This window comes from Streptomyces sp. SAI-170, from assembly GCF_049739565.1.
Taxonomy (GTDB): Bacteria; Actinomycetota; Actinomycetes; order Streptomycetales; family Streptomycetaceae; genus Streptomyces.
On record NZ_JBMGQD010000001.1, the window covers coordinates 7,816,298 to 7,927,703 of the forward strand.

Sequence of the window (111,406 nt, forward strand, 5' to 3'; positions counted from 1 at the left end):
AGGTTCGCCGACTGGGCGGCCGGGCAGACCGGTGACCGGCTGTCGGTGCTGTTCACGCCCTGGGGCGAGGGCCTGGTCCGCTCCTGGTACCGGCGCGCCCTCACCGAGCTGTCCCACCTCCCGCACATCCGCCGGGTGGCGATCCAGACCAACCTCAGCTGCCGCACCGACTGGCTCACCGACGCCGACCGCGACACCCTCGCCCTGTGGTGCACCTACCACCCGGGCCAGACACCGTACGACCGTTTCCGGGGCAAGTGCCGTGAACTCGCGCGGCAGGGCGTCCGGTTCAGCGTCGGCGTGGTCGGCCTGCCCGAGCACCTGGAGCACGCCCGCCGGCTGCGCGCCGACCTGCCGGAGCACGTGTATCTGTGGGTCAACGCCGCCGAAGGACACCTCTACGACGACGTGGAGGCCGGGACGTGGACCGACCTGGACCCCCTCTTCCCGTACAGCCGCCGCCCGCACACCAGCGCGGGCCTGCCCTGCCGTACGGGCGAGTCGGTGATCTCCGTCGACGGCGACGGCACGGTCCGCCGCTGCCACTTCGTCCGCGCCGAACTCGGCAACCTCTACGACGGCTCGTACCGCGAGGCGCTGCGCCCGCGCCCCTGCCCGCTGGCGGTCTGCGACTGCCACATCGGGTACGTCCATCTGGAGACGCTGCCGCTGTACGACGTGTTCGCGGGCGGCGTTCTCGAGCGGATACCCGCGGGCGCTCAGCTCCGCCAGCTGTAGCGCCGCTCCGGCCGCCCCGCAGCGCCGTAGCGCAGGGACACCTCGGCGCTGCCGGTGCTGTGGAAGTACTCCAGGTAACGGCGGGCGCTGACCCGGGAGACACCGGTGAGCCCCGCGCACTCGGTGGCGGACAGGGTGCCGTCGGCCCCGCGCAGGGCGCGCTCCACCAGGCCGGCGGTCTCGACGCTCATCCCCTTGGGCAGGACAGCGGCCGGCCCCGGCCCCGCCGGCGCCCCGGCCAGGACGCGGTCCACGTCGGCCTGGCTGCGCACCACGGCTGTCAGCAGCCGCCCGCGCTGGGCGGCGTACCGCTCAAGGCGTGTCCGCAGGTCCTCGAACGCGAACGGCTTGAGGAGGTAGTCGACCACGCCGTGCCGCACCGCGCCGCGCACCGCCTCGGCCTCGCGCGCGGCGCTGACGACCATGACGTCGCAGTCGTGCCCGGCGGTGCGCAGCCGCGGGATGACGTCGAGCCCGAATCCGTCCGGCAGATACAGGTCGAGCAGCACCAGGTCCGGGCGCAGCGCGTCGACCGCGGCCACGGCCTCCTCACCGTTGCCCGCCGAACCAACGACCCGGAACGGCCCGACGCGCTCCACATAGGCGCGGTGCACCCGCGCCACCATGAAGTCGTCGTCGACCACGAGGACGTCGATGTCCTGCTGCTGCACTGTCGTCCCTCCCACCGGCACGACATCGGGCACCTCCGCTGCCGGACCGCCCCATCATGGCGCCGGCCTGCGGGGAAGGAAAGGGACGTGCCACACCCGCGGGTGACCGCAATGACCACAACCTCCGTTGCCGACGCAAGGCAGACACCCGCCGACGGCGTGGGCACCATGTGGGCCACATCACGCCCCCCACGGGATCCCCCCTTTCCGTAAAGACACCGACAGGTGGTGGCACTCGTGCGCCTTCGCACCCCTCTGGCCCTGCTCGGGGCCGCCCTGCTCGTCCTGCTGGGACCACCGCTGTTGACCGCCGGCAGCGGTGCCGAGTCGGGCACCCGCATCCCGGGCCTGCGCTTCATGGTCCCCAACACGCCCGGCGGCGGCTACGACATCACGGCCCGTACGGCGGCCAAGAACGCCGAGGACGCCGGGCTGACCCCCGGCATCGAGGTGTTCAACCTGCCCGGCGCGGGCGGCACGGTGGGCCTGGCCCGGCTGGTGAGCGAGCACGGCAACGGCAAGCTCGCGATGTCGATGGGCCTCGGCGTGGTCGGTGCCGTCCGCTCCAACCACGCGCCCAAGACCCTCGCCGACACCACGCCCATCGCCCGGCTCACCGAGGAGCAGGACGTCGTGGTGGTCGCCAAGGACTCCCCGTACCGCACCATCGGCGACCTCGTCGACGCCTGGAAGGCGAACCCCGGCAAGCTCCCCGTCGGTGGCGGCTCCTCCCCGGGCGGCCCCGACCATCTCGCGCCCATGCTGATGGCCCAGGCGGCCGGGATCTCCCCGAAGCAGGTCAACTACATCCCCTTCGACGGCGGCGGCGAGCTGCTCGCCTCGATCCTCGGCAACAAGGTCGCCTTCGGCGTCTCCGGGGTCGGCGAGTACCTCGACCAGATCCGCGCCGGCGAGCTGCGCCTCCTCGCGGTGACCGGCCCCCAGCGCGTCCCCGGGCTGGACGCGCCCACGCTGAAGGAGTCCGGCTACGACGTGACGTTCACCAACTGGCGCGGCATCGTCGCCCCGCCCGGCCTGTCCGACGCCGAGCGCGACAAGCTCACCCGCCTGATCGAGGAGCTGCACGCCTCGCCGCAGTGGCAGCAGTCCCTGAAGCGGAACGGCTGGGACGACGCCTTCCTGAGCGGCGAGAGGTTCGGCGCGTTCCTGGACGCCCAGGACAAGCGCGTGGTCTCCGTACTGAAGGAGCTGGGACTGTGACGACACAGACCACCGACACTCCCCCCGCCGTCGCCGGCGGAAACTGGTGGCGCGAGCACTCCGAACTCGGCGTCTGCGCCATGCTGCTGGCGCTCGGCGTCCTGGTCCTGACCGATGCGCTGACCATGGACGTGGACATCGCCCAGCGCGGTCCGGTCGGCCCGAAGACCGTGCCGGTCGTCGTCGGCGCGGGCCTGCTCGTGATCGCCGCGCTGCTCGCGCTCGACGTGCTGCGCGGTGGCCGCGGCCAGGCGGAGGGCGGCGAGGACATCGACCTGTCCGAGCCCGCCGACTGGCGCACGGTCCTGCTGCTGGCCGGGGTGTTCCTCGGCGCGGCCGTGCTGATCGAGCCGCTCGGCTTCCCGGCCGCGGGCGCGCTGCTGTTCTGGGGCGCGGCGTACGCCCTCGGCAGCCGCCGGACCGACCGGGACCCGTTGATCGCGGCCGTGCTGTCCCTGGTCACCTACGCCGTCTTCGACAAGCTGCTCGGAGTGCCGCTGCCCGGCGGCCCGCTGATGGGAGTGCTGTGACATGAACGCCCTGAACTCCCTCCTCGACGGCTTCGGCACGGCGCTCACCCCCCTGAACCTGCTCTGGGCCGCGATCGGCGTGCTCCTCGGCACCGCGATCGGTGTCCTGCCCGGCATCGGCCCCGCGATGGCGGTGGCGCTGCTGCTGCCGGTGACGTACGGACTGGACCCGATCGGCGCGTTCATCATGTTCGCCGGCATCTACTACGGCGCCATGTTCGGCGGTTCGACGACCTCCATCCTGCTCAACACGCCCGGCGAGAGCGCCGCCGTGGTCGCGGCGATGGAGGGCAATCCGATGGCGAAGTCGGGGCGGGGCGCGCAGGCCCTCGCCGCCGCGGCCATCGGCCACTTCGCGGGCGGCATGGTCGGCACGCTGCTGCTGGTCGCGCTCGCACCGACGGTCGCCGACCTCGCGGTCGACATCGGCGCGCCCGACTACTTCGCCCTGATGGTCCTGGCGTTCATCGCCGTGACCTCCGTCCTCGGCTCCTCCCGCATCCGTGGCCTCGCCTCCCTGTTCATCGGCCTCACCCTCGGCCTGGTCGGCCTGGACCAGATGACGGGCCAGCAGCGCCTGACCTTCGGCTCGCTGCAACTGGCCGACGGCATCGACGTGGTGATCGTGGCGGTGAGCCTGTTCGCCATCGGTGAGGCGCTGTGGGTGGCGGCCCACCTCCAGCGCCGCCCGGCCGAGCCGATCCCGGTGGGGCGGCCGTGGCTCGGCCGCGAGGACGTGCGGCGCACCTGGAAGTCCTGGCTGCGCGGTCCGTTCATCGGCTTCCCGTTCGGCGCGATCCCGGCGGGCGGCGCGGAGATCCCCACCTTCCTGTCGTACGTGACCGAGAAGCGCCTGTCGAAGCACAAGGACGAGTGGGGCAAGGGCGCCATCGAGGGCGTGGCCGGACCGGAGTCGGCGGCCTCCGCCTCCGCGGCGGGCACCTTGGTGTCGATGCTGACCCTGGGCCTGCCGACCACGGCGGTCGCCGCCGTCATGCTGGCCGCCTTCCAGCAGTACGGCATCCAGCCCGGCCCCCTGCTCTTCGAGCGCGAGCCCGACCTGGTCTGGGGCCTGATCGCCTCCCTCTTCGTCGGCATGGTGCTGCTGCTCGCGCTCAACCTCCCGCTGGCCCCGCTGTGGGCGAAGCTGCTGCGCATCCCGCGCCCGTACCTCTACGCGGGCATCCTCTTCTTCGCGGCGGTCGGCGCCTACGCCGTCGGCGGCGAGGTCGTGGACCTGGTGATCCTCCTGGTCATCGGCCTGATCGGCTTCGGCATGCGCCGCTACGGCCTGCCCGTCCTGCCCGCCGTCCTCGGCGTCATCCTCGGCCCGAACGCCGAGCAACAACTGCGCCGGGCACTCCAGATCAGCGACGGGAGCGTCTCGGGGCTGGTGAACACGCCGTTCGCGGTCACGGTGTACGGGGTGATCGCGGTGGTGCTGGTGTGGCCGCTGGGGAAGAGGGTCGTTGCCGCACGTCGTCGCCGCACGTAGTAGGTGATTCGATTACTCAACTTTATGAGTAGCATGGGTGCTCGCTCGCGGTAAGCGGTAAGCGGAGTGAGGACGGACGCGGAAGGCGGCACCCATGACCTGCACGCGGTACGTCGCCCTCGGGGACAGCCAGACCGAGGGCGTGGGCGACGGCGACGACGTCACGGGGCTGCGCGGCTGGGCCGACCGCCTCGCCGAACGGCTCGACCGGACCAGCCCCGGGCTCCTCTACGCCAACCTGGCCGTCCGGGGCCGTCTGGCCGGCCAGGTCCGCGCCGAGCAGCTCGCCCCGGCCCTGGCCCTGCGTCCGGACCTGGCCACCGTCGTCGCCGGGGTCAACGACCTGCTGCGGCCCCGCTTCGACGCGGACGAGGTCGCCGGGCACCTGGAGGCGATGTTCGCCGCGCTCACCGCCCAGGGCGCCCGGGTCGCCACGCTGACCTTCCCGGACCCGGCACGGATCAGCCCCCTCGCCCGAAGGCTCGGCCCGCGGGTGACGGCGCTCAACGACCGGGTGCGCGAGGCCGCCCGGCGCCATGGCGTCATCGTCGCCGACACCGCCGAGCAGCCCGTCGTCGCCGACCCGCGTCTGTGGAGCACCGACCGGCTGCACGCGAGCCCGCTGGGCCACGACCGCATCGCCGCCGCGATGGCGCACGCCCTGGACCTGCCCGGCAGCGACGCCCGCTGGGCCGACCCGCTGTCGCCGGCGGCACCTGTCCGCGCCGGGTGGCGGACGGTCGGCACCGAGCTGCGCTGGACGGCCTCCTTCCTCGGCCCCTGGCTGGGCCGACGGCTGCGGGGCCGCTCCTCGGGGGACGGACGCGCGGCGAAACGGCCGGCGCTGCTGCCCGTGACGCCGGCCTGAACGCCGTATGCCCGCCCTGCCGTACGGCCTCGCCGCGCTCGACGACTCCCCGCGCTTGCGCCGACAGAGGGCGGCGGGGCAGGGTTCGGGCGTGGCCACCTTGTTGATCGTCCATCACACGCCCTCGCCCAACTGCCAGGCGATGTTCGAAGCCGTCGTCGCCGGTGCCACGGCGCCGGAGATCGAGGGAGTCACCGTCGTACGCCGGGCGGCGCTGGCCGCCACCGTCTCCGACGTGCTCGAAGCCGATGCCTACCTGCTGGGGACGCCGGCGAACCTGGGCTACATGTCCGGCGCGCTGAAGCATTTCTTCGACCAGGTGTACTACCCCTGCCTCGACGAGACACGCGGCCGCCCCTTCGGCTACTACGTCCACGGCGGCAACGACGTCACGGGTGCCGTGCGGGGCATCGAGGCCGTCACCACGGGCCTCGGCTGGCGGCGCACGGCGGAAGCGGTGACCGTGACCGGCGAGCCGTCGAAGACGGACGTCGAGGCGTGCTGGGAACTCGGCGCCACCGTGGCCGCGGGCCTGATGGACTGACCCCCTCACCTCCGACGTCCCTCGCCGACCGCGCGGAGGCCGAGGTCACCCTTCTGCGCTGGGCGGCGGGACCGGGCGGGCGCGTCTAGTGTGAGCCCCATGTACGCGACGCGGATGTCCCGGTACGTCGAGGCGTCGCCCGGTGCCGTCTACCGGGCGCTGCTGGACGCGGACGCGGTCGGCCGCTGGCGGGTGCCGGACGGCATGACGAGCCGGGTGCACACGTTCGACGCCCGGGAGGGTGGCGCGTTCCGGGTGTCGCTGACGTACGAACAGCCCGACGCCGTCGGCAAGTCGGGCGCGCACACCGACACCTACCACGGGCGGTTCGTACGGCTCGTGCCGGACCGGCTGGTGGTGGAGGAGCTCGCGTTCGAGACCGACGATCCGGATCTGCGCGGCACGATGACCATGACGACCACGCTCACCGCCAAGGAGGGCGGGACCGAGGTCGTCATGGTGCACGAGGGCGTCCCGGACGCGGTGCCGCGCGCCGACAACGAGACCGGCACGCGCATGGCGCTCGCCAGGCTCGCCGCGCTGGTCGAGGGCTGACGGCTCAGTCGACCCGGTGCACCAGCTGGCTGCTCAGCTCGTACCGGGCGCCCACCACGGCGAGCCGGCCCGCCGTGATCCTCTCCGCGAGGTCGGGCTGAGCGGCGAGCCGTGACCGTACGAGCCGGACCTGCGCGTCGATCGTGGCGTCGATGCGCGCGTCGCCGTCCACGCTGTGATCGACGGCCGGGCGTATCTGGTCCGCCAGGTACTGGATGTGGTCCGGCAGCGGCTCCCCGGTCCGGTCCGCCTCCACGGCGGCGCGCACCGCCCCGCAGGACTGATGGCCCAGCACCACGACCAGGGGTATCGCCAGCTCCAGAACCCCGTAGGCCACACTGCCGAGCACGGCCTCGTCCAGCACCTCGCCCGCCGAGCGCACGGTGAGCAGATCGCCGAGCCCCTGGTCGAACACCAGCTCCGGCGGCACCCGCGAGTCCACACAGCCGAGCACGAGCGCGAACGGGTGCTGACCGGTCGTCAACGCCCTGCGCACCGCGGGCGTCTCGTCCGGATGCCGCTCCCGGTACGTCTGCCAGCGCAGATTGCCCGCGGCCAGTGCCCGCAGCGCCTCGGCGGGGGTGGAGGGCCGCGGCTGCGCGGGCCCGGGCCCGGCGGCCACCGCGGGCGCGGCCCCGGCCGCCAGGACGGCGGCCCCGGTCAGACCGGCCCACAGGAGCGCGCGCCGGGCGGGCGGAAGGACAGGGGCGGCGGGGGAGTCGGCATGTGACGTCACGACGAACGAACGTACGACGGTCCCGGGGGCTGCTTGTCTCTCCTTGCCGAATGCTGATCAGGGGTTGAACCGCTCTTGGGCGGATCGTTTCCCCGGGAATACCCGCGAGTAGGTGCGGCGGCCGGTGAGCGGGTCAGGCCAGGGTGGTCAGGGCCGTGGTCGCGAAGGAGTGGTCCTGCTCGGGGGCGCCGCCGCCCACGCCGAGGGCGCCGATGAGGCGGCCGTCCCGGTGGACGGGGATACCGCCGGCGATGAACAGCAGGGGCCGGTCGAGGGCGGTGGGCAGGCTGTGGAAGGGGCCGTCCGGCTTGACCGCGTCGACGAGGTCGGCGGTCGGGGCGTTGAGCTGCAGGGCGGTGTAGGCCTTGCGGGTGCTGGTCTCGCCGGAGATGAGGACGGCCCGGTCGTCGCGGCGGAAGGCCAGCAGGTGCCCGCCGGCGTCCAGCACGGTGATGCTGACCGCGACCCCCGCCGCCTCGGCGGCCCGGCGGGCGGCGGAGACGAGGGCCTCCGCGTCGGCGGTGGTCAGCGGGGTGACAGCGGTGGTGGTGCTCATGAGGTGATGACTCCATTGCTGATTGCGTGCGGCGCTTACAAGCGAAGACAATAGTTGCACACGCGGGATACATGCAAACGCCACTAGGTGTCCTGGCGTTCTGGGCCGCTGCCTGTGAGTGGTTTGCTTCTGCCTGTGGTGGAGTACGACAAGCGCGGCGGTACGCCGAGTCTGGATCTGTTGCTGACCTTCCTGGAGATCTACCGGGCGGGTTCCCTCTCCGCGGCGGCCCAGCGGCTGGGTGTGACCCAGCCGGCCGTCACCGGGCAGCTCGCCCGGCTGGAGGAGCAGGTCGGCGAGCGGCTGTTCCTGCGGACGCACAAGGGCGTCACTCCGACGCAGCGAGCGGCCGTTCTCGCCTCGCGGATCGGCGTCCATGTGGACGGACTGCGCGGTGCCCTGGCACCGGAGGGCGCCGAACCGGTGCTGGGCGGCACCGTACGAGTGGGCGGGGCGGCGGAACTGATGACCCTGCGGGTGATGCCGGTCCTGGCCGACCTCGGCAGGCGCGGCGTACATGTCCAGGTGACCCTCGGCCTCGCCGACGACCTGCTGTCCCAGCTGGCGTCCGGCGCCCTCGACCTGGTGGTCTCCGCGGTGCGGCCCGCCCACGGCGGCGTCCTCGCGATGCCGCTCGTGGACGAGGAGTTCCTGCTGGTCGCCGCTCCGGCACTGGCCCACACCGTCGACGCCGAACGGCTCGCCGCCGACCCACCGGCGGCCCTGGCGCACCTGCCGCTGGTCGCCTACGCCGACGAGCTGCCGATCGTACGCCGGTACTGGCGCAGCGAGTTCGGCCGACGGCCCGCCAACCCGGTGGCCATGGTCGTGCCCGACCTGCGCGCTGTGCTGGCCGCGGTGGTGGCGGGCGCGGGCGTCTCCGTCCTGCCGCGCTACATCGCCGCCCCGGCCCTGGCCGCCGGTGACATCGTCCAGCTGCACCACCCGGAGGCGGCCCCGCTGAACACCCTCTACCTCGCCGTCCGGCGGGGCGCCCCCGTCGGACCGGCGCTCGCCGCGCTGCGCGACCGGCTCCAGCGGGCGGCGCGGGACTGGAACGGTCTGTAGCCGCCGGTGTCTGTTCCCGGAGGTCCCGCTCGGCTATAAGCATGCTTATAGCCGAGCGGGGGCGCCTGGATGATCCCTGATGGATTCTGGCGTTGTCCAGCACACCGCGGAACCGCCGCGGAGCAGGTGGCCCGGCCACCTCGATCGGGAAGAACAGGCAAGTCGATGTCGAAGATTCTGATGGTCCTCTCCGGAGCCGACACCCTGGAGCTGGCCGACGGTTCCACCCACCCCACCGGTTACTGGGCGGAGGAGGTCGCCGCCTCCCACCAGGTCCTCACCTCGGCCGGCGTCGACGTCGTGATCGCCACGCCGGGCGGCGTGCGCCCCACGGTGGACGCCCTCAGCCTGAGCGAGCGCGGCGGAGTCGCCCCGGCCGAGGCCGAGCGTCACCGCGCCTACCTGGACGGCATCGCCGACCGGCTGGACGCCCCGCTCGCGCTGGCCGACGTACACACCGCCGACTACGACGCGATCTACCTCCCCGGAGGTCACGCGCCGATGGCCGACCTCGCCCAGGACGCCGATCTGGGGCGGCTGCTCGGTGAGTTCGCCGCGCAGGACAAGGTCGTCGCGGCCCTGTGCCACGGCGTCGCCGGACTGCTGAGCGCCCGTACCGCCGACGGCGGCTTCGCCTTCGCGGGCCGCTCCCTGACCTCGTTCACCGACGAGGAGGAGCGCCAGGGCGGACTGGGCGAGAACACGCCGTACTTCGTGGAGAGCCGGCTGCGCGAGCGCGGCGCCGTCGTCGAGACGGGCCCCGCGTGGAGCGACACCGTCATCACCGACGGCACCCTCGTCACCGGGCAGAACCCGCAGTCCAGCACGTCCACCGCGCAGGCCGTCCTCAAGGCGGTCGCCGACCGCTGAGCAGGACAGGTCCACACCAGCGAGCCCGTGGGCGAAGGCGTCGTCAGACGTCCTTCGCCCACTGGCTTTTCCGCTGGTCAAAGGCCTTGCGGCGAGCCTTTGCGAGGGAGGCGGACAGCGCTCGGAGATCGCGTTGTCAGTGGTCGCCGGTAAGTTCGTTCGTGTTCCCGCCGGAAGGTGTCGGCACGCGATATCTCGCGTGCTCATGAGGCGTGCGCTGCAAAGGAGATGATGCGTTGTCCGACTGGGAGAAGTCGAGCACGGCCCGGGTGGTCCGCCCCGCCCGGCCGCGCAAGCTCGCCAAGGTGCCGTTCGTCGAACTGGCCGACGGACGACTGCAGGGCGTGGTGTCCAGCGGCTCGGACATCGAGCGGGTCTACGTGTCCTCCGTCGCCGCGGGGACGTACGCCTTCGCGTGCAGCACCAACAACAACCGCCCCTGCGGCGGCGCCCGCGGCTCGTTCTGCAACCACATCCGGGCGCTGATCAACGAGGCCGTGCTCCAGTACGGCGGTGACCGCGTCGCCCGCTATCTGCGCGTGGACCTCGCCGACGACGAGCCCGGCGCGGTGTCCCTCGCGTCCGCCATGAGCGCCACGCGCCCCGCGGCGGCCGACGGCAAGGCCGCCGCGGCTCCCGTCTTCAGCCGCTTCCTGCGCCACCTCGCCTACCTCGAACTCGCCCCGGGCACCGGGCCGTTGCCGGAGATGCAGTGGTTCGCGCCGACCCGGTCCCAGGTCGAGACGGATGTACAGGGCGTGGCCACCGGTCTCCTCGCCGAACCGATCGCAGGGCTCGACGAGGCTCTCGCGGCCGTCGACGCCTTCGACCGCGCGCTGAGCGAGGGCCTGCTCAGGCCCCGCCCCGACCGCGCCGCCGATCTGACCGCGCTCGCCGACGCCCTCGCGGGCACGCCGCTGGCCGCCCGGGTCGCGGAGGCGGCCGACAAGGCGGCCGCCGGAGCCGCGAGCGAGGACCACCTCCTCGCGCTCGCCGCCGCCCGCACCGCCCTGCTGGGCTCCGCCCACGACGCACTGGCCGCGCGCATCGCGGAGCTGACCGGCCGCACCCCGCAGCACGCCGACGGCCCGTCCGCACCGGGTGCGGGCCAGGCGCCCAACCTCCTGGTGGCCGCCCGGTCCTGGCTCGCCGACCTGGCCCGCACCGGCTGGCAGGGCATCGACCACGACCTCGTCTCCGGGGCGGCCCAGATCGTCTCCGCGATGCTCCCGGACACCTCGCTGCGCCGCCTGGCCACCCTTCTCGACGGCCTCGCCGCCGAACTCGCCGCCTCCTGCCCCGGCACCGCCCTCGAGCACATCCCGGCACGCCGCTGGGGCGACCTGTGGGCGCGCGCCCTGCTGCTCACCGTGCCCGGCGCCATCGACGCGCCCGCCTCCGGCACCGCCACCGGACGCCTGCTGCCTCTCGGCGTCGACCTGCACGAACACGCCACCGCAGTACAGGCGCAGGTGCACGCGGTCCTGGAACCCGCCGACGGGGGAACGCCCCGCCTGGTGCGCGCCTCCGTCTCCGTGCCCAAGCCGGACACCGTCGTCGAGGCGGGCGTCTGGCAGCTGCTGCGGCCCCATATGTCGCTGCTCGCGGCCGTCGGCGAGGGCCGCGCCATGGAGCTCGACGGCATGCCGGTCACCGCCGAGGGCGACCTGATCTGGAACGAGGAGCAGGCGCGCCCCGGCGAGCCGGCCGACGCGTTCGCCACCGCCCGCGTGGCCCTTTCCTCCGCGACCCTCCCGGCCGCCGCACCCCTGGACCGGCACCCGGCAGGCCTCGCCGTCCCCGTCTTCCTGGAGGGCTACGCCACCCGCCAGGACGGCGACACCACCGTGTTCGACCTGCCCTCGGGGCCGCTCGCCGTCGACACCGACCGCATCCCGACCGCCGGACCGCTCACCCCCGAGTCCGTCGCCGCCTCCAGCGCCTGCGTCGCACTGCTGCGCTGGGACGCCGGGACGTTCACCGTGCAGCCGCTCGCCGTCGAGACGACCGTACGCAAGAAGACCGTCGCCCTGCACGCCGGTGCCTGGGCCGGCGGCACCACCGACAAGGCCGGCGTCAAGGCCGAGAAGGCCGCCACCGACGCCGTCAAGGTGCTGCGCGAGCGCGCCGGAAGGCTGCTGCGGAAATGACCGAACCCACACGGGAAGCCACCGCTTCCGAACCCACACGGGAAGCCACCGCTTCCGACTCCGACGTCAACCGCCGCCAAGCCCTCTACTGGCGGCTCCTCGCCCGCCTCTTCGACCAGGAGGAGCAGCCGGCCCTGGAGTCCGCGAGCCTCGCCGTCGTCGAGGACATCGGCCTGCCGGCCGCGCTGCTCGACCCGCAGACCTCGGTCGACTCCCTCGTGCAGCGCCACCCCGAACTGGCCGCCGAGTTCGACGGCCTGATGGTCCCCGAGGACGGGGACGAGGACCGGGACCGCGCCGCCGAGGTGCGCCGCGCGGCCCTGGTGTCGAAGGTGCTGCTGAACGTCTTCGCCCAGGGCTCCGGCACCGTCACCGCCGGCCAACTCTCCCGCTGGCAGTCGGACGCCGCCTGGCTGGAGCGCGCCCTCGGCTGCAAGCCCGGCGAACTGCGGGGCGGCCGAGCCGCGGCACAGGGACCTGGCGTGAGCGGTGGCGCCGGAGCGGGTGTCAGCCCCACCGGCACCGGAGACAACCGCCACACCCCCGACCTGAGCCGGCTGATCCCCGAGACCGGCCCCGAACTCGGCGCCATCGAGGCCGACCTGGTCAAGCGCATGCACCTGCGCGAGGTCCTCGCCGACCCGCAGCTCGCCGCGAAGCTCACCCCGAGCATGTCGCTGATCGAACAGCTGCTGCGCGACAAGAACAACCTCTCCGGCGTCGCCCTCGCCAACGCCAAGGCGCTGATCCGGCGCTTCGTCGACGAGGTCGCCCAAGTCCTGCGCACCCAGGTCGAGAAGAGCACCGTCGGCGCCCTGGACCGCTCCGTGCCGCCCAAGCGGGTCTTCCGCAACCTCGACCTCGACCGCACCATCTGGAAGAACCTCACCAACTGGAGCCCCGAGGAGGAGCGGCTCTACGTCGACCGCCTCTACTACCGGCACACCGCGCGCAGGACGACACCTCAGCGGCTGATCGTGGTCGTCGACCAGTCGGGCTCGATGGTCGACTCGATGGTCAACTGCACCATCCTGGCGTCCATCTTCGCCGGACTGCCCAAGGTCGACGTCCACCTCATCGCCTACGACACGCAGGCGCTCGACCTCACGCCCTGGGTGCACGACCCGTTCGAGACGCTGCTGCGCACCCAGCTCGGCGGCGGCACCGACGGCACGGTCGCCATGGCCCTCGCCCAGCCGAAGGTCGCCGAATCGCGCAACACCGTCGTGGTGTGGATCTCCGACTTCTACGAGTGGCGCGGCGAGCAGCTCTTCGCGTCCATGTCCGCCCTGCACCGCTCGGGCGTGAAGTTCATCCCCGTCGGCTCGGTGACCAGCTCCGGCCGCGGCAGCGTCAACCCCTGGTTCCGCGAGCGGTTCAAGGACCAGGGCACCCCGGTGATCTCCGGACACATACGCAAGCTCGTCCACGAGCTCAAGACGTTCCTCGCCTGACACCTTCCGAGAAAGGCCTACGACATGTCCGACCTGCTGCGCGCCCCCGCCGAGATCAAGTACGCCGAGGAGCTGGACTGGCTGGAGTCGATCGACGACAACCCCAAGCCGTTCTCCTGGCGGCTGTCGCCGAAGATGGTCCGCCTGTTCATCCTCGGCTCCGAACGCGCCGACGGCCTGGACCGCGAGATCCCGCAGAAGTGGTTCGGTGACCGCAGCTTCGTCGAGCGGTCCATCGTCACCCTCGCCTCCGACCGGGGCCTGCTGCTCATCGGGGACCCCGGCACCGGCAAGAGCTGGCTCGCGGAACTGCTCGCCGCCGCGATCTGCCGTAACTCCACACTGGTGGTGCAGGGCACCGCGGGCACCACCGAGGACCACATCAAGTACTCGTGGAACGTGTCCATGGTCATCGCCAAGGGCCAGTCCCGCGAGTCGATGATCCCCTCCCCGATCATGACCGCCATGGAGGGCGGCGCCATCGGCCGCTTCGAGGAGCTCACCCGCTCCACCAGCGACGTCCAGGACGCGCTCATCTCGATCCTGTCCGAGAAGTACATCTCCGTGCCCGAACTCGACAGCGACAACATCGTGTTCGCCAAGCCCGGCTTCTCGATCATCGCCACCGCCAACAGCCGCGACCGGGGCGTCAACGACCTGTCGTCCGCGCTGAAGCGCCGTTTCAACTTCGTCCGCATCCCCGTGGTCGGCAACAAGAAGGCCGAGGCGGAGATCGTCCGCTTCCGCACCGAGGAACTGCTGCGCCGCCACCAGATCGAACTGGACGTGCCGCCCACCCTGCTGGACGTGCTGCTGCAGAGCTTCGCCGACCTGCGCGCCTCCGCCGCGGCGGCCGGCAGCGACGACGAGAAGCTGGAGTCCGCCCTGTCCACCGCAGAACAGATCGGCGTCCTCGAGGACGCCATCCTGCACAGCAACTTCTTCGGCGAGCGCACCCTCACCGCCCACACCCTCGCCTCCTCCCTCGTCGGCTCCCTCGCCCGGCGCGAGCCCGAGGACCTCGCCATCCTCAACAAGTACCTGCACGGCGTGATCGAGCCGCGCAGCAAGGAAGAGGGCGGCTCCTGGCCGGAGTTCCTCGAGGGCGGCCGCGACGCGATCGCGACCCTGTCATGAGCGAAGCCACCTTCACCGGGCTGCGCGCCCAACTCGAAGAGGCCGCCAAGACGTTCGCCGACGGCCCGCGCGCCCTGGAGGGCATCCTCCTGGGCATGGTCGACGACGTCGACCGGGCGGTCCGCGAACCCCTGGAGATCTTCCCCGTCTGCCACCACTCGCCCGCCTCCGCCCTCGCCATGGCCCGCCGGCTGCGCGAGAAGCAGCCCAAGGTGGTCTACCTGGAGCTGTGCGAGGACATGGCCCCGCTGCTCACCGAGCTGCGCAACTGCCGGCTGCCGGTGGCGGTGCAGGCCTTCGCCAGCGACATCGACGGCTTCCCCGCCGACTGGGCGCCGCTGTCGGTCGTCGCCCCCGTCACCGAGGCCTCCGCCGAGTACCAGGCCATCGCCTACGCGCTGGACACGCCGGGCGTCGAACTCGTCCTGGTCGACCGCTCCTCCGACCATGTCTTCCAGTGGCGCGAGCCCGAGGAGGACACGGCCGAAGCGGACACCCCGGCCGAGGAGGAGGCCGCGCTGCACGGCGACGCCGTCGGCGTGGAGATCGGCGACCTCCGACCCCGGTTCGCCGAACTGGAGGAGCATCTGCTGCGGCACGGCAAGGTGCGGCACTGGTCGGAGTGGTGGCACCAGTACGTCGAGCTGCCCCTCGGCGACAGCGACCACGACACCTACCGGCAGGTGATGTTCCTCATCGGAAGCCTCTTCCGCCGCCTCGCACCCGGTGACACCCGGCGGGTCCGGATCGACGAGGACCGCGAGCGCTACATGTGGACCCGGATGCGCGAGCACCTCGCCGCCACCGGCACCGACCCCGCCGACTGCCTCTACGTCTGCGGCGCGTTCCACGCGGCCAGCCGGGTCGAGGAGTTCGGTGTCCACGGCAGCGACACCTTCGAGATCGGCCCGCGCACCGGCACCACCTGGCAGTACGGACTGATCCCGTCCAGCCACGCGGCGATCGAGGCCCAGTTCGGCCTCGCCGCCGGCTCGGTGTCCATCGCGGCCACCGAGTGGGCGAAGAACCTCAAGCGCACCCGCGTGAAGCCGTACCGCCTGGCCGGGCAGGCGGGGACGAAGAAGCAGGCGAAGGCCACGCCTCCCGCCCCGGTGCCGGACACCCCGCCCGCCGACCGGCTGACCGGCTTCCTGCAACGCCCGCCCGTGCTCGACTCCCTCGACGAGGCCGAACTCCTCGGCTGGTCGGTGGAGATCGTGCGCGCCGCCCGCCGCAACGGCTACCTCGCCTCGACCGCCGACGCCATCGCCGTCTTCGAGACGTCCATCCTGCTGGCCGGGATGCGCGACCGGGCCAAGCCGACGCCGTACGACTTCCAGGACGCGGCCGTCACCTGCATCGAGAAGGACAGCGTGCCCGGGCGGCGCGACGTCCGCAGGCTCGTCGAGATCATGATGGGCGGCGACCGCGTCGGCCAGGTCGGCTACGACGCCCTGCCGCCCCTCGCCCGGGACGTCCACGACCGGCTCGCCCCGCTGAACCTCAAGCTCCAGCAGCGCGGCGTCCAGCGGGCCCTGCTCGACATCGCCTCGCAGCCGGAGCTGGAGAAGTGCTCCGACGTGCTGTGGATGCTGAAGTACCTGATGCCGCACGGCGCCGCCCGCCCGATCATGGGCGAACGGCGGCTCGGCGAGAGACCCATCCAGGAGTCCTGGGACCTCGCCCTCGGCACCCACCAGCGGGCCCTCATCGAGCTCGGCTACGAGGGCGTCAGCATCGAGCAGGTCCTGGAGCAGCGCCTGCGTCGCACGGCCTACGACCCCAAGGCCACCACCGCGACCGTGCTCCAGGCCGTCGAGGACGCCGTCCTCCATCTGCGCAGCCGCCGCCTCGCGGACGAACTCGGCACCCGCGCCCTGGAGGTGCTGGCGGCCGAGCGCAGCGTCGACGGCGCGCCCGAGGTGCTGCGCCGGGTGCGCAGACTGCTGGCGTACTACCGCACCAGCGAGCCGACCCTGCCCGGCTGGATCGAGGCCTTCGTCAAGACCGGCTACGCCCACTACTGCACGCTGCTGCCGACGGCGTTCACCGACGAGGACGCCACCGTCCGCCAGGTCGCGGCCATGCTCGGCTTCCTGTTCAGCATGGAGAGCCTGGCGCTGTCTCTCGGCTGCGACCGCACCCAGCTCGAGCTGGCCGTCGCCCAGTCGCACCCACAGGAACCGGACCGCACAGCCCTGCTGTGGGCGGCCCAGACCCACCTGGGCCGGCTCTCCCGCGCCGAACTGCGCGCCCGCTGTGCCGAGCTGCTGGGCAACCCCCTGGTCGTGCCCGCCTACCCGCGCTACCTCAGCGGGTTCCTGCACGCCCTGGAGCCGGTGCCGCAGCTCACCGACTTCGTCGTGGAAGCCGTCTCCAGCGCCTTCGCCGAGCTTCCCGACCCGGTGCTGCTGCCCTGGCTGCCGACCCTGATCACCACCCTGCGGTCGGGCGGCGCCGACCTCGCCCCGCTGCTCATACGCGAGGCCGGGCGGATCTACCCCGGACGCCTGGAGGCCCTGGACACCTGGGTGCCGCCGTGGCGGACGGAGGCGCAGCAGGCCCCCGCGTCGCAGAGGCTCCGGACGGGCGGCGTGGCGCTCCTCGCGGCCCACCCCGCGACCTGCGACGCCCTCGCCGGACTGCTCGGCTGCGAGGGGACCTGGGAGACGGCGGCCCCGAGGGGCGTGGCCCTGCTCGACCGCCACCCGCGGACGGCGACCGAGCTGGAGGCGCTGCTGGCCGGACGACCCTGACCGATCCCACCGGCCCCCGGCCCGGCATACTCGGTGCCACCGTTGCCGAGTCGGGGGAGCCGGAGTGGGGGAGACATGGGTCGCGCTGGTCGTCGCCGTGGTCGGCGTCGCGGGCACGCTGGGGGCCGCGCAGCTGACACAGAGCCGTGCCGACCGCACCAAGCGGCTCGAACTGGAGGCGCTGGCCCGGCAGCAGCGCGAGGAGCGTGAACACGCCGAGCGGGTACGGCGGTCCGAGGCCGCCGAGGCCCGGCGCCGCGAGCGGCTGGAGCTGCGCCGTACCTGCTACATCGGCCTCAACACGGCCTTCCGGCAGTACCAGACCGCGCAGATCAACCTGGTGCACGCCCTGCGCTCCGGAGACAGGGACGCCGTCGAGGAGTGCGCGGAGCAGCTGGAGGAGAGCCGTGGCGTCCAGCGCGAGAGCTACGCCGAGGCGCAGATGATCACGCCGGACCGGGTGATGAGCACGGTGAGTGCGGCCGGCCATCAGCTCGGTCGCGGCTACGGCACCCTCAAGGGGTTCCTCGAGCAGTTCCGCGACGACACCTCGCCCGCGCCGGACGTGGCCGTCCTCGACGAGTTCGCGGCCGTGGAGGTCGAGACGGCCTGGGCGCTGCTGTCCGACCTGCGCAAGGCACTCCGCCGAGACCTGGGCGTGGACGCCTCCGACGACGAGTGAGGGGCTCGCCCGCGGGCCTCACGGCCGGGTGTCCTCCGGCGCCCGCGTCTCCCAGGCCGGCAGCACCGTACCCGCGCCCGTCGTGACCTGTCGTACCTCACAGCCCATGAGCCGTACGGCGGCGAACAGACGCGCCCCGGCCCGCTGTGCGTCCTCGGGAGGGAAGCCGACACGGATCTGGTGCGGGCGGGACCGGTCGTAGGTGAACAGCCAGTCGTCGGCGACGGCGGCGAAGTGATCCTGGCCCGAGGCGCCCCCGTCGGACTCCCAGGACCCCCGGTCCGCGGTCGGCGCGAAGGCGTCCCGGAGGATCCGGAGGCGTTCGGCATACGGGTGCGGCCCCTCGGACAGGAAGACACACCGGTGGGTCCGGGTGCGGAACGCGTTGAACCACGGCGCGAGCCCGGGCTCCATGGCGCCCAGCAGCCGCGACTCCAGCAGTCCGAGTGACCAGCCCGCCACGAACTCGCCTGCCCCGACGGGGAGTTCCTCGACAGCGCCTTCGGCGTCCCAGATCACCACCGGCCAGTCGCCGGGCGACCCGTCGGTGCGCCAGCACAACCGGTCGGCGTCGATGGTGCTGCCCCAGACCAGCAGCCCGCCCGTGCTCCGCCAGGCGAGACCGTTGTGCGGACGGGAGCCGAACGGTGTGTGCAGATTGAGGAAGTCGCAGAACTCGCCCCAGCCGTACGTCTCGACGAGCCACTTGTAGTCGGCGGGCAGCTCCACGCCGAGCGCCTCCTCGGCCGCACGCCAGTCCCCGCGCGCGTCGATCGGCACGGCCGGAGGAACCACCGCGGCCTTCAACCGCGCGAGAGCGCCCGGCATCACACCGCCCCGGCCCGCAGCGGGCAACCGGTACCGACGCGGTCGCTCAAGTCGGCCCGGAGGGCGGACAGTTCGGCCATGCGCGTGTCGATGACACGGATCTTGTCCTCGAACAGCGCGGACAGGGCCTCCGCGGAGTCGGGGGCGTCGAGCAGGTTGTCGCCGTGCCGGCGGATCTCGGCCAGGGTGAAGCCCAGGGCCTGGGCCGTGCGGACGTAGAAGAGCCAGGTCACGGCCTCCTCCGGGAAGTCCCGGTAGCCGTTCGCCAGGCGGGGGCCGGTGACCAGGCCCTGGCGCTCGTAGAAACGGATGGCGTCCTTGCTCAAGCCGGTCCGTGCGGCCAACTCGCCGATACGCATGCCGTTCCCCCCAGGTGGACTTGACCTTGGACAGTACTCCACCGTTCAGCATGAGGGCCCTGTCCCATCCCTCACCCGGAGGTCCGCCATGACCCCTTCCCGGCCCGCCTACCTGCGGCTCGTGCGCGCGAGCGCCTGGTACGACCTCGTCGTCACGGCAGCTTTCGTCACCCCGTGGACCTACGCACTGGTGCACACCGCCCTGTCCTGGACCGGGGAGACGCTCGGGCTCGGCGCGCTGCCCGCCAGAGAACCGATGCAGGTCCTGTACGCCGACCTGATGGGGTCGGTGGTGATCGTGTGGTCCGTGCTGCGGCTGCGCGCACCCCTGCCGGTGCACGGGCTGTACGACGGTGTCGCGCGGGCCCTGTTCTCCCTCTGGATGGCGTACGCGCTGGCCGCCGGTGCCTCGGGCGTGCTGTGGCCGTTCCTGGTCGTCGAGGCGGCCTGGGGCGTCGTACAGCTGGCGCCCTGGTGGCGGGAAAGGCGCGCCGCCGGACGGCGTCGGTCCGGCCGTCCGGCGGCGGGGGAGCGGGTGTAGCGGTCAGTCGAGGTTGCCCAGGCGGGCGTCCTGCCACAGGTCGACGCCGCCGTCGGTGGCGAGCTTGTCGATCTCGGCGAGTTCCTCGGCGCTGAAGTCGAGGTTCTCCAGCGCGGCCACGTTCTGCTCCAGCTGCTCGACGCGGGAGGCGCCGATGACCAGGGAGGTGACCCGCTCGTCGCGCAGCGCCCAGGCGAGCGCCATCTGGGCGAGGGTCTGGCCGCGGCGGGCCGCGATGTCGTTCAGGGCGCGCAGCCGGCGCAGCATGTCCTCCGTCAGCCAGCTCGTGTCGAAGGACTTGCCCTGCGCGGCCCGCGAGTCCTGGGGCACGCCGTCGAGGTAGCGGCCGGTGAGCAGGCCCTGGGCCAGCGCGGTGAAGCCGATGACGCCGAAGCCCTCCTCCTCGGCGGCGTCCAGCAGCCCGTCCGTCTCGATCCAGCGGTTGAGCATGCTGTACGACGGCTGGTGGATGAGCAGCGGCGTGCCCAGCTCGCGCAGGATGCCGACGGCCTCCCGGGTGCGCTCGGCGTCGTACGAGGAGATGCCCACGTACAGGGCCTTGCCCTGGCGGACGGCCGTGTCGAGCGCGCCCATCGTCTCCTCGAGCGGGGTGCTCGCGTCGAGCCGGTGGGAGTAGAAGATGTCGACGTAGTCCAGCCCCATGCGGCTGAGCGACTGGTCGAGCGAGGCGAGCACGTACTTGCGGGAGCCGCCGCCCTGCCCGTAGGGGCCCGGCCACATGTCCCAGCCGGCCTTGGTGGAGATCACCAGCTCGTCCCGGTACGGCGCGAGGTCCTGCTTCATCAGCCGCCCGAAGTTGATCTCGGCGGCGCCGTAGGGCGGTCCGTAGTTGTTCGCCAGGTCGTGGTGGGTGATGCCGAGGTCGAAGGCTCGCAGGGCGATCTCGCGCTGGGCCTCGAAGGGCTTGTCGTCGCCGAAGTTGTGCCAGTAGCCGAGCGACAGCAGCGGGAGGTCCAGTCCTGAGCGTCCGGTGCGCCGGTAGCGCATGGTGCCGTTGTAGCGCTCGGGGTCCGCGACGTGGTTCATCGGGTGATCTCCGGGTGGTGCGGTGAGGGGCCCCGTCGGGGGAGGGGTATGTGCCCACCCTGCCCCCGGGTGATCCCGAAGTCCAACTGTCCGGGTTCATCGCATTCAGCGGTGTCGCTTCTGAATGCGGTCTGCGTTGCGGGTCCGGGTCTGGGTCTGGGTGCGGGTGTAGGTCCGGGCCGGGGCCGGGAATGCCGGGGCCGGGGTTGCTGTTGTGGGTGTCGCTGGCATGCGCAGGCCAAAGCCTGCGGCTGCCGCGGCGGAAGGAGGACCACCCCATGGCACGCACCACCACCGCGCGTCCCGTCGTCACACTGAGGTCGACGGCCGGGACCGGCGTCACCTACGTGACGCGCAAGAACCGTCTCAACGACCCCGACCGGCTCATCCTGCGCAAGTACGACCCGGTCGCCGGCCGGCACGTGGAGTTCCGCGAGGCGCGCTGAACCGACGCGCGCGGAGGCGAGCCCTCGCGAGGGCTCGCCTCTCTGTGCCGGGTGATGGGGTGGGGCTCGGTCCAGCCCAGCTCGGTGAGCAGTGGCAGCGCCGGGACCGGCACGGTCAGCGGCCCGGCTCTCACCCGATGAACTGAATTCCGCATCAACAGGCAACCGGTTTCCCGCATTTGCGGTCTCACAGGTTGCTCACAGGCCTGCCCAGGACGCGTGGGGTGCGTCCGGCCACATCGGTCAGGCGAGTGAGCTGTCGAGTCCGATGCCACTGACCATGGCACTCGCAGACGAGGAACCGATGACCAGTCAGCAACACCGCAAGCGCATCACGCGCGCGTCGCTCGCCGCGGCCGCGTCGCTCACCGTCGTCGTCGTGGCGGCCGGCGCCGCTCCCGGTGCCGGCCCGTCGAGCCCGGCCGGCACGCCCAAGCTGAAGCTGGTGGCCGCGTCGAAGTCCGTCACGGTCGACCGGTGGGAGGGGGAATCCGGGGTCTATCTGGACCTCGGCACGTACATCACCGTCGACAAGGCTCCGCTGGAGTTCCAGGTGACCCGGAAGTCCTACAAGGACCCCGTCGTCGCCCGGCAGATCCTCCGCGACGGCACCACCACCCGCACGAAGACCCTGCCAGCCGGAACGGTGAAGGACTTCTCCGGCCTGCCCGGCTTCCTGGAGGTCACCGTCACCGACGCGGCCGGCCGGATCGCGGCCGAGACCAAGGGCACGTTCTGCCCGAACAACGCCTCCGGCCGTATCCGCCCGGACGCCCCGGCCAAGTCGCACTACCCGGAGAGCTGCCCCACCAACCCGTTCACCCTCGGGTCGGTGTGGGGCGTGGAGAAGGGCTGGGCGTCCAACTCCAGCACCTTCGACTACGACAAGCCGCTGGACCTCCCGGTCGGCGAGTACACGGCCAAGGTGGCCGTGGCCAAGAAGTACCGCGACCTGTTCGGCATCCCCGACGACCGCCCCACCATCAAGGTGACCGTACGGAAGGTCACTGACGGCGGCGAGGGCGGCGTCGGCGTGACCGGCGCGCGGTCGGACGCCCACCACGCCGCAGGACACGGCGGCCACGGGTCCTCCCACGGCGGCCACGGCGCCTCCCACGCGGGCCACGGGGCCTCGCACGGGATCACGGCCCTCCACTACGGCCCGCGCGGTGCCGACGCCCCCACCCCGCCGGCCCTCTCGCACGCCCTGGAGGACCGCGGCACCGCCCACCACCTCGGTGACGGCCCCGGCCACACCGACGGCTCGCGCATCGCGCCCGCCCTGAAGGCGAACGCCAAGCGGCCCACCGGCCGTGCCGGCGTCCCGGCGAACGTGCCCAAGCCGGACCTGCGCTCCCTGCCGGCCTGGGACATCGCCATCACCGACGGCGAGGACGGCGACGTACCCGGCAAGGACTACCTCGCCTTCAGCGCCAACGTCTGGAACGCGGGCCCGGCCCCCCTCGTGGTGGACGGCTTCCGCACCCCGGGCGCGGACCTGATGGACGCCTACCAGTACTTCTACGACGCGAACGGCAAGCAGGTCGGCTACACCCCGACCGGCACCATGGAGTGGGACCCGCGCATCGGGCACGAGCACTGGCACTTCACCGACTTCGCCAGCTACCGCCTGCTGAGCGCCGACCGCACCGAGGCGGTGCGCAGCGGCAAGGAGGCGTTCTGCCTGGCCAACACCGACGCCGTGAACTACTTGGTGAAGAACGCCAACTGGCACCCCTACAACACCGATCTGTCGACCGCCTGCGGTCAGCAGAACTCGCTGTCCGTGCGTGAGGTCCTCGACGTCGGGTCCGGCGACACCTACACCCAGTACCGTCCCGGCCAGTCCTTCGACATCACCGACCTGCCGAACGGCACGTACTACATCCAGGTCATCGCCAACCCGTCGAAGCGGCTCAAGGAGACCAACCTGAACAACAACGTCGCCCTGCGCAAGGTGATCCTGGGCGGCACCCCGGGCGCCCGCACGGTGAAGGTTCCGCCGCACCAGCTGATCGACGCCCGCTGACACACCCTTGAGGCCCGGGGTCGTCGTCGTCCGGCGGCGGCCCCGGGGCTCGCACGGGGCTCGTACGGGGCTCGTACGGGGCTCGTACTCGGCTCGTATCCCTCGACCGAACCTCCACGCGCACGCGTGGGGGCACGGCGGCGCCCGCTCGGCACAATGGAACCATTCCTTGCGAAGGAGGAACCGCCCGTGCCGGAGGAGTCGTTGGCCGAACTGGCCGAGCAGGTGGAGTGGCTCGAGGCACGGCAGGGACCGCTGTCCCTGGAGACCACGGCGGCCCGGCACGAGCTGGCGGGCGCCCTGCACGCGGCGGGCCGGTTGGCGGAGGCGGAGGACCAGTACACGCGCGCGTGCCAGGGTTTCGCCCGCGTCAGCGGTCCCAACCATCTGTTCACGCTCACCTGCATGAACAACCTCGCCCTCGTGCTGCGCGACCGCCACAAGTGGCAGCCCGCGCTCGAACTGCTGGCGACCGTGCACCAGGCACGCGCCGCCCTGCTCGGGCCGGCACACCCGTTGACCCTCAACGCCGCCAACAACTTCCTGATCATCCAGGTGAGACAGGGCGACCTGGAGGCCGCCGCACGCGGCTACCCGATGCTCATCAGAGGCTGCGAGGAGGCGTTCGGGCCGGAGGACGGGACGACCCATGCGATCCGCCTGGACTACGCCCACCTGCTGCGCCGCCTCGGACGCCACCGGGAAGCCGTCGAACTGCTCGGCGAGTGGGCCGAGCGGCCGGTGGCGGAGGTGCTGCTGGGCTGCGCCCGGACGCTGCGCTACACGGGCCTGTTCCCGGTGGCCATGACGGCCTCCCGCTACGGCGCCGAGCTGACCCTGAGCACCCACGCGGCGGCCCGTACGGAACACGGTCCCGGTGAGCAGCTGCGTGACGACGAGCTGGACATCGTCTGCGAGGTGGTCGGACCGGACGAGCTGGAGGCGCCCTACAGCCCCGACCTGGATCTGCTCGCCCCTGCCGACCAGGTGGCCGACGCGATCGGCGCTCTGGCCGAGCACCTGGCGCAGGCCGAGCGGGAACTGGGCGAACAGCGGCTCCGGGTCCGCGTGTTCGTCCACCACACGCACTGGCCCCGGCTCAGCTCACCGCCGGTCCTGACCGTGGACCGCCGCCTGATGTCGGCCCGCGACCAGGCCCGCCACGACCGGCTGATGCAGGCCACCGACCATCGGCCCGTGGAGATTCCACAGCCGGGACGGCGCGGATTCCGGCGCACGGCGGGCGGCTTCTCCGTCCTGCTGCCCGCCGCGCCGGACGTGATCGTGTCCACCGTCGTCGGCCTCGACAGCCGACCCGCGCCGTCACCGTACGAGGCGTGAGGCGGCCCGTCCGCTTTCGTGACTCTGCATGAGTGATCCGTTCGCACCGGCACCCTCGTGGGCGTGATCCGGCCCGCTCCATCACCGTACGGGCGTCAGTCGGCCCGCTCCATCACCGTACGGGTCGTCAGTCGGCCGGCTCCGTCGCCGTACGGGGGCGTGATCAGCGCGCGCCGTCACCGGCTGGGGCACCGGCGGCCCGTGCGCTCCCTCACCCTTCCAGACGTGACCGATCCGTCCGGTCCTTGCGCATCAGGGACGTGGCCCGCGCCCCCGCCTCGCGTGTGAGCGGACCCTCGCAGTCCAGCCCCAGCTGCACCACCAGGTCACGCCCGTACAGATCGACGGCCGCCTCCACCAGGTCCGCCTGGACAGCGACCGCGTTGCGCGCTCGGTGCCGCGCGGTGAGCAGTACCCCCACCGCCAGCAGCGCGGCCGGCCACCACACCACGGTCAGCGGCAGATAGAGCACCCCCCACCCGGCGAGCCGCGCCGCCGCCGCGCAGCCCGCCGTGGCCTCCACGAGCTCCGCGCGGGCGGCGTCGGGCATCAGCAGCCACAGCCGGGGCCACGCCGCCGACAGGTCCAGGTGGTAACTGGCGTGCACCCGCTGGTCGACGGCATGCAGCCGGTCCCCTATCCAGGTGGGGCGGGCGGCGGGCTCGGGGCTCGTGGCGTCCCGGCGTACGATCGCCGCCCGCAGCCGCCGGCCGGCCTCCGGGCTGCCGCCCGCGGTGGCGAACTCCCGCACCGCCGCCGTCACCGCCTCCTCTTGCTCTTCCCAGCGCTGCCGACGCCGGGCCGTGAGCCGCCGCAGCACCGGCTCCTCACCCGAGGCCCACCACACCCGCTCCACCAACTGCGCGGCGGCGGAGGCCCCCAGTCCGGCGGCGGCCGCCGCGGCGGTGAACGCCGCCGCACCGATCAGCACGGTCCCGAACCGCCCGCTCGCCGGGGCCGCCGCCACCGAATCCAGCCACGCCGTCAGCGGACCCGGGTCGAAGGCATGACCCTGCCCGAGCAGGACGGCGACCGCCGCCGTACACACGTAGAAGGCGCCGGGCAGAAGCAGCAGCATGGCCCAGCGCCCCGCCAACTGCTTGCCCAGTTCGGCCAGTACGACGCTCACAGACGGAACGTACGGGAGACGAACGGTGTTCCGGCCAGCCCGCACCTGGGTGCAGCATCGGCGTGCGCCCCTTCCTGGGGCACGAGGCGCGGGCAGGGGACGGGGGACGGGCAGCCCCACAGCGTCACCCCGGGATGGGGCGTCGCTCCCCGCAACGACCCGTAGTCGCGCACCCCTGTGCTGAGCGCGTCGATGCCGTGCCGGGCGAACGCGTCGTCCAGCGCGTCCAGATCCGCGGCGACCGAAGGCCCCCGCTCGCCCGACAGCACGGCCGCCCGCAGCCGGTCCAGCTCGTCGCCCACCCCGTACCGCACGGCACGCTCCCGCAGCGCGTCCCCGTCCGTCTGCGGGCACAACCGCGCCAGCCGCTCCGCGATCGCGTCCATCCAGGATCCTCCCCGTCACCGCCGCCGTCACACGAATGTCCCGTCACGCTACTACCGGTCGCCGACAGCGGTGGCCAGGATGGCGACGGGAACCGCGGAGCGGGGCCGGACGTTGCACGGATAGCGACCGGACACGGATCGTGACGGATTCGATACGCACGGGAACCATCCGTTGGAGCCGGACGTTGGGCGGGACACGGGGGTGAAACCATGGAAGAGCTGCAACGCTACACACGCACCGGCGACGAGCGGGACCTGCCGGTGCTACCGGACGCCGTCCTGCCGCCGGAGCCCGGCGCCGACCCGGCCGGGACGGCACGGCTGGCGCTGATCCGCTGGTACCGCTACCTCCATATGCCCGGCGTGCGCGGACTGGGGGAGTACCGTGCCGCCCTGGAGCTGGCGGGCCTGATCACCGAACCGCCGCCGGATCTGCCGCCCTTCCCCTCCACCCTGCGCGCCCACCTGGGCCGGTCCCGCACCGCCCCGCGCCGCCGGCGGTTCCTCCGGCGTTCCGCACCGGCCGCCGCCCCGCCGGACGAGGAGAGGGGCACCCTTGGGCCGGCCAGGATCGACCAACTTCTCTTCCTCATGGACCGTTTCGAGGAGGAGGACGACTTCAAGGCGCTGGACACCGTCGTGGACCTGCAGATCCGCTGGCTGGGGGAGGAGGGTACGTCCCTGCGCGAGAAGGCGGCCCTGCTCAGCGACCGCGCCTGGCTGCGGCTGCGGCTGGCGGACCTGGGCGCGCACCGCACTTGGGTCGAGGAGGGCGAGCGCAGCGCTGAACTCGCCGTGGAGGCCACTGTGCGCCACCCGGAGCGGGACGACCCGCACCTGGCCAACCGGCTGATGCTCAAGGCCCGGTGCGCGGCTCATCTCCACGACGAGCGGCTCGACCCTGCCGCCCTGGAGCGCGCGACGGCCGATCTGCGCCGGGCCGTCGAGGCGGCGGGACAGGGCAGCCCCGTGAATCTGTACCCGGCGCGCGAACTGGTCGGTGTGCTCAGGCGCCGGGCGGCGGAGACGGGCTCGGCGGAGCTGCTGATGGAAGCGCTCGCGGCGGCGGACGACCTGGTCCGGGCCACCGGCCACGACGACTGGAGGGTGCAGGAACACCGGGAGTGGCGGGGCCAGTTGGAGGAGGAGGCCGTCGCGCGGGTCGGCGCCGAGGCGGCCCGGGCGGTTCTGAACCGGTCCGCGCCCGCACCTTCCCCGGACGACGACGCGCACCTCGCGGAGGCGTGGCGGACCGCCGACGACCCCGACGCCGCCCCGGCCGACCGCCGCCGCGCCGCCCTCGTCCTGGTCGACGTGGTGCCGGGCGACCACGAGGACCGGCCCGGAGCCTTGGTCCTGGCCGCCGAGTCGGAGTTCAGGCACTGGAGGTCCGGCGGTGACGGCGCCTCACCGGAACAGGCCCGCGCATGGGCCCTGCAGGCGGTGGACGCCACACCCACCGGGCACCGCCTCGCCGCGCGTGCCCTGATCGCGCTGGCCGAGGCCACCGTGCATCACGCGTACTCCTCCCAGGCCGACGCCCACCTCGCCGACGAGGCGCTGACGGCCGCGCGCCGGGCCAGGAAGGAGCTGCCGCAGGACGACCCGGACACGCCCCGGAACCTGGAGCGGCTGTCCAAAGTGCTGATCGCCGTCGCCAACGTCCTGTCCGACGGAACCCTGCTGCCCGAGTCGCTGGAGCTGTGCAGGGAGGCCCTGGCGCGCACCCCGCAGGACGACCCCTTCCGTCCCTACCGCATGTCCAACCTCGCCGGCGCCCTGGGCGACTTCGCCGAGCACCAGGGGGATCGGGCGGCCGCCGCCGAGGGACTGGAGCTGGCCCGCACGGCGGCCGACGCGTTCCCCGAGGACCATCCGCGGAAGCACGAACTGCTCCTCAACCTGGCCGGTCATCTGCTCCGCGCCGGACGGACCGAGGAGGAGCGGCCGGAGTACCTGACCGAGGCCGAGCAGCTCTACCGGCGGGGTCTGGCCAGACTGCCCGCGGACCATCCCGACCAGGGCCGCTTCCTCAGCTCCATCAGCCAGGTCCGCCATGTGGAGCACCTGAGGACCGGGGACCGGGAGGCGCTGGCCGACGCCGTGCGGCTGGCCCGCGAGGCACTGGAGCGCACCCTGCCGGACGACCCCTACTGGGTCGAGCGCCATATCCTGCTCGCCCGCCCGTGCACCGCCCTGCACCAGCTGACCGACCCGGCCTCCCCGGAGGCCGAGGCGCTGCGCACGGAGGCGCTCCAGGTCTGGCAGACGATCGCCGAGGACCCCCGCACGGGCTCCAAGTACCGTCTGGAGGCCCAGGAGAAGCGCGCGATCCTCGCGCAGGGTGCCGGTGACCCGCGGCTCGCCCTGCAGGTACTGGAGGGCCTCTTCGAGGACGAGATCCCGCAGCAGGCCCAGCGGTCCCTGGCCGGGCCGGTGCGCAAGGGCACCGCGGCCCTGGCGCCCGCACTGGCCGCCCGTGCCGCCCGCGCCGCGATCGACTCGGGCGACGCCGAGCGGGCCGTGCATCTGCTGGAGAACGGCCGCGCGATCCTCTACGGGCAGGCGCTCACCGCCCGGCGACTCCGCGAGGCGATCGAACGCATCGACCCGACGGCCGCGCGGCGGCTCGCCGAGATCGATGCGAAGCTGACCACGGCCGACTTCTACGCCAACGTCAGCGGCTTCGAGGTCAAGACCGTCGAGAAGGACGCGTCCGGCCGCGTCCTGAAGGAGACCTCCAGCCGCAAGGACCCGCGCCCGGGCTGGGCGGCCACCACGCGCAGGCTCGCCGCCGAGCAGCAGGGCATCCGGCGACGCCTCGCCGAGCATCCGGAGGTCGCGGCCCTCACTCGCCCGGACTCCCTGCCCGAGCTGCGGGCCCGCGTCGCCGGGGCCCCGGTGGTGTTCGTGCTCGCGCACGCCGACCGAGGCGACGCCCTGCTGGTCCCGGCCGACCCGACGCGACCCGTCGAACACGTGCCGCTGCCGGGCCTGACCGAGGCCGCGGTCCGGGAGCAAAGCGCCCTGCTGGACGGGGCGTTGGCGCAGGCGCTGGACCTCGCGGCGTCCTTCGACGCCAGGGAAGCGGCCCAGGCACAGATGCACGCGGTGCTGGCGTGGCTGTGGGACGAGGTGGCGGGCCCGGTGCTGGAGCGCATGGAAGGCGGTGGTCAGGCCGTCGCTGGGGTGGGGCACGGGGCAACCCGCGAGGGGGAAGGCGGCAGGGCCGGTGAAGGCCCTGACGACCATGCCCTGCCCCGCCTGTGGTGGTGCCCCGTAGGCCCCTTGGTCCGCCTGCCTCTGCACGCGGCCGGCCATCACCACGACACCGACGGCCCCGCACCCCGCACGGTCGTCGACCGAGTGGTCCCCTCCTACACACCGACTCTCGCCGCGCTGGCCCACTCCCTGCGGGACATGTCGTACGACATCCCGTCCCCGCCGGGGAGCGTGCACCGCAGCGGCGTCCTGATCGTCACCGGCGCCGACTGTCCGCGGCTGCCGCCGCTGCCGGAGGCGGGCAAGGAGGCCGAGACCGTCCGCGCGGCGGTGCCCGGCTCGCGGGTGCTCAGCGGGGCCGCATCCGGCCTGGACGCCCTGGACGGGGCGCTGCGCGAGTACGCCCTGGTGCACTTCGCCTGCCACGGGGACAACGACTCCTCACTGAGCATCCTGCGCGGCGGCGGCCTCCACCTGGACACCAGTGAGACCCTCACCGCCACCCACATCCAGGACACCGCCCTCGAACACGGCGCCGTGGCCTTCCTGTCCGCGTGCAGCACCGCCGAGCCGCACCCCGAGCTCCCCGACGAGCCCATGCACCTGGCGGCGGCCTTCCAACTGGCCGGCTTCCGCAGTGTGATCGGCACCCTCTGGCGCGCCCCGGACACCCCCGCGATATCGGGCGCGTTCTACCGCTCCCTGACCGCCGACGGCACCCGCCCGCCCGACACGACCCTGACCGCACAGGCCCTCAACACCGCGATACGCACCCTGCGCGCGAGGTACCTCGCCTCACCGACGCGCTGGGCGGCGTACCTGCACGTCGGGGCGTGATCCCGCGGATGCTGTGGCGGGGGCGCCGGACCAGCTGGCGACGCCCGCAGGCCCCCGAGGAGACTCCCGAGCCGACCGGCTGAAGACAAAACTCCTCCCCGCCGGGGCCCCGAGAAGACGCAACGGGGACCGAGCGGGGAGGAGTTGGCGGCAGGGCGTGCCGGATGTCAGCCGTGGAAGCTGATGTAGCCGTTGCCGTCGCGGTCGTTGTTGGACTTGGTGTACGAGTGGACGTCGGCGCGGCTGCCGTTCGACTTGTACACGTAGATCGTGTCCTTGTCGTTGTTCCACATGAAGTTGCAGTTCTGGCGGTAGACGACGTTGTTGGCGTCGGAGTTGGTGCCCTTGCCGCCGCGCAGCTTCACGTAGTCGCCGGGCTCGAGGTAGTGGTTCGTCGGGAACGTGAAGGTGTTGCCCGCCGCGTCCTTGACCTTGTAGTTGCGGAGGTTGATGGTCGCGGTGCGCGAGTAGTTCTTGAGCGTCAGGTACTCGGCCCTGGTGTTGCCGGTGGTGCAGTTGTTGGAGTCGCGACCGGGAGCGTCGTACTGGATGCCCTGGATCTTCAGAGACGACGCGTACTCGGTGGCGTGGGCGGAGCCGGCCGTCGTGAGGGCGAGGGCTCCGGCGGCGGCGACGGACGCGACCGCGGTGATGCGTATGCGCATGAGGTGTGTTCTCCCCATTGGTGCGAACGGGAGCCTGGAGCATACACAAATCGTGAATGACTTATGGGAGTTGGGTGGGGAAATCGTGAAGGCCGCACAAAGGTCCGCACATGGAGAAACGCCCGGGCCGGCCCACGAGGGGCCGACCCGGACGTCAGAGATGCGAGGCGCGGATCAGACGAGGTCGAAGCGGTCCAGCTCCATGACCTTGGCCCAGGCCGCGACGAAGTCGCCGACGAACTTCTCCTTCGCGTCGTCGCTCGCGTAGACCTCGGCGAGGGCGCGGAGCTCGGAGTTGGAGCCGAAGACGAGGTCGGCGCGGCTGCCCGCCCACTTCACCTCGCCCGTGGCCGCGTCACGGCCCTCGAAGGTGTTGGCGTCCTCGGAGGTCGCCTTCCACGTCGTGCCCAGGTCGAGCAGGTTGACGAAGAAGTCGTTGGTCAGCGCGCCGGGCGTCTTGGTGAGGACACCGAGGGGCGAGCCCTGGTGGTTGGCGCCCAGGACACGCAGACCACCGACGAGGACCGTCAGCTCGGGCGCGCTCAGGGTGAGCAGGTTCGCCTTGTCGAGCAGCAGGTACTCGGCCGGGAGGCGGTTGCCCTTGCCGAGGTAGTTGCGGAAGCCGTCGGCGGCCGGCTCCAGCGCGGCGAAGGACTCGACGTCGGTCTGCTCCTGCGAGGCGTCCACGCGGCCCGGCGTGAAGGGCACCTCGACGTCGAAGCCGCCGTCCTTGGCGGCCTTCTCGATCGCGGCGCCGCCGCCGAGCACGATCAGGTCGGCGATCGAGACCTGCTTGCCGCCGGTCTGGCCGGAGTTGAAGGTCTCCTGGATGCCCTCCAGGGTGCGCAGCACGGTCGCCAGCTGGTCCGGGTCGTTGACCTCCCAGCTCGCCTGCGGCTGCAGCCGGACGCGGGCGCCGTTGGCGCCGCCGCGCTTGTCGCTGCCGCGGAAGGAGGAGGCCGACGCCCAGGCGGCCGACACCAGCTGGGACACCGTCAGGCCGGACTCCAGGATCTTCGCCTTGAGAACGGCGACGTCCTCGGCGTCGATCAGCTCGTGCGTCCGCTCCGGCAGCGGGTCCTGCCACAGCAGCGTCTCGGTGGGGACCTCGGGGCCGAGGTAGCGCACGACCGGGCCCATGTCGCGGTGGGTCAGCTTGAACCAGGCGCGGGCGAAGGCGTCGGCGAACTGCTCCGGGTGCTCGTAGAAGCGGCGCGAGATCTGCTCGTAGACCGGGTCGAAGCGCAGCGACAGGTCGGTGGTGAGCATCGTCGGCAGGTGCTTCTTCGACGCGTCGTAGGCGTCGGGGATGATCGCCTCGGCGTCCTTGGCGACCCACTGGTGGGCGCCGGCCGGGCTGGTGGTGAGCTCGTAGTCGTACTCGAAGAGGTTCTTGAAGAACCCGTTGCTCCACTGGGTCGGCGTGGCGGTCCAGGTGACCTCCAGGCCGGAGGTGATGGCGTCCGCGCCCTTGCCGGTGCCGTAGGTGCTCTTCCAGCCGAGGCCCTGCTCCTCCAGGCCGGCGGCCTCGGGGTCGGCGCCGACGTTGTCCGCGGGCCCGGCGCCGTGGGTCTTGCCGAAGGTGTGGCCGCCGGCGATGAGGGCGACGGTCTCCTCGTCGTTCATCGCCATCCGGCCGAACGTCTCACGGATGTCGCGGGCCGCGGCGATCGGGTCCGGGTTGCCGTTGGGACCCTCGGGGTTGACATAGATGAGGCCCATCTGGACCGCGCCGAGCGGGTTCTCCAGCTCGCGGTCGCCGGAGTAGCGCTGGTCGTCCAGCCAGGTGGTCTCGGGACCCCAGTAGACGTCCTCCTCCGCCTCCCAGACGTCCTCGCGGCCACCGGCGAAGCCGAAGGTCTCGAAGCCCATCGACTCCAGGGCGACGTTGCCGGCGAGGATCATCAGGTCGGCCCAGGAGATCTTCTGGCCGTACTTCTTCTTCACCGGCCACAGCAGACGGCGGGCCTTGTCGAGGTTGGCGTTGTCGGGCCAGCTGTTCAGCGGCGCGAAGCGCTGCTGGCCGGCACCGGCGCCACCGCGGCCGTCGCTGATGCGATAGGTGCCCGCGCTGTGCCAGGCCATACGGATCATGAAGGGGCCGTAGTGCCCGAAGTCGGCCGGCCACCAGTCCTGCGAGGTGGTGAGCACCTCGGCGATGTCCCGTTTCACGGCCGGAAGGTCGAGGCTCTGGAAGGCCTCGGCGTAGTCGAACTCCTCGCCCAGGGGGTTCGCCACGGCGGGGTTCTTGGCGAGGATCTTCAGGTTGAGCCGGTCCGGCCACCACTGCCGGTTACCGCCGCCCTGGGTCGGGTGCGGAGCGCGCCCGTGCGCGACCGGGCAGCCGCCTGACGCCTCGGTCTTCGCGTCTGTGACGATTGCATCGTGGTTCTCAGACATGGCAATCCTTCCGGACTAGGCGGATCACGTGCTCAGGAACTGCGGGAACTGCGCGAGGGTGCGCAGTCGGGGCACAGGCCCCAGTAGATGACCTCGGCCTCGTCGATGGTGAAGCCGTGATCGTCGGAGGCGGTCAGGCAGGGCGTCTCGTCGACCGCGCAGTCGACGTCGGCGACGGCCCCGCACGACCGGCAGACGACGTGATGGTGGTTGTCCCCGACGCGGCCCTCGAACCGGGCCGGGCTGCCGGCCGGTTCGATCCGGCGGATCAGCCCCGCGCCGGTGAGCGCGTGGAGAGCTTCGTAGACGGCCTGGACGGAGATATGGCCCACCCGGTCACGGACGCCCGCCGCGATCGCGTCGGCGCCCAGGTGATCACCGCTGCGGACGGTCTCCAGCAGGGCGACCCGCGCGGCCGTCACCCGAAGGCCCGCACCGCGCAGCTCCTCGGCGGTGGTCGGTGTCTCCGATGCGGTCATGACGCCGAACCTACCCTCATAAACACGAATGATTCAAGGAAACGAACGAGGCAAGTTTGAGGGTGCAGCTTCACCGGATATTTGCGTACGTGTACGAATGCCGCGCCGTTGCCCATCGGCGGCACCGCGGCCCGTCCACCTTCGGTTGATCATGCCGTGTCGGTGGCCGCGGCGTGGAGGTTCGTGGACATCGCGCGTGTGTTCCAGGGAGTCGGTCCCCGTACGGCGTCGAATGCGATGATCATGCCGGTGGTGCGGAGGCGCTCCGTGCCCGACGACCCGCGCGAGAGGACGATGGCATGACGGCCGAGACGGTGACCGAGCCGGGCGACCCGGCCGACACGCGCATCCCGGACACGGGCGCGGGCGGTACGGTCATCCTGCTCAACGGCACGTCCAGTTCCGGCAAGTCCAGCATCGCCCGCGAACTGCTGGGCGTCCTCGACGGCACCTGGTTCCATGTCCCGGTGGACGCCTTCCACGGCATGCGCGGGGGCGTGATCGTCGACGGTGATCTCCAGGCGGAGATCGACCGCACCTGCAAGGGCTTCCACCGGGCCGTCGCCGGGATGGCGGCGGGCGGCAACAACCTCGTAGTCGACTATCCCCTGAGCCGTCGCTGGCGGCTGCTCGACCTCCTCGACGTGCTGGTCCCCGAGGACACGGTGCTGGTCGCCGTCCGCTGCCCCCTGCCGGAGCTGGAGCGCCGCGAGACCCTGCGCGGAGACCGCCAGCCCGGGCTCGCGGCGACGCAGTTCGCGCACGTCCACTCCCACGGCACGCACGACCTCGACGTCGACACCGGCCGTCACAGCCCCGCCGAATGCGCCCGCCGCATCCACGAGTTCCTGCCGCACCGCCCGCGTCCGACGGCTTTCGAGACCCTACGGCGCTCCCTGCGCGGCCACTGAGCCGCCCGGCCGGCCCGCGGCTCAGCCCTGCGCCCCGCGGCCCAGGTCGCGCATGGTCCGCCACTGCCGGGGCGTGAAGCCGTACGCGCCCCGGAACACCCGGCTGAAATGGGCCGGGTTGGCGAAACCCCAGCGCCGGGCGATCTCCGACACGCTCGGTGCGGGCCGCCCGGGGACGGTGAGTTCGCGGGCGCACTCCTCCAGACGCCGGCGCCGGATCAGCCGGGCGACCGTGGTGCCCTCCTCCTCGAAGAGGCGGTGCAGATAGCGGACGGAGATGTGGTGCGCCCTCGCCACGGACTCCGGCGAGAGCCCGGGATCGCCCAACTGCCGGTCGATGTGGTCACGGACGCGCCGGACCAGCTGCTCGCGCCAGGCCTCCGGCCCGGTGGCCGTGCCCGCCGCGGCGACCAGTGTGGTGAACAGGTCGACGACACCGGCGGCGAGCCGCCCCGCCTCGGTCGGCGTGTACGCGTGCGCCGAGGCGACCAGCCGGGTGAGGAAGGGAGTGAGGACCGCCCCCGGACCCTCCGACACATCGAGCGCGACGCCGCTGATCCGGCGGATGTCCTCCTCCGGCAACCCCAGCGCGCGCCGCGGCACATGCACCTGCCGGCTGCTGAAGCGCTCCGGGTAGTCCAGGGCGTACGGCCGTGCCGTGTCGTACACCACCAGGTCGCCCTCGCCGACGACGGTGTGACGGCCGTCCTGCACGAGGGTCGCCGTGCCGGAGGTCTGCACGGCGACCGTCAGATACGCCTCGTCCGAGCCGGCGATGAGCGTCGGTGTGCGGGCCGCGCGATGGGCGTCGGCCTCGATGGACGCCAGGCGCAGACAGCCCAGCCGTCCCGCGCTGATCCGGCCGCAGAAGGAGCCGCCCCGCTCGCGCAGGGTGATCTGCACCGGTACGACGGCCTCGCCCAACGCGTCTCGCCAGTAGGCCACTTGATCGGCGGCGGGCACCGCATCCGTCGTCCACACCGAGTCCACCCGGCCTCCTCACCGCCGTACCGCACACGTACGCGGCCACGCTCGGCTCGGAGAGCCGCTGACCACCCGACCAGCCAATCAACGGGGCGGTGCGGGGGCCAGGCACATCACAGGCAGAAAGCGCGGGCGGGTCAGCGGGGTGCAGGCGGTGACCCGCCGCTGGAGGCGTCGAGGGCGGCCAGGCGCGCCCGGGCGGTGGCGACGCGCTGCGGGTCGGCGTCCGGGCCGAGTCCGGCGCAGCGGGCGAAGGCATCCCGGGCCGCGGCCGTGTCCCCGGCGGCCAGCAGGGCGTCGCCGAGCTGGCTGAGGTGGAGGCTCTCCAGGGCCGCGTTGCCGCTGTCGCGGCAGATGCCGACGGCGGTCTCGAGATGCGTGACGGCCTCGTCCCAACGCTCCAGCTTCGTCAGGGTGTTACCGAGGCCCGCGTGCAGCCCGCGCCGGGTGAAGTCGGCGACGTGCGGCGCGATCCGCTCGCCCAGTTCGTCGAGCAGGGCGAGTCCGCCGAGGAAGGCGTCCACGGCGGCCTCGCGCTCGCCCTGGTCGTTCAGGTCGACGGCACGCGCGTACTCGGACTGGATGAACCCGTGCAGATCGTCCACGGCTCTGAACAGGCCTGCGGCCAGCTGGTTGTGCTCGGCGGCAGCGGCGTAGGAGCCCAGCCGCCGGTGAGCCCAGGCCTGGTAGTAGTGGGCCCAGGCCTGCTGGGCCGTGTCGCCCGCGAGCCGCGCGGCCTCCAGTGCTTCGGCGGACAGGGCGAGGCTGTCGCCGGGACGGCCCTCGCACAACAGCATCGCCCACGCGTGGTAGTTGAGCTGAGTGGCCTCCAGGACCGGGTCGCCCAGAGCGCGGGCGGCGCGTGCGGCGGAGCCGAAGACCTCCGGCCAGTGCCCCCAGAAGATCCACTGGTCGGAGAACCAGTGCAGGGCTTCGGCGAGGCGCACCACGGTGGTGTGCTCCCCGGCAGTGGCGGCGGCGCGCAGCGCGGCCAGCCAGTTGGGGCCCTCGGCCCGCAGCCACTGCCCGGCTTTGCCGGCGTCCGAGAGATCGACGCTGCCGCGCCACGAGGCGGGCGGTGCGCCGTGGTCGGGTTCGAACCAGCGGCCCGCGACCACCGCCGTCTCCAGCAGCATGCGGTACAGCGCGGCGCGCGCCGCCTCCACCTCCGCGGCGTCCTCGTCGGCGGCCAGCCGATCGCGGGCGAACAGCCGCAGCAGGTCGTGCAGCCGGTAGCGGTCCCCGTCCGTGCCCAGCAGCCCCGCCTCGACCAGTTCCTCCAGCGTGTCCTCGGCGTCGAACAGCGCCTGCCCGGTCAGCTCCGCGGCAGCGGGCGCGGCCGTGTCGGGTCCCGGTATCAGGGCCAGGCGCCGGAACAGCCGGGCCGCCGACGGGGTGAGCTGCCGGTAGGACAGGTCGAAGGCGGCCGTCACCCGCATGTCCCCGGCGGACAGCGCGTCCAGCCGCCGCTCCTCCAGCGCGAGCCGGTCCGCGAGCCGGCCCACGCTCCAACCGGTACGGGTGGCCAGCCAGTTGCCCGCGATGCGCAGGGCGAGCGGCAGATGCCCGCAGCGCCGGGCGACGTCCTCCATCGCGGCCGGTTCGGCGGCGGCCCGCTCGGTGCCGACGAGGCCCCGGAGAAGAGCGGCGGCCTCGTCGGCGGTCAACTCCCCGAGCGGCAGGCGATGGACACTCTCCAGGCCGGTCAGCATGCGCCGGCTGGTGACGACCACCAGGCCCGCCCCCGCACCGGGCAGCAGCGGACGCACCTGCCGCTCGTCGCGGGCGTCGTCCAGCACCAGCAGGAAACGCCGCTCCGCCAACAGGCGCCGGTACAGCGCCGGATGGCCCTGGGGTCCGGCCTGCGCGAGGTCCTTGTCGGACACCTGGAGCGCCTTGAGGACGCCGAGCATGAGCTCCGCCGGTTCGGGCGGGCTGTCTTGGGTGCCGCGCAGTTCGAGGACCAACTGCCCGTCGGGGAACCGGTCGGCGAGCCGCCGGGCGGCATGCAGGGCGAGCGTGGTCTTGCCGGTCCCCGGCGCCCCGGACACCGCCACCACGACCGGCGCGGCCGCCTCCGCCTCCACGAGCCGCTCCAGGTGCGCCAGCTCCGCCTCGCGGCCCACGAAGTCGGCGATCCCGCGCGGGAACGCGCGGACCCCGGCAGGGCTGTAGCCGGGGGAGCGGCCGGCCCGGGCGGCGGCGAGCAGCCGTTCGCGGTCCGCCTCGGCCAGCGCCAGACCGTCCGCGAGCGCGGCCACCGTACGCCGCTGCGGAGCGGCCCGTCGCCCGCGCTCGAGATCTCCGATGCCGCGCACACTGACGCCCGACCGCTCCGCGAGCGCCTCGATGGTCAGGGACGCGGCCAGCCGCAACTCCCGCAGCAGCGCCCCGAAGACGTCCCGCTCGCCGGTCATGTGCGCCCCCGCCCGTGCCTCCGCCCGCTCACGAGCATGATCGACAAGGATTCTAGGGGAGCCGGGGGTTTCGGCGGCGGGAGTTGATCTCCGGTGCACGGATGCTGCCCAGGAGTGCACCGGGCCGGCCGGGGGACGGGCGGGCGTGCGAGGGTGGGTCAGTGCTCGGGCCGTACGGGGTGACCGCTCAGGATCGAGACCCGGTTGAAGGCGTTGATGGTGATCGCCACCCAGATCACCGCGGAGATCTGGTCCTCGGTGAGCGCCTCACGGGCGGCGGCGTAGGCGGTGTCCCGCGCGGCCAGGTCGGCCGGCGAGGTCGTCGCCTCGGCCAGCGCGAGGGCGGCCCGCTCGGCCGGCGTGTACAGCTCGGCGTCCCGCCAGCCCGCGAGCACGCCCAGGCGCTGAGGCGTCTCTCCGGCGCGCAGGGCGGCCCGGGTGTGGGTGTGCAGACAGTAGGCGCAGCCGTTGAGCTGGGAGACGCGGAGGTTGACCAGCTCCACCAGCCGCCGGTCGAGTCCGGCCTCGGCGGCGACCGAGCGCACGGCCTCGGCGGTCTGCACCAGCGCGTGGTACGCCTTCGGGCTCTGCTTGTCGACGAAGATCCGCTCGGCGTCGGGGGTGCTGTTCAACCTGGGCTCCTTGGGGCGCCGTTGGCGTCTGGGGCTGCGTTACGCTACACGTTCAAGTATTGTTGAAGCATAAACTATCATGGTGTGTGGAGGTCCCCCGATGAGCAACGTCGAAGCCGACCCCGTCGCGACGCGCCCCGCGACCGAGGCGATGGCCCCGCCCCCGGACGGGCCCCGCGTGGAGGTGCTCCCCCCGCGTGACGTGCCCCTCGGCGGCCCGCGGGCCATGACCGTGCGGCGCACCCTGCCCCAGCGCTCACGCACCCTGATCGGCGCCTGGTGCTTCGCCGACCACTACGGTCCCGACGACGTCGCCGACACCGGCGGCATGGTGGTCGCCCCGCACCCCCACACCGGCCTGCAGACCGTGAGCTGGCTGTTCAGCGGTGAGATCGAGCACCGCGACAGCCTGGGCAGCCATGCCTACGTCCGCCCCGGCGAACTGAACCTCATGACCGGCGGCCACGGCATCGCCCACTCCGAGGTCTCCACCCCGGACAGCACCGTGCTGCACGGCGTCCAGCTCTGGGTCGCCCTGCCCGAAGCGCACCGCGCAACCCACCGCGACTTTCGGCACTACGCCCCCGAACCCGTGCACGCCGACGGCGCGGAGATCCGCGTCTTCCTCGGCTCCCTCGCCGGTTCCACCTCCCCCGTGCCGACCTTCACGCCCCTCCTCGGAGCCGAGATCGTCCTCGCCCCGCACGCCACGCTCGCCCTCGCGGTGAACCCGGACTTCGAACACGGCGTCCTCGTCGACCGGGGCGAGGTCCGCGTCGCCGGCACCCTGCTCGCCCCGGCCGACCTGGGCTACCTCCACCCCGGCCCCGACACCCTGACCCTCCACAACACCTCCGACACCCCCGCCCGGACCGTGCTGCTCGGCGGCACCCCGTTCGAGGAGGAGATCGTCATGTGGTGGAACTTCATCGGGCGCAGCCACGACGACATCGCCCGCGCCCGTGCGGACTGGGAGAGCGCCTCCGACCGCTTCGGCGCCGTCGACGGCTACCCCGGCGACCGCCTCCCCGCCCCCGCCCTGCCCCACGCCACCCTCACCCCGCGCCGCAACCCGCCGCGCGCCTGACACCGACCCGAGAGGATCCGCCCCATGACCGAGACCGGGACCACCCCCACCGTCCGTCGCGCCGACGACCGCCACCGCTACGAGATCCACGTCGGCGCCACCCGCGCCGGCCTCACCGCCTACCGCGACCGCGGCACGCAGCGCGTGTTCTTCCACACCGAGGTCGACGACGCCTTCGCCGGGCAGGGACTCGCCGGAAAGCTGGTCGAGGAGGCCCTCACGGACGTCCGCGCGCAGGGACTGCGGATCGTGCCGGTCTGCCCCTATGTCGCCAAGTTCCTCAAGAAGCACACCGAGTTCGCCGACATCACCGACCCGGTGACCCCGGACGTGCTCGCCTGGCTGGAGAAGGAACTCGGCTGACCCGACCTCCCCCGGCACCCCGCCCCACGTCCGACCTGCGGATAGTGACTCCGGGTAACCCCACCGGTGACGTAGAGTCGACACCGGGCGGGGAGACCGGAAGGGGGTGGGGCGCCGGTGGAACACATACGGTTCGCGCTGCTCGGTCCGGTACGGGCCTGGCGGGCGGACACCGAGCTGGACCCGGGCGGACCGCAGGAACGCGCCCTGCTCGCCCTGCTGCTGGCCCGGGCCGGACAGCCCGTCGCGGTGAGCGAGATCGTGGACGTCCTGTGGGGCCCGCACCCTCCTCGCAGCGCCCTCAACCTGATCCGCCGCCATGTCGGCTCCCTCCGCCGCCTGTTGGAGCCGGAGCTGGCGCCGCGCGCACCGGGTACGTGGCTGCCGCGCTCGGCCGGCGGATATCGGCTGCGGGCCGACAGCACCACGTCCGACCTGCTGCGCTTCCGCGAGCGGTACGAGGAGTCGCGCCGCGCGGAACCCCGTGTCGCTGTCGGCTTCCTCGTCGGCGCCCTGGCGTTGTGGCAGGGCCCGGTCGCCGCCGACCTCGGCCCGCGCGCCCGTGCGCACCCGGCGTTCACCGCCCTGGAGGCGGAACGTCTCTGCGCCGCACGCGCCGCCGCCGAAACCGCCCTGCGTGCGGGCACCGCCGACCATGTCCTGCCCGCCCTGCGCCGCACCGCCGCCGACCACCCCCTCGACGAGCCCGTCCTGGCCCGCCTGATCCTCCTCCTCACCGCCACCGGCCGCCGCGCCGAGGCCCTCACCGCCTACGACTCCGCCCGCACCCGCCTCGCCGACGAACTGGGCATCGACCCGGGGGCGGAACTGCGGGCGGCGTGGGAGGTGGCGAGGGGGGAGACGGCCATCTCGGACGGGGCCGGGCCGCGCATCTCCGGCATGGCTACCCAGCAGAGCCGTGGCGCGGTGGCCCAGTACCTCGCCGGTGCGCCGGACCACCACAGTTCTGGCGTGGCGGCCCCATACCTCGCGGATACGCCGGACCACCACAGTTCTGGCGTGGCGGCCCCGCACCCCGCCGACAGGCCAACCGCGACGCCCAGCCCTGCCCCGCCCGACCCGCAAGCCCCTGACGCACAGGACCTGCGATCTCCCGCCACCCTCAACCCCCAGCAGGGCCCCACCCCGTCCGCCGCAGTCCCCTCCCAACTGCCCCACGCCCTCCCCGCCTTCACCGGCCGAGCCGCCGAACTGGCCGACGTGCGCGCCCTGCTGTCCGGCACCGACGGCAACGGCAACGGCAACGACAACGGCAGCCCCGTAGACCCCGTAGACCCCGCCGGAACGGTCGTCATCGGTGTCATCGGCGGAATGGCCGGAGTCGGCAAGACCACTCTCGCCGTGCACTGCGCCCACCAGCTGGCCGACCGCTTCCCCGACGGCCGGCTCTACGTCGATCTGCGCGGCTTCGACCCCTCCGGCGCGGTCACGGAACCGGGCGAGGCCGTGCGCGGCTTCCTGCATGCCCTCGGTGTGCCGCCCGACCGGGTTCCGCACGGGTTGGACGCCCAAACGGCCCTGTACCGCGGCCTGCTGGCGGGCCGCCGGGTGCTGATCCTGCTGGACAACGCCCGCGACACCGACCACGTACGACCCCTGCTGCCGGGCACACCGGGCTGCCTCACGCTCGTCACCAGCCGCGACGACCTGGCCGGGCTGATCGCCGGGCACGGTGCCCGGGCCCTCACGCTGCGCCCGTTCGGGGCGGAGGAGGGACGGGAGTTCCTGGTGAGCAGGCTCGGTGCCGAGCGGGTGGAGGCCGAGCCCGGGGCCGCGGACGAGGTCGTCCGGAGGTGCGCCGGGCTGCCCCTCGCGCTGGCCTGTGTCGCCGCCCGCGCCGCCCTGCACCCCGCCTTCCCGCTCGGCGCGATCGCGGCGGAACTGCGCGACGCCGACGGCAGCCTGGACGCCTTCGCCCGCTCGGACGTCTCGCTCGACGTCGGCACGGTGTTCTCCTGGTCCAGCCGGGCCGTCTCGCCCGAGGCCGCCCGCGTCTTCCGCCTGCTCGCCCTGCACCCCGGCCCGCACATCACCGCACCGGCCGCCGCCGCCCTGGCCGCGCTGCCGTCGCGCCGCGTCCGGCCGCTGCTCGCCGAACTCGCCGGTGTCCACCTGCTGAACGAACCCGCCCCCGGCCGGTACGCCTTCCACGACCTGCTGCGCGCCCACGCCACCGAACTCCTCCACGACCGGCACACCGAGGCCGAACGCAGTGCGGCCACCAGCCGCCTGCACCACCACTACCTGCACACCGCCCACACAGCAGGCATGCTGCTCGCCCCGCACGCCGACCAGATGCCCCTCCCGCCGCTCCCCGAAGGCGCCACCCCCGAGCCGCTCGCGGACGACACCCGCGCGCTGGACTGGTTGACCGCGGAGTACGCCGTCCTGCTCGCCGTCGTCGACTCGGCCGCCGCTGCCGGGGACGACCGGGTCGCCTGCCTGCTGGCCTGGGCGATGGAGCCCTTCTTCGACCGGCGCGGCCACTGGCACGACGGGGCGGCCGCCCAGCGCACCGCCCTCGACGCCGCCCTGCGGCTGGGCGAGCCCGCCCTGGAGGCCCGCGGCCTGCGCGGACTGGCCCGCGCGGAGGGCCGACTGGGCCTGCACGAGCGGTCCCTGCCCCGCCTCGCACGTGCCCTGGAGCTGTTCACCGCCCTCGGCGACGACATCGGCCGGGCCGACACCCACCGCAGCCTCGGCTGGGAGGCCGAGCAGAAGGGCGACCTCGACGGCGCCCTGCGCCACAACCGGCTCGCCCTCGACCTGTTCCGCGCCGCGGGCGCCCACGCCGCACAGGCCAGCGTGCTCAACTCGGTGGGCTGGTACCACGCCCTGCGCGGCGAGTACCGCGATGCCCTGCGGCACTGCTTCGAAGCCCTCACCACGCTCCAGGAACTCGGCGACCGCTACGGCCAGGCCGCCACCTGGGACAGCATCGCCTACGCCTATCACCACCTCGGCCGCCACCCGCACGCCCTGCTCGGCTACCGCAACTGCCTGGCGCTCCTGCGCGAGTTGGGCGTGCCCTACCTGGAGGGCGTCACCCTCCTGCGCCTCGGCGACACACACCTCGCCACCGGCGACCCCGACGGCGCCCGCACCTGCTGGCAGCAGGCCCTCGCCCTGCTCACCCGGCTCGGCCACCCCGACGCCGAACAGGCCGCCGCCCGCCTCGCCGACAGGTCCGCAGCCGCATCGCCCAACCTCCGTGCCGAGCAGCGGTGAACGGCCCTCCGCCGGGCGCCCTGCGGTTCGAGCTGCTCGGACCCCTGCGCGTGCATGCCGGCGACCGCGAGACCGACCTCGGCTTCCCGCAGCAGCGCGCCCTGCTGGCCCTGCTCCTGCTGCACCCCGGCCGCCCGGTCCGCATGCACCACATCATCGACGTCCTGTGGCCCGCGCGGCCACCCGCCAGCGCCCGGAACGTCGTACGCCGGTACGCCGGTGAACTGCGCAGACTCCTGGAACCGGGGCTCCCGCTCCGCGCCCCGGGCCGGCGTCTGCTGCCGCACACCGGCGGCTACCTGCTGGAGGCCGGCCAGGACGAGGTCGACCTGCTGCGCTTTCGCGACCTCACCCGCCGGGGCGCGCGGGCCGCCGCCACCGGCCGCTCCGAGGAGGCGGTACGCGCCTTCACCGACGCGCTCGCCCAATGGCGCGGCCCGGTCGCCATGGGCATCCCCGAGGCTGTCCGGGGCCACGTCGAATTCACCGCGCTGGAGGGCGAGTTCGTCCGGACCGCCCAGATGGCCGCCGACGCGGCCCTGCGCTGCGGACGCGCCGAGGTCGTCCTGCCCGCCCTGCGCCGCGCCGCCGCCCTCGACCCCCTCGACGAGCCCCTGCACGCCCGACTCGTCCACGCCCTGGCCGCCTGCGGCCGCCGCGCCGAGGCACTCACGTCGTACGAAGCCATCCGCCGCACCCTCGCCCGCGACCTGTCCGTGCCCCCCGGCCCCGAACTGGCCGCCGCCCACGCGGCGGTCCTCCAGGAGGCCGTACGACCACACGGACCAGGTCATCCGCCCGCGCCCCACGACCTCGTACGGCCGCACGCTCCTGGCCGCCGCTCCCCGCTGCCGCTCCCGGAAACCCAACGACCCTCACCACAAGTCACGTTCGTAGGACGAGTGCGCGAACTCGCCCTGCTGAACGCCCTCTCCGACGCGGCCGGGTCCGCCACCGCGGCGCCCGCCGCGGTCCTGGTCACCGGCATGGCCGGAGTCGGCAAGAGCGCGCTCGCCGGGCACTGGGCCGAGGCCGCGGCCACGCGGTTCCCCGGCGGCAGGCTCCATGCCGATCTGCGGGGGTTCGCCGCGCACGCGCCCGTGGCGACGGCCGCCGAGGTGCTGGCCGGGCTGCTCGCCGCGCTCGGGGTGCCGCCGGGGCGCGTCCCCGAGGGGCTGGCGGCGAGGGCGGGGCTGTACCGGACCGTGTTGGCCGGGCGCCGGGTGCTGGTGGTGCTCGACGACGCCGCCGACTCCGAGCAGATGCGCCCGCTGCTGCCGCCGTCGCCCGGCTCGCTCGCCGTGGTCACCAGCCGAAGGGCCCTGCCCGGTCTGATCGCCTCCGGTGCCCGGCCGCTGCGTCTGGAACCGCCGGACACCGAGGACGCGCTGGCCCTCCTGGCCGAGCGGCTCGGGCCCGCGCGGACGGCCGCCGAGCCGCGCGCCGCCGAGGAGATCGTGGCCCGGTGCGGCCGCCTGCCGCTGGCCCTGACCGCACTCGCCGCGTCCGCCCCTGCCGATGTCCCGCTGGCGGCCTTGGCCGCGACACTGCGTGCCGACCCCCTCGCCGGGACCGGCGTGGTCCGGGAGGCGTTCCGGGCCTCCTGCCGCGGCCTGTCCCCGACGGCCGCCGCCCTGCTGCGCCGACTGCCCCGGCACCCCGGCGCCGACATCGTCGCGAGGGAGGCCGCCGACCTGGCGGATCTGCCCCCGCGCCGGGCCCGACTCGCCCTCGCGGAGCTGGCCGACGCCCATCTGCTGACCGAGCGGACCCCGGGCCGGTACGCCCTGCACGAGTTGGTGCGTGCGTTCGCCACCGAAGCGGAGTAACAGACTCCGAGGTTGCCGTCACTGCGGTGTCACTCTTTTTGCACAGACGCCGACCTACGGTCCGGGAGTACGAACCCACGCACGGCCCGGAGGCGACGACGGATGACGGCCACCCCTTGCACGATCGAGGCCGAGCCCGGCCGCAACCGGATACGGCGTCTGCCCCTGGGCGTCGACATCGTCATCACCGGCCCGGCCCCGGCCGCCCTCCCCGCCGAGCGCCGCGACGGCCCGGCCGGACCGCCGCACCGGCTGCTCCTCCGGGACGGCGGCGAGTACCTGTTCGTGGGCCTGCGCGGCGCCACCGCACGGCCCGCTGCCATGCCGACACCGCCCGCCGGGACACATGTCGCCCCCGGAGACGTCTGCTTCTACGACCTGCACCGCCCGCCCGTCACGGCCTTCCCGGCGGGTGCCCGCGCCAAGGTGTTCCTGGTGCCGAGCGCCCTGCTGGGGCTCGCGGCGGCGGACGTACCGCGGTTGACGGCCGCGCCCGTGCCGCGGTCCTCCCGGCTCGGTGCCCTGCTGTCGCCGCTGCTGTCCGACCTCGCCCATGCCGTCGCGACGGCGCGCAGCCCGGTGGACGAGATGCTCGCCCGCAACGCCGTGAACGTGCTGGCCACCCTCGCCGCGGAGCGCCTGGAGGCGGGCACGCGGCCGGGCGAGCCCCGGTCGCCCCTGGTGACGAAGATCCTGGAGTACGTCGAACTGCACCTGGGCGACCCGGAGTTGACCCCGGAGTCCATCGCCCGGGCCCATCACATCTCGGTGCGCTATCTGCACAAGCTGTTCCAGGAACAGGGCACGAGCGTCGGCCGGTGGATCCAGCGCCGGAGGCTGGAGGAGTGCCGTCGGGAACTGGTGCTGCGCGGCCGTGGCAACCGGACCATCGCCGCGGTCGCCTCCCGTTGGGGTTTCCTCAGCGCCACCCACTTCAGCCGGGTCTTCCGCAGCACGTACGGGATGTCCCCGCGCGAGTGGCGGGAGGCGGCGGGCGGCCCGCCCGCGTGACAGACCGTGCCGGTCCAAGGGCACCACGAACACGGTCTTCCCCGCAGTGCACTGGCGGACCGATGCCGGTGCGCTGCCGGACAATTCCCGCCCGCCCTGGCGAATTAGCGTGACCGGCGAGGCGAGACACCACCGAAACACCTGGAGTTGTCCATGTCCGAAGCCATCCGACCGGTCGCGCCGGTTCTGGAACCCGCGGCGGCCGCGTTCGCGGAGGCCACCGCCAATCCGCCGTATCTGTTCGACCTGCCGCCCGCCGAGGGCCGTAAGGCCGTCGACGAGGTGCAGTCCGGCGACACCGCCAAGCCGGCGGTCGACGAGGAGTGGGTCACCGTCCCGGGCGGCCCCACCGGAAGCGTCCGCGCCCGGATCGTCAGGCCCGCCGGCGCGACCGGCCCGCTGCCGGTGATCCTCTACATCCACGGAGCCGGCTGGGTGTTCGGCAACGCCCACACCCACGACCGGCTCGTGCGGGAACTCGCCGTCGGCGCCGAGGCCGCGGTGGTCTTCCCCGAGTACGACCTGTCGCCCGAGGCCCGCTACCCCGTCGCCGTCGAGCAGAACTTCGCCGTGGCGCGCTGGATCACCGACCAGGACCCGTCCGGCGGCCTCGACGGCGCGCGGCTCGCCGTCGCCGGTGACTCCGTCGGCGGCAACATGGCGGCCGCGCTGACCCTGCTCGCCAAGCAGCGCGGCGGCGTCCCGCTGCGCCACCAGGTGCTGTTCTACCCGGTGACCGACGCCTCCTTCGACACCGGCTCCTACCACCAGTTCGCCACCGGCTACTTCCTGCGCCGCGACGGCATGCAGTGGTTCTGGGACCAGTACACGACCGACGAGGCCGAGCGCGCGCAGATCACCGCCTCGCCGCTGCGCGCCACGACCGAGCAGCTCACCGGACTGCCCCCGGCCCTGGTGATCACCGCCGAGGCCGACGTCCTGCGCGACGAGGGCGAGGCCTATGCGAACAAGCTCCGCGAGGCGGGCGTCGCCGTCACCGCCGTGCGCTTCCAGGGCATCATCCACGACTTCGTGATGCTCGACGCCCTGCGCGCGACCCATGCCGCCGAGGCCGCCATCACGCTGGCCGCCGGCACGCTCCGCACCGCCCTGCACAACGCCTGACCAGGAGAGACCCTCATGACCCAGCCCACCACGCCCACCGTCCTCCTCGTCCACGGCGCCTTCGCCGACGCGGCGAGCTGGTCCGGCGTCATCGCCGAGCTCCGCTCCCACGGCATCCCCGTGATCGCCCCGCCCAACCCGCTGCGCGGCCTCGCCTCCGACGCCGCCTACATCGCCTCCGTCGCCGCCCAGATCGACGGCCCCGTCGTGCTCGTCGGCCACTCCTACGGCGGCGCGCTCATCACCGTCGCGGGCACCACCGAGAACGTCGTCGGTCTGGTGTACGTGGCCGCGTACGTCCTGGAGGAGGGCGAGAGCCTCGGTGAGCTCCAGGGCCGCTTCCCGCTCTCCCCGCTGGCGGAGAACCTCCAGCAGTGGACGTACCCGGGGCCCGGCGGGGAGCCGGCCGTCGAGGTGACCATCGCCCAGGACGCGTTCCCGTCGGTCTTCGCCGCCGACGTGCCCGCGGACGTCACCGAGATCCTGGCGGTCGCCCAACGCCCCCTCGCCGCCGCGGCGTTCGAGGAGACCGCCGCAGCGGCCGCGTGGAAGACCAAGCCGTCCTGGGCACTGGTCGCCGGAGCCGACCGGGCCATCAACCCCGAGGTGCAGCGGTTCGCCGCCAAGCGCGCCGGGGCGACCGTCGTCGAACTCGACGGCGCCTCCCACGCGGTGGCCGTCTCCGAGCCGAAGCAGGTCGCCGCCCTCATCCGCGACGCCGTACGCGCCACCCGCTGAGGCCACCGACACGCGCCCCTCTCACGGGGGGCGCGTGGTCTACGATCCCCCTCCGGCCCGCAAGGCGACCGCACAGGGGGAACAGGGAACATGTCGGCAGGAACGGTCGAGGCGATCCACCGCTACCCGGTGAAATCCATGCTGGGCGAGACCCTGTCCGCCATGGGGCTCGGCGAGCACGGACTGAACGGCGACCGCGCGGTCGCGGTGCTGGACGCGACCGGTGCGGTCGGCAGCGCCAAACACCCCCGCAAGTGGGGCCCGTTGCTCGCCTGCCGCAGCGAACTGCTGCACGGCGGAACGGTACGGGTCCACCTCCCGGACGGCACCGCCCTGGCGGTCGGCGACCCCGAACTCGACGCGGCTCTCAGCAAGTTGCTGGGCCGCGAGGTGACCCTGGCCCAGGCCCCGGACCCGCAGGGGCACCGGCTGGAGCGGGCGGTCCCCGACTACCCCGGCGGCATCCCCGAGCGGCTGCGCGAGACGGCCCGCCCCGACGACTCCGGCGCCCTCGTCACCTCCGGCGGCGTCGCCCCCGGCACCTTCTTCGACTTCGGCCGGGTCCACCTGGTCACCACCTCCACCCTGGCCCGCCTGCGGGCCGCGCACCCCTCGGGTGACGCCGACGCGCGCCGCTTCCGGCCCAACCTCGTCATCGCCACCCCGGACGAGCCGGGCTTCGCCGAGGACGCCTGGATCGGCGCCCGGCTGCGCATCGGCACCGCCGTCGTACGGGTCACCGTGCCGACCCCGCGCTGTGTGGTCCCCGCCCTGGCGCACGGGTCCCTCCCGCCCGACCCCGCCCTGATGCGCGCGGTCGCCCGCGAACACCGGGTTCCCGTGCTGAGCCTCGGCCGGCTGTCCTGCGTCGGCGTCTACCTGGACGTCGTACGGCCGGGCCTGGTACGCGTCGGCGACCCCGTCGTACGGGAGGAAAACGAGTGAGCCCGGGCCGCCTCGCGGCCGTACCCTCACCTGACATGAGCACCGACTGGATCACCCGCGCCGAGACGAGCGCCGACATCCCCGCCGTCCGCGCGATCGAACTCGCGGCCTTCGACACCCCGCTGGAGGCCGACCTCGTCGACGCGCTGCGGGCCGACGAGGCGTGGATCGAGGGACTGTCCGTCGTGGCAGCCGGGGCCGACGGCACGCCGGTCGGCCATGCCCTGCTGACCCGCTGCCACATCGGCGACGTACCGGCTCTGTGCCTGGGGCCGGTGGCCGTCCTGCCCGAGCACCAGGGCACCGGCGCGGGAGCGGCGGCCGTGCGCGCGGCCCTGCTGGCCGCCGCGGAACGGGGCGAGCGGTACGTCGTCGTCCTCGGGCACCCCTCGTACTACCCGAGGTTCGGCTTCACCCGGGCCTCCGCCCACGGCATCGGGGTGACCATCGACGTCCCGGACGAGGCCCTCATGGCCCTCGCCCTCGACCCGGGTCACCCCCTGCCCGCCGGGACCGTCCGGTACGCGGCACCCTTCGGCATCTGACCCCGGGCGGGGCGGGGCAGCAGCGCCCCACCCCGCCCGAGGCCGGCGGCTCAGCGGCCGAGCAGTCGCTTCACGCGCTTGCCCTTGGCCGACTCGTCCAGCGTCTTCCACAGCTCGTGGGAGCCGGTGTACGTGTACACGCCCGGGGCGCCCTGCTCGGCGCAGCCGTCGCCGTAGGACACGACGCCTATCTGGTAGACGCCCTGCCTGCCCTTCAGCTTGCGGAACAGCGGGCCGCCGCTGTCACCCTGGCAGGAGTCCTTTCCCTCGACGCCCGCGCAGACGTTGACCTTCTTGTCGTACTCCGCGTAGGTGGCCTTGCACTCGATGTGCGACACGATCGGCACGTTCACCGCGCGCAGCCGGTCCGCGTACTTCGTCACCTCGGTGTTGGTGTTGCCCCAGCCGATGACCGTGGCCTGCGCGCCGGGGCGGATCAGCGCGTCCGTGCCCTCGGTGGGCAGGTGGACCGGTGCGATGCCCTGGACGGGCTTGTCGAGGAAGAGGAAGGCGACGTCGTACGCCTCCTGGCCCCGGGCGTAGCGCGGGTGGACGACGATGTCGGTCACCTGGCGCAGATGGCCCTGGTTCTTCTTGGACAGCACCGTCCGGCCGACGACCGTCTCGATCTCCTTGGGCTTGGTGCCCAGCACACAGTGCGCGGCCGTCATGACCATGTCCGGGGCGAGCAGGCTGCCGCCGCAGAACTGACGGTCGTACGGGCTGCCCGTGCCCTTCTGCAGCAGCGCCGCCATGAACGGGTGCTTGCCGTCGGGCTGGGCGACACCGCCGATGATCTGCGCGGTCGGACGCCCGCGGTCCGCCGAGGTGTCGGCGGCGTGCGAGGTGCCGACGGACGCGGCGGTCAGGGCGAGCGCCGCGCCGGTCGCGGCCGCGGTGGCGGCGATCCGCCGGGCCGTCGCTCTGTGGGGGGTGGACAGACGCATGGAGGGTCTTCTCCGTTCTCCGTGTCTCCGCGGCCACCACCCGCCGGACGGCCCCGGCCCGCCGCCGCAACTGCGGTGCGCGCCGGGGGAGTCGTCGGGCCGCGGTGGCCGATGTCGTACAGCCAGACGGGATCCACGGAACGGAGGTTCACTCAAGATCAGGCTGAAATGTCAGCCGTTGCACCGCATGAGTGCGGACACCCGGTACGGCTCACCCGTCCGTCGCCAACCGGGGCGTGAGCGCGGCCAGTTCCTCCGGCGTACGCGGGCCCGACTGCGTCTCGTCGAGCAGACCCTGGGCGCGCAGCATTCCCGTGGCGGCGATGCCCCACGGCAGGCGCAGGCCGGCCTGGGTCAGGAGTTCGGTGCGGGCGAGCATCGTGGCGGCCGGGCCGGTGTGGACGCCGGCCGGGGTGAGCAGGGCCGCGTCGTCGGCCCAGCGCAGGGCGAGGTCCACGTCATGGGTGGCCATCACCACGGTGGTGCCGCCGGCGCGCAGCCCGTCGAGCGTGGTCAGGAGCCGCTCCTGGCCGTCCGGGTCGAGACCGGCGGTCGGCTCGTCGAGGATCAGCACCCGAGGCCGCATCGCGACCGCACCCGCGATCGCCGTGCGCTTGCGCTGCCCGTACGACAGCAGATGCGTGGGCCGGTCGGCCAGCGCGGTGATGTCCAGCGCGGCCAGCGCCTCCGCCACGCGCGCGCGTACCTCCGGGTCGGACAGGCCGAGGTTCAGCGGCCCGAAGGACACGTCCTGCGCGACGGACGCGGCGAAGAGCTGGTCGTCGGGGTCCTGCACCACCAGCTGGACCGTCGTGCGCAGCCGGGTCAGCCCGTCGCGGTTGTACGACACCGGCTCGCCCTCGACGGTGAGCCGGCCGGCACGCGGCCGCAGTCCGCCGCTCAGCAGCCGCATCAGGGTCGTCTTGCCGGTGCCGTTGCGGCCCAGCAGCGCCAGGGCGCGGCCCTCGCGCACGGCGAAGTCCAGGCCGTCGAGGACATCGGGGCCGTCCTCGTAGGCGAAGGACACCCCGTGCAGGGCGACGACGGGGGGCTCGGTCACGGCCTCGCTCACGGCAGGACCCTTTCCAGGACGAAGGTGAGGACGGTGACGGCCGCGAGCAGCCCGACGGCGCCGGCCGTGAAGGGGACGGACACGCGGGCCTCGGGCACCAGCACGCGCAGGGTGCCGTCGTAGCCGCGCCCGGCGAGCCCCGACTGGAGCCGGGCCGCCCGGTCGAAGGAGCGGACGAACGCGGTCGCGCCGAGCCCGGCCAGCGAACGCCAGGTCGCCGCCCGCGTGGTGTGCCCGAGCCGCGCCGCCTGCGCCTCACGGATCCGCCGTACGGAGTCAAGGAGCAGGAAGCTCATCCGGTACGTCACCATCGCCACGTCCACCACGGGCGCCGGCACCCCGGCCCGCACCAGGCGCGGCAGCAGATCGGACATGGGCGTGGTGAACGCGAACAGCAGGACGCCGAGCGAGGCCGCCGAGGTGCGCAGCATCAGCTCCCCGGCCCGCACGGCACCCCCGTCGGCCGGCGAGATCCAGCCGTCCGGCCCGCCGACCTGCACCAGCAGGGTCACCGCGCCGCTCGCGCAGAAGCCGAGCGGCACCCGGTACGCACGCCACAGCCGCAGGCCCGGCACACCGGCCGGCCCCAGCAGCACGGCCAGAGCCGTGACCAGCACGAGGGCCGCGCCCGGCCAGGGCGGCAGGGAGATCGCCAGCACGGTCAGACCGAGGCCGAGCACGGCCTTGTCCACGGGATGGCGGTGGCGCCAGCGGCTGCCGTGCGCCGCCACGTCGATGGGCAGCACGCGCGCGTCAGCCCTGCCCGGCGCCGGCGTGGCTGTCGTCGGCGGGGACGTCCCCGCGCTCGGCCTCCAGCCCCGCGCGCGCCCGCTCCTCACCCTGCCGACGGCCGCGGCGCAGCCCGAAGTAGTAGGCGAGGACGCCCGCGCCGAGAGCCGCCTGGAGGGCGAACAGCGCCGACTCGATCTCGCCGGACGGCGGCTCGTACAGCGGGGAGAACCAGGGCTCGTAGTCCGGGTCGATCTCGGTGATCGCCGTCTCCGCTTCGGCGTCCGCGCCGGTGAACGGCTCCTTCTTGTGGTCGCCCAGGCCGAGCGCCAGCGGCAGCACCGCGAGCGCGGCGACGAGGGCCAGCAGCACAAGGTTGATCTTGGTGTTCCGCTTCATCGGGCCACCGCCTCGCTCTTCGGCCCGCTCACCAGCACGCCGAGCCGGGTCAGCTCGCCCTTGCTGGACTGCGAGAGCAGCCGCATCACCAGGACCGTCAGCAGGCCCTCGCTGATCGCGAGGGGGATCTGGGTGACGGCGAAGATGGAGCCGAACTTGCCGAGCGCGCCCAGGAAACCGCTGCTCGGATCCGGGAAGGCGAGCGCGAGCTGCACACTGGTCACGCAGTACGTGGCCAGGTCCGCGAGGAACGCCCCGAAGAACACCGCGACCATCAGCGGCACGTCGTAGCGGCGCAGCAGCCGGTACACGCCGTAGCCCACCCAGGGTCCGGCGATGGCCATCGAGAACACGTTGGCGCCGAGCGTGGTCAGGCCGCCGTGCGCGAGCAGCAGCGCCTGGAACAGCAGGGTGATGGTGCCCAGCACCGCCATGATCGGCGGCCGGAACAGGATGGCGCCAAGACCCGTCCCGGTGGGGTGGGAGCAACTTCCCGTCACCGACGGCAGCTTGAGCGCGGACAGGACGAACGTGAAGGCACCGGAGGCGCCGAGGAGCAGGGTGCTCTCCGGGTGTTCCTTGACCTCACGGGTGAGTGAACGCACTCCGTGGACGACAAAGGGGGCGGACGCGACGCCCCAGGCGATCGCGTGCGCCGGAGGAAGAAAACCCTCGGCTATGTGCATGGCCCGGCAGACCCTCTCCAGCACCTCGTGGATGGTTGACATGCCTTGGCCGGTCTCCTGGCTGACGGGTACCACCGCCCGAACTCCGCCTTCCCGGGTCGCTAGAACCCAGTGGCTGCCCGTGAGGGCCGGAGCCGGACTTCCCGATCACAGTGGCGAGGGCCGCACCGGTTTCGCACCGGATTTCCCGTTCACCAAGGCGTGGTGACACTAGTGCCCGGAACGCGACGGTGACAAGCGGCCCTCGGGGGCGCACAAGACCGCCAACAGGCTTCCGCCGTGCCACCCCTGCGCCCCGGCGCACCCCGGGAGGGATCCCTCGTGATCATCATCACTGCGTGCCGGGTGTTCACATGACCTTTGCGGCCTTCGCGGCATTACCAGCCTTCTGCTCGCCCTCCGCCCACAGCGAGCGGACATGTCCGAGATGGCGGCTCATACAGCGCTCGGCGCCCTCCGCGTCCCCGGCCACCATCAGATCGAGCAGCTCGATGTGCTCCTCGGCCGACGGAATGAGCCGGTCGCTCGCGTCCAGCGCGGTGAGCCCGTACAGCCGGGACCGCTTGCGCAGGTCGCCCACGGTCTCGACCAGACGGTCGTTGCCGCCCAGAGCGAGCAGGGAGAGGTGGAACCGCCGGTCGGCCTCCAGATAGCCGATCAGGTCGTGCTCACGGGCCGCCGCGACGATCTCCTCGGCGACCGGCCGCAGCGCCTGAAGCTCCTCACGGGAGGCGCTGCGGGTGATCCGGCCGATCATCGGGACCTCGATGAGCATCCGGATCTCGCTGTACTGGTCGAGGTCCCGCTCGTCGACCTCGGTGACCCGGAACCCCTTGTTGCGCACCGGCTCGACCAGCCCCTCGCGGGCGAGGTCCAGCATGGCCTCGCGCACGGGCGTCGCGGAGATGCCGAAGTCCTCCGCGAGCCCGGGCGCCGAGTACACCTGCCCCGGCTTGAGTTCGCCGGAGATCAGCGCGGCACGCAGTGCGTGGGCGACCTGGTCGCGCAGCCGCTCGCGGGTGGTGGCGAGGTTGCGTTGGAGGTGCCCCATGGTGTTCCCTTCGTGCCGCCGAGGATCACCAGAGTACAATGTCACGTTGTTTTCGCCGCCCTCGTACGGCAGTTGCCCTCAGAGGAGAAACCCTCCCGGGAACGGGTCGTCGGGGTCGAGGAAGTACTGCGCCGTACCCGTGATCCAGGCCCGCCCCGTGATCCGCGGCACCACCGCCGGCACCCCGCCCACCTCCGTCTCCTCCACCAGCCGCCCGGTGAACTCCGTACCGATGAACGACTCGTTGACGAAGTCCCGGTGCAACGGCAGCTCCCCGCGCGCGTGCAGCTGCGCCATCCGCGCCGACGTACCGGTGCCGCAGGGCGAGCGGTCGAACCAGCCGGGGTGGATGGCCATCGCGTGCCGCGAACGCCGCGCATCGGAGCCGGGCGCCGCGAGATACACGTGCTTGAGCCCGGCGATCTCCGGCTGCACCGGATGCACGGGCCGGTCGGGCGAGGCGTTCAACGCCTCCATGACCGCCAGCCCGGCGGCGAGCAGCTCGTCCTTCCGCGCCCGGTCGAACGGCAGCCCCAGCGCCTCCAGTTCCACGAAGGCGTAGAAGTTACCGCCGTACGCGAGGTCGTACGTCACCGAGCCGTACCCGGGCACCTCCACCTTGCGGTCGAGTCCCACACAGAACGACGGCACATTGGTGAGCGTGACCGCCTTCGCGGCCCCGTCCTCGACCTGTACGTCCACACTGACCAGCCCGGCCGGAGTGTCCAGCCGTACGGTGGTGACGGGCTCGGTGACCTGCACCATGCCGGTCTCCACCAGCACGGTCGCGACCCCGATGGTGCCGTGCCCGCACATCGGCAGCAGGCCGGACACCTCGATGTACAGCACCCCGTAGTCGGCGTCCGGCCGGGTGGGCGGCTGCAGGATCGCCCCGCTCATGGCGGCGTGCCCGCGCGGCTCGTACATCAGCAGAGTGCGCAGGTGATCCAGATGCTCGGCGAAGTGGCGGCGCCGCTCGGCCATGGTGGCGCCCGGCACCACCCCGACACCGCCGGTGATGACACGGGTGGGCATGCCCTCGGTGTGCGAATCGACGGCGTGGAAGACATGACGCGTGCGCACGAACGCCCCTTTCAGTGGGTCCGGTTGCCTCAACGGTGACCGTCGGCGACGGCCTTCTCGGTGGCCGCGCGGATCTCGGCCTCGTACGCTTCGGGAAGCGGCATCCGCGGCGGCCGGGTGGGGCCGCCGGGCACGCCGACGATGTCCATGGACAGCTTGATCGCCTGCACGAACTCGGTCCTGGAGTCCCAGCGCAGCAGCGGGTGCAGCGACCGGTACAGCGGCAGCGCGGTGTCCAGGTCGCGGGCGACGGCCGCGTCGTAGAGCTGGGCGCAGGCCTCCGGGAAGGCGTTGGGGTAGCCGGCGATCCAGCCGACCGCGCCGGCCACGGCCAGTTCGAGCAGCACGTCGTCCGCGCCGATCAACAGGTCCAGCTCGGGGGCGAGTTCGGCGATCCGGTAGGCCCGGCGCACATCGCCGGAGAACTCCTTCACGGCCACGATCCCCGTCTCGGCGTGCAGCCGGGCCAGCAGCTCGGGCGTGAGGTCGACCTTGGTGTCGATGGGGTTGTTGTAGGCGACGACGGGCAGTCCGGCGCGCGCGACCTCGGCGTAGTGCGCGGTCACCGCCCGCTCGTCGGCCCGGTAGGCGTTCGGCGGCAGGAGCAGCACGCTGCCGCAGCCCGCCTCGGCGGCCTGGTCGGCCCAGCGCCGCGCCTCGGCACTGCCGTACGCGGAGACGCCCGGCATCACGCGCGCCCCGTCGCCCGCGGCCTCCACGGCGGTACGGACGACCTGGGCCCGCTCCCGGTCGGTGAGGGTCTGGTACTCGCCGAGCGAGCCGTTGGGCACGACTCCGTCGCAGCCGCTCGCGACGAGTCGGCGCACATGCTCGGCGTAGGCGTCGTAGTCGACGGAGAGGTCCTCGCGCAGCGGGAGCGCGGTGGCGACCATGATGCCGCGCCAGGGACGGTCGGCGTTCCAGGAGGCGGTGGTGCTCATCGGGGAACCTTTCTCTGAGGGAGTGGCTTGCAGGTACTGCGCTCTGCCGGCTATGTGCCGGGTTCGTCCGGCGTGGGTGGTTCGGCGAGTGCGGCGAGCGCTCCGAGCGGTACGGGCGCGGCCAGCGGGCGGCGTTCGGGCGAGGCCGGCAGGCCCGAGCCCGCCGCGAGGCAGGCGACGGCCGTGCCGCACACGCGGCCCTGGCACCAGCCCATGCCCGCGCGGGTCAGCAGCTTGACCGTCCGGGCGTCACCGGCCCCGTGCTCGGTGACCGCCTCGCGGATGCGCCCTGCGGTGACCTCCTCGCAGCGGCACACGTCCGTGCCGTCGTCGAGCCAGCCGGTCCAGCCCGGACGCGGCGCGTGCACGGCGGCCATCAGTGCGGCGAAGGCCCGCAGCCGGGCCCGCCCGCGCCGCAGCCGCCGTAGCCGGGACTCGGGAAGGGGCCGGCCGCCGGTCCGGGCGGCGGCAGCGGCTCCGGCGAGCTCGCCCTCCAGCAGGGCGAGGTGGACTCCGCCGACGCCGCCGGTCTCGCCCGCGGCCCACAGGCCGGGCACGGAGGTCTCCTGGTGGTCGTCGAGGGCGAGCGCGTGGGTGCCGTCCGGGGTACGGCGGGTCGTACAGCCCAGTGCGGTGGCCAGGTCGATGTGCGGGACCAGGCCGTGCCCCACGGCGAGCGCGTCGCAGTCGATGCGACGGCCCGACCCCCGTACGGGCCGCCAGTCGTGGTCAAGCCGCGACACCGTGACGGCCTCCACCCGGTCCGTGCCGTGCACCTGGGTCACCGCGCTGCGGGTGCGCACCCGGACCCGGTGCCGGAGCAGGGCCAGGGCGTGCGGCGCGGCCTCGGCCAGTTTGCCCGCGGTGAGCAGGTGCGGACGGCGGGCGTAGGCCAGGTAACCGGAGGCCTCCACCAGCGCCGGCACACGCGCACCGGCCGCGGCGAGCGACGCGGCGACGGCGAGCAGCAGCGGGCCGCTGCCCGCGACGACGACCCGGCGGCCGGGCAGCACAAGGCCCGACTTCAGCAGGGCCTGCGCCCCGCCCGCCCCGACGACACCCGGCAAGGTCCAGCCCGGAAAGGGGAGTTGACGCTCGGACGCCCCGGTGGCGAGCAGCACCGTGCGGGCCCGCACGGTGACCGGGCGGTCGTCGTCGGCGACCGCGTGCACCGCGAAGCCGTCCGGTTCGCGGGCCACCGTCCACACCTGGTGTCCCGGGAGACGGTCCACCGTGCTGTCGGCGAGGCGGCCGCGGAGACCGGCGTACGTCCGCCAGCCGTGGTGCATGGCCTCGGGGCGGGCGGCGCCGAGGCCGGGGGAGGGGTGCCGGTAGTACTGCCCGCCGGTCTGCGCGCTGGCGTCCAACAGGGCGACATTCAGCCCGAGTTCGGCCGCCGTGACCGCGCCCGCGAGTCCCGCGGGACCCGCGCCGATCACCGCCAGGTCGTACGCGGAGTCAGACAGCGAGGTCGGCATGACCGTGTCCCTCCTGTGTGGTGACGGCGTCGCCGGGACGGGCCGGGACCAGACAGGCCCGGAGGTTCGGGCGGCCGTTGACCGTCAGCAGGCAGTCGTAGCAATGCCCGATGCCGCAGAACGCGCCCCGCGGCCGTCCCCCCACCCGCGTGGTCCGCCAGGCGAGCACACCCGCCGCCCAGAGCACGGCGGCCACGGACTGCCCGGGGAGGGCGGCGAGGGGCCTGCCGTCGAAGGTGATCTCGAACGCGGACTCCGGTGTCGCGCCGACGAGTTCGGCCGGACTGCGGTCACGCGCCATCACGTGCCTCCTTTCCTGAAGGGCCACTTTCCGAAGGGGCACCAAGGGTCACTCGCATACGGTCGTCTCGAATCGCTCCGGCCTGAACGGCCCGATGTCCAGGGGGAGTTCACCCCCGGCGACCAGTGCCGCGATCACCCGCCCCGTCGCCGGGGCCAGCCCGATCCCCGCGCCCTCGTGGCCGCAGGCGTGCAGCAGGCCGGGCCGGCGGGGGTCGGCGCCGATGGCGGGCAGATGGTCGGGCAGGTAGGGACGGAACCCGGCGTACGTGCGGATCGCGCGCACCGAGCCGAGCACCGGGAACAGCCGTACCGCCTGCGCGGCCAGACGCCCGAGCGCCTCCACGGAGAGGGTGCGGTCGAAGCCGACCCGCTCCCGGCTCGCCCCGATCAGCACCGGCCCCGCCGGGGTGCCCTCGACGACGGCCGAGGTCTGCAGCGCCGCCGAGTCGCTGGCCACGTCGGCGACATAGTCCGCCGCGTACACCTTGCGCCGCACCACCCGCGGCAGCGGCTCGGTGACCAGGACGAACCCCCGCCGGGGCCGCACCGGCAGCGTGACCCCCGCCAGCCGGGCCACCTCCCCGCCCCAGGTGCCCGCCGCGTTCACGACGTACGGGGCGTGGAGTTCACCCGCGGGCGTCCGCACGCCCCGCACCTCGCCGTCCGGGCCGGTGAGCACGGCGGTGACCTCCTCGCCGAGCCGGAGCCGCACCCGGTCCCCGGCCGCGCGCAGCAGATGGGCCGCGGCGAGGGCGGGCTGGACCTGGGCGTCCTCGGGGTAGTGGACGCCTCCCGCGAGATCGGGGGCCAGGTGCGGTTCCAGCTCGGCGAGCCGGTCGGCGGGGACGTCGTCGGCGGTGACGCCCGCGGCGCGCTGCCGGTCGGCGAACTCCCGCAGGGCGGCGAGGCCTTTGTCGCCGTCGGCGACGACCAGGCCGCCCTTCGGCTCGTACTCGACGGCCGACGGCAGCGCAGCGGCGAGTTCCCGCCACAAACGGCAGGACAGCAGAGCCAGTTCGAGTTCGGGGCCGGCTTCCTTGTCGGAGACGAGGAGGTTCCCCTCGCCCGCCCCCGTGGTCCCGCCGGCGACGGGGCCGCGGTCGACGACGGTGACGCTGAGGCCGGCGCGGGCGGCGTAGAAGGCGCAGGCCGCGCCGACCACACCCGCCCCGACCACGATGAGATCCGCAGAGTGTCTCGTGGGCACCTCAGTAATATTTCACATTGTACTGGTGCTGCCAAGGGTGACCGCGAACTGATCTGCCGGGGCGGCTGAACTGACGTCTCGTCATATGGCCTGTCAGTGCACGGGGGTTGTCAGTGCAATTTCACATTACTACGTTACACATCACATGGTTCCGCCCGTTCAGCGCGGCGATCTTCCTCCGCGGCGGCGCCATCGCAACCCCCCATTCACCCCACTCCCCACAGGAGTCATCGGTGTTCCTCACGAGAACCCGGCACACCCCTCGCCCCCTCGGCAGATGGCGGCGCATATCCCTGCTCACGGTCTCGACGGCCCTCGCCGTCAGCCTCACCGGCCTTCCCAGTGGGTACGCGGCGACCGCCAACTCCCCCTCCATGCCCGCCCCTTACGGCGACCGCGACCATGTGGAGCACCTGACCGAGGCGCCGAGGATCAGCGCCCTGCGGCCGACCGCCCCCGGCGGTGCCCGGGCCGACGGCCGCGTCCGCGGGGCCACGGCCGCCCCGCGCGGGACCACCGCCCGCACCCTCGCACCCTGCACCCTCGACGGGGTGACCGGGCTGACGCCCGAACGGTTCGCGGACTTCCTCACCGACCCGGCCGTCACCGCCGACGGCTGTCTGCGCACCCTCATCTGGACCTGGGACGGACGCCTGGCGCCCGTCATGTCCGACGCGCACGTCCAGGCGGTCTCCCGGCGGGCCGCGGCTCTCGCCCCGGCCCACGACGGCACCAACAGCAGGCATCTGCTGGAGCTGTTCACCTACCTCCACGCGGTGGCCTACCACGACTTCTCGCGCCCGGAGATCGACGTCACCGACGCCCCGACCGTCGCCGCGATGCGCCAGGCCGTCGGCGCCCTCGGCGTAGCCCCGCGCACCTTCGACGCCACGCGCGCCAACGCCGAAACCCTTCGAGAGGCCCTCTACGCGGCCAGCGCCCCGGGCCTGCGCCAGTACCAACTCCCGCTGGTGAAACGGGTCCTGGCCACCATGGGCCCCGACCGCGCCACCGCCCAGGACACCAGCTGGGCCGGCGCCGCGCTCGCCGCGCTCTCCCTGAACTACCTCGGCGTCTACACCGGCAACCGGGACACCGCCTTCCACGACGCCGTCGCCGCCGACCCCTCCTACCGGGCCGCCTTCCGCACCTTCGCGACGTACACCCATCTCAAGGACCGGCCCAACGCCTGGGTCGTGCGCGACGCGCTCGGCGAGTACGGCCGCTTCGGACAGATCGACCGGCTCCGCGCCGAGACCGTCACCGGCCTCGGCGCCCTCCTCGACACCACGGCCCGCACCTTCGGCGACCGCAGCGCCCCCTGGGCCAAGGTCGCGAGCTGGCTCATCGAGTTCGACGCCTGCGCGCCGTACCGCGTGTGCCGCAGCGACATCGAACGCCGTCTTTTCCCCAACACCTTCGCCTACGACACCGACGTCCGCGGCGACGCCATGCGGGTGCGCACCGGCCTGGACCGGGCCACCGTCGACCAGCTGTACTACGCGAGCAAGCAGGTCAAGGCGCAGTTCCACCGCGTCCTCGGCACGCTGGAGCCACTGCGCGGCGACACCAACACCACCCTGAACATCGTCCTGTACGCCTCACGCGCCGACTACGAGAACTTCCACCCGCTGCTCACCGGCATGGGCACCGAGAACGGCGGCATCTACATCGAACGCGGCGCGACCTTCTACACGTACCAGCGCCGGGTGCCGCAGGACTCCTCGCTCACCCTGGAGGAGCTGTTCCGTCACGAGTACACGCACTATCTGAACGGCAGATGGGCCGTGCCCGGACTGTTCGGCGAGGGCTCCTGGTACCAGGGCGACCGCACCACCGCCATGGACGAGGGAACCGCCGAGTTCTTCGCAGGCGCCACCCGCGACGACGGCGTCAAGGTGCGCGCGTCCCTGGTCCGCAGCATCATCCGGGACACCGCGAACGGCGGCCCCCGCATGAGCGTCGACCAGCTCCTGCACGCCACCTACGACGGCGACGGCTTCCGCTTCTACTCGTACGCGGGCACGTTCTTCAGCTTCCTGTGGCTCGAACACCCCGGCCAGCTCAAGGAGATGTACCGGCACCTGCGCGCCGACGACCCGGCGGCCTTCGACGCCTGGCGCGACCGGCTCGGCCGGGACACGGCGCTCCAGCGGGCCTACGACGCCTTCCTCGACGAGCAGATCGCCCACGTCGACGACCTGTTCGTACCCGCCACCCGGCACACGCCGCTCGGTGAACTGAGCGCCGCCACCGTCGCCGACGTGCGGTCGTCGTTCGCGGCCACCACGTACACGACGCCGGAGTGTACCGGCGGCGGCAGCAGCGACCGTCCGCGCTACGTCTGCACCGGAAGGATCACCGCGAACCTCACGGACGCCGGCAGTCCCGACAGGGTCTTCGGCGACATGGCGGAGACCGTCGACTACTTCCTGCTCGACCGCAGCCTGCGCGGGGTGAACAACCTCGCCGACATGAACTGCTCCTTCGGCGAGGTCACCCTCTGGTCCTCGGGCCGCGCGGGCACCTCGGACTACCGCTGCGAGGGACCGCTGCGTCCCTGATGTGACAGGCGCCCGGCCGGCACCCGGTCGGCCGGGCACTGGCACGGTCAGCCCACCCGGTCGCCCGGCCCGACCGGGTGCGCCTCCAGGTCGGGCGAGGCCAGGAGGTCGGCGATCAGTTCGGGGGAGCCGCCGACGTAGCTGCTGACCAGGTCGACGTCACCGCCCACGCACCAGGCCCGGTCCTGCGGCCACCACAGGTCGGGCAGCTCGGCGAACTCGTCCATGGACACCGGGGAGACGGCGTCAGTGAGCGGCCCGGACAGCAGCACCTCGTCCCGGCCGGGCGTCGGGAAGGTCGGCACGCCCTCCCACTCCCACCGCCCGTAGCCGGCCCACAGCCCGAACCAGCACTGCTCCGGCGTCCCGGTGTGCCGCGCCAGGATCGGGATGAGGGCCTGAGCGACGACGGGCGGCGTCGGCCCCTCCCAGACGTGCTCGTCCCACACGCCCGGCAGCCCGTACTCGTCGGCGTTCTGGTAGTCGCGGTCCACGCCGATCACCTCGTGCCAGTCGGTGAGCGGCGCCACCTCCCGCCCGTACGCGGCGGCCACGGTGTCCCACCGCACCGGCCGCTCGTCCAGCTCCGCCGGATGCAGCACCCGTGCGTACGCGGCGAACCCGGGCGCGGCGACACCCGCCACCGTCCCGAACGCCCCGGCCCCGGTGGGGCCGTTGCCGATCCATTCGGCGGGGCCGAGATCGTCGGTACGCACACGCAGGCGCCCGTACCGCTCGGGCGCAGGTTCCCGGTCCACCGGGCGATACTCGCTCATCCGTACAGTCTGCCTGTTCAGGGACGTGCCGAGGCCCGGACGGCCCCTGCCTGTGGGGTGGAGGGGCCGCCCGGGAGCGCGGGGTGCGGGTCCTACAGCGTGACCGGGCGGCCGCCGAAGGTCACCGCCAGCCGGCCGTCCGAGGTGAAGGACCAGCCGAGGGCGCCGGCGTACGTCGTGCACCGGGAGCCGTTGGAGCCGGACCAGAACTGGTTCGAGCTGTCGGAGTCGCCGACGATCCGGTCGTTCGTGCCGCTGGTGCTGCGGCACGAGGTGTTGCCGCGGAACACCGAGGTACCGGCGTCGAAGTTGAAGTTGCGCTCGCCGTTGTCGACGCTGACGTTGCCGGAGACCGCCATCGAGCCGGGGTTGCTGTTGTAGGTGAACCCGTGCTTGCCGTTGCGGTACGCGATGCTGCGGCGCACGACGTGGTTGACGGCGATGTCCTCGCCGCCGAGCTTGTAGCCGTTGCGGTCACCGGCACCGGCCTGGGAGCCGTCGCTGAGGGTGCCGTTGTTGTAGGACAGTGAGTCCTCGATGGTCACCGGGCCGATCGGGCCGGTGTCCGGCTTGGTGTACAGGTCCCAGCCGTCGTCGATGTTGTTGTGGGCGACGGCGTAGCGGAACACGTTCCCGGGGCCGGTGGTGAGCTTCGCGGCGAACCCGTCGGCGTCCTCGCCGTCGGAGTCGGCGTTGTCGTGCGACTCCGCGCTCACGATCAGGTTGTTCGACGGCCACTCGCTGCTCGGCGTGGTGGAGGCGATGCGCCCGAGCTGAAGGCCGGTGTCCCGGTTGAAGCGCGTGACCGTGCGCTCGATGACGTTGTTGCTGCCGCCGACGTAGATGCCGTTGTCCCCGGCCCGCTGGACGACGAGGCCGCGGATGTGCCAGTACGACGCGTTGAGCTGGAGGCCACGGTTCGACGAACTCTCGGTCTGCGCCGAGAAGTTGAGCACCGGGGTCTCGCCGGGGTAGGCGGCCAGCGTGGTGCGCGCGGAGGCGGTGCCGTTCTTGCCGACCGGGATCGTCACCGTGGTGGCCTGGTTGTACGTCCCGCCGCGCAGGTAGATCGTGCCGCCCGAGGCGACGCGGCTGATCGCGGAGGTGAGCGTGGTCGGGGCGTCCGCCGTGCCGGCCGCGCCGTCGGTGCCGTTCGGGGAGACGTAGAGCGCGCTGCCCGTCGGCGGCGGCGTGGTGGTGCCGCTGACCTCGGCCTCGAGGTAGTCGATGTTGGGCAGGCCGGCCGCCGTGGTGGGGCTGAACCGGATGGTGTTGCTGCCCTGGACGACCGGCACGGTGAGCGTCTTCGTCGTCCATGCCGTCCAGGTGCCGGTGCCCTCGAACGACGGCGTTCCGGCGGAGGTGCCGTTCACCGTGAGGGTCGCGGGCCGGGCGGTGGTCGTGCCGTTGGCGAACCGGACCGACAGGGTCGCGGTGCCGGCCTCGGCGGCGTTCACCGTGAACTGCAGTGCGGCGCCTGTGGCGTTGCGGCCGTCGCAGAAGCCGGTGCCGGAGTATCCGGCGTGCTTGGTGTCGATGGTGCCGTCGCAGACAGCGGGCGCGCTCTCGGCCTCGTAGCGGGTCGGGGCGGCCGTCGCGGCGGAGCCGGGCAGCGCCACGACGGCGCCGAGCGCCAGGCCGGCGCATGCCAGCAGCGACAGCGATGACATCGGTTTCATGAAGGGGTCCTCGTCCTTCTCCGTGGTCGCCTGGGGTGCAGGCGGGTGAGGTGCGGGCTCAAGACACACGAGAGGGAAAGCGCTTGCTACGCTAGGAAGGCTGCCGTGGGCACGTCAAGAGGTGTGCGTGCTTCCTGTGAGGCAACAGGAGTTGGGCCGGCGCTTCCTGTGGGGCAACGGTGGTTTCGGCCGACGCTTCCTGGGGGCATCAGGGGTTCGGCCGGCCGGCGCCCGTGGGTTCCCCAGGGGTGCGGGGGGCTGCCCCGGCGGGGCCCCTGACATGATCGGCCCGTGAGAGACGCAGCCATGGGGGCGGCCCGCCCGAGGTACGTGTTGTTCGACGTCGACGGCACGCTGATCGACGCCGTAGCCAACCAGCGCCAGGTGTGGCACACCTGGGCACGGCGGTACGGGCTCGACCCGGAAGAGGTCCATGCGGTGGCGCTGCGCACCCGCCCGACCGAGACCTTCGCCCAAGTCGCCCCGGACCGCGACCCCGACGCGTGCCTCGCCGCCCTGCACGACCTGGAGGACGACGACGTCCGCCACGGCACCTACACGGCCTTCGACGGCGCCTCCGCACTCCTTGCCGCACTTCCGCCCGGCTCCTGGGCGCTGGTGACCTCCAACTACGAACACCGCGTGCGCGGCCGGTTCCGGCGCACCGGCCTGCCCGACCCCGCCCTGGTCGTGGACGCGGCCACGGTCGAGGAGGGCAAGCCCTCACCGATGCCCTACCTCCACGCGGCCGCCCTGCTGGGTGCCGACCCGCACGACTGCCTCGTCATCGAGGACGCCCCGTCCGGGGTGCGCTCGGGACTGGCTGCCGGGATGACGGTGTGGGGCGTCAACACGGCTGAGCCGGTGACGGGGGTGCACCGCCACTTCGCCTCGCTGCGGGAGGCGGTGCCGTACATCCTGGACTTCGTGGGGCGGTGTGATGGGGGGCCTTTGCCTGAGAAGCCGGCGCATGTGGGGACTTGACCGGTGGGCCTCGCCGGAAAAGCCTCAGCGGTGGCTGCGCCCGGCGCACTAGCGTGTGGGCATGTGCCGGTATGCGATGCCGTACAAGCGTCACTACGTCTGCCTGGCGTGTCGTTCGTCGTACAAGCAGAACGGGATGCCGCCTCGTGAGCATCCCTGCCCGCGCTGTCGCCGGCCGATGATCGACGCCGGGTACGACCTGGCGGTCCCTCCGCGGCGCGACGGACAGGCGTGGAAGGCCCTGGAAGCGGCGCTCGGTGCCGGGCTCACCTTCCATTCCTGCGGATGCGGCGGTCCTGGATTCCGCCCTCGCACCTGGTCACAGGTCCGTGAGAGGCGGGCAGCGGCCCGGCGGCTCGGCATTCCGGAGAATGTGGCTCTGCGGCGCTACGAGCCCTGGGAAGACGGGTCCTAGGCCCGGCGGGCCCCGGCGCACAACGCGTGGTCGATGAGGGTACTGGCCGCGTTCTCCTGTTCCAGGATGTGTTGCGGGGTGTCGCCGCGTGCCTCGGACATGGAGACCACGGCGCTTCGCCTGCCGTCGTCGGTGACGCCGTTGAGGGTGATGTAGCCGCCGTCCCCGCCCTCGTGGCTCCAGTACGTTCCTCCGCAGGTGAGGGGGCGTTCGACCAGGCCGAGACCGTAGCGGCCGCCGGGCCACAGCTGTTGGACGTCCGCGCTGACGGGGATGGTCTGCCGCATCTCGGCCAGTTGCCGTGCCGGGAGCAGTCGGCCGCCGAGCAGGGCGCGGAGGAAGAGGTTCTCGTCCCGCGTGGTCGTCACCCATGAGAGGTTCTCGCGGTCCACAGGTATCTGGTCGGTGACGTCCACACGGGCGTCGGGGCCGAAGAGCTGGTAGGCCCGGGCGTGAGGCTGGGGGAGGTCGGGCGAGGTGCCCATCCACCTGGTTCCGTGCAGGCCGAGCGGGCGGAGGATGCGGTCCTCGATCTCCTGGTGGGCGGGCCGGCCGGTGGCCTTCTGGACGATCAGGTCGAGCAGGACGTATCCGGTGTTGGAGTACGCCCAGCCTTTGCCGGGCCGGAAGTCGGGTGCGTGGGCGATGGCGCGGGCGATCAACTGCTCGGCGCTGTAGAGGTCGTGGCGTTGCTCGTGGTACTCCTCCGGCGTGGTGTAGCCGGGCAGGTCGTCGTGGATGCCGCTGGTGTGCTGGAGCAGTTGGCGGACGGTGATCCGCCTGCCGTCGTTGCCGTGGCCCCGGACCACGCCCGGCAGCCAGTGGTCGACCGTGTCGTCGAGGGACAGCCTGCCCTCCGCCTCCAGTTGGAGGACCACGGTGGCGACCAGCGTCTTGGACGTGCTGGCCATCCGGAAGTAGCCGTCGGAAGGAACCGGACGGCCGGTGCCGAGGTCGGCGGTACCGCTGGTGGCGACCGACTGCCGGCCGTCGGGCCCGATCACGCGAGCCTGCACCCCGCTGACACCGAGGGCATGGATCGCTTCGGTGTCCCGGCGCAACTGCTCGGCAGGGGAGGCACCCGCGGACCGAGCGACGCCGTTGGTCACCCCGGCGGTGAACAGCATGGCGACACCGATGGCGACGGCGAGGCGCTTACGCGGAGTCGAGGTCATGGCCCCACGCTATTTTCGCTTCCCCCTGGAAACGATCCGGCCAACCCCACGCCGGAACGGGGGACAGCCCTACGCCGGAAGCGCCCCGCGTGGCTGTGAGCATGACCATAATGACGGCACTGGGACGGCATGGGGAGTCGGCATGGACGCACCCGACCTGGCGGCGATGGCCGCGCAAGCTCTGTCCGCCGCGGCGTCAGGCGCCGCCAACACGGCGGCGTCGGACCTCGTTCGAGGCAGGCTCAGCCAGTCCGCTCGCGGGCGGGCCGCCCTGGACGAACTGACCGACGCACCGAACGATCCCGAGGCCGGCAGGAATGTGCGGGCCGCACTCACCGAAGAGATCAACACCGACGCCGAGTTCGCCGGACGGCTCCACGTGCTCCTGCGCACGTCTTCGGAACAGCACTCGGGCAGTGTGGTCCTGACAGGCAGCACCGTGACGCGCAGCCAGATAGCGCTCGGGCCCCTGACCATCAACAACACCCGTGCCGGGCGGCTGTCCTTGGGGACGGGCATCGTTCTCGCGGTGCTGCTGGTCGTGCTGAGCGCCTACGGGGGCATGCGGCTGTTGGTCGACAAGGGCGACTCGCCGCGCAATGTGCCGTCGGAATCCGCCCCGACAACCCGCTCTGCCGGCCGCACCGCCGCTCTCCCGCCCACGGCCGAGACGATCCGGCAGATCCTGCCGGACCGCGGCAGCATGGATGCCCGCGAGTATCCCTGGGCCGGAGCACCGGAGTTGAGGACGTCAGCCGTCGGTGTCGCCCTCTGCCGGGCAGCGCCCGTATGCGAGAGGAACGCCACCGCTGCGGGAGCGGTGGAGTTCGGCCGGGGTGAGGACGAGGGGGAGAACCGGGCCGAGTTCCTGGTCCTGGCCTTCCCGGACGCGGCAGTCGCCCACCAGGCGTACGTCGACATCGTGCAGGACATCGAGGAGAGCCTCCCGGCCCGCAAGGTGGAGCTGGAGCGAAGGGGCGAGGAAAGTCAGGGCATCGACCAGGACGGGACGGACACCACAAGCAACCCGACGCCGCTGTACGTCAATCGCTCCCTGATTCTCCGTCAGGGAACCTTCATCGGCGTGGCGCACCAGCTGGACGACCCGACGGAGCAGCGGACCACCCGTGTCCTCGGCCTGTCCGCCCTGCTCGCCGACCGCCTCCAGAAGGCTGACGCCGGAAAGGTCCCGTAGCGCCCCACGCCATCGCCCCCGGCGGTGAGGTCCTAGGTGTCAGGGACGGCGGCCGTACGCCACGAAGTGGGCGGCGAAGACGCGGATGTCGTCCGGGTCCTGCTCGATGCGTCGGAACGCCTCGTCCCAGCGGGCGAGGTCGTCGGGCGTGGCCAGGCCCTCCGAGACGAGGGCGTCGCGGGCCGCCCAGGTGGGGCCGCGCATGCCGGGTGGGGGTGTGACGACCTCGATGTGGCCCTCGTACGCGGCGACTTCGAGGCCGGCGGCGGTGAGGAGTTCGTCGAGGCGGCTGCCGACGGTGAGGTCGTTGCCGCGGCGCCGGTGGAGTTCGCGGTAGCGGTCCTCCAGGTCCAGCAGGACCTCGGGGGCCCCGCGCACGCGGAAGTCGCGCATGTCGACGTCGACCAGGTACACCGCACCGCCGCCCGGCCGCGCCAGGGTGGCCAGATGGTCGACGACGGCCTGCTCACGGCCGCCGTTGTGCGCGAGCACATGCCGCAGCATCACCAGGTCGAAGGTCCCGGCGGGCAACCCGGTCGCGGCGGCGTCACCGGCGAGCGTGTGCACCGCGACCCCGGCCCGCCCGGCGAGCGCCGAGGCGGTCGCGAGGGCGCCCTCGTCCCGGTCCACGGCCCACACGCCACCCTCCGGACCGGCCAGGCCGGCCAGCCGTACGGAGATCGCGCCCGGGCCGCACCCCACATCGGCGATCCGCGCGCCGGGCACCGCCCCGGCGGCCCGCCACAGATCACGTTCGCGGCGCTCGGCGGCCTCGGCCATCAGCCGGTAGCGCGCGATCTCCGGTTCGCTGAGGGACAGCAGATAGTCGGCCACGTGACCTATCGTGCACCCCGGGCACGCTCCTGTCGTGCCCGCGCACCCGTTCACCTCCGCCCGTATCCCCGTCGGCGGACCGATCACGGACAGGAAGCCCGCATGACCCTCCGCTGCGCGGTACTGGACGACTACCAGGACGCCGCCCTGCGCATGGCCGACTGGAGCCCGCTCGACGGAAAGGTCGAGGTCCGCACCCTGCGTGAGCACCTCGCGGACCGGGACGAGCTGGTGGCCGCGCTGGCGGACTGCGAGATCGTCGTCGCGATGCGCGAGCGCACCCCCTTCGACGCCGAGCTGCTGGGCCGGCTGCCCAAGCTGCGGCTGCTGGTGACCACCGGCCGGCGCAACGCCTCCATCGACGTCGCCGCCGCGGCCGCCGCCGGCGTGACCGTCTGCGGTACGGCGAGCAGCGCGACCCCGCCCGTCGAGCTGACCTGGGCGCTGCTGCTGGGCCTCGCCCGGCAGGTGACCGCCGAGAACCGCGCCCTGCGCGAGGGCGGCCCCTGGCAGTCCACCGTCGGCCAGGACCTGCACGGCCGGACCCTGGGCCTGCTGGGACTCGGCAGGATCGGCAGCCGCGTGGCACGCGTCGCCCAGGCCTTCGGCATGGACGTGCTGGCCTGGAGCCAGAATCTCACCGCCGAGCGGGCCGCCGAGGCGGGCGCCGAACTCGCCGCGGACAAGGAGGACTTGCTGCGCCGCAGCGACTTCGTGTCCGTGCACCTGGTGCTGTCCGACCGCACGCGCGGGCTGCTCGGCGAGCCCGAACTGCGTGCCATGCGGCCGCACGCGTACCTGGTCAACACCTCCCGCGCCGCCATCGTCGACCGCACGGCGCTGCTGCGCGCCCTGCGCGAGGGCTGGATCGCCGGCGCCGGACTCGACGTCTTCGACACCGAGCCCCTGCACGCCGACGACCCCCTGCGCACCCTGCCGAACATCCTCGCCACCCCGCACCTCGGCTATGTCACCGAGGGCAACTACCGCACCTTCTTCACCGAGGCCGTGGAGGACATCACCGCGTTCCTCGCGGGCAGCCCGGTCCGGCAGCTCACGGCGTAGGTCAGGCGTCGGGCGCCGCGTACACCCGCCGCCCCGCCACGAACGTCTGCTGCACGCGTGTCGCCGCGATCTCCTCGGCGGGGCCCGCGAACGGGTCCCGGTCCAGGACCACGAGATCGGCGGCCTTGCCCACGGTGATGCTGCCGCTGATGTCGTCGAGGTGGTTCACATACGCGCTGCCCGCCGTGTACGCGGCGACGGCCGAGCCGAGATCCAGGCGCTGCTCGGGCAGGAACACCGGCGTGCCCTCAGGCGCGCCGGGCTCCACCCGGTTGACGGCGACATGCAGGGCCTGGAGCGGATCCGGGCTGCTGACCGGCCAGTCGCTGCCCGCCGCGAGAGTCGCCCCCGCGCGCAGCAGACCGCGGAACGGGTACTGCCACGTACCGCGTTCGGGTCCGAGGAACGGCAGCGTCAGCTCGTCCATCTGCGGCTCGTGCGCGGCCCACAGCATCTGGAGGTTGGCGCTCGCGCCCAGCTCCCGGAACCGCGGCAGGTCGTGCGGGTGGACGACCTGGAGGTGGGCGAGGTGGTGCCGGGTGTCGCGCCATCCGTTCGCGGCGCGGGCCGCCTCCACCGCGTCGAGCGCCTCCCGCACGGCCCGGTCGCCGAGCGCGTGGAAGTGCACCTGGAAGCCCAGCGCGTCCAGCTCGGTGACGTACTTCCTCAGCTCGCCCGGCTCCACGAAGGAGATGCCGCTGTTGTCCGAGGCGCAGCCGCAGCCGGTGAGATAGGGGTCGAGCAGCGCGGCGGTGCCGTTCTCCGCGATGCCGTCCTGCATGATCTTCACCGTGCCCGCCCGGAACAGGCCCCGGCTCAACTCCCGGCGCCGCTCCACCAGTTCAGGAATCTGCTCGGCACCCCGCTCCCGGTCCCACCACAGCGCGCCGACCACCCGCGCGGTCAACAGCCCCCGCTCCAAGGCGGTTCGGTAGGCGGGCGCCGGGTCCGTCATGTTCGTGTACGCGCCCACGATGGCGTCCTGCCAGGCCGTCACGCCGTACGAGTGCAGCACGCCCTGGGCGCGCAGCAGTCCGGCGAGCTGCTCCTCGGGTGTCGGGTCGGGCACCAGCCGGCCCACGAGGTCGGCCGCGCCCTCCTGAAGCATGCCGGTGGGCCGGCCCTCGGCGTCGCGCTCGATGCGCCCGTCGGCCGGGTCCGGGGTGCGGGCGTCGAGACCGGCCAGCTCCAGCGCCCGGCTGTTGACCCAGGCCCCGTGGTGGTCGCGGTTGGGCAGGAACACCGGCCGGTCCGGCACGACCGCGTCGAGCGCGGCGGCCGTGGGCGCCCCGCCGGGGAACGCCTCCAGGGACCAGCCGCCGCCCGTGATCCACTCCACGTCCGGGTGCGTGGCGGCGTACTCGCCGATCCTGCGCAGGTACTCCGCCGCGTCCGTGGTGTCGCCGAGGTGGCACAGGCCCAGCTCCAGACCCGCGCCCTGCGGATGCACATGCGCGTCCTGGAACCCGGGCAGCAGCGGCTTCCCTGCCAGGTCGACGACCTCGGTCCCGGCACCGATCAGCTCGCGGACCTCGTCATGCCCGACGGCGACGATCCGCCCGCCGCGCACGGCCACCGAGGTGGCGCGGCTGCGCGCCGGGTCGACGGTGTGGACCGGGCCTCCGGTGAGGACGAGGTCGGCGGGGCCAGCGGCCTGAGGGTGCGTCATATGTATGGCTCCAGTGGATGATTCAGACCGCGGTGCGGTCCATCGGAAGGGTCAGGGCGTCGGCGTCGGTGCCGCGCCCGGTGGTGAAGTACGGCGAGCGGCGGACGTACTTGGCGACGGCGGCCATGACGAGGCCGGCGAGGACGATCACCGCGGGCAGACAGAACATGAACCAGCCGTTGTCCGGGCTGAGGGCGAAGTGGTCGCTCATGGTCAGGTACGAGTGTGCGAGATAGGCGCCGAGACCGAGCAGGACCAGGCCGGACGCGGCGGGCACGACGACCGCGAGCAGTGCCTCGCGCGGGCCCTCGCGCAGAGCGGTGCGGAAGCGGACCGCGCAGGCGAGCGCGGTGAGGCCGTAGTAGAGGGCGACCACCAGTCCGATGGCGTTGACGGCGGCGAGCAGCATGTCGCTCAGCCGGGGCAGGGCCACGGCGAGCACCGCGATCGCGGCGGCCACGCCCAGCACGATCACCGTTCCGGCGGCGGGAGTGCCGTAGCGGGGGTGTACGCGCGTCCACACCCGGCCCATGGTGCGGTCGCGGCCCATGGCCAGCAGCCCGCGCGCGGTGGGGATCAGCGTGGCCTGGACCGAGGCCACGGCCGAGAACATCAGGGCGAGCAGCGGCAGCGTCGCCCAGGGCTCGTCGGCCAGCTTCGCGCCGAGGTGGGGCAGCGCCTGCGGGCCGTTGCGGACCAGCTCGGCCAGGCTCATCTCGCGCTGGAAGGCCACCGAGCAGAACAGGAACAGGCCGAGCATGGCGAACAGGGCGATGAAACCGCCCCGGGCGCTGTCGCCCGCGCTCCTGGTCTCCTCGGTGACGCTGAAGGCCGCGTCCCAGCCCCAGAAGAAGAACACCGCCAGGACCATGCCCTGCGCGAACGCGGTGCCGTCGGAGATCGCGAACGGGTCGAACCAGGACCAGGAGAAGGCGTGGTCGCCGCTGACCAGGGCCCAGCCGCAGAAGGCCAGCAGCACCGCGTACTCGAACACCAGCAGCCCGAACTGCAGCCGCGTCGCGGCCCGCAGCCCGGTCACCGTGACCGCGGCCAGTGAGAGCAGCACCACCAGGCCGACCGCCGTACTGACACCGGTGGACGCCGGATCGAGGGCTGCACCGGCGACGGTGTGCACGCCCGCCTTGTTCGCCAGCATCAGCACCGTCGAGCCCATCACCGCGCTGGTGTAGGCGCAGAAGACGATCGAGGCGACCAGGACGACCCAGCCCGTCAGGAATCCGAGCCAGGGGCCGAGGGACCTGCCCACCCACACATAGCCGCTGCCACAGTTCGGCTCCGAGCGGTTGAGGCGGGCGTAGGCGACGGCGATGCCGAGCACCGGCAGGAACGCCAGCAGCAACAGCGCCGGGGTCTGCGGGCCCACCACGGACGCCACCGCCCCCAGGCCGATGCCGATGCTGGTGGTGGCGGCCGTGCTGGACGCGGCGAGCGCGACGCCGTCCAGGACGCCGAGAGAACGGCGCAGGACGGGCGGGGGAGTGGAAGAGGGCGTGGACGACATGAGGGCTCCTCGCAGGACGGGGGCGCTGATGTGGGGGAAGAGCCGCGCGGGACTGCGATCGAACAGCCCGCCGCCGGATTGGGTCAACCCTGTTGACGTAAGGGAGGCGAGGGCGTTCACTGCGGGAAGCGGCGCGAGGGAGGAGCAACACCATGCCGAGTCGTGTTCCGTCGGAACGCCGCCGACGGCGGCCCACCGCCTCCGGCGTCCTGTTGTCGGAAGACCTCATCGTGGACACCGCTCTGCGGCTGATCGGCGCGCACGGGCAGGAGGCGCTGAGCGTACGGCGGCTCGGCGCCGCCCTGGGCTGCGATCCGACCGCGCTGTACCGCTGGTTCCACGACACCGACGACCTGGTGCTCGCCCTGTCCGACCGGCTCATCGGCAACGCGATGGAAGGGTTCGTGCCCGGGGACGACTGGGTGGCCTCGCTGCGGGAGATCGCCCTGCGGGTCCGGGACGGCTATCTCGCGCACCCACGGGCGGCCGCGCTCGCCGCGCACCGGGTGACCCGACGGCGCAACGAGATCAAGGCCGTGGAGGCGGGCATCGGCCTGCTGCTGTCCGCGGGCTTCGAGCCCGAACGGGCCACGCGGATGTACCTGGCCTTCATCGACACCGTGCTCAGCAACGCCGCGACCGAGGCGGCGTTCCATGCGCTGCCCCGTGAGCGGCGCGAGGCCGACGAGCGGGCCTGGCGTGAGGTGTACCAGGCCCTGGACCCCGCGACCCACCCGGCTCTGACCGCCGTACGAGGTGAGTTGCCCGCGATGGCGGAGAGCTCCTTCGAGGACGCGGTGGACCTGCTGCTCGAAGCGCTCGCGGCGCGCGCTCCCGGGCGCCGGTCCGGCTGATCAGGACAGCCGGACCGGCAGACTGCGATGGCCGTTGGAGATGAAGGAGTCCACCGGCAGAAGCTCCTCGGCCGGTACGGCGAGCCGCAGGCCGGGGAAGCGGTCGAACAGGGCGGGCAGCGCGGTGTACGCCTCCAGTCGGCCCAGCGGCGCGCCCAGGCAGTAGTGCACTCCGTGGCCGAAGGCGAGATGCTCCTTGTCGGCCCGGGTGACGTCGAAGACGTCGGCGTCGGCGCCGTACCGGCCCGGGTCGCGGCCCGCGGCGGCGTACGAGGCGAGGATGGCCTCTCCCTTGGCGATGACCACGCCTTCGGGTCCGCCGAACTCGCTCAGCACCAGGTCCTCCACGGCGTACCGCAGCGGCAGGCTGGCCACCGGCGCCTCCACGCGCAGCGCCTCCTCGACGACGTCCTGCCAGCCGACCCGGCCGGACCGGACGTGGGCGAGCTGGTCGGGGTGGGTGAGCAGCAGGTGGATGGCGTTGTCGATGAGGTTGACGGTGGTCTCGTGCCCGGCGCCGATCACCAGCATCAGGGTGTCCAGCAGTTCCTGTTCGCTCAGCCGGGACGCGTCCTCGTCGTCGCGGGCGGAGATCAGCGCCGAGGTGAGGTCGTCTCCCGGGGAACGCCGTTTGAGCGCCACGAGTTCCCCGAGGACGGCGTAGAACCGCTGGTAGATGTCGGTGACTTCCTCCGGCGACGCCGAGGTGTGGAACACGCCGTCCACCACGGCCCGCAGTTCGGCGCCCAGCTCCTCCGGCACGCCCAGCAGCTCGCTGATCACCTGGATCGGCAGCGGATAGCAGAACTCCTCGCGCAGATCGACCACTTCACTGCGCCTACCCGTCTCCTCGACGCCGTCGAGCAGCGTCTTGGTGATCTCCTCGACACGTGGCTGGAGTGCGGCGGTGCGGCGGGCGGTGAACGCCTTGGCCACCAGCCGGCGCAGCCGCTTGTGATCGGTGCCGTACGCGGTGAACATGCTCTGCACGGCGACCCAGGTGAACAGCGGCCACTCCGGGGACACTTCGCCGTCGATCCAGCGCTGCCAGTGCAGCCGCGGGTTCTTGGACACCCGCGGGTCGGTGAGCAGCCGCCTGAGCAGGTCGGGGCTGCCGACCGCCCAGGCCCCGACGCCGTCGGGGAGTTCGACGAGGGCGGCGGGGCCGCGGGCGCGGATACGGGCGGCCTCGCCGTGGATGTCGCGGCCGGTGGGGTCGATCACCAGAGGTCGCGCGTGGTCCATCTGGGGCTCCCGAAGGCTCGAAAGGGGCTGGCCCCGTCACGCTACGGGGAGCCGCCGCGCGTGACGAGGGCGCCTCGGAGCGGAGCGCAAAGATCCGGCCGCGTGCGAGGAGTCACTGCCAGAGGCGGTGGCCGGGGCCGGTCGGGTGGGTGCCGGTGACGCCCATGTAGAGGGAGTACAGGGTGGTGTCGGCGGCGATGAACAGCCGGTTGCGCTTGGCGCCGCCCCACGCGATGTTCGCCACCACGCCCGGCACCTTCAGCCTGCCGATGAGGGTGCCGTCCGGGTCGTAGCAGTGCACCCCGTCCGCCATCGCGGCGGCCCACAGCCGGCCGCCGTCGTCGAAGCGGAGGTTGTCGAAACGGCCGGTGCCGCCCGGCGCGATCTCGGCGAAGACGTCCCCGCGCGAGAGGGTGCCGTCGGGCCGTACGTCGTACACGCGGATCTTCCCGCCGCGCGTGTCCGAGACGTACAACTGCCGCTCGTCGGCGGAGAACACCAGGCCGTTGGGCGCCTCCACGTCGTCGGCGACCAGGTCGACTTCCCCGGTCTCCGGGTCGATCCGGTACACGTTGCAGGAGCCGATCTCCGACTCGGCGCGGTGGCCCTCGTAGTCGCTGGTGATGCCGAAGTCCGGGTCGGAGAAGTAGATCGCGCCGTCCGACTTCACGGCCGCGTCGTTGGGGCTGTTGAGCCGCTTGCCCTGCCAGTGGGAGGCGAGCACGGTGATCGTGCCGTCGTGCTCGGTACGGGTCACCCGGCGGTTGCCCTGCTCGCAGGTGATCAACCGGCCCTGGGCGTCGAGGGTGTTGCCGTTGGGGTACCCGGCGGGGGAGCGGAAGACGCTCACGGCTCCGGTGGCCTCGTCCCAGCGCAGCATGCGGTCGTTGGGGATGTCGCTCCAGACCAGCTGCCGCCAGGCCGGCACATAGAGCGGCCCCTCCGCCCAGCGGCAGCCGCTGTGCAGGACCTCCAGGCGCGAGTCGCCGTTGGTGCAGCGGCCGGTGCGGAAGCGGTCGTCGAGGATCTCGTACGGCTCGGTGAAGGTCATGGAGCGTCACATCCCTTGACGGTGAATGTCGTTCGGTCGATCTGGAGTATTGCAGGACCCTGTATGGTCGTCACTCCGAACGACTGAATGGAAGGATGGGATGTGGATCACATCGACCGACAGCTGATCACCCTGCTGCAGCAGGACGCCGCCCAGTCGTACGCCGCCCTCGGCCAGGCCGTCGGCCTGTCGGCGGGCGCCGCGCACGAGCGTGTGCGCAAGCTGCGCGAGCGGGGCGTGATCCGCCGCACCACCGTCGAGGTGGACCCCGAGGCCGTCGGCGGCGGCGTTCTCGCCTATGTGCAGGTCCACTCCACTGCGTGGATCGGCGACTCCGCCGACCGGTTCGCCGCGGTGTCCGAGATCCAGGAGGCCCATGTCATCGCGGGCAGCGCCTCCGTGCTCGTCAAGGTCAGAACGGCCACGACCCGTCAGCTCCAGGACGTGCTGCGGCGCCTGCACGCGATCGACGGCGTCAGCGGCACCGAGGCCACGGTCGTCCTGGAGACGTTCTTCGAGCGACCCGTCGCGCCACCGGCGCCCTGACCCGCACATCAGGCGCGGTCGCGCCGCCCGTCCCGCCGCAGGGCGAAGGCCGTCGCCACGGCCCCGAGGCCCTCCCAGGCGCCCACGCCCAGGAACGCGGCCGGGGCACGGTCGCCGATCACCGCGAGCGTGAAAACCGTGCAGGTCAGCAGCCGGAACGGCACAGTCCAGCGGAAGAAGGCGCGCCAGTCGGACAGCGCCGCCAGGACGTAGTACACGCCCATGTTCAGCGCGGCCATGGAGGAGGCGGTCACAAAGGCCGTGGTGTGGTCCGCCTCGGTACGTCCGGAGTCCGGCGCGGTCGCGAGCCCCATGCTCCCGAGCAGCGCGTCCGGGGCGACCAGCCCCATGACACCCATCGCGGCGGCGAGCACGCCGAACACGGCCATGGTCCAGCCGGACAGGGAACGGGGGAGCGGTCTCACGAAGTCCTCCGGAAGGCAGGGGAGTTGACGAGGCCACCCCACCATGGGTCCCTCAGCTCTGTCGCTCCTCCTCCACCGCGGCCTCGTAGGCGAGCAGGGTGTCCACGAACAGGCGGCGCTGGGCCGGCGTGAGGGGCGTGAGGGCCTTGCGCCAGGCGGCCGCTCCGGGGGCGAGCCAGGCGGTGATCGCGGGCTCCTGGTCGGCGGAGATGGTGATGATGCGGCGGCGCCGGTCCGTCTCGTCCTCGCGCCGGTCCAGGATGCCCATCCGGTTGAGCTCGCCGACGAGCAGGCTGGCCGTGGTGGGCGCCACCTCGAGCCGCGCGGCCAGCTCGTTCACCGTCATCGGCCCGTCGAGCAGCAGGCAGGCCAGCAGCGACAGATGCCGCGGCGCCAGCGGGAAGGACCGCAGGACCTCGGGGACGGGGATCTTCTTGGCGCGGCTCACCAGGCGGGGCATCAGCAGCAGCAGTTCCCGTACGGCGTCGTCCGGGCTGTCGGTGCCGTCCGCCGCGGGCTTCTCGGACGTGGACATGGCGGCACCTTTCTCGGGGCATTTATCTTTGGACTCAAAGATGCTTTACTTGCAAAGCGAATTGCTCCGCATGTTACCCATCGACGTGAACGGAGATCCACCATGCCGCACTTCACCGTGCACATCCGCGACGAAGCCCTCGACGGAACGGTCGAACCCCGGCTCATCAGTGCCCTGACCGACGCGGTCGGCGCGGTGTACGGGGACGGTTTCCGTCGCCTGGTCGGCGTCGACCTGATCGGCGTCCCGCAGCACCGGCGCGGCATCGGCGGCGTCCCGACCGGCAAGGACGCCCCGCGCGTCACGCTCAGCATGCGCGAGGCCGCCTACCACGTCGCCGAGGTGCCCGACGCCCCGGCCCGGCTGGTCGCCGGAGTCACCGACGCGCTGTCGGCCGTGCTCGGGGAGCACATCCGCGAGCAGGTCGTCGTCACCCTCGAGGGAGTCCCGGACGGCCGTACCGGCGTCGCCGGAAACGTCGCCTGATCCGGGCGGAAGATCTACGGTGCCGGGCGGGTCCACAGGGTGAGGTCGCTGCTCGTGGCGACGGCCAGGGTGCGGCCTGAGGGGGAGAAGCCCGCGGCGCGCAGCGTGGAGTAGTCGGCGTCGAAGATGTGCCACCAGCCCTCGCCGTGCGGCTCGCGGTAGGGCATCGAGGCGCCGTGGGACAGCAGTACCCGGTGGTGCGGCCACTGCGGGCTGACGACCTCGACGCCCCAGCCACCGGAGGCACCGGTGTGCAGGCCGCCGCCGTAGATCCCCGCCATCCGCACCGGGGTCCCGGCGAGCGGCCCGATGCCCGGGCAGGTCAGGTCCCGCTCCCACTCCGGGCCGTCGTGGTCGGGGTCACGGTCCCGGGCCGGCTTCTCCCCGCTCTCCGCGTCGAACAGCCCCAGCCCGGCGGTGGATTCCACCAGCACGAGGTCCCGGCCGTCGACCGGATCGACGGCGAAGCCGACGCACAGCAGTCCGCCGACCGGCATACGGCGGTCCCACACCCGGCGCCAGGGGGCGGGCGCGGGAAGCTCCGGCACGGACAGCAGCCGGTCGCGCAGCTCTTGCTGGTAGGCCGACAGCATCAGGCGCCCTCCGCCCGCACCCCGGCGTCGTACGCGGCACGGGCCTCGCCGATCGCGGACCGATGCCGCTCGGCCCAGTCCACCAGGCCGGTCAGCGACGCGTACAGCTCGCGCGCCATCGGTGTCACGCTGTACTCGACCTTGGGCGGCACCGTCGGGTACACCGTGCGCACCAGCAGCCCGTCCCGCTCCAGCCGGCGCAGGTTCAGGGTGAGCATGCGCCGGCTGATCCCGTTGATGGCGCGCTCCAACTCCGTGAAGCGGACCGGGCCGTGGGCGGCGGCGATCAGGATGCCGATGCTCCACTTCCCCGCCACACGGTCGAGCACCTCGACGACCGGGCACGCCTCGTCCCGCACCGCCTCGGTGACACGGGTGTTACTCCGTGACATCAATGTGCCTCCTTCCGCCGACCGGCAAGGTTACCGATCATGGATGCCGTAACAGATCGTGCCCCACAGGGAGTTGCCATGTCCGTCCGTGCCCTGGTCGTCGACCCGTCCGCCCCCGCCGCCGTGCGCCTCGCGGACGTCCCCGAGCCGGTGGCCGCAGCCCACCAGGTGCTGGTGGACGTGTCGCAGGCCTCGCTGAACCACGGCGACCTCAACGACGCCCGCTCCGGCCGTGTCCCGCCCGGAGCGGTGCTCGGCTCGGACGCCGCAGGCGTCGTCGTGCAGGCCGCCGCCGACGGCACCGGGCCCGCCGTCGGCACCCGGGTGGTGGCCCTCACCTCCGGGGCGTTCGCCGAGCGCGTCGCGATCGGCGTCGACGAACTGGCCGAGGTCCCCGAGAAGTTGGACCTCGCCCGGGCGGTCGGCCTGCCCGTGGCCGGAGTCGCGGCGCTGCGCTCGCTGCGCGCGGCCGGACTCGCCCCGGACAAACGCGTCCTGATCACCGGCGCCTCCGGCGGAGTCGGCCGGTTCGCCGTGCAGTTGGCGGCAAGAGCCGGTGCCCATGTGATCGCGTCGGTGGGATCCGCCGCCCGTGGGGCAGGGCTGCGGGAGGCGGGCGCCGACGAGGTGCTCGTCGGTCTTGAGGGGCTCCGGCAGCCCGTCGACATCGTCGTCGACAGCGTGGGCGGCCCCCAGATGGTCGCCGCATGGAACCTCCTCGCGCCCGGAGGCAGCCTCCAGAGCGTCGGCTGGACCTCCGGCGAACCCGCCGTCCTGCCCCCGTACGCCACCGTCGGCCCCGCCAGATCCCTGACCTCCTTCGTCATCGACAGCCCCGCCGGAGCCGATCTGGCCACCCTCGCCGCACTCGCCGCCGAGGGCGCTCTCACCGTCGACATCGGATGGCAGGGCTCCTGGGACCGTTTCCCCGAGGCCGCCGAAGCCCTGCACGGCCGCCGTGTCCCGGGCAAGGCGGTGCTGGAGGTGTCCCGCGTCTGAGGGCCGGTCTCCGGCCTCCCGCGGCCCGTGCGACCTCGGACGGGGTGCGACCCACTGCGACGACGCCGCCATGGCCGGCTGTCACTCCCTGTCCGCCGGGCGGTAGTCCAGGACGACCGCGCCGGTCGCGAAGGCATGCGTGGCGGCGAGCCTCCAGTTCGTCGCCGGGGCGCCCTCGGGGAAGAGGCGCTTGCCCTTGCCGACGATCACCGGGTGCAGCCACAGCTTGAGTTCGTCGACGAGGCCGAGCTCGATCAGGGACAGGGTCAGCTCGCCGCTGCCGTAGACCAGGATGTCCTTGGTGTGCCGCTCCTTGAGCGCGGCGGCCTCGGTGGCGAGGTCGCCGGTCAGCACCGTGGCGTTCCAGGTCGCCTGCTCCTGCCGGAGTGTGGTGGAGGGGACGTACTTCGGCAGGGCGTTCATGCGGACCGCGAACTCCCCTTCCGACTCCTCCATACGGGGCCAGGCGGCGGCCATGCCCTCATAGGTGGTGCGGCCCAGCAGCAGGGCGTCGGCCGCGAACAGCCGGCCGTGCGCGTACTTGGCGTGGTCGGCGTTGAAGTAGGGGCCCGTCCACACCGGGCTCTCCATGACGCCGTCGAGGGACAGATAGGTGAGGGCGACGATCCTGCCCATGGGGCGCTCCTGACTGAGTGCATCCGTCATGTGGCGCCGCTCTGTTCGGCCGGAGCGGCGCTGTCCCGATCAGATTCGGCCACCGGCGCAGGGCGAACAACGTTCGATACGGTAAGGCTCGTTTAGCGGGACTCAACGCACGGGACACCGATCCGGACGGGGGCACGGGGAATGCTGGAACGTCTCGAACTGGAGGCCTTCCTCGTCCTCGCCGAGGAGTTGCACTTCGGACGCACGGCCGCCCGGCTGCACGTCAGCACCGGCCGGATCAGCCAGACCATCAAGGCCCTCGAACGACGCGTCGGCGCGCCCCTGTTCGACCGCACCAACCGCCGGGTGCGCCTGACCCCCCTGGGTCACCGGCTCCACGAGGACCTCCGGCCGGCCTACGAGCAGATCCAGGAGGGACTGGAACGCGCCAGGGCCTCCGTGCGTGGCCCCGAGGCGGAACTGCGGGTCGGCTTCGTCGGCGCGGCGGCCGGGCAGGTCGTCCACCAGGCCGCCGACCTGTTCCCCGAGCGTGAGACCGGCTGCCGCGTGCACGTCCGCGAGACGCAGGTCGCCGAGGCGCTGGCGCGGCTGCGCGAGGGTGAGGTGGACCTGCTCGTGCTGAGCCTGCCGTTGGACGCCCCCGACCTCGTCGTCGGGCCGGTGCTCATCTCCGAGCCCCGCATGCTCGCGGTGCCGGCCGGGCACGCCCTCGCCCGGAGGTCCTCCGTCACGCTGGAGGACCTCGCCGCGATCCCGCTCCTCAGGCTGGCCGGAACCGTCCCGGGGGACTGGCTCAGCGACCGCCACCCCGAACGCACCCACCGGGGACAGCAGATCACCTACGCGGCCGAGTTCCACACCTTCCAGGAGGCCCTGCAACTCATCGGCGCGGGCAAGGGCGCCGTCATCGTCGGCGCCCAGGTCGACCGCTTCTACGCCCGCCCCGACATCGTCTGCCTGCCCCTGACCGACGCACCGCCCGTCGACTGGGCCCCGGTCTGGCCGAAGTCCCGCAACACACCCGTCGTCCGCGCCTTCGCGGCGACCGCGGTGCAGGTGGCGCAGCGGATCTACCTGGCGGCCACACACGACTGACGAGGGCCTCGACGAACGCCACGCGCCCGAGGTGCTCAGTACGGCAGCGGCAGCAGCCTCCCGCTCCAGCGCTCCTCGTCGGACTCGGCGGGGCGGGCGAGGCGGATGCCGAAGGCGTTCTCGCACAGGGCGAGGACGGAGTACAGCGGCGCGACCCCGCCGGGCACCAGGCCGAGGGGCCGCATGAAGGGGTCGAGTCGCGTGGGGTCACCGCCCACGGGGCGGACCGGCCCCAGGGTGTCGAAGTCGACGACGCTCTCCCTGTCCACGGCGTACCGGAAGCGGTCCATCGGCTTCTCGTTGTGGTGCAGCACCACCGCCCGAGTGCCCGCGGACACGGCCCGCAGGACCCGGTCGTCGAGTCCGTGCGTGCCGCCCTGCTCCCAGGCCCAGGTCCAGCCGCCGTCGCTGCCCGTGGTGACGACCGGCTCGTCGGCGTCGTAGAAGTCGTCGGCGAACTCCTCCGACAACTCCCGCGCGTCACGTGGCGCCAGGGTCTCCTCGTCCACGCCCATACGGCGCAGCAGTTCGTCCGGCGGCAGATCCCGTACGAAGGTCAGTGTGTACAGCGGGAAGTCCCCGGCCCGGAAGAGTTCGAGACCCCGGTCGGCGTCGTCAGACATCATGACGCGGATGCTGCCACAGCCGCACGGCACGGCCCAGGCTTGCGCTCGATTGCAACGGCTTGCGTGGCTGACCCCGGTCGGAGCGGGCGATCGCGCAACCCGCTTGCGCGACTTGCGCTAGCCTTGCGTGCATGACACGACGACTTGCCCAGGTGGCCAAGAAGGTGGGAGTCAGCGAGGCCACGGTCAGCCGCGTCCTCAACGGCAAGCCCGGTGTGTCCGAGGCGACCCGGCAGTCCGTGCTGACCGCGCTGGACGTGCTGGGCTACGAGCGGCCGACCCAGCTGCGCGGTGAGCGCGCCCGACTGGTGGGCCTGGTGCTGCCGGAGCTGCAGAACCCGATCTTCCCGGCGTTCGCGGAGGTGATCGGCGGTGCGCTGGCCCAGCAGGGGCTGACGCCGGTGCTGTGCACCCAGACGCAGGGCGGCGTCTCCGAGGCCGACTACGTGGAGCTCCTGCTCCAGCAGCAGGTGTCCGGCGTGGTGTTCGCCGGCGGACTGTTCGCCCAGGCCGACGCGCCGCACGACCACTACCGGCAACTGGCCGAGCGCAACATCCCCGTGGTCCTGATCAACGCCTCCATCGACGGTCTCGACTTCCCGTGTGTCGCCTGCGACGACGCCGTCGCCGTCGAGCAGGCCTGGCGGCATCTGGCCTCGCTGGGCCACGAGCGCATCGGCCTGGTCCTCGGCCCCGGCGACCACGTCCCGTCGGGCCGCAAGCTGGCGGCCGCGCGGGCCGTGGCGGAGGCGTCCGGCGGGAGCCTGCCGGACGAGTTCGTCGTACGGTCGATCTTCTCGCTGGAGGGCGGCCAGGCCGCGGCTGCGCGGCTGCTGGAGCGGGGCGTCACCGGCATTGTGTGCGCCAGCGACCCGCTGGCGCTCGGCGCGATCCGGGCCGCCCGGCGCCGTGGGCTGTCCGTGCCCGCCGACGTGTCGGTCGTCGGCTTCGACGACTCCGCCTTCATGAGCTGCACCGAACCTCCGCTGTCCACCGTCCGCCAGCCCATCGAGGCGATGGGCCGCGCGGTCGTCGAGCTGCTGTGCGCCCAGATCCAGGGCACGCAGGCGCACCCCGGCGAGCTGCTCTTCGAGCCCGAGCTGGTCGTGCGCGGCTCCACCGCCCAGGCGCCCATGGGCTGACCGCCCCAGCACCCTCGCCGAGGCACCGGCACCGGGACACCCCGGGCCGGTGCCTCGGCATTTCTGTGACCTCGCACCACCTTGATCCTCAACTCCCCATGCCGTCACATCCGTTGACAAAGCCGTGACCCCAGAGAAACCTGTCCCCCCAGCGACGCAAAAGATTGACTGCATCACTCAAAAATACGTGCATAGCGTCATGGGAGATCGCCATGAGAGGGAAACATCCGAGCCGACGGCTGTCCGTCGGCGTGCTGATATCCGTCCTGCTCGCCCTGCTGCCCGTCGCCGCCCACGCGGCCGGGGAACCGGGCACCGCCGCGGCGCAGGAGACCAACGTCGCACTCGGCAGGCCCGCGAGCGCGGGCGGTGCCCACCCCGGCTACCCGGCGGGCCATGTCACCGACGGGAGCCAGCAGTCGTACTGGGAAGGCCCGACGGGCGCGTTCCCGCAATGGGTACAGGTCGACCTCGGCGCGGGCGTCCGCGTCGACCGCGTAGTGCTCAAACTCCCCACCACCTGGGAGGCGCGCACCCAGCGGCTGTCCCTGCTGGGCAGCACCGACGGCAGCGCCTTCAGCACACTCGCGGCCCCGGCCGATCGCGGCTTCACCCCGTCCCAGGCGAACACCGTCACCCTGACCCTCGAAGGCGCCACGACCCGCTACGTCCGGGTACAGGTGAGCGCCAACTCCGGCTGGAACGCCGCCCAGTTGTCCGAGCTGGAGGTCTACGGCGACAGCGGCCCCGTCGACCCGCCCCCGCAGGGCACCGACCTCGCGCGGAACAAGCCCGTCGAGGCGACCTCGACGACACAGAACTTCGTCGCCGCCAACGCCAACGACGACAACACGGGCACCTACTGGGAGTCCGCCGGGTTCCCGTCGAGCCTCACCGTGAAGCTCGGCGCCGACGCCGACCTCACCGCGGTCGTGGTCAAACTGAACCCCGACCCCGTCTGGGGGCCGCGCACCCAGTCCGTCGAGGTGCTCGGCCGCGCCCAGTCCGCGTCCGGCTTCACTTCCCTCAAGGCGCGGGCCGACTACGCCTTCAGCCCGTCGGCCGGGCAGAACACCGTCACCATCCCCGTGACCGGCCGCTACGCCGACATCCGGCTCACCTTCTTCTCCAACACCGGCGCCCCCGGCGGCCAGGTCGCCGAGCTCCAGGTCGTCGGCACGGCCGCGCCCAATCCGGACCTGACCGTCGCCGACCTGACCTGGACCCCGGCCGCTCCCTCGGAGGCGGACCCGGTCACGGTGAACGCCACGGTCCGCAACGCCGGGACCGCGGCCGCCCCCGCCACCACGGTGAACGTCAGCGTCGAGGGCACCGTCGCCGGCTCCGCGTCCGTCCCCGCGCTGGCGGCCGGGGCCTCCACGACCGTGCCGGTCACCGTCGGCAGGCGGCCCATGGGCTCCTACACCGTCTCGGCCGTCGTCGATCCCACCGGCACGGTCCCCGAGCAGGACGACAGCAACAACAGCCGCACCGCCGCCGGCAAGCTCGTCGTCGGTCAGAGCCCGGGACCCGACCTGCGGGTCACCGGCATCTCCAGCAACCCGGCCGCCCCCGCGGTCGGCGCGCCGGTGTCCTTCACCGTCGCCGTGCACAACCGCGGCACCACCGCCGTTCCCGCGGGCACGGTCACCCGCCTCACCGCCGGGACGACCACCCTCGACGGCACCACCGGCGCGGTCGCCGCAGGGGAGACCGTCACCGTGCCGGTCTCCGGCACCTGGACCGCCACCGACGGCGGCGTCACCCTCACCGCGACCGCCGACGCCACCGGCACGGTCACCGAGACCGACGAGAACAACAACGTCTTCGCCCGCTCCCTCGTCGTGGGCCGGGGCGCGGCCGTCCCCTACACCGAGTACGAGGCCGAGGACGCCCGCTACCAGGGCACCCTGCTCACCGCCGACGCCAAGCGCACCTTCGGACACACCAACTTCGCCACCGAGTCCTCCGGCCGGCGTTCCGTACGGCTCAACTCCACCGGAGAGTACGTCGAGTTCACCTCGACGAACGCCGCCAACTCCGTCGTCGTACGCAACTCGATCCCGGACGCCGCCGGCGGAGGCGGCGCCGAGGCCACCATCAGCCTCTACATCGACGGCACCTTCGCGCGGAAACTGACCCTGTCGTCCAAGCACAGCTGGCTGTACGGCAACACCGACAGCCCCGAGGGACTCACCAACACCCCCGGCACGGACGCCCGCAGGCTCTTCGACGAGTCCCACGCACTGCTGTCCGGGACCTACCCGCCGGGCACGAGGTTCCGGCTGCAACGAGACGCCGACGACCGGGCCGCCTTCTACATCCTCGACCTGATCGACCTCGAGCAGGTCGCGCCGCCCGCGCCGAAGCCGGCCGCGTGCACTTCCATCACCGAGTACGGCGCCGTCCCCAACGACGGCATCGACGACACCGACGCCCTCCAGCGGGCCGTCACCGCCGACCAGAAGGGCGAGATCGCCTGCGTGTGGATCCCGGCCGGGCAGTGGCGGCAGGAGCAGAAGATCCTCACCGACGACCCCCTCGATCGCGGCGGCTACAACCAGGTCGGCATCCGGGACGTCACCATCCGCGGCGCGGGCATGTGGCACTCCCAGCTGTACACCCTGACCCCGCCGCACCAGGCGGGCGGCATCAACCATCCGCACGAGGGCAACTTCGGCTTCGACATCGACGACAACACCCAGATCTCCGACCTCGCCATCTTCGGCTCCGGCACCATCCGCGGCGGCGACGGCAACGCCGAGGGCGGCGTCGGCCTCAACGGCCGCTTCGGCAAGGGCACCAAGATCTCCAACGTCTGGATCGAGCACGCCAACGTCGCCGTCTGGGCCGGCCGCGACTACTCCGACATCCCCGAACTCTGGGGCCCCGGCGACGGCCTGGAGTTCACCGGCATGCGCATCCGCAACACCTACGCCGACGGCATCAACTTCGCCAACGGCACCCGCAATTCCACCGTCTACAACTCCTCGTTCCGCAACACCGGCGACGACGCCCTGGCCGTCTGGGCCAGCAAGTACGTCAAGGACCCGGCCGTCGACATCGGCCACGACAACCACTTCCGCAACAACACCGTCCAACTGCCCTGGCGGGCCAACGGCCTGGCGATCTACGGCGGTCACGGCAACACCATCGAGAACAACCTCGTCGCCGACACCATGAACTACCCCGGCATCATGCTGGCGACCGACCACGACCCGCTGCCCTTCTCCGGGCAGACCCTCATCGCCGGCAACACCCTCACCCGCACCGGCGGCGCCTTCTGGGGCGAGGCCCAGGAGTTCGGCGCCATCACCCTGTTCGCCGCCGGGACCGACATCCCCGGCGTCACCATCAGGGACACCGAGATCCATGACTCGACGTACGACGGCATCCAGTTCAAGAACGGCGGCGGGGCGACACCCGGCGTCCAGATCAGGGACGTCCGCATCACGGACTCCCGAGGCGGCTCCGGCATCCTCGCGATGGGCGGCGCCCGCGGCAGCGCCACCCTCACGAACGTGACGATCTCCGGCTCGGCGGAAGGAGACGTGGTCGTCGAACCGGGCTCGCAGTTCGTCATCAACAGGACCGGCTGACCACCTGGGCCGGCGCACCCCGGTGCGCTAGCCCAGTGTCGCCCGCAGCGCGGCTTCCAGTTCGAAGCGGGCGTCCGGGTCGGTGAGGGCCTCGCCGAACAGCCGCTGCACCTGGTGCAGGCGCTGTCGTGCGGTCTGCGGGTGGATGCCGAGCCGGGCCGCGATCTCCGGGGCGGTGCCGTGCGGCGTCTGCAGACAGGCCAGCAAGGTGGAGGCGAGGCGCTCGCGCTGCTTGGGGGTGAGGGACGCGAGCGGTCTGAGGCGCCGGTGTGCCATCAGCCGTACGAGCGCCGGGTCCGCCAGCAGGAGGAGGCGGGCGAGGGAGGGCGCGGTCACCGGGGGCGCGTCCGGCCCGGCGACGGCACCCGCCTCGCGCAGGCTCCGCGCCCAGCGCAGCGAGTCGGCCGTCTGCGCGGGCGGTACGGCGGGCCCGACGACCGCGCCCGTCTCCCGCAGCAGTTGCTGCAACCGCGGGTCGGCGAGCAGCAGATGCGGGGTCGGTACGACCAGACAGGGCTGGGAGCTCTCCAGGTCGGCGAGCACGGGCTCCGGCAGCCGGCTGCGCCGCAGGGCGCGCGGCGGTGCCGGCGTGTCGGGCGGGGCGGCGGTCGGGGGACCGAGCGCGACGGCGGCCACGCTGTCCGGCAGCGGCCAGTCGGCCTCGGCGGCGGCCCGGTCGAGGGCCTCGGGGTCGGGGTCGCCCGAGGTCAGCAGGATCAGCAGACGGTGACGGCGCCGGCCGACGGTCCCGGCCGCGTCGGCCTGGGCGTCCGCATAGGCCTGCACGGAGACGGCGGCGATCTCGTCGATGTGCGTGAACACCGCCTCGGCGAGCAGGGCGACCGCCTCCGTGCCGAGGGCCTGCCGCCGGGCCACGCGCGCGTAGCGGCGCCAGGCGATACGGGCGCCGAGCCGGTAGGCGGCCTGGAGCGCGTCCAGGCTGCGGCCCTCGATCGACTCGCCTCGGCCGAGCGCCCGATAGACCGAAAGATGGGCGGATTCCACCGGACCGCCCGCCGATGTGACGCGCTCCGCGAATTCCAGCAGGGCGGTCTCCACGCCTTGTTGCAGCGCGGCTCCGAACGAACCCGACAACGGACGGGAGAATTCCGGGATCTGCGCCCTGATCTCATGGATTATCTCGGCCGCGACCGTGCGGTTCTCTTTTTGGAGTTCGGCTCCGAGGCGGCGGGGCAGGGCCGTCCACGGGCCGCCACGGGAGTCCCTTCCCGTGCCGCGGCTCGCTCCCGATGCCGCCGTCCCCGTCGTCGTCATCCCCCGGATTATGTGTTCAAGTCACCGGCGGGTCAAGGCTTCAGGCCCAAGTCAACTAGCAGTGCTAATAAGCCTGTCCTCGTGTTTTGCCGCAGCGCAGCGCCTCATCGTCCGCCGAAGCGCGCACATGGATGAGCGTTTTACGATCCCGCAACACACGGAGCTGACATCTGACTGAGCGGCACCCGTGAAGAAGAGCGCGGCCCATTGCCGCCGCTCCCGGTTCCTTCCTACTTTCGCTGCCCCGACGCTTCGCTATTCCAGAACAAGGGACGGAACTGGAAATGAGACGAGCCACATTCCGCCGTGCACTGCTCGCCGGCGCCACGGCCACCGGACTGCTCGCCGCGACCGGCGGCACGGTGTACGGCGCGGACGACTCGCTGCATGTGGAATACAACTTCACTGTGGGATTCACCAACGGGTTCCACCACCCGGCCGAGTCCCCGCCCGGCGCCAACGACTGGGACTGCACCCCCTCCGCGGAGCACCCCGAGCCGGTCGTCCTGGTGCACGGAACGATGGAGAACATGAACGACATCTGGCGCGGCGCGGCCCCGCTGCTGGCGAACGAGGGCTACTGCGTCTTCGCCTTCAGCTACGGCGGCTCCTCGGCGGACGACCCGGTCCAGGGCGTCGGCTCCATGGTGGACGGGGCGGCCGTGCTCGCCCGCTTCGTCGACCGGGTACGGGCCGAGACCGGCGCCGCCGAGGTGGACCTGGTCGGCCACTCCCAGGGCGGCGGCCCCGTGCCCCGCTACTACCTCAAGAACTTCCCCGGCGCCGCCGACAAGGTCGACCAGCTCATCGGCATCACCCCCTCCAACCACGGCACCACCCTGAGCGGCATCACCGAACTGGGCCGTGTCCTGCACACCCTGGAACCCACCAACAGCCTTCTGCAGAAGGACCATCCGGCACTGGTGGAGCAGCAGATCGGCTCCGACTTCAACCGCGCCCTGGACGCCGGCGGCGACACCGTCCCCGGCGTCGACTACACCGTCATCGCCACCCAGTACGACGAGATCGTCACCCCGTACACCAACGGCTACCTCACCGCGGGACCCGGTGCGACGGTCGAGAACATCCACCTCCAGCAGACCTGCTGGAAGGACGGCACCGACCACCTGGAGGCCTCCTACGACCCGGTCGTCCTCACCCACGTCCTCAACTCCCTGGACCCGCGGCACAAGCGCCCGCTGCCGTGCCAGGTGGTCCTGCCGCTGACCGGGCCGGTCATCCCCACCTGGTGAGCTGAGCGGCGAAGCTCAGGGACTCGCCGTTCATCAAGTCCCAGAAGGACCTGTGCCGAAAGGCCGCCCCCGCGGGATGGTGGACGACATGCCAGGCCTCCCACTCGCCGTCCGGGCCGACGACCCGGGGGTCGAGGAGATACAGATCGTCGGAGTCCGGGGAGCCGGCGACCTTCAGGGCGTGGGGCAGGAACCCGGAGGTCCAGCCGACCTCCCGGACCGGCAGGACGCGCTCGATCTCGTACGTGGCGGGGCCCCAGCCGTCGCTCGTGAGCAGGAACTGCCGGTAGCTCGGCGGCAGTTCGGCGCCGAGCCGTTCCTCCAGCGCGCCGACCTCCGCGGGGTCGGCCGGGCGGGTGCCGAGCCGGAGGGCCCGGCGCACCTCCTCGGGGAGCGGCTCGGCGCCCTCCTGCTCGTGCCGGAGCCAGGCGTCGCGCCACCTCTGGAGCAGGTCGCGCCACGCGTACGTCGTCACGCGGCGGCCGCCGCCAGCGCCTCACCCCTGCGCCGGGCCCGCTTGCCGTACAGCGCGGTCCACACGGCGAGCAGGCCCAGGACGCCGTAGATCAGGACCGGGCTCAGGACCACCATCGTGTCGGTGCTCAGCGTGTACGCCAGCGCGATCCGCACGCCGGCCTCCACGCAGTACGCCACGCCCCAGACCGCGGTCATGACGGTGAGCGTCCTGCGGAACCCCTCCGCCTGCCACATGCCGTTCCACCACGCGGTGCTCTCCGGGGTGCCGTCGGTGGCGAACTTCCGGCCGAAGTAGAACATCAGGGGCCGTGGCGCGAGCAGCGTCCCCAGGCACAGCAGCCCGAACAGCCCTGTGACACCTGAGTCCTTGATCAGCAGGGCACGCGCGGAGTGCGCCCCGACGAGCGACACCACGGCCGTGATGACGAGGAACACCAGCGTCACGACGGCGAATTCGTCCACGCGCCGCCGCCACACCACATGCACGGCGGTGTCGAGCACCGGCCACGCCCCGCTGAGCAGCAGCGCGCTGAACTCGCTCCAGCCGTGGTCGCGCAGCGTGTTGTACGTCAGGATCGGCGCGACGACGTTGAAGGCGAGCGTGAGGATCCAGCCGCCGAGCGCGGCACCCCGGGACCGGGCGGGCGGAGCGGGACGCTCGGTGCGTTGCGGCTGCGTGGTCGTGGCGGTGTCCTGACGAGACACGGTTTTCCCCCTGAAAACGGCTGGTCGTTGCCGTGCGACACCGTACGGCAGCGACCTGTGCGGGGGACACCACGACCACACAAAATGATCACCAAGAACGGACTGGCCGTCACTCGCCCTTGGGCGCCGCCTGCTGCACGACCTCGAACGACCACAGCGTGGAACCACTGGCGGCAGGCTTCGGCCGGTCTCCGCCGCCCTGGTGGGCCGCCTTCATCGGCCCCTCCATCCACGCCTGGAAGGCCTCCTCGTCCCGCCAGCGCGTGTAGACGAGGTAGGTGTCGGTGCCCTCCACCGGACGCAGCAGCTCGAACCACTCGAACCCGTCGGAGTTCTCCACCGCATGCGCGCGCGAGGCGAAGCGCTGCTCCAACGTCTCACGCTGCTCGGCGGGCACGGTCAGTACATTGATCTTGACGACGCTCATACCCTCATCCTGCCGCATCCCGACCGCCACCCCACGACCGCCATGGGCCTACGGGCCACAGCGCGGGCCCGCGCCTACCGCGGTACGGCGTACCCCGGAAGCGACGGCCAGCGCACCGTGAGCACGACCGACTCGCGCTCCGCGTGCCAGGAGTGGTCCACGCCCGGGCCCCAGACGACGTAGTCGCCCTGCTCGGCCAGCAGGACCGTACGGTCGGGGAAGGTGACCCGGAACCGGCCGCTGACGAGGATCAGCAGGGCCGTAAGCGGCCCGCTACCGGCACTGAGCCGCGAGGCCGCTCACGCCACCGCGCTCAGTGTGTCCGCGAGGCGGCGGCGGGCCGCGCGGGTGGCGGGGAGGGCGGCGAGGGCGGCGGCGCCGAGGACGGCGCCGGTGCAGAGCAGGAGCAGGAGGGTGGGGGAGGGGCCCTGGGCGATGCCGGCGCCGATGCCGCTGGAGCGGCCCTGGGCGTCGATGAGCCAGTGGGCGAGCGGCAGACCGAGAGCCATGGAGAGCAGCACGGCCGTCAGGGCCGTACAGCCGGTCGCGGTGACCGTGATCGCCGTGATCTGACGGGGCGACAGGCCGATGGCCTTCAGGGCGAGCAGGTCGCGCTCGGACTCCCGTACCGTGCCGCCGATCGCGGTGAGCAGCTCGACCAGCCCGATCAGGGCGAGCACGGCGATCAGGCCCAGGACGACTTCGCGCAGCGGGGAGAGCCCGTCGACCGGGTTGGTCACCGCGTGCACGTCCAGCCTGCCGTGACCGGCCGCGGCGAGCCGGTCGGCGACCTCGTGCGGATCGGCGCCGGGGGCGAGACGGACCTGGTAGAGGGTCGGGCGCAGACCCGGGTCGTTCTCCCGCAGGGTGTCGAGCGAGGTGGAGATGACCCGGCCGGCGTTGTCCGGCTCGATGCTGCGGCCGACGATGTGCAGGATCTGCGGCTGATCACCGACCGTCATCCGCACCCAGTCGCCGACGCGTACGTCCAGCAGGTCGAGCAGCCCCTGCCCCGCCACCGCCTCGTCGGGCCCGCGGGCCGCGCGGCCTTCCGCGAGGGCGTACGGATACGGCTCCCGGCGGGTGCCGAGACCGCGCAGGGCGATGGTCTCCGTCTGGCCGGGGACCAGCGCGGCCACCTCCACGCCCGGGTGCGCGGCCGCGACCTGCGGGTCCCCGTCGAGGATCGCCTCGGTGCGCAGGGCGTCCAGGGACGAGTCCGGGTGGACCGTGAGCGCGGCGGGCAGGCCGACCTGCTCGGGCCTGCTGTCAAAGCGGTCCATGGTCGTCCAGGCGCTCATCGCCACCACGATCAGCAGCAGCGGCAGCGCCAGCCGGCCGACCGCGGTCAGCGAACGCGGACCGCGCGCGAACGCCCGGTGCCAGCCCAGCACCAGCGCGGGCGGCACCCGCACACCCCGTACCCCCGGCCCCAGAGCCCAGCGGGCCGCGCCCGACAGCCGGCCGCCCCGCGACGCCGCGGGACGCGGCACCGGCACCGGCGGCACCCGGCCCGCGCGCCACGCGGCCAGCCCGGTCGTCGCGCCGATGAACAGCACCGCCGCGACCGGCACCACGAACAACGTCACCGTCTGCCCGGGCAGCCCCTGCCACACCCCGACCGCGTCCCCGAGCCGCCCCGGCACCCGGCTGCCCAGCGCCCGGGTGAGCGCGGCGGCGGCCACCGCCCCCAGCAGCGCGTAGGCGAGATGCTGGAGCAGGAACAGCCGGACGACCTGGCCCGGCGTGAACCCGATCGCCTTGAGCACGGAGATGTCCCGCAGATGGCCGCGGATACGGGTGCCGATCGCCCCGTGCACCGCGAAGCCGGCGGCCAGCAGCGCGCCCAGCCCGAACAGGCCCAGCACCTGGCCGAGCAGCCGGTTGTCGCCCTGCGCCTCCGCCCGGGCCTGCTGCCAGGTGGACACCTCTCCGATGGCCCCGGCGCCCAGCACGGTCACCGCGCGCTGGACGGCGTACCCGGTGTCGTCCGGGTCCCGCAGCCGCAGGCCGATCACCTGGCTGTCCGGGTCGGGCAGCGCGGACGGCAGCGCCCACACCAGCCCCGGCCGCTCGCCCGCACGGTAGGGCGGCTCGGCGCTGTCGGCGACGCCGACGACGGTGAAGCGGCGCGCGCTGCCGGGCACGGTCAGCGTGTCACCCGGCTCGGCCAGCAGGGACCGCGCGAGCCGGGTCTCCAGGACGACCCCGTCGGGCGTCGCCGTGTCCAGCCAGTTCCCCGAGGCCAGCAGCGGCCGGCCCACCTCGGGCAGCTCCGGCGTGCCGCGCAGCTCCACCGAGGCGCGGGCGCCGCGCGTGGCGACGGTCGCGGAGGCCGCCGGATAGGGCCCCGCGACCGAGTCCACGCCGTCCAGCCCGGACAGCCTGCCCGCATCGGAGGACGGCGCGGTGTGCAGCCACACGTGGGCACCGCCGCCTTGCGCGAACACCCGCTGCCAGGGGTTGGTCGCGTACCCGAACAGGGCGGCGGCCAGCAGCAGCGACACGACGACGCCCGCGGTCGCGAGCACCAGGAACAGCGCCTCGCCGCGGTGCGTACGCAGATCGGAGTGCGCCCAGCGCAGAGTCGCTCGCACCGGCGTCAGCCTTTCCTCGCGCGTACGTCGTCCACCCGCATGTGGGTCCTTGAGACCCGCGGCATGCCGGCCTCTGGGGCTCGCGCGTCAGCCCGTGAGCCCGGCACATCTGTCCCCGGGGCTCGCAGGTCAGCCCGTGAGCCCGGCACACCAGCCCCTGAGCCCCGCACATCTGTCCCCGGGGGCCGCCCGTCAGCCCGTGAGCCCGGCACACCAGTCCCTGAGCCCCGCACATCTGTCCCCGGGGCCCGCCCGTCAGCCGGTGCGACCCGCAACGCCGCCCCTGAGACCCGCCTGTCCGCCGCTGACGTCCACATGTCAGTCCCTGAGCTCCAGCACCCCGGACGTCCCGGCCCGGCGGGGCGGCCCGGCGTTCCTGTCCAGCTCCGCGTCGTCGGCGATGCGCCCGTCGAAGAAGCTGATCACCCGGTCCGCGGCGCTCGCCAGCCGGGCGTCGTGCGTGACCAGCAGGATCGTCTGCCCGCGCTGGTGGAAGCGGGACAGCAGCCGCATCACCTCGCGGGTGCCCTTGCTGTCGAGGCTGCCGGCGGGTTCGTCGGCGAGCAGCAGGGGCGGCTGGTTGACCAGCGCGCGAGCCAGCGCGACCCGCTGCTGCTCGCCGCCCGACAGCTCGCCCGGCATGCTGCGCTCCTTGCCCGCGAGCCCCAGCTCGGACAGCAGCTCCTCGCGCTCGGCGCGCGCCCGCTTCGGCGGGACGCCGGCGAGCAGGGCGGGCAGCTCGACGTTGTCGGCGACGGACAGGTTCGACACCAGGTTGAAGAACTGGAAGACGATCCCGATCCGCTTGCGCCGCTCCACCGCCCAGCGGGCTTCGCTCCACGCATCGGTGCGCTCCCCGTCCAACCACACGCTCCCGGCGTCCGGGCGCTGGAGACCGCCCAGCAGATGCAGCAGGGTCGACTTCCCGGCACCGGACGGCCCGGTGATCGCCACGAACTCGCCCGGCCGCACGGCCAGGTCCACCCCGCGCACGGCCTGAGCGGGCGCGCCCTCGCCGTGGTGGGTCTTGACCAGCCCCTCGGCTCGCAGCACCAGCGACACCGGCGTCTCGGCGGGCGCCACGTCAGGAGCGGGACCCTCGCTCACTCCAGCTCCTCCAGCTCTTCCTGGCACCGTTCCAGCCAGTCGAGGTCGGCCTGCAGGTGCAGCATCGCGCCCTCGATCAGCAGCTGCGCGATGCGGTTGTCGCGGTCTTCGGCGGCGGCCAGCTTCGACAGCTGGCGCATGGTGTTCAGATACTGGCGCCGCTGGGTGTTGATCAGGGCGATCTGGTCGGCGAGACCGGTCTGCGGGGCGAGAGCCAGCTTCATGAAGAACTCGTCCCGTACCCGCGGCTCGTCCTCGGGCTCCGCGAACCAGGCGCGCAGCGCCTCACGCCCGTCCTCGGTGAGGTGGTAGACCTTCTTGTTGGGCCGGCTGGACTGCTCGACGTCCTCGCCCTCGATCAGACCCTGTTTCTCCAGGCGGCCGAGGGTGACGTAGATCTGGCCGACGTTCGGCTGAGGGTACGCGGAGCCCAGCAGTTGCTCAAGGCCCTGCTTCAGCTCATAGCCGTGGGCGGGGCCACGGGCGAGGAGTGCCAGGAGGGGCAGGCGCACGCGTGCTGTCCTCCTGTCCTGGTGATGTGTGCCAGGCCCTAGTATCGCCCATGCCTAACAGGTATACATGGCCTTTGTCCCCGGGCGAGGGTGCCCGGTGCCGGTGTACAGGGAGGAACCTATGCGGTGGACACGTGCCGCGGGTAGGGGCCTCCTCGTTCTGCTGATCGTCCTGACCGGATATGTCACCGCGGGCGTCCAGGCCCGGGAGCCCGGCACGGGTGGACGCGGTCCGCTCACGCTGGCCACCGCGGGCGACCTCACCGGCTATCTCGGCCCCCTCCTGGAGGGCTGGAACCGCGACCACCCCGGCGAGCGGATCACCCTCGTCGAGCTGCCCGACTCCACCGACGAGTCCCGCGCGCAGATGGTCACCGACCTCAGCGGCGCCGGCCGCGGCCGGTTCGACGTGCTCAACATCGACGTCAACTGGACGTCCGAGTTCGCCGCGGCCGGCTGGATCCGCCCGCTGGAGCGCGACCGCTTCCCGCTCGGCACCTTCCTGCCGCCGGTCGTCGACACCGCGACCTACGACGGCCGCCTGTACGCCGTCCCGTACGTCACCAACGCGGGCCTGCTGCTGTACCGCAAGGACATCCTCGACAAGGAGGGTCTGGCACCCCCGCGCACCTGGGCCGAGCTGGAGAGATACGCCGAGACGGTCGCCCCGAAGTACGGGCTGGAGGGGTACGCGGGACAGTTCCTGCCCTACGAGGGCCTGACCGTGAACGCCGCCGAGGCCGTCTACTCGGCCGGCGGCACGATCCTCGGCGACGAGGGCGCGCGCGTCACCGTGGACTCGGCCGCGGCCCGTGAGGGCATCGGCTTCCTGGTGCGCGGCGTACGCGAGGGCTGGATTCCGCGCGAGGCGCTGACGTACAAGGAGGAGGAGTCCAAGCAGGCCTTCCAGGACGGCCGGCTGCTCTTCCTGCGGAACTGGCCCTACGCCTATGTCGCCGCCTCGGAGCGGGGATCACGCGTCGCCGGACGGGTCGGCGCCGTGCCGCTGCCGGGCCCCGACGGGCCGGCCACGAGCGTGCTGGGCGGCTCCAACCTGGCCGTCAGCAGCCATGCGCGGCACGCGGAGACGGCCGAGCGCCTGCTCGCCTACCTGACCAGCGAACGGGTCCAGCGACAGGTCCTCACCCGCGGCGCGCTGCCGCCGGTGCGGGCCGACCTCTACCGGGACCCCGGTCTGATCAGGCGGTTCCCGTATCTGCCGACCCTGCGCAAAAGCGTGCTGGCCGCCGCCCCGCGGCCCAAGAGCGCGCGCTACGACCAGGTCAGCCTGGTCGTGCAGGCGGTCGTGCACCACGCGATGACCGGGCAGCAGACGCCCGAGGCGGCCGTGCGCCGGCTGGCGCGCGAGCTCGACGCCCTCACCCGCTGATAGTTACCTGTTAAGTAACGCTGACATCTCATCTACCTTCAGCATGCCCTTATGTGTCCTGATTTGCGACGCCAACTCACCAGTAGCTTGCGTCCAGTTCATTGACACCCCTCCGAAACGGTTACTTAACATGCATGCATGCTGAGTAAGTACCGCTGGTGGCGGGACGCGGTGATCTATCAGGTCTACGTCCGCAGCTTCCTGGACAGCACCGGTGACGGGGTCGGCGATCTCGCCGGGGTCCGGGCCGGGCTGCCGTATCTGAAGAAACTGGGCGTCGACGGGATCTGGCTGAGCCCCTTCTATCCCTCGCCGCAGCACGACCACGGCTACGACGTGGCCGACTACTGCGACGTCGACCCGGTCTTCGGTGACCTCGCCGAGTTCGACCGGCTCGTCCACGCCGCCCGCAGGCTGGGCATCAGGGTTCTGCTGGACATCGTCCCGAACCACTGCTCCAGCGAGCACCCGTGGTTCCGCGAGGCGCTCGCCGCCGCGCCCGGCAGCCCGGCCCGGGCCCGCTTCCACTTCGCCGACGGGCGCGGCCCCGACGGCGCCGAGCCGCCCAACAACTGGCACGCCATGTTCGGCGGCCCGGCCTGGACGCGGCTTCCCGACGGCCAGTGGTACCTGCACATGTTCACGCCCGAGCAGCCCGACTGGAACTGGCGCAACCCCGAGATCGCCGCCGAGTTCGACCGCATACTGCGCTTCTGGCTCGACCGCGGTGTCGACGGCTTCCGCATCGACGTGGCCGCCGGTCTGTTCAAGCACCCCGAGCTGCCCGACTCCGACGACCCGGAGGCCGACGCCCGCACCCGCGACTCGGTCAACCCGCTCGCCTGGAACCAGCCCGAGGTGCACGAGGTGTGGCGCAGGTGGCGGGCCGTCTGCGAGGAGTACAGCGAGCGCGACGGCCGCGAACGCCTCCTCGTCGGCGAGGTGTCCGTCCCCACCGCACGCGAACACGCCCAGTACGTCCGCCCCGACGAACTGCACCAGGCCTTCTTCTTCGACCTGCTCGGCGCCCCCTGGGACCCGGACGCCTTCCGCAAGGTCATCTCCGAGGCCATGCAGGACATCGCCGGCACCGGCTCCACCGTCACGTGGGTCCTCAACAACCACGACCAGGTCCGCACCGTCACCCGCTACGGCGAACCCACCCCGCACGGCAGCGGCCTCGGTGCCGCCCGCGCCCGCGCCGCCGCGCTGCTGATGCTGGCCCTGCCCGGAGCCGCGTACATCTACCAGGGCGAGGAACTGGGCCTGCCCGAGGTCGTCGACCTGCCCGACGACGTCCTCACCGACCCGATCTTCCGCCGCACCGGCGACCGGGCCCGCATCCGCGACGGCTGCCGGGTGCCGCTGCCCTGGTCGGGACAGGCCTCCCCGTTCGGCTTCACCTCCGGCGCCGAGAGCGCCAAGCCCTGGCTGCCCCAGCCGGAGTACTTCGCCGAGTACGCCACCGACCGCGCCCTCGCCGACACCCGCTCCTTCTGGCACCTGTACCGCGACGGCCTCCAACTGCGCGCTGCCCTGCCCCAGTTGGGCGAGGGAGGCCTGCGCTGGCTGGACACCCCGCCCGGGGTGCTCGCCTTCGCCCGCGACGACCTCGTCTGCGCGGTCAACTTCGGCACCGCGTCCGTACCCGCGCCGGTCTCCGGCACCCCGCTGCTCGCCAGCGGCCTCTGTCCGGCCGGGGAGCTCCCCGGTTCGACGGCGGCCTGGTGGATCGACGACTCACCCTCCTTCTGAAAGGGACATCAACGATGATGCGACGACGTACCACCCTGATCGGCTGCACCGCCCTGGTCCTCGCCCTCGGCGCCACCGCCTGCGGAGGCGGCGACGTCACGGCCGGCGGCGGTGACAAGGCCCTCAGCGGCAAGACGCTCACCGTCGCCGGCGTGTGGACCGGCAGCGAGCAGAAGAACTTCCAGAAGGTGCTCGACGCCTTCGCCGAACAGACCGGCGCCAAGCCGCAGTTCGTCTCCACCGGCGACAACGTGTCCACCGTCGTCGGCAGCAAGATCGAGGGCGGCAACGCCCCCGACGTGGTGATGGTCCCGCAGGTCGGCGTCCTGAAGCAGTTCGCCGAGAGCGGCTGGCTCAAGCCGCTGTCGCCCGCCGCCGAGAAGACCGTCGACGCCAACTTCGCGCCGGTGTGGAAGAACTACGGCACCGTCGACGGCAAGCTCTACGGCCTGTACTTCAAGGCCGCCCACAAGTCGACCGTCTGGTACAGCCCCGACGCCCTCGCCCAGGCCGGTGTCGGCCAGCCCTCGACGTACAAGGAGATGCTTCAGGCCGGGCAGACCGTCGCGGACTCCGGGCTCGCCGCGTTCTCCGTCGCAGGCCAGGACGGCTGGACCCTCACCGACTGGTTCGAGAACGTCTACCTCTCCCAGGCCGGACCCGACAAGTACGACGCCCTCGCCGCCCACGAGCTGAAGTGGACGGACGCCTCGGTGGTGAAGGCCCTCACCACCCTCGGTGAACTGTTCAAGGACAAGCAGCTGCTGGCCGGCGGCCAGAAGGGCGCCCTGAACACCGACTTCCCCGGCTCGGTGGAGAAGGTCTTCGGCCCCGAGCCCGAGGCCGCCATGGTCTACGAGGGCGACTTCGTGGCCGGTGTCGCCAAGGACCAGTACGGCAAGTCCATCGGGGAGGACGCCAAGTTCTACCCGTTCCCCGCGGTCGACGGCGGCACTCCGCCCGTGGTCAGCGGCGGCGACGCGGCCGTCGTCCTGAAGGACGGCAAGAACGCCGACGCCGCGATGGCGTTCGTGGAGTACCTCGCCACCCCCGAGGCCGCGGCCGTCTGGGCCGAGGCGGGCGGCTTCTTGTCGCCGAACAAGAAGCTCGACCCCAACACCTACGGCGACGTCACCACGCGTGCCACCGCCAAGTCGCTGGTAGCGGCCGGTGACTCGGTCCGTTTCGACATGTCCGACCAGGCACCCGCCGCCTTCGGCGGCACCAAGGGCGCCGGCGAGTGGAAGATCCTCCAGGACTTCCTGCGCGACCCGTCGGACCCGCAGCGGACCGCGGCGCAGCTGGAAGCCGCCGCGGCCAAGGCCTACAAGGGCTGACGGACATGACCGCCACGCTCGTGAAAGAGACGAGCCCCCCGTCCGCCGCCGGTGCCGGGCCCGCCCGGCGCCCGCGGCGGCGCGGCCGGGCCGTCGCCCTGCTCTTCGTCCTCCCCGCGCTGCTCCTGCTGGGCGCACTGGTCGTCTACCCGGTGCTGTTCTCGGTCGGCCGCAGCTTCTTCGACGCCTCCGGCACCCGCTTCGTCGGCGGCGACAACTACGCCGAGATGTTCCGCGACCCGGCCACCGTCAAGGCCGTCCGCAACACGGCCATCTGGGTCGTCGTCGCCCCCACCCTGCTCACCGGCCTCGGTCTGATCCTGGCCGTGCTGGTCGAGAAGATCCGCTGGGCCACCGCCTTCAAGCTGCTGCTGTTCATGCCGATGGCCGTGTCCTTCCTCGCCGCCGGCATCATCTTCCGCCTCGCCTACGACGAGGACCCGGACAAGGGCGTCCTCAACGCCGCCGCCGTCACCGTTCACGACGCCTTCACCGGCACCTCCTCCTACCCCACCGCCCGCGCCCGCGACGGCCAGGGGCTCGGCAAGGCCGATGGCGGCTACCGGACCACCGCGAGCGTCTCGCCCGGCGACACCCTCGCCCTCGGCCTGGTCGGCGTCCAGCCGAAGGACCTGCCGCAGGGAGCGGAGCCCGCGAAGGCCCCCGCGGCCGGGCCAGGCGAACTGCGCGGTGTCGTCTACCTGGACTTCACCCCCGGGGGCGGAGGACGGCAGGGCCAGGTCGACCCCAAGGAGAGCGGCCTGCCCGAGATGCGCGTCGAGGCCGTCCGCGACGGAAAGACGGCCGCCTCCACGACGACCGCGCCCGACGGCTCCTTCCGCTTCACCGACCTCGCCGACGGCTCGTACACCGTGCGGCTGCCCGCCTCGAACTTCTCCGCACCCTACGAGGGCGTCTCCTGGCTCGGGCCCGCCCTCGTCACCCCGGCGATCATCGGCGCCTACCTGTGGATCTGGACCGGCTTCGCCATGGTCCTCATCGGCGCGGGCCTGTCCACCCTGCCCCGGGACGCGCTGGAGGCGGCACGCATCGACGGCGCGAACGAGTGGCAGATCTTCCGGCGCATCACCGTGCCGCTGCTCGCGCCCGTCCTGACGGTCGTGTTCGTGACGCTGGTGATCAACGTGATGAAGGTCTTCGACCTCGTCTACATCATCGCGCCCGGACCGGTGCAGGAGGACGCGACCGTGCTCGCCACCCAGATGTGGCTGGTGTCGTTCGGCGGCGGCAACGACCAGGGCCTCGGCAGCGCGCTCGGGGTGCTGCTCCTGCTGCTCGTGGTCCCCGCGATGGTCTTCAACGTACGCCGCTTTAGAAGGAGCCAGCGATGAACGCCGCCCGCCGCTACCTGGGCAACGGAGCCGTCCAGGCCTTCCTGCTGATCGTCGGCCTGGTCTGGATGACACCGCTGGCCGGACTGCTGCTGTCGTCGCTGCGCTCCGCCGAGGACACCGCGAAGGGCGGCTGGTGGACGGTGTTCACCAGCCCTGGCCAGATGTCCTTCGACAACTACTCGGCGCTGCTGGACAACGCGGGCATCACCCGCGCGTTCTGGAACACCGTGCTGATCTCGGTGCCCACCACCCTGCTCGTGGTCGTCATCGCCGCACTCGCCGGATACGCCTTCGCCTGGCTGGACTTCCCCGGCCGCGACGCCGTCTTCCTTCTGGTGGTCGCCCTGTTGGTGGTGCCGGTGCAGATCGGTCTGCTGCCGGTCGCCAAACTCTTCGGCCAATTGGGCCTGTTCGGCACCATTCCCGGAGTAGTGCTCTTCCACGTGGCCTACGGACTGCCGTTCGCCGTGTTCCTGCTGCGCAACTACTTCGCCGAGATCCCGAAGGAGATGCTGGAGGCGGCCCGGATGGACGGGGGCACCGAATGGCGGATCTTCACCCGGCTGGTGCTGCCGGTCGGCCGCCCGGCGATCGCCAGCCTGGCGATCTTCCAGTTCCTGTGGGTGTGGAACGACATGCTGGTCGCCCTGCTGTTCGCGGACAGCGCCTCGCAGCCGCTGACCGTCGAACTCCAGTCACAGATCCGCCAGTTCGGCAGCAACATCGACGTCCTGGCTCCCGGGGCGTTCCTGTCCCTGATCGTGCCGGTGGCGGTCTTCTTCGCCTTCCAGCGGCACTTCGTGCAGGGCGTGATGGCGGGTTCGGTGAAGTGACCCGCCGGACGGCCGGCCCCCTTCGCAGAACGGGGCCGGCCGTCGCACGTCAGCCGCCGACCTCGAAGGAGAGGTCGTTGTCCACCGTGTAGTAGGGCCGCACCGTGGCGGCGCCCACCGTGACCGCCGGGTAGACGCAGACCTCCTTGCGCCCGGCCACGTCGTCCAGCAGCCGCCCGACCCGCACCAGGGGGCCGTCCGCGGCGGGCCGTACGAACACGTCCCACATGCCGCTCTCGCCCGTCATCTCCGTGTGCCCGACCTCGAAGGCGAACCCCTGCCCGTCGGCCTGCGCGCGCAGGTCCACCGTCCGCTCGGCGCGGCTCCCGCCCCGCAGACGCACCACCACGGCGGCGCCCCCGGCCAGGGACGCCCCGTGCAGCCGGGCGGTGACCCGCGTCGAGCGGTCGCTCACCTCGACGCGGCCGGCCTCCGCGTGGGCGGTGCGCAGCCAGGCCCGTACCGCGAGAAACCCGTCCGTGGTCGCGTACGGCACCCGCACCGCCACCGGCGACCTCCGGTCACGGGTGTCCCCGTCGACCAGCGCCCGCAGATCGCGGTACCCGTCCCGCAACCGCTGCCGCTCCGCCTCCGGCCCGGCCACCAGATATAGATCCCAGCGCCCGTCCTCCAGCACGGGCGACGCCTCCAGTACGGCGCCCAGCCGGCCGTCGCTCCCGGGCCGCAGGTCCAGCTGCCGTACGGTCGTCTCGGGCTGTCCCTTCTTCGGGCGCAGCCGCAGCAGCAGCCGGGGCTCCTCGGACGGCGGAGCCGTGACGGCGAAGTCGATCCGGCCCTCGGTGTCGACCGTGCAGTCGACCTGCGGCTCGCTGATGTGGTCCCGGCTCATCGCTGCCCCCTGCGCACCATCTGGCGGGCCCGGCCCGCGGCACCGTACGCGACGTCCCGTACGGCGAATCCCTGACTGACCAGGACGCGGCCGAGCCCGCCGTCCTCCACCGCTTCCGCCCCGCCACCGCGGGCCGCGAGCGCCTCCTCGAACAGCGCCTCGGCCCGGGCGACGACGGGCCCGGGCGCGAACCGCTGTGCGTTCTCCACGGCCGTACGGCCCATGCGCCGCCGTCGCTCGTCGTCGCGGACCAGCTCCAGCAGGGCCGCGGCCAGCGCGTCGCGGTCGCCGACCGGCACCAGCCGGCCGTCCTCCCCGTCCCGGATGATCTCGCCCGGCCCGAAGGGGCAGTCGGTGCTCACCACGGGCAGGCCGCAGCGCATCGCCTCGACGATCGTCATGCCGAACGGCTCGAAGTCGGACGTGGCCACGCCGATCGAGCCCTTCACCCACTCCGCCTCCATCGGGGCCGCCGCGCCCATCAGCAGGACGTTCTCGTACAGCCCCAGCTCCTCGACCAGCCGCCGCAGCCGGGGCTGTTCGTCGCCCTTGCCGTAGATGCGCAGCCGCCAGTCCGGACGCTCGGCCGCCACCTTCGCGAACGCCTCGATCAGCAGGTCGTAGCGCTTGACCGGGACGAGCCGGCCCGCCGCGATCACCACCTTCGCGCCGCCGTCGGCGACCGGGAGCGCGGGGTCCGGGACGCTGTTCGGCAGGGCCGCCACCCGCACCCCGGGCAGCCGCATCTTGCGCCGGTACGCGGCCGCGTCGGCCTCCGTGACCGTCGTGAGCACGTCCAGCCTGCGGTAGGCCCGGCGCAGCGCGGTGCGCAGCCGGGGCGGGTGGTTGTCCAGCGTGAGGTGTTCCTGCCCGACCCGCAGAGCGCGGTCCGGGCCCTGGAGCGCCAGATGCACATTGAGGCCCGGCCGGGTGCCGATGAGCACATCGGCGTCCGTCTCCGCGAGAGCCTCGGCGATCCGCCGGTCCGTCAGTTCGCTGTACTGCCGGTAGCGGTACTCCGCCACGGGGAACACGCTCGCCGGTCTCTTGTGCAGCGGATGGTCTCTCTCCTTCCGCAGGTCCACCAGCGGGCGCAGGGAGACTCGTGGGTCCAGCGCGAAGTTGGGGCGCTCGCGGTGCCGCAGCACGGAGACGATCTCCACGTCGTGACGGTCGGCCAGGGCCTGGGCCAGATTGAACGTCGTGGTGATCGTGCCCCCGATGCCGTAGGCGTTGTGCAGGAGGAAAGAGATCTTCATAGGGGCTTAGATTGGCGGGCCCCCCTTCCGGTTGCCCGCCGTTACCGCATCGTGGCTCACATCTGTGTGCCGAACACCTGCGTCCACCACGGGCCGCCCGCGCCCTGATGGATGCCGAGACCCGTCTCCGCGAACGAGCAGTTCAGGATGTTCGCACGGTGTCCTGGGCTGTTCATCCAGGACTGCATGACCTCGGCGGCCGTCTGCTGGCCGCGGGCTATGTTCTCCCCGTACGTGCTCCACCGGTAGCCCGCCGCAGTGATGCGGTCGCCCGGGTCCTGGCCGTCGGGGTTGGTGTGGTCGAAGAAGTCCCGCGCCGCCATGTCGTCGGAGTGCCGCTGCGCGGCCGTGTCCAGCGTGGCGTTCTGCCGGACCGGTGAGCAACCCGCCTTCGCCCGCTCGGCGTTGACCAGCTCCAGCACCTGCGCGGCGGTGGAGCCGGACGGAGCCGTCGTCTCCTCCTCGGTCGGGGCGGGGGTCGGCGTGGGGCGGGCGGTGGTGCGGGTGGGCTGCGGCTTCGGCGTCGGCTTGGGCTTCACGGAAGGCGTCGCCTTCGCGCTGGGCGACGCCGAGACCTTGCGGGACGGGGACGCGCTGGGGGAGGGCGAGGCGCTCGACGTCGAGGGGGCGGGGGCGGCCAGGGCGGTCGTGTCCTCGGGCGTCTCCAGCGCGGTCGGCGTCCGCCGTACGTCGTCGCTGTCGCCCGGGATCAGCAGCGCCGCACTGCCGCCGCCCGCGACCAGCGCCGCCACGGCCGCCACCGCGACCCGCCGCCGGCGCCTGCGGCGCAGGGTGTGACGCTGCTGGACGCGGCCGGGGTGGGGGGCGTCGGCGGGAGTGGAGGACACCAGCTGGTCGCCGTAGACGGTCGTGTCGTGCGGGTCGCCGTATGAGGTGGAGGTGTCGAGGGGGTCGCCGTACGCCGTGACCGTCCGGGCGTCGGCGGCGAGGGCCACGTACTCCTCCGGCCGGACGGCGGCCAGGGCCGCGCCCAGCGGGACCAGGGCCAGGCCGACGAGGAGGCCCTCCGCCGGGGCGAGGCCCGCGCCGAGGCCGCCGCAGACCGTGCAGTCGCGGGTGTGCCGGGACAGCCGCTTGCGCCACAGCGCCGACGGCACCCCGTCCCAGGAGGCCACCAGATCGTCCAGGAGCACACAGCGGGGCGTCGTCGCGAGGGCGCGCACCAGCAGGCGGGCCGCTTCGAGCCGCTCCTTCATCCGCTGCACGCGGACGGCCGTGTGCTGCGGGGTCAGCTCCATCGCGGCCGCGACCTCGGCCCGGGTGAGCCGACCGGCCGCCTCCAGCCACCAAAGGGACAGCAGTTGCCGGTCGTCGGTGTCCAGCCAGCGGGCCGCCTCCGCGACCTCGCGGCGCTGCCCGGACAGGCCGAGGCGCAGGATGGTGAGCCCCTCGAAGTCGGCCCCCGGGTCGGGGACGTCGTACGCCTCCTGCAGGGCGGCGTGGTGATGCCGGTGTCGGCTGCGGACGCGGTTCATGGCGATGGCCACCAGCCAGGACCGGAAGCCCGCCGGGTCGCGCAGCGAGCCGAGCCCGCCCAGCGCGCGGATCATTGTCTCCTGGACCACGTCGTCGACGTCGGCGTGCCCGTCCAGGGCCCGGCCGACGATGTTGTAGACCAGCGGCAGGTAGGCGGCGACGAGCTCCTGCTGGGCCCGTCGGTCCCCCTGCTGCGCCGCCTTCACCAGCGCCGCTTCGCCTCGGCTGCTCACGCTACGACCACTCTTTTCCTCGCTCCTGCCCGCGTGCGACTCCCACCGCGCGCGGCCCGTCACAGGGGAGACCCTGCGCCCGGCGCGGGAATAACACAATTTTTCGACGGCAGGCATGTTCCATGTCACAGCGCGGGGGTGCTGTCTCGTCCTGTGGGGGAGAGCCGATTTCGCAGGAACGTCGAGGAGGAGCCGGGATGAACCGGACCGAGGAGTTCGAGGAGCTGCGGCCCCTGCTGTTCTCCATCGCCTACCGCATTCTGGGCAGCGTGAGCGAGGCCGAGGACGCGGTCCAGGAGACCTGGCTGCGCTGGGACGCCTCCACGACCCGGCCTGCCTCGGCCCGGGCCTTCCTGTCGTCGGTGGTGACCCGGATCTCGATCGACGTACTGCGTTCGGCGCGCGTGCGCAGGGAGGCGTACGTCGGGCCGTGGCTGCCGGAGCCGCTGCTGACCGACTCCTACGAGGACCCGGTGCGCTCGGCGGAGCTGGCCGACTCGCTGTCGATGGCCGCGCTGTTGCTGCTGGAGCGGCTCAGTCCGCTGGAGCGGGCCGTGTTCGTGCTGCGGGAGGTGTTCGGCTTCGGTTTTCCCGAGGTCGCCTCGGCGGTGGGCCGTTCCGAGGCCGCCTGCCGTCAGCTGGCGGTGCGGGCCCGTCGGCACATGGACGCCGGGCGCCCCCGGTTCGAGGCGGACCGCCGCGAGCGCGAGGAACTCGCGGCCCGCTTCTTCGACGCCGTCCGGGAGGGCGACGTGGACGCGCTGCGCGAGCTGCTCGCGGCCGATGTGCAGGTCGTCGGGGACGGCGGCGGCCGGGCCCCGCAGGCGGGCGCGGGCGTGTTCGGCGCCGAGCGGGTGGCCCGCCACTTCGCCTTCGTCCTCCCGGCCCTGGTGCGCATCGGCGTCACGAGCGAGTCGCACGAGATCAACGGCCAGCCCGGCGCCGTGTTCCGCGACCGCGACGGCAAGGTCCTCGGTACCTGGGTGCTCGACGTCCTCGACGGACGCATCCAGACCGTCCGCGCGGTCAGCAACCCCGACAAGCTCCAGCACGTCGGCCCGGTGGCGGACCCGTGGGCCGTCTTCCACGAGCTGAACCGCGCATGGCGGGGCGAGGAGTGAGGAGGGGAGGGAGCGCGGGCCGGCCGGCTATCTGCGGCCGCCGAACTCCCAGGAGTAGACCTCGATCGCCGCGTAGCTGTCGGCGGTGAGTACGGCCTGTGCCGTGTCGGCGTCGGGTGCCCGCAGCAGCGCCGCCGTGCCCAGCCAGGCCGTGCCGTCGTCGGACAGCAGCGGCCCGTACGCGATCAGCTCGTCCTCCCGGCCGGGCGGTACCGCGAGATCGGCGGGCTCGCCCTCCCCGGAACCCAGACCGAGCACCAGGTAGCGGTTGCCGCCGGTGCGGCCGCCCGGGAACTCCCACATCGTGCGGCCCAGCAGATTGCGCCACCGCCGCAGCAGCACGTCCCGGTACCCGCCGGCCTGGTACGTCGGCTCGTCGAAGGCGAAGGCGCGTGCCGCGGCCGCGTCCGGCAGATCGAGGACGTGCACGCTGCCGACGAGCGGGGCGTCGTCGCCGTCCCCGGCGAAGAGCGGGCCGCGGGCGATCATCTCCTCGGCGTACCGGTCCATGTAGGACCAGTGCTCCTCCAGCAGCTTCTCGCGCAGGGGGAGGGAGCCGGGCCGGTCACGGTGGAAGCAGAAGAACTCCATGGGACCGGACCCTCGCGCACCCATGGTCCGTGATCAAGGGAATTTCGCCTCAGTGGTACCCCCGCTCCCGGCCGCCTGGTCGGCCTTGCGGATGGTACTCGCACCCCCGCAACCTCAGCCGCGCCCGCGGTGGCGCACCCCCGAGCCACGCCGCGGAGCACGTGCTCCCGGGTCAGCCGCGGTGTCCTCCGAGGGACACCACGACAGCCGTCCGGTCGCCGCCGGGTGTTCGGTAGTGCACGGTGTCACCGGCCCGGTGCCCGAGGAGCGCGTGCCCGAGGGGACTGTCGGCGGTCACCAGGTCGGCGTCGTCCGCGTCGGCGAGTTCGGAGAGCCGCAGGGTCGACTCCTCGCCGTCCCCGAACCGCACGGTGACGGTGCTGCCCACACCCACCGCGTCCGTCGGCGGCGGGCCCGCGACGGACGACTCCCTGATCCGGGCCTCGATCTCGGTGATGCGCCGGTCCAGCCGGGCCACGTCCGAGGCCCGCTGCAACTCGTCGGCCTCGTCCGCGCGGTCGCCCACCGCGTCGTCCCCCCGCAGGGTCGCGGCCACCGTCGCCCGGCGGCTCCGCAGCTCGTCGAGCTCGCGCCGCAGTGCTCCCAGCGCCTCGGTGCTGATCGGCTCGGGACCGTCCGTCATCGCTGCTCCCGCTGCTGGTCGCGTACGAGGCTTCCATTACCTCACCGGTGAACAGGCCCGGCAAATCACCCCTCGGGTGACGTGGTCGATCCGCCGCTCCTCAGCCGGCCGTCGCCGCCCTCGCCAGCCGCCCCAGCCCGGCCTTGATCCGGTCCGGTGTCACGCCCTGCGCCCGCTGCTGGAGGAAGACCTCCGGTGCCAGGGGCGCGAGCAGGCTGTCCACCAGGGCCTCAGGGTCCGGAGCGCCGGACTCGCGCAGCAGGACCAGCACATGGACGCGCCAGAAGCCGTACGCCCCGACGGTGAAGCGCTTCTCGCCGGTCTCGGCGCCCAGGACCAGATGGCTGTGGGCGTCCAGCAGGTCGACCATGGCGGCGTAGAACGCGGTGAGCCGCTCGGGCGGCGGCGCGCCGGGGCCCAGGGGGGGAGCGCCGCGCAACAGCTCCTCCTGGAGGCCGCGTTCGTGTTCGTCGAGAAGGGCCGCCGCGATGGACGTGACGTCTGGATAGCGGCGGTAGAGGGTGCCCCGGCCGATGCCGGCCGCGCGGGCGATGTCCTCCATTGTGACCGACCGCGGATCACCGGCGGCGAACAGCTCGGCGGCGGCGGAGAGCACCTTGGCCCGGTTGCGGGCGGCGTCCGCGCGTTCCCTCGTCTCCATGGGCTCAGCCTACCGGAATAACTGGACGCCCTGTCCGGTTGAGCGTCTCGTCCGGTATAACTGGACGCCGTGTCCGGTTACTGTTCCGGCCGATTCCGAGGGGACCCGTCATGACCACGCTGCTCCACATCGACGCCAGCGCCCGCCGCCAGTCCTTCAGCCGGGAGGCCGGCGACGCCGTCGCCGCCGCCTGGCGCGCCGCCCACCCCGGCGGCACGTACGTCCACCGCGACCTCGCCCGGACCCCCGTCCCGCAGATCGGCGAGGCGTGGACCGAGCTGTGCGACTACGTCCTCGAGCACCGGATCACCGACACCGCCCGTTACCGGGAGGCCGTGCGCACCCCCGCCCAGGAGGCGGCCTGGGCCGTCGTCGAGCCGCTGCTGTCCGAACTCGTCGCCGCCGACGCCGTGTTGATCGCCACGCCGATGTACAACTACGCGATCCCGGCGTCCCTGAAGGCATGGATCGACCAGGTCACCTTCCCGCGCATGTCCCTCGCCGGACGGCGGTTCGTCGTGGCGTACGCCCGCGGCGGGGCCTACGGCCCGGGCACCCCGCGCCACCCGTACGACCACCAGGAGCGCTACCTGCGCGACTTCTTCACCGGCCACTTCGCCGTGCCGGAGGACGACATGACCTTCCTCGGCACCGAACTCGTCAACTCCCTCACCGATCCGGCCCTCGCCGACCGGCGCGGCGCGCACGACGCGTCCCGCGCGGCCGCGCTGGAGGCCGCCCGCAAGACAGGAGAATCCCTGTGAACTGGCTGCTCCTCGTCGCCGCCGGCCTGGTGGAGGTCGGCTGGTCGCAGAGCATCAAGCCCACGGCCGGGTTCACCCGCCCGCTGCCCACCCTCCTCTGCTTCGCGCTCGCCGCCGTCGCCGTCTATCTGCTGTCCCTGGCGATGCGGGGACTGCCGGTGGGCACGGCCTACGCCGTCTTCACCGGGATCGGCGCGGCCGGCGCCATCACGCTGGGCGTCGTCGTCCACAAGGACCCGGTGACCCTAGGCCGCCTCCTCGCCCTCGCCCTGATCGTCGGCGGGGTGGCGCTGTCCCACGCGACCACCACAGCCGAGTGAGGCGCCCGGCAACGGCCTGGGAACGGCCTGGCACCGGCCCGGCCGCGCGCCGCCGAAGTGCGCCGACACGCCCGCGAGCCGGGCCTCGGCGCCCTCGGCGGCGCCGCTACCCTCGACGCGTGAACGACCTTTCGCCATACGGCCGGTACCGCGACGACACGGCGGTGCTCGCAGCGATCGGGGCGCGCGTCGAGGCGCAGACCGCCCGGGTCACCGTACGACTGCCCCAGGAGCTCGCCGACGCGGCGGTGGCCGCGTGGGAGCGCGACGAACGGCAGGCGCCCGACCGGGAGACGCCCGAGCGGCATCGGCTGCGCGACCACGCGGCCGAGCTGGCGCTGATCGGCCTCGCGATCTCCGAGCGCGGCCGTCGCGAGGGCGGGGCCGTCCTGGTCGACCTGGACATCGCGGCGGCGGGCGCGGCGGTACGGGCCGCGCAGTAGCGACGGCCGGCCGATGCCTGTGCCGGTCCTGCCGATCCCCGTGCCGCCCTTGCCGCCCTCCGTGTCGCACCCCGCCACGGAGGGCTTGCCCTGTGCCCCGATCGCGTGACGCGGCTCACATCCTCCTGTCTGTCACATCGTTCCTCCGCGACGCGTCAGTGAGGTGAAGCAGCCACCCGGCAGGCAAGGAGAGCACGATGGAAGCCCGTCTCAGCTACTACGGCAGCCCGCTCGCGGCGAAGTTCGCGAAGTACATCAACTCGGCGGGCAAGGTCGTCACCGACTCGACGCTGCCGAGCACGGTGCAGGAGCTGGTGAAGATCCGCGCCAGCCAGATCAACGGCTGCGGTTTCTGCACGGACATGCACACCAAGGACGCCGCGCACGCCGGGGAGACCCAGACGCGATTGAACCTCGTCGCGGCCTGGCGGGAGGC

The 111,406-nt window shown here is 72.7% G+C and carries 103 protein-coding genes, 2 pseudogenes and 1 riboswitch (2 of these 106 cut by a window edge); of the genes and pseudogenes, 52 read left to right on the forward strand and 53 right to left on the reverse strand.

Going from position 1 to position 111,406, the window contains the following annotated elements:
• On the forward strand, positions 1–738 hold the 3' portion of the coding sequence (locus RKD23_RS35090) for an STM4011 family radical SAM protein (protein WP_424857380.1). Its footprint begins 123 nt before the window's first position; 738 of the gene's 861 nt are visible here — the last part of the coding sequence; the start codon falls outside the window, past its left edge; the stop codon is at positions 736–738.
• Here RKD23_RS35090 and RKD23_RS35095 read toward each other — a convergent pair.
• Positions 720–1,409 carry a response regulator gene (locus RKD23_RS35095; RefSeq protein ID WP_424857381.1) on the reverse strand — a complete coding sequence of 230 codons (690 nt, stop codon included), beginning with the start codon at positions 1,407–1,409 and terminating at the stop codon, positions 720–722. The genes RKD23_RS35090 and RKD23_RS35095 overlap by 19 nt on opposite strands.
• A gap of 237 nt (positions 1,410–1,646) precedes the next feature.
• On the opposite strand from RKD23_RS35095, the gene RKD23_RS35100 reads away from it, so the two are divergent.
• The 6 genes from RKD23_RS35100 to RKD23_RS35125 all read left to right on the forward strand — a co-directional run bounded on the left by RKD23_RS35100 (position 1,647) and on the right by RKD23_RS35125 (position 6,622).
• Complete coding sequence (locus RKD23_RS35100) at positions 1,647–2,630, forward strand: Bug family tripartite tricarboxylate transporter substrate binding protein (RefSeq protein WP_424857382.1); 984 nt, start codon at positions 1,647–1,649, stop codon at positions 2,628–2,630.
• Positions 2,627–3,160 carry a tripartite tricarboxylate transporter TctB family protein gene (locus RKD23_RS35105; RefSeq protein WP_424857383.1) on the forward strand — a complete coding sequence of 178 codons (534 nt, stop codon included), beginning with the start codon at positions 2,627–2,629 and terminating at the stop codon, positions 3,158–3,160. Before RKD23_RS35100 ends, RKD23_RS35105 begins: the two co-directional genes overlap by 4 nt.
• Position 3,161: 1 nt before the next feature.
• A complete protein-coding gene (locus RKD23_RS35110) occupies positions 3,162–4,655 on the forward strand; it encodes a tripartite tricarboxylate transporter permease (RefSeq protein WP_424857384.1) in 1,494 nt (497 codons plus the stop codon).
• Positions 4,656–4,749: 94 nt separating this feature from the next.
• Positions 4,750–5,523 (forward strand): SGNH/GDSL hydrolase family protein, encoded by a 774-nt coding sequence (locus RKD23_RS35115; protein WP_424857385.1) that lies wholly within the window; start codon positions 4,750–4,752, stop codon positions 5,521–5,523.
• 91 nt (positions 5,524–5,614) lie between these two features.
• Positions 5,615–6,067, forward strand: a complete 453-nt coding sequence (locus tag RKD23_RS35120) for a flavodoxin family protein (RefSeq protein WP_424857386.1) — start codon at positions 5,615–5,617, stop codon at positions 6,065–6,067.
• Positions 6,068–6,166: 99 nt separating this feature from the next.
• The gene (locus tag RKD23_RS35125; RefSeq protein ID WP_424857387.1) at positions 6,167–6,622 is read left to right on the forward strand and encodes an SRPBCC domain-containing protein; all 456 of its coding nucleotides are present in this window, start codon (positions 6,167–6,169) and stop codon (positions 6,620–6,622) included.
• Between the two features lie 4 nt (positions 6,623–6,626).
• Here RKD23_RS35125 and RKD23_RS35130 read toward each other — a convergent pair whose 3' ends face one another.
• Positions 6,627–7,358 (reverse strand): carbonic anhydrase, encoded by a 732-nt coding sequence (locus tag RKD23_RS35130; protein WP_424857388.1) that lies wholly within the window; start codon positions 7,356–7,358, stop codon positions 6,627–6,629.
• Positions 7,359–7,491: 133 nt separating this feature from the next.
• A complete protein-coding gene (locus RKD23_RS35135) occupies positions 7,492–7,914 on the reverse strand; it encodes a GlcG/HbpS family heme-binding protein (protein ID WP_424857389.1) in 423 nt (140 codons plus the stop codon).
• 135 nt (positions 7,915–8,049) lie between these two features.
• Between RKD23_RS35135 and RKD23_RS35140 the strand changes: the two genes are divergently transcribed.
• The 8 genes and pseudogenes from RKD23_RS35140 (at position 8,050) to RKD23_RS35175 (ending at position 18,031) form a co-directional block, all read left to right on the forward strand.
• Positions 8,050–8,982: a LysR family transcriptional regulator gene (locus RKD23_RS35140; protein ID WP_424857390.1), complete on the forward strand. Its 933-nt coding sequence runs from the start codon at positions 8,050–8,052 to the stop codon at positions 8,980–8,982.
• Between the two features lie 165 nt (positions 8,983–9,147).
• Positions 9,148–9,852 (forward strand): type 1 glutamine amidotransferase domain-containing protein, encoded by a 705-nt coding sequence (locus tag RKD23_RS35145; protein WP_424857392.1) that lies wholly within the window; start codon positions 9,148–9,150, stop codon positions 9,850–9,852.
• A gap of 236 nt (positions 9,853–10,088) precedes the next feature.
• Positions 10,089–10,586, forward strand: a pseudogene (locus tag RKD23_RS35150) (hypothetical protein); the annotation flags it as partial.
• Positions 10,560–12,002, forward strand: coding sequence for a hypothetical protein (locus RKD23_RS35155; protein ID WP_424858405.1), 1,443 nt, complete (start codon positions 10,560–10,562; stop codon positions 12,000–12,002). The pseudogene RKD23_RS35150 and the gene RKD23_RS35155, both read left to right, overlap by 27 nt.
• Complete coding sequence (locus tag RKD23_RS35160) at positions 11,999–13,456, forward strand: vWA domain-containing protein (RefSeq protein ID WP_424857393.1); 1,458 nt, start codon at positions 11,999–12,001, stop codon at positions 13,454–13,456. The genes RKD23_RS35155 and RKD23_RS35160 overlap by 4 nt, the downstream gene beginning before the upstream one ends.
• Before the next feature lie 24 nt (positions 13,457–13,480).
• Positions 13,481–14,593, forward strand: coding sequence for an ATP-binding protein (locus RKD23_RS35165; protein ID WP_424857394.1), 1,113 nt, complete (start codon positions 13,481–13,483; stop codon positions 14,591–14,593).
• Positions 14,590–17,349, forward strand: coding sequence for a hypothetical protein (locus RKD23_RS35170; RefSeq protein WP_424857395.1), 2,760 nt, complete (start codon positions 14,590–14,592; stop codon positions 17,347–17,349). The genes RKD23_RS35165 and RKD23_RS35170 overlap by 4 nt, the downstream gene beginning before the upstream one ends.
• 64 nt (positions 17,350–17,413) lie before the next feature.
• A complete protein-coding gene (locus RKD23_RS35175) occupies positions 17,414–18,031 on the forward strand; it encodes a hypothetical protein (RefSeq protein WP_424857396.1) in 618 nt (205 codons plus the stop codon).
• A gap of 18 nt (positions 18,032–18,049) precedes the next feature.
• Here RKD23_RS35175 and RKD23_RS35180 read toward each other — a convergent pair whose 3' ends face one another.
• A complete protein-coding gene (locus RKD23_RS35180; protein WP_424857397.1) occupies positions 18,050–18,859 on the reverse strand; it encodes an SMI1/KNR4 family protein in 810 nt (269 codons plus the stop codon).
• On the reverse strand, positions 18,859–19,218 hold the full coding sequence (locus tag RKD23_RS35185; protein ID WP_424857398.1) for a MerR family transcriptional regulator: 360 nt from the start codon (positions 19,216–19,218) through the stop codon (positions 18,859–18,861). The genes RKD23_RS35180 and RKD23_RS35185 overlap by 1 nt, the downstream gene beginning before the upstream one ends.
• An 88-nt stretch (positions 19,219–19,306) precedes the next feature.
• On the opposite strand from RKD23_RS35185, the gene RKD23_RS35190 reads away from it, so the two are divergent.
• Positions 19,307–19,759 carry a hypothetical protein gene (locus RKD23_RS35190; protein WP_424857399.1) on the forward strand — a complete coding sequence of 151 codons (453 nt, stop codon included), beginning with the start codon at positions 19,307–19,309 and terminating at the stop codon, positions 19,757–19,759.
• Between the two features lie 3 nt (positions 19,760–19,762).
• Here RKD23_RS35190 and mgrA read toward each other — a convergent pair whose 3' ends face one another.
• A complete protein-coding gene (gene mgrA, locus RKD23_RS35195; protein ID WP_424857400.1) occupies positions 19,763–20,806 on the reverse strand; it encodes an L-glyceraldehyde 3-phosphate reductase in 1,044 nt (347 codons plus the stop codon).
• Positions 20,807–21,084: 278 nt separating this feature from the next.
• On the opposite strand from mgrA, the gene rpmG reads away from it, so the two are divergent.
• The 3 genes from rpmG (at position 21,085) to RKD23_RS35210 (ending at position 24,622) form a co-directional block, all read left to right on the forward strand.
• Entirely contained in the window at positions 21,085–21,252 is a 168-nt protein-coding gene (gene rpmG / locus RKD23_RS35200) for a 50S ribosomal protein L33 (RefSeq protein ID WP_424857401.1), read from the forward strand.
• 304 nt (positions 21,253–21,556) lie between these two features.
• Positions 21,557–23,281 carry a lysyl oxidase family protein gene (locus tag RKD23_RS35205; RefSeq protein WP_424857402.1) on the forward strand — a complete coding sequence of 575 codons (1,725 nt, stop codon included), beginning with the start codon at positions 21,557–21,559 and terminating at the stop codon, positions 23,279–23,281.
• 156 nt (positions 23,282–23,437) lie between these two features.
• On the forward strand, positions 23,438–24,622 hold the full coding sequence (locus RKD23_RS35210) for a tetratricopeptide repeat protein (RefSeq protein WP_424857403.1): 1,185 nt from the start codon (positions 23,438–23,440) through the stop codon (positions 24,620–24,622).
• 211 nt (positions 24,623–24,833) lie between these two features.
• Here the strand turns inward: RKD23_RS35210 and RKD23_RS35215 are convergent, their stop codons facing one another.
• Together RKD23_RS35215 and RKD23_RS35220 are read right to left on the reverse strand one after the other, a co-directional pair.
• Positions 24,834–25,751 (reverse strand): hypothetical protein, encoded by a 918-nt coding sequence (locus RKD23_RS35215; RefSeq protein WP_424857404.1) that lies wholly within the window; start codon positions 25,749–25,751, stop codon positions 24,834–24,836.
• The gene (locus RKD23_RS35220) at positions 25,748–26,137 is read right to left on the reverse strand and encodes a hypothetical protein (protein WP_424857405.1); all 390 of its coding nucleotides are present in this window, start codon (positions 26,135–26,137) and stop codon (positions 25,748–25,750) included. The genes RKD23_RS35215 and RKD23_RS35220 overlap by 4 nt, the downstream gene beginning before the upstream one ends.
• Positions 26,138–26,347: 210 nt before the next feature.
• Between RKD23_RS35220 and RKD23_RS35225 the strand changes: the two genes are divergently transcribed.
• A complete protein-coding gene (locus RKD23_RS35225; RefSeq protein WP_424857406.1) occupies positions 26,348–30,196 on the forward strand; it encodes a CHAT domain-containing protein in 3,849 nt (1,282 codons plus the stop codon).
• Between the two features lie 167 nt (positions 30,197–30,363).
• Here the strand turns inward: RKD23_RS35225 and RKD23_RS35230 are convergent, their stop codons facing one another.
• The 3 genes from RKD23_RS35230 to RKD23_RS35240 form a co-directional block, all read right to left on the reverse strand.
• A complete protein-coding gene (locus RKD23_RS35230) occupies positions 30,364–30,861 on the reverse strand; it encodes a lamin tail domain-containing protein (protein ID WP_404047493.1) in 498 nt (165 codons plus the stop codon).
• Positions 30,862–31,035: 174 nt separating this feature from the next.
• Positions 31,036–33,261 carry a catalase/peroxidase HPI gene (katG, locus tag RKD23_RS35235; RefSeq protein WP_424857407.1) on the reverse strand — a complete coding sequence of 742 codons (2,226 nt, stop codon included), beginning with the start codon at positions 33,259–33,261 and terminating at the stop codon, positions 31,036–31,038.
• A 32-nt stretch (positions 33,262–33,293) separates the two neighbouring features.
• Complete coding sequence (locus RKD23_RS35240) at positions 33,294–33,740, reverse strand: Fur family transcriptional regulator (protein ID WP_424857408.1); 447 nt, start codon at positions 33,738–33,740, stop codon at positions 33,294–33,296.
• 299 nt (positions 33,741–34,039) lie between these two features.
• On the opposite strand from RKD23_RS35240, the gene RKD23_RS35245 reads away from it, so the two are divergent.
• Positions 34,040–34,651, forward strand: coding sequence for a chloramphenicol phosphotransferase CPT family protein (locus RKD23_RS35245; RefSeq protein WP_424857409.1), 612 nt, complete (start codon positions 34,040–34,042; stop codon positions 34,649–34,651).
• Positions 34,652–34,672: 21 nt separating this feature from the next.
• Here RKD23_RS35245 and RKD23_RS35250 read toward each other — a convergent pair whose 3' ends face one another.
• The 3 genes from RKD23_RS35250 to RKD23_RS35260 all read right to left on the reverse strand — a co-directional run bounded on the left by RKD23_RS35250 (position 34,673) and on the right by RKD23_RS35260 (position 38,684).
• A complete protein-coding gene (locus tag RKD23_RS35250; RefSeq protein WP_424857410.1) occupies positions 34,673–35,641 on the reverse strand; it encodes a helix-turn-helix domain-containing protein in 969 nt (322 codons plus the stop codon).
• A 131-nt stretch (positions 35,642–35,772) separates the two neighbouring features.
• Positions 35,773–38,052 (reverse strand): ATP-binding protein, encoded by a 2,280-nt coding sequence (locus tag RKD23_RS35255; RefSeq protein ID WP_424857411.1) that lies wholly within the window; start codon positions 38,050–38,052, stop codon positions 35,773–35,775.
• Positions 38,053–38,210: 158 nt separating this feature from the next.
• Positions 38,211–38,684 (reverse strand): carboxymuconolactone decarboxylase family protein, encoded by a 474-nt coding sequence (locus RKD23_RS35260; RefSeq protein WP_424857412.1) that lies wholly within the window; start codon positions 38,682–38,684, stop codon positions 38,211–38,213.
• A 100-nt stretch (positions 38,685–38,784) separates the two neighbouring features.
• Here RKD23_RS35260 and RKD23_RS35265 point away from each other — a divergent pair, with 100 nt between their 5' ends.
• The 9 genes from RKD23_RS35265 to RKD23_RS35305 all read left to right on the forward strand — a co-directional run bounded on the left by RKD23_RS35265 (position 38,785) and on the right by RKD23_RS35305 (position 49,576).
• On the forward strand, positions 38,785–39,771 hold the full coding sequence (locus tag RKD23_RS35265; RefSeq protein ID WP_424857413.1) for a pirin family protein: 987 nt from the start codon (positions 38,785–38,787) through the stop codon (positions 39,769–39,771).
• A gap of 24 nt (positions 39,772–39,795) precedes the next feature.
• Positions 39,796–40,134, forward strand: coding sequence for a GNAT family N-acetyltransferase (locus RKD23_RS35270; protein ID WP_404047471.1), 339 nt, complete (start codon positions 39,796–39,798; stop codon positions 40,132–40,134).
• Positions 40,135–40,251: 117 nt separating this feature from the next.
• Positions 40,252–43,383 (forward strand): AfsR/SARP family transcriptional regulator, encoded by a 3,132-nt coding sequence (locus tag RKD23_RS35275; protein WP_424857414.1) that lies wholly within the window; start codon positions 40,252–40,254, stop codon positions 43,381–43,383.
• Entirely contained in the window at positions 43,380–45,212 is a 1,833-nt protein-coding gene (locus tag RKD23_RS35280) for a BTAD domain-containing putative transcriptional regulator (protein WP_424857415.1), read from the forward strand. The genes RKD23_RS35275 and RKD23_RS35280 overlap by 4 nt, the downstream gene beginning before the upstream one ends.
• Before the next feature lie 102 nt (positions 45,213–45,314).
• Positions 45,315–46,223, forward strand: a complete 909-nt coding sequence (locus RKD23_RS35285) for a helix-turn-helix transcriptional regulator (protein ID WP_424857416.1) — start codon at positions 45,315–45,317, stop codon at positions 46,221–46,223.
• A 153-nt stretch (positions 46,224–46,376) separates the two neighbouring features.
• The gene (locus RKD23_RS35290; protein WP_424857417.1) at positions 46,377–47,348 is read left to right on the forward strand and encodes an alpha/beta hydrolase; all 972 of its coding nucleotides are present in this window, start codon (positions 46,377–46,379) and stop codon (positions 47,346–47,348) included.
• A 15-nt stretch (positions 47,349–47,363) separates the two neighbouring features.
• The gene (locus tag RKD23_RS35295) at positions 47,364–48,086 is read left to right on the forward strand and encodes an alpha/beta fold hydrolase (RefSeq protein ID WP_424857418.1); all 723 of its coding nucleotides are present in this window, start codon (positions 47,364–47,366) and stop codon (positions 48,084–48,086) included.
• Positions 48,087–48,176: 90 nt separating this feature from the next.
• Positions 48,177–49,031: an MOSC domain-containing protein gene (locus RKD23_RS35300; protein WP_424857419.1), complete on the forward strand. Its 855-nt coding sequence runs from the start codon at positions 48,177–48,179 to the stop codon at positions 49,029–49,031.
• A gap of 35 nt (positions 49,032–49,066) precedes the next feature.
• Positions 49,067–49,576: a GNAT family N-acetyltransferase gene (locus RKD23_RS35305; RefSeq protein ID WP_424857420.1), complete on the forward strand. Its 510-nt coding sequence runs from the start codon at positions 49,067–49,069 to the stop codon at positions 49,574–49,576.
• A 50-nt stretch (positions 49,577–49,626) separates the two neighbouring features.
• On the opposite strand, the gene RKD23_RS35310 is transcribed toward RKD23_RS35305, so the two are convergent.
• From RKD23_RS35310 to RKD23_RS35360, 11 genes are all read right to left on the reverse strand, one after another.
• Positions 49,627–50,523, reverse strand: a complete 897-nt coding sequence (locus RKD23_RS35310; RefSeq protein WP_404047449.1) for a S1 family peptidase — start codon at positions 50,521–50,523, stop codon at positions 49,627–49,629.
• A 211-nt stretch (positions 50,524–50,734) separates the two neighbouring features.
• Positions 50,735–51,583, reverse strand: a complete 849-nt coding sequence (locus tag RKD23_RS35315; protein ID WP_424858406.1) for an ATP-binding cassette domain-containing protein — start codon at positions 51,581–51,583, stop codon at positions 50,735–50,737.
• An 8-nt stretch (positions 51,584–51,591) separates the two neighbouring features.
• On the reverse strand, positions 51,592–52,341 hold the full coding sequence (gene cbiQ, locus RKD23_RS35320; protein ID WP_424857421.1) for a cobalt ECF transporter T component CbiQ: 750 nt from the start codon (positions 52,339–52,341) through the stop codon (positions 51,592–51,594).
• A 7-nt stretch (positions 52,342–52,348) separates the two neighbouring features.
• Positions 52,349–52,723, reverse strand: a complete 375-nt coding sequence (locus RKD23_RS35325) for an energy-coupling factor ABC transporter substrate-binding protein (RefSeq protein WP_424857422.1) — start codon at positions 52,721–52,723, stop codon at positions 52,349–52,351.
• A complete protein-coding gene (locus RKD23_RS35330) occupies positions 52,720–53,409 on the reverse strand; it encodes an energy-coupling factor ABC transporter permease (RefSeq protein WP_424858407.1) in 690 nt (229 codons plus the stop codon). The genes RKD23_RS35325 and RKD23_RS35330 overlap by 4 nt, the downstream gene beginning before the upstream one ends.
• Before the next feature lie 30 nt (positions 53,410–53,439).
• Positions 53,440–53,623: riboswitch (cobalamin riboswitch) on the reverse strand.
• A 135-nt stretch (positions 53,624–53,758) separates the two neighbouring features.
• A complete protein-coding gene (locus RKD23_RS35335) occupies positions 53,759–54,460 on the reverse strand; it encodes a GntR family transcriptional regulator (RefSeq protein ID WP_424857423.1) in 702 nt (233 codons plus the stop codon).
• Positions 54,461–54,538: 78 nt separating this feature from the next.
• Positions 54,539–55,543: a proline racemase family protein gene (locus RKD23_RS35340; protein WP_424857424.1), complete on the reverse strand. Its 1,005-nt coding sequence runs from the start codon at positions 55,541–55,543 to the stop codon at positions 54,539–54,541.
• Positions 55,544–55,572: 29 nt separating this feature from the next.
• Positions 55,573–56,484 (reverse strand): dihydrodipicolinate synthase family protein, encoded by a 912-nt coding sequence (locus tag RKD23_RS35345; protein ID WP_424857425.1) that lies wholly within the window; start codon positions 56,482–56,484, stop codon positions 55,573–55,575.
• Between the two features lie 50 nt (positions 56,485–56,534).
• Positions 56,535–57,962: an FAD-dependent oxidoreductase gene (locus RKD23_RS35350; protein WP_424857426.1), complete on the reverse strand. Its 1,428-nt coding sequence runs from the start codon at positions 57,960–57,962 to the stop codon at positions 56,535–56,537.
• Positions 57,943–58,263 carry a (2Fe-2S)-binding protein gene (locus RKD23_RS35355; protein ID WP_424857427.1) on the reverse strand — a complete coding sequence of 107 codons (321 nt, stop codon included), beginning with the start codon at positions 58,261–58,263 and terminating at the stop codon, positions 57,943–57,945. The genes RKD23_RS35350 and RKD23_RS35355 overlap by 20 nt, the downstream gene beginning before the upstream one ends.
• A 48-nt stretch (positions 58,264–58,311) precedes the next feature.
• Positions 58,312–59,472, reverse strand: coding sequence for an NAD(P)/FAD-dependent oxidoreductase (locus RKD23_RS35360; RefSeq protein ID WP_424857428.1), 1,161 nt, complete (start codon positions 59,470–59,472; stop codon positions 58,312–58,314).
• A 233-nt stretch (positions 59,473–59,705) separates the two neighbouring features.
• On the opposite strand from RKD23_RS35360, the gene RKD23_RS35365 reads away from it, so the two are divergent.
• Entirely contained in the window at positions 59,706–62,036 is a 2,331-nt protein-coding gene (locus tag RKD23_RS35365) for a collagenase (RefSeq protein WP_424857429.1), read from the forward strand.
• A 47-nt stretch (positions 62,037–62,083) separates the two neighbouring features.
• Here the strand turns inward: RKD23_RS35365 and RKD23_RS35370 are convergent, their stop codons facing one another.
• Positions 62,084–62,812: a hypothetical protein gene (locus RKD23_RS35370; protein WP_424857430.1), complete on the reverse strand. Its 729-nt coding sequence runs from the start codon at positions 62,810–62,812 to the stop codon at positions 62,084–62,086.
• A 92-nt stretch (positions 62,813–62,904) separates the two neighbouring features.
• The gene (locus RKD23_RS35375; protein WP_424858408.1) at positions 62,905–64,482 is read right to left on the reverse strand and encodes a carbohydrate-binding protein; all 1,578 of its coding nucleotides are present in this window, start codon (positions 64,480–64,482) and stop codon (positions 62,905–62,907) included.
• A 315-nt stretch (positions 64,483–64,797) separates the two neighbouring features.
• Here RKD23_RS35375 and RKD23_RS35380 point away from each other — a divergent pair, with 315 nt between their 5' ends.
• The gene (locus RKD23_RS35380) at positions 64,798–65,475 is read left to right on the forward strand and encodes an HAD family hydrolase (protein ID WP_424858409.1); all 678 of its coding nucleotides are present in this window, start codon (positions 64,798–64,800) and stop codon (positions 65,473–65,475) included.
• A 411-nt stretch (positions 65,476–65,886) separates the two neighbouring features.
• Here RKD23_RS35380 and RKD23_RS35385 read toward each other — a convergent pair whose 3' ends face one another.
• Complete coding sequence (locus RKD23_RS35385) at positions 65,887–67,065, reverse strand: serine hydrolase domain-containing protein (RefSeq protein ID WP_424857431.1); 1,179 nt, start codon at positions 67,063–67,065, stop codon at positions 65,887–65,889.
• A 142-nt stretch (positions 67,066–67,207) separates the two neighbouring features.
• Between RKD23_RS35385 and RKD23_RS35390 the strand changes: the two genes are divergently transcribed.
• On the forward strand, positions 67,208–68,260 hold the full coding sequence (locus tag RKD23_RS35390; RefSeq protein ID WP_424857432.1) for a hypothetical protein: 1,053 nt from the start codon (positions 67,208–67,210) through the stop codon (positions 68,258–68,260).
• Between the two features lie 39 nt (positions 68,261–68,299).
• Here RKD23_RS35390 and RKD23_RS35395 read toward each other — a convergent pair whose 3' ends face one another.
• Positions 68,300–69,094: a class I SAM-dependent methyltransferase gene (locus RKD23_RS35395; protein ID WP_424857433.1), complete on the reverse strand. Its 795-nt coding sequence runs from the start codon at positions 69,092–69,094 to the stop codon at positions 68,300–68,302.
• Between the two features lie 102 nt (positions 69,095–69,196).
• Here RKD23_RS35395 and RKD23_RS35400 point away from each other — a divergent pair, with 102 nt between their 5' ends.
• Entirely contained in the window at positions 69,197–70,159 is a 963-nt protein-coding gene (locus RKD23_RS35400) for a D-2-hydroxyacid dehydrogenase family protein (RefSeq protein WP_424857434.1), read from the forward strand.
• Between the two features lies 1 nt (position 70,160).
• Here RKD23_RS35400 and RKD23_RS35405 read toward each other — a convergent pair whose 3' ends face one another.
• Entirely contained in the window at positions 70,161–71,828 is a 1,668-nt protein-coding gene (locus tag RKD23_RS35405) for an amidohydrolase (RefSeq protein ID WP_424857435.1), read from the reverse strand.
• A gap of 22 nt (positions 71,829–71,850) precedes the next feature.
• Positions 71,851–73,350: an APC family permease gene (locus tag RKD23_RS35410; RefSeq protein ID WP_424857436.1), complete on the reverse strand. Its 1,500-nt coding sequence runs from the start codon at positions 73,348–73,350 to the stop codon at positions 71,851–71,853.
• Between the two features lie 152 nt (positions 73,351–73,502).
• Here RKD23_RS35410 and RKD23_RS35415 point away from each other — a divergent pair, with 152 nt between their 5' ends.
• Complete coding sequence (locus tag RKD23_RS35415; protein ID WP_424857437.1) at positions 73,503–74,204, forward strand: TetR/AcrR family transcriptional regulator; 702 nt, start codon at positions 73,503–73,505, stop codon at positions 74,202–74,204.
• Here RKD23_RS35415 and RKD23_RS35420 read toward each other — a convergent pair whose 3' ends face one another.
• Both RKD23_RS35420 and RKD23_RS35425 read right to left on the reverse strand, forming a co-directional pair.
• Positions 74,205–75,449, reverse strand: a complete 1,245-nt coding sequence (locus RKD23_RS35420; RefSeq protein WP_424857438.1) for a cytochrome P450 family protein — start codon at positions 75,447–75,449, stop codon at positions 74,205–74,207.
• A gap of 112 nt (positions 75,450–75,561) precedes the next feature.
• On the reverse strand, positions 75,562–76,500 hold the full coding sequence (locus RKD23_RS35425; RefSeq protein WP_424857439.1) for an SMP-30/gluconolactonase/LRE family protein: 939 nt from the start codon (positions 76,498–76,500) through the stop codon (positions 75,562–75,564).
• Positions 76,501–76,602: 102 nt separating this feature from the next.
• Between RKD23_RS35425 and RKD23_RS35430 the strand changes: the two genes are divergently transcribed.
• On the forward strand, positions 76,603–77,046 hold the full coding sequence (locus tag RKD23_RS35430; protein WP_424857440.1) for an Lrp/AsnC family transcriptional regulator: 444 nt from the start codon (positions 76,603–76,605) through the stop codon (positions 77,044–77,046).
• Positions 77,047–77,054: 8 nt separating this feature from the next.
• Here the strand turns inward: RKD23_RS35430 and RKD23_RS35435 are convergent, their stop codons facing one another.
• On the reverse strand, positions 77,055–77,435 hold the full coding sequence (locus RKD23_RS35435) for a hypothetical protein (protein WP_424858410.1): 381 nt from the start codon (positions 77,433–77,435) through the stop codon (positions 77,055–77,057).
• A gap of 88 nt (positions 77,436–77,523) precedes the next feature.
• Positions 77,524–78,006 carry a MarR family transcriptional regulator gene (locus tag RKD23_RS35440; protein ID WP_424857441.1) on the reverse strand — a complete coding sequence of 161 codons (483 nt, stop codon included), beginning with the start codon at positions 78,004–78,006 and terminating at the stop codon, positions 77,524–77,526.
• 102 nt (positions 78,007–78,108) lie between these two features.
• On the opposite strand from RKD23_RS35440, the gene RKD23_RS35445 reads away from it, so the two are divergent.
• The gene (locus tag RKD23_RS35445; RefSeq protein ID WP_424857442.1) at positions 78,109–78,492 is read left to right on the forward strand and encodes a tautomerase family protein; all 384 of its coding nucleotides are present in this window, start codon (positions 78,109–78,111) and stop codon (positions 78,490–78,492) included.
• A gap of 14 nt (positions 78,493–78,506) precedes the next feature.
• Here the strand turns inward: RKD23_RS35445 and RKD23_RS35450 are convergent, their stop codons facing one another.
• A complete protein-coding gene (locus RKD23_RS35450) occupies positions 78,507–79,085 on the reverse strand; it encodes a hypothetical protein (protein WP_424857443.1) in 579 nt (192 codons plus the stop codon).
• Complete coding sequence (locus RKD23_RS35455) at positions 79,085–79,477, reverse strand: winged helix-turn-helix transcriptional regulator (protein ID WP_424857444.1); 393 nt, start codon at positions 79,475–79,477, stop codon at positions 79,085–79,087. Before RKD23_RS35455 ends, RKD23_RS35450 begins: the two co-directional genes overlap by 1 nt.
• Positions 79,478–79,555: 78 nt before the next feature.
• Between RKD23_RS35455 and RKD23_RS35460 the strand changes: the two genes are divergently transcribed.
• Entirely contained in the window at positions 79,556–80,476 is a 921-nt protein-coding gene (locus tag RKD23_RS35460) for a zinc-binding dehydrogenase (protein WP_424857445.1), read from the forward strand.
• Positions 80,477–80,557: 81 nt separating this feature from the next.
• On the opposite strand, the gene RKD23_RS35465 is transcribed toward RKD23_RS35460, so the two are convergent.
• A complete protein-coding gene (locus tag RKD23_RS35465) occupies positions 80,558–81,112 on the reverse strand; it encodes a dihydrofolate reductase family protein (protein ID WP_424857446.1) in 555 nt (184 codons plus the stop codon).
• A gap of 171 nt (positions 81,113–81,283) precedes the next feature.
• Here RKD23_RS35465 and RKD23_RS35470 point away from each other — a divergent pair, with 171 nt between their 5' ends.
• Positions 81,284–82,198, forward strand: coding sequence for a LysR family transcriptional regulator (locus RKD23_RS35470; protein WP_424857447.1), 915 nt, complete (start codon positions 81,284–81,286; stop codon positions 82,196–82,198).
• A gap of 35 nt (positions 82,199–82,233) precedes the next feature.
• Here RKD23_RS35470 and RKD23_RS35475 read toward each other — a convergent pair whose 3' ends face one another.
• Entirely contained in the window at positions 82,234–82,824 is a 591-nt protein-coding gene (locus RKD23_RS35475; RefSeq protein WP_424857448.1) for a DUF6461 domain-containing protein, read from the reverse strand.
• 131 nt (positions 82,825–82,955) lie between these two features.
• Here RKD23_RS35475 and RKD23_RS35480 point away from each other — a divergent pair, with 131 nt between their 5' ends.
• Positions 82,956–83,966 (forward strand): LacI family DNA-binding transcriptional regulator, encoded by a 1,011-nt coding sequence (locus RKD23_RS35480; RefSeq protein ID WP_404047384.1) that lies wholly within the window; start codon positions 82,956–82,958, stop codon positions 83,964–83,966.
• Between the two features lie 212 nt (positions 83,967–84,178).
• On the forward strand, positions 84,179–87,565 hold the full coding sequence (locus tag RKD23_RS35485) for a CARDB domain-containing protein (protein ID WP_424857449.1): 3,387 nt from the start codon (positions 84,179–84,181) through the stop codon (positions 87,563–87,565).
• Positions 87,566–87,592: 27 nt separating this feature from the next.
• Here RKD23_RS35485 and RKD23_RS35490 read toward each other — a convergent pair whose 3' ends face one another.
• Positions 87,593–88,840 (reverse strand): helix-turn-helix domain-containing protein, encoded by a 1,248-nt coding sequence (locus RKD23_RS35490; RefSeq protein WP_424857450.1) that lies wholly within the window; start codon positions 88,838–88,840, stop codon positions 87,593–87,595.
• A gap of 284 nt (positions 88,841–89,124) precedes the next feature.
• Here RKD23_RS35490 and RKD23_RS35495 point away from each other — a divergent pair, with 284 nt between their 5' ends.
• Complete coding sequence (locus RKD23_RS35495) at positions 89,125–90,093, forward strand: esterase/lipase family protein (RefSeq protein ID WP_424857451.1); 969 nt, start codon at positions 89,125–89,127, stop codon at positions 90,091–90,093.
• Here RKD23_RS35495 and RKD23_RS35500 read toward each other — a convergent pair.
• The 7 genes and pseudogenes from RKD23_RS35500 to RKD23_RS35530 all read right to left on the reverse strand — a co-directional run bounded on the left by RKD23_RS35500 (position 90,077) and on the right by RKD23_RS35530 (position 95,918).
• Complete coding sequence (locus tag RKD23_RS35500; protein WP_424857452.1) at positions 90,077–90,568, reverse strand: SMI1/KNR4 family protein; 492 nt, start codon at positions 90,566–90,568, stop codon at positions 90,077–90,079. The two genes, RKD23_RS35495 and RKD23_RS35500, sit on opposite strands and share 17 nt — an antisense overlap.
• Positions 90,565–91,275: a VC0807 family protein gene (locus RKD23_RS35505; RefSeq protein WP_424857453.1), complete on the reverse strand. Its 711-nt coding sequence runs from the start codon at positions 91,273–91,275 to the stop codon at positions 90,565–90,567. Before RKD23_RS35505 ends, RKD23_RS35500 begins: the two co-directional genes overlap by 4 nt.
• 109 nt (positions 91,276–91,384) lie before the next feature.
• Positions 91,385–91,702, reverse strand: coding sequence for an antibiotic biosynthesis monooxygenase family protein (locus tag RKD23_RS35510; protein ID WP_424857454.1), 318 nt, complete (start codon positions 91,700–91,702; stop codon positions 91,385–91,387).
• Between the two features lie 74 nt (positions 91,703–91,776).
• Positions 91,777–91,965 (reverse strand): annotated as a pseudogene (locus RKD23_RS35515) (signal peptidase I); the annotation flags it as partial.
• A gap of 36 nt (positions 91,966–92,001) precedes the next feature.
• Positions 92,002–94,299: an FtsX-like permease family protein gene (locus tag RKD23_RS35520; protein ID WP_424857455.1), complete on the reverse strand. Its 2,298-nt coding sequence runs from the start codon at positions 94,297–94,299 to the stop codon at positions 92,002–92,004.
• A gap of 318 nt (positions 94,300–94,617) precedes the next feature.
• A complete protein-coding gene (locus tag RKD23_RS35525) occupies positions 94,618–95,406 on the reverse strand; it encodes an ABC transporter ATP-binding protein (protein WP_424857456.1) in 789 nt (262 codons plus the stop codon).
• Positions 95,403–95,918, reverse strand: a complete 516-nt coding sequence (locus tag RKD23_RS35530) for a PadR family transcriptional regulator (RefSeq protein WP_404045930.1) — start codon at positions 95,916–95,918, stop codon at positions 95,403–95,405. The genes RKD23_RS35525 and RKD23_RS35530 overlap by 4 nt, the downstream gene beginning before the upstream one ends.
• A 121-nt stretch (positions 95,919–96,039) precedes the next feature.
• Between RKD23_RS35530 and RKD23_RS35535 the strand changes: the two genes are divergently transcribed.
• From RKD23_RS35535 to RKD23_RS35555, 5 genes are all read left to right on the forward strand, one after another.
• Complete coding sequence (locus RKD23_RS35535; RefSeq protein WP_424857457.1) at positions 96,040–97,308, forward strand: ABC transporter substrate-binding protein; 1,269 nt, start codon at positions 96,040–96,042, stop codon at positions 97,306–97,308.
• A 138-nt stretch (positions 97,309–97,446) separates the two neighbouring features.
• The gene (locus tag RKD23_RS35540) at positions 97,447–99,063 is read left to right on the forward strand and encodes a glycoside hydrolase family 13 protein (RefSeq protein ID WP_424857458.1); all 1,617 of its coding nucleotides are present in this window, start codon (positions 97,447–97,449) and stop codon (positions 99,061–99,063) included.
• 14 nt (positions 99,064–99,077) lie between these two features.
• On the forward strand, positions 99,078–100,400 hold the full coding sequence (locus RKD23_RS35545) for an ABC transporter substrate-binding protein (RefSeq protein WP_424857459.1): 1,323 nt from the start codon (positions 99,078–99,080) through the stop codon (positions 100,398–100,400).
• A gap of 5 nt (positions 100,401–100,405) precedes the next feature.
• The gene (locus RKD23_RS35550; RefSeq protein ID WP_424857460.1) at positions 100,406–101,752 is read left to right on the forward strand and encodes an ABC transporter permease subunit; all 1,347 of its coding nucleotides are present in this window, start codon (positions 100,406–100,408) and stop codon (positions 101,750–101,752) included.
• Positions 101,749–102,588, forward strand: a complete 840-nt coding sequence (locus RKD23_RS35555; protein ID WP_424857461.1) for a carbohydrate ABC transporter permease — start codon at positions 101,749–101,751, stop codon at positions 102,586–102,588. The genes RKD23_RS35550 and RKD23_RS35555 overlap by 4 nt, the downstream gene beginning before the upstream one ends.
• Positions 102,589–102,637: 49 nt before the next feature.
• Here RKD23_RS35555 and RKD23_RS35560 read toward each other — a convergent pair whose 3' ends face one another.
• Genes RKD23_RS35560 through RKD23_RS35570 form a run of 3 tightly spaced genes read right to left on the reverse strand, consistent with a single transcriptional unit; the run spans position 102,638 to position 106,427 of the window.
• A complete protein-coding gene (locus RKD23_RS35560) occupies positions 102,638–103,438 on the reverse strand; it encodes a transferase (protein ID WP_424857462.1) in 801 nt (266 codons plus the stop codon).
• Positions 103,435–104,697: a glycosyltransferase family 4 protein gene (locus RKD23_RS35565; protein WP_424857463.1), complete on the reverse strand. Its 1,263-nt coding sequence runs from the start codon at positions 104,695–104,697 to the stop codon at positions 103,435–103,437. The genes RKD23_RS35560 and RKD23_RS35565 overlap by 4 nt, the downstream gene beginning before the upstream one ends.
• Positions 104,698–104,753: 56 nt before the next feature.
• Positions 104,754–106,427: a sigma-70 family RNA polymerase sigma factor gene (locus RKD23_RS35570; protein WP_424857464.1), complete on the reverse strand. Its 1,674-nt coding sequence runs from the start codon at positions 106,425–106,427 to the stop codon at positions 104,754–104,756.
• 197 nt (positions 106,428–106,624) lie between these two features.
• On the opposite strand from RKD23_RS35570, the gene RKD23_RS35575 reads away from it, so the two are divergent.
• Positions 106,625–107,548, forward strand: a complete 924-nt coding sequence (locus RKD23_RS35575) for an RNA polymerase sigma-70 factor (RefSeq protein WP_424857465.1) — start codon at positions 106,625–106,627, stop codon at positions 107,546–107,548.
• A 27-nt stretch (positions 107,549–107,575) separates the two neighbouring features.
• Here RKD23_RS35575 and RKD23_RS35580 read toward each other — a convergent pair whose 3' ends face one another.
• The 3 genes from RKD23_RS35580 to RKD23_RS35590 all read right to left on the reverse strand — a co-directional run bounded on the left by RKD23_RS35580 (position 107,576) and on the right by RKD23_RS35590 (position 109,443).
• Positions 107,576–108,139 carry a YciI family protein gene (locus RKD23_RS35580; RefSeq protein ID WP_424857466.1) on the reverse strand — a complete coding sequence of 188 codons (564 nt, stop codon included), beginning with the start codon at positions 108,137–108,139 and terminating at the stop codon, positions 107,576–107,578.
• A gap of 172 nt (positions 108,140–108,311) precedes the next feature.
• Complete coding sequence (locus RKD23_RS35585; protein WP_424857467.1) at positions 108,312–108,782, reverse strand: GreA/GreB family elongation factor; 471 nt, start codon at positions 108,780–108,782, stop codon at positions 108,312–108,314.
• A gap of 100 nt (positions 108,783–108,882) precedes the next feature.
• A complete protein-coding gene (locus tag RKD23_RS35590) occupies positions 108,883–109,443 on the reverse strand; it encodes a TetR/AcrR family transcriptional regulator (protein WP_424857468.1) in 561 nt (186 codons plus the stop codon).
• 110 nt (positions 109,444–109,553) lie between these two features.
• Here RKD23_RS35590 and RKD23_RS35595 point away from each other — a divergent pair, with 110 nt between their 5' ends.
• From RKD23_RS35595 to RKD23_RS35610, 4 genes are all read left to right on the forward strand, one after another.
• Positions 109,554–110,207, forward strand: a complete 654-nt coding sequence (locus tag RKD23_RS35595; protein ID WP_424857469.1) for an FMN-dependent NADH-azoreductase — start codon at positions 109,554–109,556, stop codon at positions 110,205–110,207.
• Entirely contained in the window at positions 110,204–110,527 is a 324-nt protein-coding gene (locus RKD23_RS35600; RefSeq protein ID WP_424857470.1) for a DMT family transporter, read from the forward strand. The genes RKD23_RS35595 and RKD23_RS35600 overlap by 4 nt, the downstream gene beginning before the upstream one ends.
• Positions 110,528–110,646: 119 nt before the next feature.
• Positions 110,647–110,970 (forward strand): hypothetical protein, encoded by a 324-nt coding sequence (locus RKD23_RS35605; protein WP_424857471.1) that lies wholly within the window; start codon positions 110,647–110,649, stop codon positions 110,968–110,970.
• A 197-nt stretch (positions 110,971–111,167) separates the two neighbouring features.
• On the forward strand, positions 111,168–111,406 hold the 5' portion of the coding sequence (locus tag RKD23_RS35610; protein WP_424857472.1) for a carboxymuconolactone decarboxylase family protein. Its footprint extends 235 nt past the window's final position; only the first 239 of its 474 coding nucleotides appear in the window; its start codon is at positions 111,168–111,170; its stop codon lies beyond the right edge, outside the window.

What these genes read in the sequence shown, in the direction of transcription:
- RKD23_RS35330 (WP_424858407.1), bottom strand. Translation starts at nt 53,409, where the DNA reads ATGCACATAGCCGAGGGTTTTCTTCCTCCGGCGCACGCGATCGCCTGG.
- RKD23_RS35545 (WP_424857459.1), top strand. Translation starts at nt 99,078, where the DNA reads ATGATGCGACGACGTACCACCCTGATCGGCTGCACCGCCCTGGTCCTC.
- RKD23_RS35240 (WP_424857408.1), bottom strand. Translation starts at nt 33,740, where the DNA reads ATGACCGCATCGGAGACACCGACCACCGCCGAGGAGCTGCGCGGTGCG.
- RKD23_RS35590 (WP_424857468.1), bottom strand. Translation starts at nt 109,443, where the DNA reads ATGGAGACGAGGGAACGCGCGGACGCCGCCCGCAACCGGGCCAAGGTG.
- RKD23_RS35535 (WP_424857457.1), top strand. Translation starts at nt 96,040, where the DNA reads ATGCGGTGGACACGTGCCGCGGGTAGGGGCCTCCTCGTTCTGCTGATC.
- RKD23_RS35210 (WP_424857403.1), top strand. Translation starts at nt 23,438, where the DNA reads ATGGAACCATTCCTTGCGAAGGAGGAACCGCCCGTGCCGGAGGAGTCG.
- RKD23_RS35495 (WP_424857451.1), top strand. Translation starts at nt 89,125, where the DNA reads ATGAGACGAGCCACATTCCGCCGTGCACTGCTCGCCGGCGCCACGGCC.
- RKD23_RS35390 (WP_424857432.1), top strand. Translation starts at nt 67,208, where the DNA reads ATGGACGCACCCGACCTGGCGGCGATGGCCGCGCAAGCTCTGTCCGCC.
- RKD23_RS35425 (WP_424857439.1), bottom strand. Translation starts at nt 76,500, where the DNA reads ATGACCTTCACCGAGCCGTACGAGATCCTCGACGACCGCTTCCGCACC.
- RKD23_RS35295 (WP_424857418.1), top strand. Translation starts at nt 47,364, where the DNA reads ATGACCCAGCCCACCACGCCCACCGTCCTCCTCGTCCACGGCGCCTTC.
- RKD23_RS35225 (WP_424857406.1), top strand. Translation starts at nt 26,348, where the DNA reads ATGGAAGAGCTGCAACGCTACACACGCACCGGCGACGAGCGGGACCTG.
- RKD23_RS35435 (WP_424858410.1), bottom strand. Translation starts at nt 77,435, where the DNA reads ATGGCCGTGTTCGGCGTGCTCGCCGCCGCGATGGGTGTCATGGGGCTG.
- RKD23_RS35375 (WP_424858408.1), bottom strand. Translation starts at nt 64,482, where the DNA reads ATGTCATCGCTGTCGCTGCTGGCATGCGCCGGCCTGGCGCTCGGCGCC.
- RKD23_RS35110 (WP_424857384.1), top strand. Translation starts at nt 3,162, where the DNA reads ATGAACGCCCTGAACTCCCTCCTCGACGGCTTCGGCACGGCGCTCACC.
- RKD23_RS35350 (WP_424857426.1), bottom strand. Translation starts at nt 57,962, where the DNA reads ATGCCGACCTCGCTGTCTGACTCCGCGTACGACCTGGCGGTGATCGGC.
- RKD23_RS35160 (WP_424857393.1), top strand. Translation starts at nt 11,999, where the DNA reads ATGACCGAACCCACACGGGAAGCCACCGCTTCCGAACCCACACGGGAA.
- RKD23_RS35405 (WP_424857435.1), bottom strand. Translation starts at nt 71,828, where the DNA reads ATGACGCACCCTCAGGCCGCTGGCCCCGCCGACCTCGTCCTCACCGGA.
- RKD23_RS35460 (WP_424857445.1), top strand. Translation starts at nt 79,556, where the DNA reads ATGTCCGTCCGTGCCCTGGTCGTCGACCCGTCCGCCCCCGCCGCCGTG.
- RKD23_RS35325 (WP_424857422.1), bottom strand. Translation starts at nt 52,723, where the DNA reads ATGAAGCGGAACACCAAGATCAACCTTGTGCTGCTGGCCCTCGTCGCC.
- RKD23_RS35560 (WP_424857462.1), bottom strand. Translation starts at nt 103,438, where the DNA reads ATGAGCCGGGACCACATCAGCGAGCCGCAGGTCGACTGCACGGTCGAC.
- RKD23_RS35440 (WP_424857441.1), bottom strand. Translation starts at nt 78,006, where the DNA reads ATGTCCACGTCCGAGAAGCCCGCGGCGGACGGCACCGACAGCCCGGAC.
- RKD23_RS35345 (WP_424857425.1), bottom strand. Translation starts at nt 56,484, where the DNA reads ATGAGCACCACCGCCTCCTGGAACGCCGACCGTCCCTGGCGCGGCATC.
- RKD23_RS35145 (WP_424857392.1), top strand. Translation starts at nt 9,148, where the DNA reads ATGTCGAAGATTCTGATGGTCCTCTCCGGAGCCGACACCCTGGAGCTG.
- RKD23_RS35445 (WP_424857442.1), top strand. Translation starts at nt 78,109, where the DNA reads ATGCCGCACTTCACCGTGCACATCCGCGACGAAGCCCTCGACGGAACG.
- RKD23_RS35450 (WP_424857443.1), bottom strand. Translation starts at nt 79,085, where the DNA reads ATGCTGTCGGCCTACCAGCAAGAGCTGCGCGACCGGCTGCTGTCCGTG.
- RKD23_RS35165 (WP_424857394.1), top strand. Translation starts at nt 13,481, where the DNA reads ATGTCCGACCTGCTGCGCGCCCCCGCCGAGATCAAGTACGCCGAGGAG.
- RKD23_RS35245 (WP_424857409.1), top strand. Translation starts at nt 34,040, where the DNA reads ATGACGGCCGAGACGGTGACCGAGCCGGGCGACCCGGCCGACACGCGC.
- RKD23_RS35185 (WP_424857398.1), bottom strand. Translation starts at nt 19,218, where the DNA reads ATGCGTATCGGCGAGTTGGCCGCACGGACCGGCTTGAGCAAGGACGCC.
- RKD23_RS35555 (WP_424857461.1), top strand. Translation starts at nt 101,749, where the DNA reads ATGAACGCCGCCCGCCGCTACCTGGGCAACGGAGCCGTCCAGGCCTTC.
- RKD23_RS35580 (WP_424857466.1), bottom strand. Translation starts at nt 108,139, where the DNA reads ATGGAGTTCTTCTGCTTCCACCGTGACCGGCCCGGCTCCCTCCCCCTG.
- RKD23_RS35550 (WP_424857460.1), top strand. Translation starts at nt 100,406, where the DNA reads ATGACCGCCACGCTCGTGAAAGAGACGAGCCCCCCGTCCGCCGCCGGT.
- RKD23_RS35370 (WP_424857430.1), bottom strand. Translation starts at nt 62,812, where the DNA reads ATGAGCGAGTATCGCCCGGTGGACCGGGAACCTGCGCCCGAGCGGTAC.
- katG (WP_424857407.1), bottom strand. Translation starts at nt 33,261, where the DNA reads ATGTCTGAGAACCACGATGCAATCGTCACAGACGCGAAGACCGAGGCG.
- RKD23_RS35475 (WP_424857448.1), bottom strand. Translation starts at nt 82,824, where the DNA reads ATGATGTCTGACGACGCCGACCGGGGTCTCGAACTCTTCCGGGCCGGG.
- RKD23_RS35470 (WP_424857447.1), top strand. Translation starts at nt 81,284, where the DNA reads ATGCTGGAACGTCTCGAACTGGAGGCCTTCCTCGTCCTCGCCGAGGAG.
- RKD23_RS35270 (WP_404047471.1), top strand. Translation starts at nt 39,796, where the DNA reads ATGACCGAGACCGGGACCACCCCCACCGTCCGTCGCGCCGACGACCGC.
- RKD23_RS35355 (WP_424857427.1), bottom strand. Translation starts at nt 58,263, where the DNA reads ATGGCGCGTGACCGCAGTCCGGCCGAACTCGTCGGCGCGACACCGGAG.
- RKD23_RS35455 (WP_424857444.1), bottom strand. Translation starts at nt 79,477, where the DNA reads ATGTCACGGAGTAACACCCGTGTCACCGAGGCGGTGCGGGACGAGGCG.
- RKD23_RS35480 (WP_404047384.1), top strand. Translation starts at nt 82,956, where the DNA reads ATGACACGACGACTTGCCCAGGTGGCCAAGAAGGTGGGAGTCAGCGAG.
- RKD23_RS35255 (WP_424857411.1), bottom strand. Translation starts at nt 38,052, where the DNA reads ATGACCGGCGAGCGGGACGTCTTCGGGGCGCTGCTGCGGGAGTTGCGG.
- RKD23_RS35305 (WP_424857420.1), top strand. Translation starts at nt 49,067, where the DNA reads ATGAGCACCGACTGGATCACCCGCGCCGAGACGAGCGCCGACATCCCC.
- RKD23_RS35190 (WP_424857399.1), top strand. Translation starts at nt 19,307, where the DNA reads ATGACCCCTTCCCGGCCCGCCTACCTGCGGCTCGTGCGCGCGAGCGCC.
- RKD23_RS35400 (WP_424857434.1), top strand. Translation starts at nt 69,197, where the DNA reads ATGACCCTCCGCTGCGCGGTACTGGACGACTACCAGGACGCCGCCCTG.
- RKD23_RS35380 (WP_424858409.1), top strand. Translation starts at nt 64,798, where the DNA reads ATGGGGGCGGCCCGCCCGAGGTACGTGTTGTTCGACGTCGACGGCACG.
- RKD23_RS35410 (WP_424857436.1), bottom strand. Translation starts at nt 73,350, where the DNA reads ATGTCGTCCACGCCCTCTTCCACTCCCCCGCCCGTCCTGCGCCGTTCT.
- RKD23_RS35155 (WP_424858405.1), top strand. Translation starts at nt 10,560, where the DNA reads ATGCAGTGGTTCGCGCCGACCCGGTCCCAGGTCGAGACGGATGTACAG.
- RKD23_RS35490 (WP_424857450.1), bottom strand. Translation starts at nt 88,840, where the DNA reads ATGACGACGACGGGGACGGCGGCATCGGGAGCGAGCCGCGGCACGGGA.
- RKD23_RS35180 (WP_424857397.1), bottom strand. Translation starts at nt 18,859, where the DNA reads ATGCCGGGCGCTCTCGCGCGGTTGAAGGCCGCGGTGGTTCCTCCGGCC.
- RKD23_RS35595 (WP_424857469.1), top strand. Translation starts at nt 109,554, where the DNA reads ATGACCACGCTGCTCCACATCGACGCCAGCGCCCGCCGCCAGTCCTTC.
- RKD23_RS35205 (WP_424857402.1), top strand. Translation starts at nt 21,557, where the DNA reads ATGACCAGTCAGCAACACCGCAAGCGCATCACGCGCGCGTCGCTCGCC.
- RKD23_RS35565 (WP_424857463.1), bottom strand. Translation starts at nt 104,697, where the DNA reads ATGAAGATCTCTTTCCTCCTGCACAACGCCTACGGCATCGGGGGCACG.
- RKD23_RS35115 (WP_424857385.1), top strand. Translation starts at nt 4,750, where the DNA reads ATGACCTGCACGCGGTACGTCGCCCTCGGGGACAGCCAGACCGAGGGC.
- RKD23_RS35415 (WP_424857437.1), top strand. Translation starts at nt 73,503, where the DNA reads ATGCCGAGTCGTGTTCCGTCGGAACGCCGCCGACGGCGGCCCACCGCC.
- RKD23_RS35540 (WP_424857458.1), top strand. Translation starts at nt 97,447, where the DNA reads ATGCTGAGTAAGTACCGCTGGTGGCGGGACGCGGTGATCTATCAGGTC.
- RKD23_RS35575 (WP_424857465.1), top strand. Translation starts at nt 106,625, where the DNA reads ATGAACCGGACCGAGGAGTTCGAGGAGCTGCGGCCCCTGCTGTTCTCC.
- RKD23_RS35135 (WP_424857389.1), bottom strand. Translation starts at nt 7,914, where the DNA reads ATGAGCACCACCACCGCTGTCACCCCGCTGACCACCGCCGACGCGGAG.
- RKD23_RS35230 (WP_404047493.1), bottom strand. Translation starts at nt 30,861, where the DNA reads ATGCGCATACGCATCACCGCGGTCGCGTCCGTCGCCGCCGCCGGAGCC.
- RKD23_RS35290 (WP_424857417.1), top strand. Translation starts at nt 46,377, where the DNA reads ATGTCCGAAGCCATCCGACCGGTCGCGCCGGTTCTGGAACCCGCGGCG.
- RKD23_RS35335 (WP_424857423.1), bottom strand. Translation starts at nt 54,460, where the DNA reads ATGGGGCACCTCCAACGCAACCTCGCCACCACCCGCGAGCGGCTGCGC.
- RKD23_RS35485 (WP_424857449.1), top strand. Translation starts at nt 84,179, where the DNA reads ATGAGAGGGAAACATCCGAGCCGACGGCTGTCCGTCGGCGTGCTGATA.
- RKD23_RS35170 (WP_424857395.1), top strand. Translation starts at nt 14,590, where the DNA reads ATGAGCGAAGCCACCTTCACCGGGCTGCGCGCCCAACTCGAAGAGGCC.
- RKD23_RS35310 (WP_404047449.1), bottom strand. Translation starts at nt 50,523, where the DNA reads ATGCGTCTGTCCACCCCCCACAGAGCGACGGCCCGGCGGATCGCCGCC.
- RKD23_RS35465 (WP_424857446.1), bottom strand. Translation starts at nt 81,112, where the DNA reads ATGGGCAGGATCGTCGCCCTCACCTATCTGTCCCTCGACGGCGTCATG.
- RKD23_RS35510 (WP_424857454.1), bottom strand. Translation starts at nt 91,702, where the DNA reads ATGAGCGTCGTCAAGATCAATGTACTGACCGTGCCCGCCGAGCAGCGT.
- rpmG (WP_424857401.1), top strand. Translation starts at nt 21,085, where the DNA reads ATGGCACGCACCACCACCGCGCGTCCCGTCGTCACACTGAGGTCGACG.
- RKD23_RS35585 (WP_424857467.1), bottom strand. Translation starts at nt 108,782, where the DNA reads ATGACGGACGGTCCCGAGCCGATCAGCACCGAGGCGCTGGGAGCACTG.
- RKD23_RS35265 (WP_424857413.1), top strand. Translation starts at nt 38,785, where the DNA reads ATGAGCAACGTCGAAGCCGACCCCGTCGCGACGCGCCCCGCGACCGAG.
- RKD23_RS35285 (WP_424857416.1), top strand. Translation starts at nt 45,315, where the DNA reads ATGACGGCCACCCCTTGCACGATCGAGGCCGAGCCCGGCCGCAACCGG.
- RKD23_RS35125 (WP_424857387.1), top strand. Translation starts at nt 6,167, where the DNA reads ATGTACGCGACGCGGATGTCCCGGTACGTCGAGGCGTCGCCCGGTGCC.
- RKD23_RS35385 (WP_424857431.1), bottom strand. Translation starts at nt 67,065, where the DNA reads ATGACCTCGACTCCGCGTAAGCGCCTCGCCGTCGCCATCGGTGTCGCC.
- mgrA (WP_424857400.1), bottom strand. Translation starts at nt 20,806, where the DNA reads ATGAACCACGTCGCGGACCCCGAGCGCTACAACGGCACCATGCGCTAC.
- RKD23_RS35220 (WP_424857405.1), bottom strand. Translation starts at nt 26,137, where the DNA reads ATGGACGCGATCGCGGAGCGGCTGGCGCGGTTGTGCCCGCAGACGGAC.
- RKD23_RS35420 (WP_424857438.1), bottom strand. Translation starts at nt 75,449, where the DNA reads ATGGACCACGCGCGACCTCTGGTGATCGACCCCACCGGCCGCGACATC.
- RKD23_RS35300 (WP_424857419.1), top strand. Translation starts at nt 48,177, where the DNA reads ATGTCGGCAGGAACGGTCGAGGCGATCCACCGCTACCCGGTGAAATCC.